The sequence below is a fragment of the Bacillus cereus group sp. Bc061 genome (assembly GCF_027715825.1).
Taxonomy (GTDB): Bacteria; Bacillota; Bacilli; order Bacillales; family Bacillaceae_G; genus Bacillus_A; species Bacillus_A paranthracis.
Window position 1 is genome coordinate 57,672 of record NZ_JAQFTZ010000010.1, and the last position, 92,266, is coordinate 149,937.

Consider the following 92,266-nt stretch of genomic DNA (forward strand, 5'->3'; position numbering starts at 1 on the left):
TTGAATAATTAATTTCAAAATAATAAATAGCAATTAAAAATCTACATACCATACAAATAGATACCGTTAGAAGATAATGAATACTTAAAAATAAAGGTGCAGAAATTACTAGGAAGCACTCTAAATATGGGATATGTAAAGACGAACCTGGATCACGTATAAACATAAGATCATATGCCAAAAGATAAATAATACTAACACCAAGAAAAATATATTTTGTAAACATTTGTTTATTCATTTTTTGTAAACACTTATTACATAAAAAAAATGAAATGAAAATAAATAAAAATACGAGTTCAAATAAAAGCTTCTCTAGTGTAAAATCCTTTCCAAGAATAAAATGTTGATAAATATTATCAAACAAAAGAGTACTACAGGGAATAAATAGAAACATGTTTATCGGTTCTTTCGTTTCAATATTTTTAATCCCTTTCATCATTTTACACACCGCCAAACTTTTTTAATAAAAACATAAGTTCATATAGATATTATTAATAATATCCAAGAATAGATAATAGTGCAAAAAATACCCTTTCTCATAACCTATAAATGGGGTACCGCCATGATAGGAATGTATAAAGAGATGGATAGGGTTATAGAAAAAGAAAAAGGCGAATTCCTTTTGAAATTTGGAATTCGCCTTTTTCTTGCTACCGATAATGAGACGTTATATTAACCTCATATGTATAGAATATACAGTAAACTAAAAAGGAAAATTTTACATTTTTTATTGTTTCTTATAAGTGAACTATTTGTATTCCTGTCTATATAATTTAAACGAATAAATAGCTCCAATAAAGAATACAAAAGCTTCAAATAATATAAAGATTTGACGGAAATTCTCGATATCTTTACCAACTAAAGAAATAAATATGGCATTCATTAGAATTTGAGTAATAAACATACGAGAAGTAATTTTTAAATAAATAGCATTTGTTCCTTCATCTGGTTTACCAATTTTTTTGTAAATAATAATAAGTGCAATTACTGAACCCAAAAATAGAAGTGCTGTAAGTCCTACAACAATATTGAAATTCCCTGTACTTTCTAACATCCATTTATTTAATAAATCAATCATTATTATCTTCCTTTCCTACATAAGAGAATATTTCTTTCTTCTTTTTCACTATAATAAAAAAAGAAAAAGGAAAACATCGAACTTTCTTACAAACATTCTTGTATTCTTACAGTTTTGTCATTTTGCAAATGTATTCATCGCCTTTCCTTTCATTATTTTCTTTGGAAAGCATAGTGAATTACGAAATAGAGCGCTACATGATCAACTTCCAAGAAGTAGTGCACGAAACCTCTTAATTCATGCAATTAGTATGTAGAATACTAATGAGTTATTGATTAAGAAGATAAAGGAATAAGAAATACGATAAAGAATTAGAATAGATAATGTAAAAAATGGAAAGAGGGGAAAAGATGAATCTAAAATTAATAGATGTAACAGAAGAAAATTTCTTTGAAATTATTAATTTAAAATCAGATAAACTTCAAGAAAAACACATTCAAATATATGAAAGATGGGTTGGTTCAAATGCTTTCTTTCTTGCAGCTTGCCAAACGTTTGGGTTTACTCCGAAAGCTATATATGATAATGATGTTTTAATAGGTTTTGCTTCGTATGGGTTTAGAAATGAAACGAAGCAATATGAGTTAATTAGTATGATGCTTGGCCATCAATATCAAGGGTTAGGGTATGGGATTCCTGTTTTAAAAGCAGTAATAGATAGTATGGTTCAGACGTACAAATGTGAAGAAATATTCTTATCGGTTATTCACGATAATGAACGCGCAAAGCGGATTTATGAAAAAGTGGGTTTTAGGCCAACAGGAGAGATTGAAGAAGGACACCATCCAGAATTAGTTTACTGTTTAAAATTAAAAAACTATGTAAATGTATAAAACTATATATACCTCTAGTTCTGTATAAATCTTTTCATTTTCTGGTTTTTGCTCCATATTCTTTAACATATGAAGCAAAAAAATTAATTTTGTGTAGTTTATTTTTGTTAGCATGATAGCGATGTGGTGCTCCCCCTGTTAGTAGTAATTTTAATATCACTATGGATAAATTACTTTTAGAACTTTACTTCCAAGAATGAATTTTATGTGAACAATTAGTTGAAACTTCCCTTTATTAATTAACTAAGTAATATTTTGAAAGAACATATAGATATAATAGAAAGAATACTCGGTGCATCATCTCAACGCGCTGAATAGGTGCATTATTGCATGTTAAAAATTTAACTTAAGGTGGAATTGTATATGACTGAAGATAAAAGACTGAAAAAGCCGGTGGTAAGTTTTATATTACTAACCAACATTATTTTCTGGCCACTTTTTCTGCTTGTAGGAATTACAAAGTTATTACATTTTCCAACTTGGATTTTTGATGTAATGCTCTGCATATCAGCTTGGTCTTCCACTTTTGCTTTTATGTTTCTATTTAAAAGAATTTATCCTGGACAAAATTTTATTCAATTCGTAAAAGATAGATTTAAAAATAAACTTAATTACTCTATCGTTCTTACTGTCAGTATGATTCAAATAATTATATTTTTGACAATGCTGTTTCTCATTTCGACTAATAGTGAAGCAGACTCTATTTTTAATAGAACTACATGGGGCGTGTTAATTTATTATGTTGTTAAAACTATTGTATCTGGACCACTAGGAGAAGAATTAGGGTGGAGGGGTTTTGCATTAATGGAGCTCCAGAAAAAATACTCGCCATTAAAATCCTCAATCATTATTGGTTTTTGGTGGGGAATGTGGCATCTGCCTATATGGTTTACTACAGGTTTTACAGGCAGTAATTTAATTAAATATATTTTATTTTTTATGATTGCAATTATATCTACTACAATTATCATGGCAACATTTTATAATTTAAATCAAAATTTAATTGTTCCAATTATCATCCACTTTTTCTTTAATTTATTTATTGGCATAATAAATGGACCATTAATTGAATTAATTATGTATACTGCAATTTTTTATTCAATAGTTGCGATTTTACTTATAATTATAAATCCAAAGAAAGTTTTATATCGAAGATACTATAATTTTTTATAATTCTTGATTTCTAACTCTTCTTGCATGATAAATTTCTCCATACTAATTAACAACTAATATTAAAACTATTAATCCAATAAATCCTTAGAAAAAATGGTTATCTATACACTAACTTAGTTAAATATGGATATTTTTCAAAGAGATAAAAAAAACTAATCCCTATAAGGGATTAGTTCAATATCTCAAAAGCTATTATATTACATAGTTTTATGAGCAAACGTTATATAATGTTGTGTGGGATACATAACCTGTCATCCCTTTATAAGTAACTTTTAACCACTGTTTAGAATTACTATAATGCCCTTGAACATACTCACCTGTTACCCATGTGCCAGTAATTTTCTGACCACTAGTAAATGTATGTAAGACAGGTGATCCCACAGTGTAACCACTGCGCATCTTTGCACCATATGTACCTACCGTACCTCCCTTGGCACAAGCTGCTACTACTGTTTTATTTTCAGTAGTATTCGTAGCCGCGAAAGCAGAGCTGTTAAATGTAAATAAAGTAAACATAAAAGCTGTTAATAAAGTACAAATAGATAAGCGACGTAACAAAATAAATTCCCCCTTTTTTTATAATTTCTTTCTTCACAAACGATTATCTTAAATATTCTAATTATTTTCAATATATTAATGTTGAGAAATATTAGTTGTATTTTTGAAATAAAATTTTATCAAAAATAGTAACAAATTCATATTTTACAGAGAGCCCGAAAATAGTCTTCTACCTATATAAAAGCCCCTTCACCTTAAGGCAAAGGGACTTTCTCATTCCTATTTCAAACTACCCGCAATCTCCGTAAAGATAACTCCAAGTGCATGCGCACCTGCATCAGGATATCCTAAACTTCTTTCACCAACTGTGCCGGCACGGCCCATGCGAGCTACGATTTCTTTTGTGTACTCTGCTCCTTTGACCGCTGCTTCTGCTCCTTTTTCAAAGGCAGTTTTCATGTCTTCTTCGCTTGAAGCGCTAGCTAACCAAGAGTCTACACATGGAGCAAGTGCGTCAACAAGCGTTTTATCACCAACTACCGCTCCTCTGCCGAATGATCTTTCACCGATAGATTGTATGCCTTGCAGTGCTGCTTGCAACATTTCAGCAAATTCTTTCACTGTTAACTCACGCTTCTCGCCTGCTGCTTTACTAGCTGCGCGGAATGCACCGCCCCAAATTGGACCAGATGCGCCGCCGCAATGTTCCATAATAATCATGGAACAACCGTCAAGGAATGATCCGATCGTTACGTTTTCTTGTTCTACAATCGAATGCCACTCACGTTTTAATTGCTTGAATCCTTTTGCTACACTCATTCCGAAGTCTCCATCACCAGCATGCGTGTCTAGCTCACAGAACGGTACTTCATTTTTAATAATAATATCGCTCATTTTATCAACGAGATAAATCATGTTGTTTAATGTGATGACATTCTCTTTAATCACAGCGTGCTCTTCCGCTGTTTCTAGTTCAAATGAAACTTCCTTCTCTTCTGTCTCTTCAAGTACATTTACATACTCAACACTTTCAACTGGCCCATCTACTTTAAACGCTGGTGTATTACACTCTTTTGATAGTAATGTTTTTAGCTCGTCATCTAGCTTCATCACTGTTAAAGACATACCAGCCATGTCGATACTCGTCATATAGTTGCCGACGAATACTCTATTGATTTTAATGTTTCTAGCAGCTAATTCTCTCGTAACTGCATTGTTAAATAGGTAAAGTTCTTGCAGTGGTGTTCCGCCAAAACCGTTAACTAGCAGTGCGATTTCCTCGCCGTCTTTTACTCCTAAATCTTTCATTAAATCATTTGTCATACGGTTAGCTAATTCATCAGCCGACAGCATTTTTTCACGTTTAATTCCTGGTTCGCCGTGAATACCTACGCCGTATTCCATTTCATCTTCCGCAAGTGTGAAAGTAGGTGATCCGCTCGCTGGAACTGTACAAGAAGTTAACGCTAAACCGATTGTGCGCACGTTAGCAGCTGCTTTTTCGGCTACTGCTTTCACCGCTCCTAAATCCATACCTGCTTCCGCTGCTGCACCGGCAATTTTATGAACGAGAATAACGCCCGCAACGCCGCGGCGTCCTACTGTGTACAGGCTATCTTCTACCGCAATGTCATCGTCTACTTTTACATAGTCGACTTCGATTCCATCTTCAGTCGCTAAATGTGCACCGTTTTTGAAATTCATAATATCGCCGCTGTAATTTTTAATAATTAATAACGTACCTTTTTTACTAGCTGTCTCTTTAATCGCTTGGTACACCTGAATTTGTGAAGGCGAAGCAAACACATCTCCGCACACTGCCGCATCTAACATTCCTTTTCCGACTAATCCCGCATGTGCCGGCTCATGACCACTACCGCCTCCGCTAATTAACGTTACTTTATTTTCGTTCATTTCTTTCTTCTTAATGACTTTATATTTTTTCAAAAGCTCAAGCTCTGGATGAGCCATAACCATTCCGTTGCACATTTCCATTACTAATGTTTCTGGTTTGTTTATAATCTTTTTCATTGTAGTTCTCCCTCAATTCCTTTAATATATTGTGATATATTTGAAATCTTCTTCTTACTATCCATGTTAAAATGAAAGCGTTTTATAGTAAACGGACAAAATGGACAATCTGTCTAAAGACACCGCTCTCATTTATAGATAGGATTTTTATATTACTAACATTCTAGGGATGATTCAGATGACCTCTTCTATAATTTCTAAAAAGATAATTGCGAACTCATTGAAGTATTTAATGGAAACAGAGTCGTTTCATAAAATATCAGTGAGCGATATCATGTTACACTGTCAAATGCGTAGGCAAACTTTTTATTATCATTTTAAAGATAAATTTGAACTATTAAGCTGGGTTTATAGAGAAGAAACGAAAGAGAACATTATCGACTTTCTCGACTATGAAACGTGGGAAAACATTTTCGATTTATTATTGGATTACTTTTATGAAAATCAAAAATTTTACCGAAACGCTTTTAAAGTCATTGAACAAAACTCGTTTAATCACTATTTATTTGAGCATACGAAAAACTTATATATGAAGATTATTGATGAACTATCCGTGAGCTGCGGATTCAGCCTTTCTGATGAGACAAAAAATACGATTGCCTCCTTTTATAGTCACGGCTTCGTTGGAACGATAAAAGATTGGATTGAAAGCAAGTGCGAAGTAAATCCTTCCATTATGTCTTCTCTCATGAAAAATATGATAAACAATCAATTACTACTATTACTGGAGCAATCAGCAAAGTAATTAAAGGGGGGCAAAAGCAATGAAAAAGATTATGAATGATGTACAAAATATCGTTCAAGATATGATGCATGGCTTTTATTTTGAACATAACGACAAAGTAAATTACGACGAAACAAATAACATCATTTATGTAAAAGATATTGAAAAACTAAAGCAAAACGTCGCGATTATAAGCGGCGGTGGTAGCGGACACGAGCCTGCTGATATTGGTTATGTAGGAAAAGGAATGCTTACGGCGGCCGTAAACGGCAGTATTTTCACTCCGCCTACAGTGGAACAAATTGTGGCGGCAACTCGCCTCATACCGAAGGAGAAAAGCATTTTATTCATCATTAAAAACTTTAAAGATGATGTTCAGAACTTTTTAGCGGCAAAGCAAATCGCAAAAGAAGAAGGAAGACAAATTGACCACATCATCGTAAATGACGACGTTTCAATTGAAGATGATGCTTCTTTTAATAAAAGAAGACGCGGCGTCGCTGGTACTGTTTTCGTTCAAAAAATATTAGGTGCGGCCGCTCTTGAAGGTCATTCTTTAGAAGAACTGACTGCACTCGGCCGTTCTATCACTGAAAACTTACACACATTAGGAGTCGCCCTTTCACCTGCCAACGATCCGGTGAAAGGACAAGCTTCATTCACATTAAACGAAGATGAAGTCTTTTACGGCGTCGGTATTCACGGCGAAAAAGGTTACCGTAAAGAAGCACTATCCTCTTCTGAAATATTAGCGATTGAACTAATGAACAAACTTAAAAGCATTTATCGCTGGAGAAAAGGCGACAACTTCGCCATCCTCATTAATGGACTCGGCGCCACTCCATTAATGGAACAATACATTTTCGCAAATGACATTCGCCGTTTATGTGAGCTAGAAGGATTACAGATTACATTCGTAAAAGTTGGTACCCTTCTAACTTCTTTAGATATGAAAGGTGTTTCTTTAAGTTTACTTAAGGTAGAGGACTTGAACTGGGTGAAGTGGTTGAAAGAAAATACGGAAACTGCTAGTTGGTAATACAAATAGGATGGTTTGTTTCAATTGGCCATCCTATTTTTGTACGTAATTCAGCTATGAGAAAAATTCAATTACTGAAGAATTCTGCACTCAATATTACAGCAAATTTACATTAAAAATGTAAATCCTCATTTCCTTCGTATTTTCCTTTATTAAGCCTTTTTCTTATAAATAATTCTGCAACAATTAAATTAGGTACCCACGCTAACCAAGCAATAATAGCATAACTAAGTTCAAAATGTTCTATTCCAAATAGAACGATAAACAACGGTAGCCAAATTCTTAATGTAACTGCCGCAAAGGTTAAAGCATAATTTCTAATCATCCAATTCCGATGCTCTTTCATTTTTTTATTCTTAACTCTATGTAACGCTTGATATGCTGATGTTAACCAAAATACGGATAACAAACCGAAACCTAGCTTTGCTACCAATCCTCCCGTAGCATAAAAGGACAGGTACAGTCCAGAAATGCCCCCTAATAATATACCAACCATATAGATTCTCCCCATTATTCGATGACGATTGATATTCCTTTCTCTAAATTTAGTCGATAATGTAAACGGACCAATTACTAATGCTACTATACTCGTTGTAATATGCGTAAATAACATACTATACCAGAACTCACTTAATTTAGATCCATACATAAGCTTCGCTTTTACAAGCCCTGTTTGAAATCCATCCATAATAAAATATTGGACAACAATATAACCAGATACTAAAAGAGCAAAACAAGTAAATACAAACCAAATTTTCCTGTTCAAATTTTACTGCCTCCTTATTACATGAAGGAATTAGATTATACATTACTGTTCATTCTAGGGAAAAATAGAAAAGCCTTCTTTACTGATCTATTCAACACATTGATTTTATAAACCGAATGACTTACATGCAGCGACGAATAAAATATATGATACAAGGCCCTTCTTCATACATAAAAACCCTCAAGTATGTCGTTCTATACTTGAGGGTTTTTCATTTATTCTCTCTCGTCTCTCATTTTCTTAAATCAATAATTAGCTCATCTGTAATCTGCTCAAGATGGAAAAATCTTTTTATATAATGGATATCAGACCATTTTTCTTCTCCACCAATAATAAATAATTCTTGCGCATCATACATAAATGAAAAGCTTGGATAGAAACTGTCCGCTTTTATTTCAATCCCACCAGTACGATTACTGATAATCTTACAGTCTACCGAATAGCTTAATAACGTATAGAGAGAATCTTGTGCTGATTGGAAGAAATACACTGTATCTATTAAGTAAAAAAAAGAGAATGCACCATTCACATTTTACCGTGTTTGAGTATGGGGAACTAGAATCATTTTACAAACGAGCATAATCACCTCACTGAAGGATCACAGGTCTTCCAAATAAAGCTGGATAATAAATTAACATCGCCCCTACAAATGAACACACTAAACAAAAAACAGCCTCGTATTTTATAACTAGAGAAGAATTGGTATCAAGCTTTTTTTCCTCTCTTTTACATATCATTTTAAAAACTCTATATAATACATATCCAACAATCGCCCCGAGGGTGTTCGTAAATAAATCATCAATATCTGTAATTCTATTATTTAGTAATTGATTTAACTCAATTGCCAATGAAAAAAAGAATCCTGCACATACGGTATTTTTCATTTTTCTAAACCGAGGCCAAATAGTCGGTAGTAAAAAACCGAATGGCATAAACAGTAAAATATTCAAAAGATACGTCGTACTACCTGCCGTATCAAATAGAGTCAAATTAATTTGATTTACACGAATCCATGTTTCATATCTACTTATATCCCATACAGTCGCGATTTGCGTCACCTTATACACTAGCGAAAGGTAGAATAGAAAAACATATACCCATAAAAAATGCCGAATAGATATATTGTTTTTCGCTTTAAAATAAAATCCAATTTGAAATAAAATACAAAACATAATTGTAAAAAAATAAGTATACAAATAACTAATCAAAACTCCTGTATGCATGTAGAATCCCCTAACTTTACATTTTCATCTATTATTTTAGAACATAGCTCAAGAACCGGTACTTTGTTCATATATTTAATCTTCTACTTTGTCTTCGAATATCGGGAATATATGAAAAATAAAAAATCCCCACTTCTTCATTTTCAGTCTCCTCCTTGATGTAACTTGTTTATAGGATAGGAAAAACTTTTAAAATAAAAAGTGGGGTAAATATAAAATTTTTCTTAAATTTTCAGTTGGGTTTTATTATTGCTCTTGCTAGGAATCCGCCAGTAATAATCAAATTTCTAATATCATGAGTATTACATCCCTTTCGGCAGTAATTTTCCCATTATATTGTTCTATAATATTCTTCACAATAAATAAATCAAAACCTATACTCTTTTTCGTGCTTTGTCACCGATATAAAAGATATCAATCCACAATCTATTCATAAAAAATTGTGCTACTTTAAGTGGAATCTAATACTTTCCTATACATCATTTTAAGAACAAACATAGAAGAAAGTGCAAATTCAGCAATATTTTTGACTCAAGCTGTCAAAACTTATATAAAAGAAGTAGTAAACTTATAACTATACTATTTGTAAAACGTTATGATAAAGCAATTTAATATGTTTTTTATTTTTGGAGGATATTCATTATGACTAAGGTTGATTTAATAAAAGAAAAAATTATTGATACATCTTTATATTTATTTAATACACAAGGTATAACTCATACCTCTATCCAAGATATAATGACTGCTACCGATTTGCCTAAAGGAGCGATTTATCGTAGATTCAAAAACAAAGATGCAATTGCACTTGCTTCCTTTAAAAGAGGCGGAGAAATTATGTGGCAACATTTTTATAAAGCAATGGAAAACAAAGAGCATACAATCGATAAGATCATTGCACTTTTTCTTGTATACAAAGATGCAGCCAATAACCCACCAATCCCTGGTGGATGCCCTTTGCTCAATACTGCCGTTGAAAGTACAGGCCTATTCCCGGAGTTACAAAACGCTGCTAAAAAGGGATTTGATGATACAATAGTATTACTGGAGTCTGTTTTAAAAGAAGGAATTGAAAAACAGGAATTCACAGACGACATGGATACTTTATCACTTGCTTCTTTTCTTTCATCGTCAATGGAGGGAGCCATTATGGCTAGTCAAGTATGTAATGATAATATTCATCACCATTATTTTATTGAGCAAGTAAAACGTCTGCTTACTTCTTATTCTAAATAATGCTTTTATCTTATCCTAAATATCGCTCAAACAGGTCGTCACTCTTCGAAGAAAGACATGCTGTCGCTTTTTCAAATAAAGAAATTATCCCGCCCATTTAATCGCTCTATTTCTCCAATGGGCAGGGTTGTTATTTTTATATCTTAATTTTGTTTACAGCACTAGTTATGAATAGGTAATAGTAAAAGGCAATCTTAATCCTTTTGAGGAAGTACAATCCTCTTATATAATTGAACAGTCAACATATAATAAGCACCATAAATAATTATAAAAATAGAGATTGGTATCCACATGTTTAAATAAGGGTTAATTACGAAAGAAGAAAAAATATTCATCCCAACAAACACATGAGTAATACCAACAATTGCAGGGAATACAAATACAAAGAATAATTCTTTATAAATTGACTTTGTTAATAATTCACGGCGAACTCCAATTTTATGAAGCATTTGATAACGCGCCACATCGCTCGAAGCACCTGATAATATTTTAAACATGAGACAACTTGCCATCATTGTTAGGAAAGCAATTCCTAGGAAAAACGCCATAAACAATATTCCGTTTACAAAACCTGAATATATTGTGTAGTAATGGTATTTTGTTGATCCTAATAATAATGATTTTATATTGTTTACTTCCTTTTCTAACTCAGTAACTAAATCTTTATACTTCACTAGTTGTAAATTATTAATTTCTTTCCATTCCTTCACATATTTCATGTAATCATCTGATTTCCCTATAAATGTTACATTCTCTGATTTTGCTATGTTCTCATACATTTTTTGATTAACAATTTTAATAGGATGCTTCAAATGAATAGCAACATAATCCGGCACAATCACCTCAAAAGCCATTTTCCATTTTGGAGACATTTCTTTCATATCGTCTTCATATTTTATATCCTCGCCTAATACAGAATTTAAAGGTAGTTTTTCTTTATTACGTATTAGCTTTTTTGGTCCATCCGCATCCTTTTCTATTAATAAAGGATCCTTTTCTAAATCTTCCTTAATGAAATAAACGAACTTCTCATCCACTTTATAGCGATATTCTCTTGTTTCTGTAAATTTAATATCACTTAATATTTTCTTTTCCTCAGCTGTCGGATTATGAATAGTAACATCATAATAGGTAAACTTATCTAATTGAAATGGAATATTATTTTTAAAAGCCATCCCCCCAGATATTGCTCCAGCACCTAATGCTACTAGCATTGTAATCGTAGCTAAAACTTTCGTTAGATTACTAATCCGATAGTTTAATTGAGCAAATGTAAAAGCATTAACTCCCTTTTCATTAAACTTCTTATTAGATTTAATCATTTTTACGATAAGCGGTAATACAGCTCCAAATAACATATATGTTCCTGATGTTACAGTGATTAAAGATACGACTATCCCGCTAACCTGTAACCTCCACATATTAATCATTGCAAAATACCCAACTGCTAATAAAATCAAGGCAAATACTGCACGTACTGCCGTTTTTATTCCTCCTACCTTTACTTGATCCGTTTTTGCATTTCCATGCACTAGTTGTAATACCGAAGTATTCGATAATTTAAAGCTATTGATAACCGCATTGATAAAAAAGATGGTTAAGAAAAATGTACAAGTTGCTTTTAATGCTGGTAAATGCAACGCATTATATCCAACCGCATCAAATGCAAGTTGTGCCATAAGCAATTTTCCTGTCGTATATGAGAGAACGATTCCAACTAACCCACCAATTACAAGAGATGCAACCCCTAATGCCATCGTCTCTATAAACATAATAGTGACAACTTTATCTCGTTTCGCCCCTAACATCATGTACATCCCAAATTCTCTTTGGCGTAGAGAAAATAGAAATGAATTCGCATATAGAATATAGAAAAATGTCACAATCCCAACTAAAAATGAGCCTGCTTTAAATATAAATAAAATCGCACCAATTGAATTATTCTCTTTCAAAAACACTTCATTCGTTCCTAATGTTTGGAACATATAAAAAATAGAAATGGCTATAATTAACCCCGTCAGCAAGATTCCATAATCTTTTTTCTTGCTTTGGATAGCCCCAATAGCTAATTTGAATAACATCATTGAACTTCCTCTCTTATATTTGTGTCGTATCCATGTTTGCCATAACATTTAAAATCTCTTTATAAAATGTCTCACGATCACTCGTACAATGTAATTCTTTATATAACCCTCCGTCTTTAATAAATAAAATCCGTTCACAATAGCTCGCACTATAAGGATCATGCGTAACCATCATAATTGATACATTTTGCTTTTTATTAAGGTTTTTCATCGCCTCAAGTAAACTTTTTGCATTTTTGGAATCGAGCGCTCCTGTTGGTTCATCCCCTAAAATAATTGCTGGCTCATGTACAAGCGCACGTGCTGCAGCAGTACGCTGTTTTTGTCCTCCTGAAACTTCCGCAGGATATTTTGGAAGAATTGATGAAATATCTAATATTTCCGCTACTTTCTCTACCTTTGGTTTTATATTTCGTGATGGAACACCTTGAAGTGATAAGGGAAGAGCAATATTCTCATACACAGATAAGTTCTCCAACAGATTAAAATCTTGGAATATAAATCCTAATTTTTGAGAACGGAAATCAGAAAGCTCATCCTGCTTCATTTTTGTAATATCCGTACCTGCAATTTCAATTACACCACCTGTCGCCTTATCTAATGTTGAAATTACATTTAGCAAAGTTGTTTTCCCTGAACCAGACGGCCCCATAATTCCAATAAACTCACCCTCTCTTACCGAGAATGAAACATTCTTTAAAGCATGGGATTGATTTTCACCTTTTTTCCCATACGTTTTTTTCACATTTTCAACTTTTACAACTGTTCTATTCACTTAAACCCCTCCAGGTATTTAATTTCCTCTAAATACTCTACTAATTTTAAAATAATTATGCTTTTTTCTTTCCATATGTCATAGTTCGCCACATTTTCTCTAGTGGCCCCATTTTAAAGAATTTAAACCAAATTGAAGTATATATAATTTGGATCGTAAAAATAAGTAACGCTATCCAAACCGTTTGTGTAGGTGATACAAATTCAATATTTGCAAATGAAAATATTACTTTGGCAATGATGCTTTGTGCTACATAATTTGTAAGAGCCATTCTTCCTACAGAAGCAACTGGTGTAAACAACGTAGCAACTGTTTTATTTTCTAATAATAAAAATATCGTACTTAAATATAAAATAACCGTTGGGATACTACTTAGTTTAATAATCAGGGATAATTGATTACTGTTTGCACTAGATGCTAGCCAAATCCAGACAGCACCACCAATGACTAACGGTAACATCGCCAATTGAATTCTCATAATTTGTTTTTTAAATTCCCCAATTCTTCGTATCCACCCAGCTTTAGATATCCCAAAGCCAGCTAAGAACATCAATAAAATTAAAGTCGAATCTGTCGTTACAAATGTTACGATTGAAGTAACCATTTCATTTTCAATATTTACAAGTTGTATTACGATACAAACTAAATAAGCACTAGAAATCCCGCCTAACCACTTAGCTATCGTAGATAAACTTGCATGATAAAATGGGATTAGTAATAAACCTATACATGCATAAGCACCTAAAATACTCCCAAAAAATATAAACATATGGAAAAGACTTATAATGAAAAGTGTTCCTAAACGTCTAGCAAATCGCCTTTTAGGATTATCGCCACGCTTCTCAGCATTTGAAGCAAAAATGTAAAAGCCTACTCCAAATAAAAATGAAAAAATAGAAAAGAACTTCTTTGTAATTATCACATCAATTAATATACGAATGACTTCATCTATACCACTATAATTTGTAGGTGCTGAAGATCCCTCAACTACTATTTGAAATGCTGGTATGTTAATAAATAAAATACCTAACAATGCAAATCCACGAATAATATCAAGTGATATGATTCTATTTTTTGAATTTATTATGGAATTCATAATTTCCTCCTCAAATTAAATTACATACAGACCAAACCAGACGGTTCGGTCTGTTTTTTAAAAAATTAATAGCATCTTCTCGCTAGCTTATAACACTTTATAAAACAGCATCTAATTTTTCTAATATTGATTTTTCAATCTTAGTTTTATCAGCTTTTTCTTTCTTAGAAACAATACCTCTCCTATCTTCCCAATGTATAATATAATATTGATTTTTCTCAAAAACATCATTTGACGCAATTCTAAGCTTTCTTTCTTTTCCCTCTTTATCGTATCCTGTCACGTTATAAACATTGTTTGTGCTCATTTCACCACTACTTAATCTTTCTCTTTCCACTATAGGATCGGCTATTATCTTCACATAATATTCTTTCGTTGAATAATATCCATTGCTGGAAGTAAGATAATAAAAAGCACCACCACAAATTACTACTAAAACCATAAACGTACTAAAAAGCCATTTCATATAAAAATACTTCTCCTTTTGTATTAATTTAAACATCTATCATTAAGATATAGCGAAAATTAATATATTCATTTTAGAAAACAACATCACATAATAATTGGCACAATAAAAAGTTTTCATTTCGTGAAGTTTTATACTCTCCTATAGAAATTGAATTTTCTACATTACATATCTCTCCTTTATAAATATTCTTCAAAAACGTGTCATTATATAACGATGAATGCCGTTAGTATATTGCAAAAATAGCACTGTGAACAATTGAAATAGATTACATTACAATTACAATATTGTAAGATAAATCTCCTTGCATTTTCCTCTCTAACCCGCTACCATCCCTGAAATTTATCACAATAAAAACATAAAAAATCAGCATCTATATTTTTAGAAATATAGAAAAAAAACACTTTCCTCATATAATTCCTTCTATATTCGTTTTAAGAAAATGAGGTGGAACATTCACAAATAAAGTGCCAATTACAAGCATGTGATCATTACACGTTTTCCACATAGCTCTAAAATAAAAAAGACGCTTTACAGTGTCTTCTCTTTATAAAAATACTTCTATATAAATTTTACAAACTAAAAATTTATATAATAAAAAAACCTCAAGTATATCATTCTATACTTGAGAGTTTACTCATCTATTCCTCCGCATCCCTCATACTGTAATACCCCAAATTAATAATAATCAAGAAATACCCACCCATAATTCCAGCAGCAAATGTCCACATGTACTCACGGTGTTCAATTTCATACATAATAATCGCGCCGAGAATTGCGGCTGCGAACCGGTTCATCATTCCGAGCATCGGTGCTTTTTCTTTTTTTACGATGCTGTCTCCGAACTTTTCAATACGTCTTCCTAAAATCCAGGCGCAGTACATACTTACTAAAAGGCCAATGCTTATCCCTACGAACTGTGCTGAAAAAGGTGTCACAAGCCACCCCAATAACATTACGCCTAGCAAACAATATATTTGTATGTTGAATGATCTTAATGCCATACGAATCATGTTATACTCCTTACCTTTCTCTTTAATTCCATCTTTCGGACTTCAAGCTTTCAGATATATCTTTTTTAAAATGAGGGAATTTGATTTTACTCACCATTAAATACGCGAGTATGCATGTACCAAACGCCACGGAAACTGGATTATTCAGGAGGCATAAAATAAGAAGACAAATTGCCGCAAATGGAATAGGCATGCCGATAAAGGTTGGGAGTTTGCTTTGCTGCGTGTTAAATCTTGCAAGCCGCAGCATTCCGCAAATACTGTAAGCGAGCGCACATATCATCCCAATAGACTGCAAATCTTTTAGCGCAACACTATAGGCAAAAATAGACGGTGCCACGCCAAACGTAACTAAATCCGCAAATGAGTCTAACTCTCCGCCAATTTCCGAAACAGAATCAAGTTTCCGAGCCACCATACCATCAAACAAATCAAATACCATACCTGTAATAATGAATATGGCTGCACCATACATATCTTGAAAGAAAACAGAATAAATGGCCAATATCCCACAAATAAAATTCGCTATCGTCATCATATTTGGTATGTAACTCATCATACGCTTCTCCTCCTTTCTACTCATTATCTCATTCAAGTTCTTACTCATTACAATCAAGATCCTTCTGTTTTTCTTCCAATATCACCTTATTTATTTTCTTTAACGTATCCGTCATTTGTTCTAAAGCATTTATATCGATTTTAGAAAAATACTTCTCAATTAATACATCATCTAACTTAGACAACTGCTCCATATACTTACTACCGTTCGGACCAAGTGTAAGGAAATACTCCCTTTTATTATTAGGATTTACTTGTTTTGAAATCATCTTCTGCTTTTCCAATTTCGATAAAACTTGACTCACAGCGCTTTTCGATATGTTAAAAGTAGTCGCAATGTGATTCGCTGTCGTGTTTTCATTTAAATGAATATGAAATAACATACTCTCTTGCTGTCCTGTAAGACCGTACTCATCTTTCAACTCCTGAAATAGTAAAATGTAGAATTCATTATAGGCTCGGTTCATTTCATTAATTATTTCTTTATACGTTCTAGTCATAGCACTCTTCCTCCATGCTGTTATTTTGTTTCGTTTAATAGTTAAGTTCACTTAACTTAACTATATTATACCGTTATGCTTGTGTAAAGGGAAATCAATTTCCATACTTTAAAAAAGAAGACATCCATTAAGATGTCTCCTTCTCATACGTAAAGCTCTAAACTTTCACTATTCTTCTCAATTACATCTTTATACAAGCAAAAGTGTTTCTCTCACCTCAACTTATATATTAGACAATATATAAGTTTTATGTTGTAAACTACTAACCGTTAATTAACTGTTGCTTAAATTCATCTAAAACTCTCTTTCTCTCTTCATAATCTTCCGTATCGGCTTCTTCCCAAAGCTCAAGGTCAGCCCCACGTTCAATTAATGCAATTGCCTTGTTACGAACTTCTTCTTGAAGACAGCCTTTCTCCAATTGTATTGCCGCAAGACCAATATATACTAAAGATATTTCTTCTAACTCTTCCTCTATATCAAACTCATCTACATACTCTTCTAAAATGAACTTAGTTGCTTCTTCCGCACTATTACCCTCTTCTATATACTCAATAAATTGATCTTTCACATCACAAGTCGTGTCATCATCAAATAATCCAGTTCCCCAAGCGCCCATATGCTACAACTCCTTCTTTGTGCTTTTTTCATTTCTATTTCAATCTTAAATATAATAAAAATTCATTACAAGACTAGTTATATACATCGTTATATTTTACAATTACTATAGGCAATAAATATCTTTCACTACATGTACCATTCTGAATAATCAAACATATTCATCGATAAAATTCCATATAGACCCAGTAATGGTTAAAATGTTATAATGAAATCACCCTACATAGTTACTCATATTTAACTTGAGGAACTAGCGTCTTATTAAGCAATGCGCATAAATCAAATAAAAAAGACACTTTTTACAGTGTCTTTTTTATTTATATTCTCATAGAAAATATCTCTTTTATACACAAAATCTAGCAAATGAAAAAGGAGACTATCATATGGAGCATCCTCTAGCAAGAGAATTACGTAACATACGTATATGCCTTATCATCTTAATTATCGTCATCGCATTTTGGGACCGTGAGAAACCTGTAGAAATCACTGACCATAGTAGCGATCCTATGTTAAACACTAGTAATATGACCCAAATTGGCGATCATACATTTGCCTATAAAGATGAATCTAATCAAATTAAAATATTTAAGTTTAACCCAGATACAAATGAAATAAAGCTAATAAAAGAATTTTACGCTAACGAATATTAATGAAATAAATGGGACGGAAGGCACCTCAAGGTGTCTTTTTTTATTTTCAAAAGGACCTGCTCACATTCAGGCGTCAAACATAAAGTAAATGGAATCCGTTAAAAAACACGAGTGACCCTTTGTTTTCCCCTCTTATTAAAGGAGGAACTATTATGGGATTTGGTGGTAGTTGCGGCGGAGGCTGCGGTTTTGCTGGAGGATTTGCATTATTAGTTGTATTGTTTATTTTATTAATCATCGTTGGAGCTGCTTGCTTCTGCTAAACAAACTATTGGAAAAGACACTCTTATATGGGTGTCTTTTCTTTGTAAACTAAAAAGTATATGAAATGAAGACATAGTAAAAACGGGATACTTACTCAAATTGTTTTTCACCTTATTAATTATATCCAAAAAGTTGGATAGCTTCTTTTACTACTCATGTTATTAATGAATAAAGCAATAACTACAATAACAAGGGAACCAACTAAAACTGGTGTTACTAAATAACTCCAACTGTATGCTCCTAAAATAACGACAATTGGATCAGCCCCTGCCGGAGGATGCGTTGTTCTCGTTAACATCATAACGGCTATTGCCATCCCCACTGCTAAAGCTATCGTCCAATATTCATTCCCAAACAAATGATATATTGATAGACCAATGAAAGTTGAAATCAAATGTCCTCCAATAATATTACGTGGCTGTGATAACGGTGCATTCCAAACTCCAAACGCTAATACACAACTCGCCCCAAATGGAGCCATTAACAATTCTGTAGAAGTTATACTCGTTAAATATGTTAAGGTGAGAATTGTTAAAAATCCCCCTAATAGTCCCGTCAAAGAGTCCTTTATGTTTACTTGTAACGGACTTCTTCCTTTCCCTTTCATTTTTGCAAAATATCGTACACTTATTGGTGGAGCCTCTTTCTGCTTAGCTGCTGTTATATGATTCATCATTCTCCTCCTTTATTTACCAATAATTATATTTCAAACAAACTAACTGGTCAATATTAATTTTAGGGGTTAGTTTGAAAATACATAAAAAAAGATCAACTGCTATAAGTTGATCCCTAAACTTCTTCACATTTTCGATCCTGGAATTTTGCTACCTTTTTTCGGTTCCCACATATTTTCATAGAACACCATTTTCGTTTCCCACTTTTATCTATAAATAATAAAACACAGTCGGGATTTGAACACCTTTTAAGAGAAATAAGCTTATTTTCTGTTATTAAGGTTAAAGCATCAAATGCAATTATCGATACAAGTACATCCTCAACTTCTCCAACTGGGACAGGTACTAGACGCTGTTCAATGACTTTATATGTAAAGGGTGCCTTCTCAATTTGTTTTTCTAAATACGTAATAAAATCATTAGAAATTTCGTGCTGATCAGCAATTGCCTCAAACTGTTTTCTCAGTACTTCTCTTGCCTCTAATATGCTAGATGTAACTTGATCCATTCGTTCTTGAATTCCTATAAGTGTTTTTTCATTCCAAAAAGGAAGATTAACCTTTATTACATATAGCCATTCTAATACATCTTCATCCGTTATTAATAAATCATAACGTTGTCCACGCCTAACTAACTCTGTATTCACTAAATCTAATGAGAGATTTCCACATATAAGCGGGAATTGTTTTGTTTCCTGCATGTACTCATCACCTACTCTTTAAATAATCATATTCCAAATTCATACAGAAGTACAACTTTTTTATTAACTGTAAAGTATGAAGATCAAAGCCTTTAGCCATAATTACGACTAAAGGCTTTTTTCTATATAACTAAAAAGGAGCTGACTGTATGGAGCATAATAAAAACGGAATGCTTGCTTTAATCGTTTTATTTGTAGGACTCGCATTTTTTGTTTTCGGTATGGTTTATCATTTGTGGGGCACCTTTTAAATCGAAGAAATTTTATTTACTGGATATGAAAATGAAGAAGAACTTTCTTTACGAAAAGAACGCATATGAATTTTTAAAGAGGATGCAAAGATGCATCCTCTTTAATTTATCTTCCGTCCGAAAAATGTAAAAACAAAAACATCTTTTGTCCATTTTCCTTTCCCATACATATAAAATACGAATCCACTAATACTAGTTAGTATAATAAGCACAGCGAAATATATCCAATTTTTGTTACTACCATTCTTTAAGCTATCTATAATTTGCTCCTTAGTATTTCCAATATAAACAAATTCCCCATATCTACTAGGTAATTCTTTTATTACTTTTCCATCTACTGATCCAAGCACAACTACATTTTCTTTATTTTCTATTGCTCTAAATGAATAAAAGCGTTTATTTCCATCTGCTAACTTTGTAGCATTCGCCTGAATATCATTTATTCTTGTTGAAATTACATTCTGATCATTTAATTCCATAAAGGAAGTTTCCAAAGACACATTTTCTTTATTTATTAATTTTAATTCTTTATTTCCGATATGTATGGGTTCATTATAAAATGCTGTTACTTGGCCGTTACTCCATAACGAACGATTTGGTGCAGAAGTCTGTGTATAGTATGTTGTTTTTTTCTTTTGAATTCGATTCACTACCGCATACCCATCAGCAAGTAGCGTTTCATCGCCTGTTACACGTTCAGAATATATCTCTCCCCTTACAAAATATATACCATTTGCAGCCTCTTTTTCACTTGGAATCATCTGTATATCACCGAGTTCATTCCAGACTAAAAAACTATTTAAACTCCTATATCCATAAAAAACACATGCCATTAATAAAATGGTAAACATTGCCCCTATTTTAAATGTTGCCTTTTTATTCATTACTTGTTATTCCCCCATTTATTACGAATGCTTTCATCTTAATTATAATTAGCAATATTATTGCTGTATATATATTAATCTTTCTCTCTAAGCTAACTAACTTTTTTATCCCAATTTAAGTAAAACATCAAATAACACTGAATCCACACGCACATTTAGATTTGGATTTTACTCTTCCATTTCAGATGATAATTTTTTTAGTCAGTAATATAGGCGATGAACCAATAAGTTCTGTTTTCCGCACCAAACAACTAAAATATACACAACAAAACATCATATAATTCATATATATGCAATATTACATAGAAAAATTTCATTATTACATGCTATACTAAAACAGGAGTCGACAATCGTTATTTTCTTCTTAGTTTTAAAGCAATATGGATATATACCTTCTTATCGCATTTGGATTGTACAAACAAAAGAAGACATCTTACTAGATGTCTTCTTTTCTTATATTTTTATGAATTCCTTTGAGCAGATGCTCTCCAAGCACGAAAAGATGTTGGGTGTCCAGAATGAGCTCTTTGCTTTGCAGCAGCAACAGCTGGTTTTTCTTCAATAGTCTTTGGTTTTTCTTCCACAATCAATGATTTTTCTTCAAGAGTATTCACAGCTGTTTGCATTTTTTCCAGCTGTTCTTTTAAAGCTTGCTGTTCAATCTTTAAATCTGTAAGTAAACGTAAAATCATTTCAGAATTAGCCATAAAGATCCTCCTTCCCCCAATACACAGAATAAAATAGAATATGTCATCAGCGGAATAACGGTGACAAAAATAAGATCGTCAACTCTCTTAAAATCTAAGCACCTTTATTTTTCAAAAGGACCTGCTCAAGATTATCCGTAAAAACATAAAGTGAATTAAATCCATTAATTAATGGTCTTTATGGAAGGAGGAGTTAATATGGGCTATGGTGGTAGTTGTGGTGGAGGCTGCGGTTTCGGCGGCGGTTTCGCTTTACTTGTTGTACTGTTTATTTTATTAATCATCGTTGGCGCTAGCTGTTGGGGCGGCGGATTCGGCTGCTAAGGGGAGGCACTCTTGAGAGTGTCTTTTTTTTGTGTTTTTGGATGTACAGCCCATACCTATCCGTCGTTTCCCAGCGCTAAAAAAACAATGTTCTTGTTATCTTCTCCCTCGAAATTCGTACATTTTGAAATTGACATAACACTTAACACACCATATACTGTTAACAACAGTATACTGTCATTAACAGTATTAATCATAATTCATTCTAGGAGGAAGATCCATGAAACATACAGGAAGACATACAGGTGCATTTCTTTTGTTATTTTTAGCTGAGGGCGATAACTACGGCGGGCAATTATTGCAAAAGTGTGAGGAAGAACTTCCCGTCAATCCAATCGATAGTGCCATTTTATATCGCACGTTAAAGAAATTAGAAAACGAAGGTGCGATTGAATCTTACGTAAGCACAGATCATCAAGACAAACCGAGAAAGATGTACAAAATTACGCCTGCTGGGAAGGAACAATTGGCAGACTTTCAAATGGACATTGAAGAAAAAATGAAGAACTTATCCTTTTTCCTGGGCAAATATAAAGACTTACAGGAATCCGATCATGATTAACGGCGTGATTCTTTACACGTTAGCCATTATTCTTACTGGGATTTCTTTTATGAAGGACCGCAAGAAAACGAAAGATGCTTTAATGAAGTCATGGAACATGTTTCGCAATCTTCTCCCTGCGATGCTCTCCATCATGCTTTTTGTTGGCTTATCGCTTTCTATATTAACGCCGTCCTTTATCTCTTCTATTATTGGGGAGCAATCAGGGTTTATCGGCATTGTGTATTCAGCAATACTCGGCTCTGTTGCACTTATTCCAAGCTTTGTCGTGTTCCCTCTTGGTCATACGTTAGTCCAACACGGTGCAGGCCTACCTCAAGTTGCGGCACTTATGTCTACATTCATGTCAGTAGGAATTACAACCTTGCCCATGGAACAAAAGATATTTGGGCGAAGCTTTGCTTACGCACGTAATGCAGCTGCTTTGCTCATGTCTCTTTTATTCTCCTATATCATTTGGATGGTGATGGTATGAAAGAACTAAAAAGATATCGCTTCTTTTTCGTCTTACTACTCGGGCTCTTCATATTAACGTTTATAAATCAATCTTTAGGATGGAGTGCATTACAACTAACAGGAAATAGCATTTTAGATATGCTGTTTCTCCTCCCCCCTGTCTTACTATTTGTAGGGCTACTTGATCAGTGGGTGAAAAAAGAAACACTCATGAAATATATGGGCAAAAAATCAGGTATGTACGGAATCTTGTTTTCTCTATTATTAGGAGGCATTGCAGCTGGTCCCCTCTACGTCGCCTTTCCAATCGCAGCACTACTATTAAAAAAAGGCGCAAGCATTCGGTACATCGTATTTTTCTTAGGCGTTTGGACAACTGCGAAATTGCCAATTCTCGTGTATGAATTTTCTTCATTTGGAGCTACTTTTACACTCATTCATATTGGTTTCGGTCTAGTATTTTTCTATGTAATGGGGCTTATTTTTGAGAGGTTTTATAATCAGGAAGAGTTGCTAAGGTATGATGTTACGGAGGAAATGTAAAAGACATCTTTAATCATAAAGATGTCTTTTTATATAAACCTTAATTTTCGTTCTGTAAAACCCCTGCTACCTTTACTTCCTTTTTCTCTTCTTTTAAGAACAACGATACGATAAAAGCAACGATGATAAAGATTAATCCAAGTGCAAATGCACCTTGGAATCCAGATGTTAAACCGTTTAACTTCTCTACTGGGTCCATTGAGTTTGCGGAGCTTTCCATATACTGAGTTGTTCCTGAAGACATTTTTGAAATAAAGATAGCCGTACCAATTGCCCCAGCTACTTGCTGCAGTGTATTAAACAGTGCTGTTCCGTGCGGATATAGGTCTGGTGTTAATTGATTTAACCCGTATGTTTGTGCTGTCATGACAAACATGAGTCCAACCATTAATACGCTGTGCATAATAATAATTTGTAACATTGATGTGTCAGGCGTAATGCCTTTAAATAAGAACATTGCAATCCCTACTAACACAATGCCGGGAACGATAATAACTTTCGGACTAAATTTATCGAATAGTTTACCTGCAATTGGTCCCATTATAGCGCTAATAATACTTCCCGGAAGCATGATAATTCCTGATTTAAAAGCTGTAACGAGTAAAACTGTTTGCAAGAACATCGGTAATAAGGTCATCGTTGAAAATAAGGACATCATCACAATGACAATTAATCCAACTGATAATGTAAACATCGGAACTTTAAATGCGCGTAATTCTAAAATTGGATTCTCAATTTTTAATTGTCGAACGACAAAAATACATAATGAGATAAGCCCAACAATTAAAGTGCCATATACTTTCGCATCGGACCATCCTAAGTCACCTGATGCACTAAAGCTATACACAAACCCGCCAAATCCTAATGTCGATAAAAGGATAGATGGATAATCTACTTTTGGTCTTGTTAACTCTGAAACATTTTGAATGTACTTCATTCCAATCATAATTGAAATGATCACGATAGGAATAACAATATAGAATAACCAGCGCCAATTTAATGAATCCACAATTACTCCAGATAATGTAGGGCCAATTGCTGGAGCTGCCATCATCACAAGTGCGATTAATCCCATTGTGGCACCACGTTTTTCAGGCGGACAAATAATTAAAATCGTATTCATTAATAACGGTGAAATTAACCCCGTCGCTACAGCTTGGACGATACGGCCAATTAATAAAACAGAAAATGTCGGTGCAAATCCCGCAATTAATGTACCAGCTAAAAACGTTACCATAGCGATCAAAAACATCTGTCTCGTTGTAAGCCATTGCTGAAGTAACGCTGTAATTGGGACTAAAACCCCAACCACCAACATGTATGCTGTAGAAAGCCATTGAATCGTTGAAGCTGTTACACCGAATTCTTTCATTAATACTGTTAACGCATTACCAAGTAACGTTTCGTTTAATAATGCAACCATTGCCCCTAAAAGTAATGCAATTAAAATGGGGGTATGTTTCATATTAGAAGTATCAACTTTGCCACTTGCAGGGCTCTTAGTTGTCATATTCATTTGCAGATTCTCCTCCTGTTTCTTACTTAAAAAACTTTAAATATACCTAAACACATGTAATATAATATACATATGTAGATTAAAAAGGGAGAATCAATTTTCAGCCACTGTATATTTAATCTACAAAAAAGGAGAATTGTAGATGAACGATAATGAAAAACAAATTGATTTACGTATTAGACGTACACATAAATTACTATGGGATTCCTTATTTGAATTAATGACGCAATCAAAACAGAAATATAGTACCATCACGATTAACCAAATATGTGATCGCGCGATGGTACACCGAACAACCTTTTATAAACACTTTGAAGATAAAGATGCTTTATTAGCCTTTGGATTTAAACGATACAGCAAGATGATTGCTGAAATACCCGTTTCAGATCGATTAAGTAAACCATTTCAAGTAATGGAACAATTTCTACACCATGAAGAACTCGGTAAAATATTAGAGACGCAAATGTCTGATGAACAATTTATTAACCGGACACAGTATTTAAGTCACGAAACGAGAAAACAAGAAATAGAAGCGTTATATCAACTGCGCAAAAATCATACGATGCCAAATGATTTAATCATTGAATTTTATTCAGGGGCAATCACCTCATTAAGCGCATGGTGGTTTAAAAATGAAAGAAAAGTTTCCGCTGCTGAAATGGATAGGTATCTCCACCAACTTATTAACCAAGATATTTTTCAGTTTGAAGAGGAATAAGACTACACCTTTTCAATCATGCAATCAAATTGACCCAAAAATAGGAATATGATATATTTTCCGTAGAATACTATATAAGTGTAACAGCGAATAAATTGGCATATAATAAAAAGAAGAGATGCGCTAACATCTCTTCCTTAACTGCTACCGTATAGGGTGGTGGTTATTATACGTTATTATTTTTTGCGAAACCCACCCTTTTGCTTCCTACGGCGCGGAGTGGGTTTTTTGTTGTCCTTACCCAGAAGTTGCTTCCGCAAAAAATACGCTGAAACTTCGCACATAGTCGCTTTGACAAACTCTTTTACAAGGTCAAACAAAAAGTCCATATTATCCCCCCCTTTCCTTCCAAATAGAAAGAAGGGATAACCACCCACCCTCACAATACGCAGTTGACTTTATTTTATCAAATGATTGTAAAGATATTATGTAAATAAAACAAATGAAATTTTATATAGAAAAATATGAGTTTATATTATTTTCATTCTCTTCACTTAGATTACTTACTGCACATAGTCATACAGATTTTTCGCTAACAACAAACAAGTTACGGTAATGAAAAGGGCGCGAACATACCCGCTTCCTTTTTTTATAGCAAATCTGGAGCCGGCGATTCCTCCAGCAATTTGAGCAATTCCCATTATGAATCCATACACATAGTTTACTTGACCTACATACATAAACATGAACAATGCACCAACGTTACTTCCTAAATTAAGAAACTTCGCCGTACCTGCTGCTTTTAAAAAATCATACCCAATAAATAAAAGAGCAAACATTAAAAATGAACCTGTACCAGGGCCTAGAAATCCATCATAAAAACCAATAACAAAAATAAAAAAAGTAAAAATAATGACGTGTCGACCAGACAATTTTTTATGAGTGGAAATACTTCCCCAATCCTTTTTGAATATCGTATAAATAGCGACCACACCAAGCATGATCAGCATTAATGGCTTCAGTACTTCTGGATTCATTAAATGAACGGTCCATGCCCCTATTATGGAACCTATGAAAGTGATTGGAAATAATTTAAACGCCGATTTCAAATCAAGATTACCAGAACGATAAAACACAATATTACTAGTGGCACTTCCCATTGTCGATGCTAATTTATTTGTGGCTACTGCACTTGCTGGATTCAATCCTGTAAATAATAAAGCTGGTAACGCGATTAATCCACCACCGCCTACAACTGAATCAATAAATGCAGCTACAAATCCAAAAACAATCAAAATCATTAATACAGATGGGTCTAAATAAAAATCCATACTCGTAGCCTCCCCTTTAGTCACTATTGTAATAGTAACTATCAATTTGCTAAATGTAAAGAGTTATTGTAACGTTGAAATATAACAGCAAACATCGGAGGACAAAAAAAGTGGACTACATAGTGCAACAGCTTAAAAAAATTGGTTTTAATGAATATGAAGCTAAATCTTATGTATCTCTTGTGAAACAAGGGCCTGTCACAGCCTATCAAGTGAGTAAAGATTCGGGTGTCCCAAGAGCGCGAATTTATGAGATTTTAGGTAACCTTGTAGAAAAAGGAATTGTCATGAAAGAAGAAATAAATGACACCACTCGCTATTCACCTCTACCTGTTGAAATCTTTTTACAAAAGGCTCAATCAGAATGGCAGTCTACTTATGAAGGAATTAGTGATTCATTAAAAAAACTAGAAACTTCTGAGGAAAAAACGGATAATCGGGTCATTACGTTAAAAGACAATCAAACAATCATTAGCTACTGTCAAACATTAATAAAAAAAGCAGAACGACGTATTGTCATTTCAATGTGGGATGAAATGTATGAAGCGTTAAAAGAGGACCTAGCTGAGGTAGCTGATAAAGTCACAGTACAAGGCATTACCTTGCATGTTGAAAATCCTATTAAAAATCTAGAAGCCCATCGTATAACAACTTATACAGAAACCCTCTCTACAGAGCATTGGTTTATTTTATCAATAGATTCTAAAGAAATGATTTATGGACCATCACTTGAAGAGCGTAATATTGCTTTTTATACAGATGACCCCGTTCATATATACTTATTAGAGGATTATGTATGGCATGATGTTTTAGTAAATCGACTTGTCCGACGTAGCCAAGATGACTTGGAGCAGTGGATTACTGCGGAGAGACGATCTTTCTTTATGGGAAAATAAGGAACATACTCAAAAAATAAAGCATAAGTGAATACAGTGGAAAACTTATGCTTTATTTTATATGCAAAGTAATACTCAAGTCTTTTCACTATTTCCCCTCCACAAACCTCCCAAACTCCTTCAAAAACCGTAGCTTAAAAATCCCCACAGGCTCATTCCGATGCTTCGCCGCATGAATCTCCGTCATCTCCTTCTGCATCGTTTCCTTATCGTAATAATCCTCGCAATACATAAGGATAATGACATCCGCATCTTGCTCAATTTGTCCTGTTTCTCTTAGATCAAATAAAGGAGGTGTCACTTTATAACTATGTGGCACCTCTTTTTCAAACATTTAATGTAGAATTTTTATTATTAGATTTTAAGTTTGTTTTTCTTACAATTGCCGTTATTACCTTCATTAACAATAAGGGGATAATAGCTGCGTATATAATATATATAATTCCATATTTAATAATAACTCCTAATCCATCAGTATCTCTCATTATAAAAGTGACATAATCTACATTTTCAAACAGTTCAATAACATTAGTAAATAGCCTAGTGGCCAGAGCTAAACACCCTAAATAGAATAAAAAATTCATAAATCTAGAATTAGCTTTCGTTACATACATGAGTGTAAATGATATAACAAATCCTATATAAATATATGTAGCGTATTCAACCGCATACGCAATAACAAGAAATCCACCGATGAAAAAAGCTATTAAACCGGCTATTAAAATAGCTAAAACTAAAAAAAATGTCCATTGTCCAGTAGGTATTGGAATCCCAACTGAATGAGTATCGTTTTGTTTCAATCCTACATCCCATGTATCGCTATCAGGATCTAGTGTATACCCTCTGTCATATAACTTATTTTCTGCTTCTCGACTTGCACTTGTATTCCCTTCGTAATATAGCCGTTCTAGCTCTTCATCTGACTTATTCGAGTAATCCCCCATAAACTTCCCCCTATCAAATATTTTTTTCATTGTATTATCTCATTTATATTTATAAGTTTAAATTATTATTTATTTAATTTTCTGTTTTTTTATTTAAAAAGTAGTTATCTAAATCAATCTAGTTCGTAATATAAATAATGGAGACAAACAAAACGAGAAAGGATGAGTTATTATGCAGTATGCAACGAATAAAAATATTTTACAAATAATATGTGGTGTCTTGCTATTATTCAGTTTCTTTTCAGCATGGTACAATACCGGAGCATTTTTATTTTCCCCTTCAGAACTTATGGGATTTAGTCGTTTTCCTTTATTTAAATTATTCTTTGCACTTCCTATACTCGGTCTCGCGCACATATATTTTGGGTGGATGAAAACTTATAAACCAATCCTCCACCTTGCAAGTACAATACTGAGCATTATATTAATATATGAACTCAATCGAATGGTTAATTTTGGAACATCAAATATAGATGGGGCTGCGAATGGCTACTATATGGCTGGATTAGCCATTTTAATTTCAATCGCAAGCTTTATTTTATCTAAAAAAGACATATCCAATGTACAAACAACTGGCAAAGAAGGTTAACTATTCCGCTATAAAATATAGAGGATTTAAATTGTAAAAAGGCACCTTAAGGTGTCTTTTTACAATTTGAATCCTACTAAAATCATACGTAACTTTTTCCTAACATAAACTTCCTCTCTAACTATTTCTTCCCCTCCACAAACCGCCCAAACTCCTTCATAAACCGCAGCTTAAAACTCCCCACAGGTCCATTCCGATGCTTCGCCACATGAATCTCCGTCATCTCTTTCTGCTTCGTTTCCTTATCGTAATAATCTTCGCGATACATAAGCATAATGACATCCGCATCTTGCTCAATTTGCCCTGTCTCTCTTAAATCAGATAAAAGAGGACGCTTATCTTGACGCGACTCTACAGAACGAGACAATTGCGACAATGCTACTACACAAACATTTAACTCACGTGCTAATAACTTAAGTTTACGAGAAATCTCACTAATCTCTTGAAAACGATTGCCCTTATGCTTCGGATCGCCCGTAATAAGCTGCAAATAATCTACAATAATTAAAACCTTTTTATCACCGTGCTTCCTCTTTAACTTACGAGTTTGCATCCAAATATCTTGCACCGTAACCCCTGCATTGTCGTAAATCTCAAGAGGTAACTCACCAATCTCCGCAAACGCCTTACTCATCCTTTCCCAGTCTTCCATCGCAAAACGATGCTTCGGATTTTTCAGCCTACCTCCTGACACTTCACCTACGCAAGAAGCTACCCTTTTCAATAATTGCTTACTACTCATCTCTAACGAAAACAACCCAACCGCCGCGCCAGACTTCGCCGCATGCAGTCCAACATTTAGCGCAAACGCTGTCTTCCCCATCGAAGGACGAGCACCGAGAACAACAAAATCTCCTTCCTGCAATCCGCACGTCATTTTATTTAGCGATGTATAACCCGTCTCAATACCAGTAATCTCTTTCGCATCTTGATGAAGCTCTTCATATAAATCAACTAGCGCATCCTTCAAATCAAACTCACATACACAGTCCTTCTCCTCTAACTCACAAAGTGCCGTAATCGTCTCACCAATAATTTTCTCACTCTTCTCTGCAATAAGACGCTCTCCCATCTTGTGCCCAAGAACACCCGCCTGATACATTTTCCAGGCACCTCGAACAAGCCCCTCATAATAAGAGAAGTTGCTAGTAGTAGGCACACCATCCATTAACCCTATAAAATACTCCATTCCCCCGATCCCCTTCAAAAACTTCGGATCCACTCTAGAAGTGAACGTCACAAGATCAATCGGTTGTCCCTCATCTTCCATCTTTCGCATTAACTGAAATATAGACTTATGCACCGGCATAGAAAAATACTGCTCCGTCAAACGGCACTCCTTAATAAGCTCTCCATCAAGTAATAGAGAGCCTAACACCGTCTTTTCCGCCTCCACATTTTGAATACTCATGGACGCCACCCGCGCTCCGCTAAAAAGCGCTGCAACTCTTCCTCAGACGGCGTATTCTTCTCCCACTCCTCACACCTCGCCAAAAACTCCTCCGTCTCCCCCGTACTAACAGACGACCCCTTCTTCCGGAAATTCGCAGCATCCGCCTCAACCTCACACAATTTCGTAAACCCTTTCCCGTACCAACCACGCAAAATCCCCTTCACATAAGCCATCTTCCGATTTTTATTCTCATACGAAATTTGAAGAGCCTTCAGCACCAACTCCTCTGATAAATCATTCATCCATGCATTCAATTCCTCCACCGTAAAAGGAGACAAACTACCAAAATGTTGCTCATAAAACGTGAACACCTTACTTCCCGTCTCTTCCTGAACAACCTCTTCTTCCTCTTCTTCCTCTGCCTCCTCACAAGCCGGCTCTACATCATCCATAGCCAAATCACCAGGCATACCGAAATGCGCTAACAGCATCGGAACATTCATCTCCTCCTCCGCACACTTCTGAAGAAACATATGTACAAACTCCTTATTCTTCACACCCTTAAGCTCACGAAGCACACACTTCTCCACATTCGTATTTGTTACCGGATTATAACGAAGCCAATTCAAAACGAATAACTCCCGCGTATCCGCATCATAAAGAATCTTTCCATAATCAACAAAGCGTTGCACAAGCTTATCAACAGTCTCCCGATTATAACCCGTCTCCATCTCAGCTAACCGCTTCGGAAAAGGAAAAATCCCACACTGCGTCGTCTTCGAACAAGTTAATAAGTAAACATAAAAATACCGCTCCTCCGGCGTCAAATCCAAAACAAAATCATCCTGCCAAAAATTCACCTGCACAGTACGATACACCGCCATCCCAATTCCTCCCGTCCTAATTCAAAAATGAAAATTTCCTCTTTGTACTATATATAGGAAGGAGGGCTGAGTTTTTGGCGTGTTATTTTAAATTTTTTTGACTACTACGGTGTTTGTTGGTGTTTTTGTTTTGTTATGTTTTTTCTTAGTGATTTATTACTTGGTAGGGGCTTGTAAGGGGCTTAGGAGGGGTTAGTTATCGGTTACTTCGATTAGAAACACTCGATCTGAAAAGCCGCCTCTTTCTTCTGCTTTCTTTTTACGGATGTTGTTGATTTCTTTTAGTGTTGTGCCTTCATGTTCGGCTAGGGCGTTTATTAGTTCTAGTAGGTCGGATAGTTCTTCGAGTTTATCGGGTTTTGTTTTTGCTTCGATGTATTCTGTTAGTTCTTCTTGTGTTTTCTTGCAGAGTTCCTCTATGTATTCATCTTCGTTTAGGAGTCTTGTTATTGGTGTTTTTCCGTTGGATTTTATTATTTGTGGGATTTTGTTTCGGATTAGTTTGTTGTAGGTTGGCATGGGATTTTCCCTCCGTTTGGTTTTTCTTCTATTATAAAGGAAAAGCAGTTTAACTAGTTGTTAAACTGCTGCATTGCTTCTTTTATATAGTTTTCTTCTTCGGTTGTGAAGAGGGTTGGAAATTCAGATAGTGGAAGGTTTGATTTTTGGATTATATCCTCTATATCACTTTGAGGTATATCGAGGTAGTTCGTTACCTCTTGTATTACATTGAAAAATTCCTTCAGAGTAACTTGAACTTCATGATGACTCGGATCCTTCTCTTCTTCCTTATACTTTTTCAACTTCCCTATTACATCCATAAAACGTCGCTCAAGCTTCTCTTTTAGTTCCTTATTATTATAAAACGACTGAACACTATCCTTTGAAAAATGTTCCTCTAACCATTCCTTATTTTCTTTCTCCCATATAAAAGTTTGCAAAAAAGAAGAAAACAAAGCGACATCCACTCGTTCTGCCTTTTGAAACTTCTTTGTCATCTCATCCATATGCGAAAGTACCTTCGCAATTCTTTCTTGCTCTGCCAACAGCAATTCCCTCTGAAAACGTATTTGTCTTAAAAAATCTTCCGTCTCTATATCACGCTGCAATATAATATTTTGAATTTCCCCAAGCGAAAAACCGAGATGCTTAAACGATTGAATTTGCTGCAGCACATACAAATCATCTTTCGTATATAACCGATGCCCACCCTCAGTATAATCGCTCGGCTTTAATAAATTAATCTTGTCATAATAACGAAGCGTCCGCACCGTAACATCCCCAACACCTGCAAACTCACTAATCATCCACGCCATACCATCACCTACTCCGATAACTTCTCTTTCACATACTGAATCATATGAGAAAAACTCATCTCATTCTGCTGACAATAGTGAAACAAACCTACAACAAGTAATAAAAAAGGAACATTCCCTCTATACAGATTTTCATACTCGCTAATACCATCATAAAAGTACTCATACTTTCTTTTTCGTAAAACAATATAAATAGCAATAAACAACACTGCAATCATAATAAAAATTCGCTTTCCCCTTATCTCCACTTCTTCTTTCATCACCTATTCTCCTTCCACCGCATACTTATCTTCTTTAAATAACGGTATTCGAATGAAATAGCAATATGGTTCGTCGCGTATTACTTTCCACGCAACAATGATTACTTGAATTACCTCAAAAGCAAACACAATCCAAAACAAAACATCACTAATACGCGAACTAATATTAAATAGAAGAAAAATTAACAAATGAAAGTTGAACGCCTTTCGGCAATGGTATTTGTACACTTCATTTTTACGTGCCAGCGTGATGTACATGAGTAGTGGTGAAAAGATTCCTATTGTAGCTGAGAGTAGTAGCATGATGATAGTGTTTCTTTTTTCTTTTGTGGTGGTTTTCATGAGTGGTTTGGTCCCCCTTTTTTGATTTGTCTTCTTTAGGTTAGGGGGTGACGTTGGGGGAGGTGCAAGGGGAATGTATAGAAAAACGGATTAATACCAATATAGATAAAATCAGATTTTCACCTTAACAGGGCGGCATTCGGAGGTTCAAGCCCCCTTTGGCCATACTGATAGAAATCGTTTTAATTTAACATTTTATGCGGTTTTTATTCATTTATTTATAATTACTCTCTACAAAGCCAGTGATCACAGAATTAGTCACATTCCCTACAAATTAAACAATAAAAAAGAGCACCCAAATTATATATTTAGGACGCTCTTCCATATAAACACTAATAAATGTTAATTATTCTTTATAAAAAACTTATCTCTACTTAGCCATTATCAAACTATAAAAACAATCGAATGGAACCTCCAAAAATCTTTAATGAATAATTTTATCCATCAAACTCCTTTACTAATTGTTTTTATCCTTGTTTATCAGATGGATTCGATTTTGTATATATTCTGCAAAGGCCATTCTACATACATCTGCTTCTGATAATCCTAATTGTTTTCCTATATCGTTCAGTTTCTCTTTCATTTCTTGTTCTACCCGTATGTTAATAGTTACTTTCGACATATTTGACACCTCTAGCTTCTCTATATATAGAGGGCCAATATGACCCTCAAAAATTATTAATTATGCTCATAAGCAAACATTCCAAGGGAAACCCCTTTTTCCCTATGTTCCACTTGAAGTAGTTCAATACCTACTGTATTGTAATAACGATTACTCATGACACATTCAAAATGAGAACGAATGTCTTCATTGTTATGAGCTGTTAGACAAAACAGTTGTATTTTGCTATTTCTAGCTAATTCCATTATTGGTTTTACTACGTGTTCTGATGAAGCTTTACCAAAAGGATTATCAGCAATAATGACTTTCCAGGAATCGTCTCTAGCGTTAACTTTTTTACGCAAATACGTTACAAGTATCATAAACATGGACATATAGGAACTGAATTCTTCTCCACCAGACCATTTAGAAACTTCATCCCAAGGTTTCCAGTTTTCTGGATGGGTTGTCATAAGTGATTTTTTTCGTGGTTTATATATACTAACCAAACACTTCTTTATAGGAGCAATTTTATCTAATAATACCACTGTATCAAGTTTTTGTACTAGGTATTCATTCAATTCATTTTCTAGTTTGTCCTCTCGCTTCATTCGTTGTAAGGTTTCCAGAATTGTTTGGACATGGTAATGTAAATTACCATAAGTGGTTTCGTCATTAAAACGGTCCCATCTCATTTTAATCAATTGCAATTCATAATCAAATACTTTTACTTTGGAGAATTTCGGGATTTCAGTTACGTTCTTATAAATAGCCTCTACTCGCTGAAAACATAAGTCTACCAGTTTTACCTTATCCTTTTCACATTCTGTTATCTTTCGCTTTAAATCTTCTTCAAATGCATTAATGGTGTCAAAGATACGGTTAAAGGATTCTAAAATAAACTCTAACTCAAATATTTGATCACTTGTTTTCAATTTTGAAAAACCATTCGCAAATTGCTCTGTCTTCGGGTTATTAGATTCTTGAATCTTCTTTAAATACATTTCAAATGATAGGTATACACCTTTTTTGCTCTCTTCTAACTTTTGCAACTTTGTTAAGTGCTCATTAGCATGAGTTCGTGCATATTTTTGATATGTTTTTGACTTTGAAATAATTTCTTCTTCAAGTATTAAACCGAATCTTTCATTATATAGAGGAAGATTTTTAATTTGTAAATGTACCATTGCTTTTTCAGCATCTGTTATAGAATTTCTTAACAATTCCTTCTTAGTTACAAGTTCTTTATTAGCTTTGCCCCATTGTTCTTTTGATTGCTTGAAACGGTTAAGTTCTTCTTCATGCTCCCATTCATAAAGGAATACTTCTTTTCCGTACGTCTCATCAATCTCCTTCTTAACTAATACTAATTGTTCGGTTTTCCCTTTTAGATTTTCTCCTACTTTTTCTTTTTCAATCGCAATATCCCTTTCGGAAATAGAAAGTGTGTTAACTGTCTCTTTTTGTTTTGTAATTAACTCTTCTAGATTGATTTCTTCAGAATAGAACACTTTAACTTCCTCTAGAGAAAAGCCGATATTATTAATTCGTTTTTCAGATTTTAAAAGTTCATTTTTTTTATCTGAAAGATTTTCTTCAAGAAGATTTTTCGTTTTATCTTTGTCAGCGTACTCTTTTTGAACTGCAGTAAAACGGGCTACGTACTCATTCTTTTCTTCACTCGTATAACTATCAGACGGTTCAAGTTTCTCGTCCAATTGGTATTGTTTTCTTTCTTTATCTAATCCATCCATAACAGATTCAACGTTTCGTTTCTTATCTTTCTGTCTATCTAATGTTTCACGTAGCTCTATTACTTCTTCTTCACACAGATTTACTTTTGTCCCATATTGGTCATGTTGGTCTTTTAAATATTTTACTTTTTCAACTAACTCTTCAGGGTTTGGGTAAAGGCCCATAAAGCTTTGAAGAAGCTTTATATGAGAATCTCTTTTTTCTATTTTTACTTTTTCATCTGAGATAAATTTACTAATTAATTCGTTCTCATTTTCTAATATCTCAATACGTTCATTGGTATCATTTATTTGTTGGTGAATCTCTTTTATATCTTCCGACAATTTCTGGACAGCTTGCATGTTGGATTCCGGGAATGTACTAGAATAACGAGTATGGAATGTTTCTAATGCAGTTAATATTTCATTGTAATTATTGAGAGTTGTTTGTGCAAAAGTTAATTGTTCTTTATATTGAGAAAGCTCCATTTTTAATCCATCAATAATTTCTTGGATTTTAGCTCTAGATGCGAACCACTGAACATCTAACTGATGATAGAGATATAGCTCATCATATAAAGGGAAAAGTTCATCTATTTTTGCATCTACTGATTTTGTTTGAATTTGAAGTTTACTTTTTACATAAAACAGTAACGGTACGTTTAACAGTTCTTTATTCAAGCTATTCAAGGATTTTTTGACTTCTGTTAAGTTTGCTTCTTCAACCAATAACGTATAAGGAAGCAATGGATAGGAATTAAGGTACTGACTTTTCATTTCTTCACTAGAAAGTTCCGATAGCCATTCACTACCTAACATAGTAATAACACCTTTTTGTTCTAGATGTTGTTGAACCTTTAATAAAGTTTCATCAGGAACAAAGAAATCGTGTGATTCCCAAAGGCTAAGTTTTTTGGCTAAATCATGAATATATTGTTTAAGTTGATCTATTTTTTGTTCCGTTTCCACTTTTGAATATTGATAATACCGAAGAAACTCCTGCATATCTTCGAATATGTTTATCGTATTTTTCCCATCGTCTGAAAGAAGTGAAAGTAAGTTATTTTTCTCCTTTTCAAATTTGGCATGTTCGGCCTTTAACGAAGCCATTTCTTGAGTTTTATTGCCTATAACAATTCTTTGACTCGTTATAAACTCACGCTTTTCATCCATCTCCTGTTTGTTTAATTGACTTTTCTCTTCTTTTTGGGTAATAGTCACTGAAGATTGTTGTTGTTGTTCATGTAGTGATTTGAACATGACAGATGGATGATATCCAGCTTCTTCTCCTAATTCATCTATTAGTTTTTGTTTACCTTCTTGGTAATTACTTAAATCATTTTCTGCATCCTTGTACTCGCCATATAAATCTTGTTTTTCCTTCTCTAATCGTTTTCGTTCTGCATCTTTAAGATTAATCTCTTCTACTTTAAATTCGATATTTTTGTTAATATCATCCAAAGCAAATTGTTGTTCTTCTATGAGAAAATTTAACGCTTCTGTTAAGAGGGTTTTAGATTCATTTCTTCTCTTTTCTAATTCTGGTTCACTTGTTGTTAAAGAAGATATTTCTTCATTTAACTGTAGTACTTTTTTATGAATATCTAGATAATCTCCATATTCTTTTTTCGCTTCCAATTGTTGTAGTAATGCTTTTGCTTGTTTTAGTTGTTCTATTTTCATTTTATGTTCATTTTCAACAGCAGCTATCTCTATCTCTTTTGCTTCGATCTGCCCTTTTAGAATATGAGCCTTATAGCTGTCAATCTTCCAATCCACTTCATCCATTAATGATTGATTTTTCTTAATATCCCCCATTAAGATATCGATTTTGTCTTCCTTATCAGCAATTTGAAGTTCAATGCTTTTCTTTAACGTCACTACATGCTTTTGTGCTTCCGCAAAGGATTTCTTTTTCACTTGAAAGTTTTCTACTGCTTTTACCATGTCTTCAGCACAATTTTTTATCCTTTGAAAATCATCCAAGTCTCTTTTCATATCCGGAATACTTAATAGATTTTTACTGTATTCTTTAAAGTACGTTTGAATTTCCTTTTTCTTTTCTTCGCTGTCAAATATAGTGTTTTCAACTTCTGGGATAAGAAGTTTCACTAATAAGTCATACGTGCTGGATGCAGTTTTGAAGTAATTATCTACTCCACCTTCGTCTCCATTAATTTTTTGTATCATCTTCCATTCATCTTCAATAAGATGGAATCGTTTTAATTCCTTTTTATAATCACGATTGACATCGAATATACGAATATCATTTTGTCTTAAAAACTTGCGGTATTCATTTATTCTTGTTACTTTCCCATCTACTGTGGTAGGAAGGGTATTGATATTTAATGTGTCCCCTCTGTTATAGGTAAACAGATATGTGAAATAATTTAATTCTTCTGTTTTTGTTTCCCCATTCATATAGGTAAACCCTAAACATAAGTATTCATACGGAAGATTTTCTCCATCTAATTTCCATTCTGTCATAATATGACCGGTTGTACCTTTATACACCACTTCTTTTAATAATCGTTTGCTTAAATTTGAGTTAGGACGAACGGTTTGAGTAATTAATTGAATAAAACTCGTTTTTCCTCCACCGTTTTCTAAGATGAATAAAGCATCTTTGGCATTTGGTTCCCACAAGCTGTTTGAAATGATTTTCTTCCCTTCATCTAATTGGATATTGGTCATTCTCACTTTCATTAATCGTGGCATATTATCATTCCTCCTCCTCTCCCACAGTTCCTTCTTTTGTTACTAGCAATAGATCATGAATTTTGCTCTTGTTCTCGACATTGTGATAATAATGACTAATAATATTTTTCATTTTATTGGTAACAGAAATATTAGTCTGTTCTCTTATTCTGATAAGCTTTTCTTTTTCTAAGAATTTCAATGTTTTTTCAATATACATCCGGTGATTATCTTTTGTTCGGATATGGCTTGTAGCACCTTCTTTAAAATCAGCCATTCTCCCCCAAGCTTCTACAACCCCGGCCACGTCCACATCATATTCATCACTTAATTCCTCTAATTTCTCTTCGCCCAGTCGTTCATATTGCCCAATATATCCATTCATTTTATCCAATAGTTCTTCCATCGGGAGATACATCCGGTCAGCAGACCCCGTATCATATGGTTGTTCTAACTCCGCTATTAAGATGAACAAAATAAAGTAGAATAGATGAATTTCCTTATTATCCTTAAAGCTTAATTCTTTCTTTAAATCCTCATTCGTATAAGACATAGTTTCATTCTCGATCTCCGGCACCATTTGAATAACGCCATCTTGTTCATCCAGAAAGATCATGACTTTCCCTGTAGGTTCAATTACTTTCCGAATAAAATCTTGAACTCCCCTTTCCTCATACCATTGAAAATATTCATCTTCTTTGCTTGTAATAAACCCTTTTTTACTAAGGGCCACATACAAGGCAAACCCTTTACTTACGATTTCTTCTGTCCACTCCATAAAAGTCACCCCTTGTAATTAACATATCCTTGTATTTCATAGTTCCGATATAGTGAGACCTACCTGTTTCTAATAAACTAAAGGATTCTATCTCTTGTAATGTTACAAATTCACTTGATAGTCTTATTAACATTCTATTAATCTTTTTATCATCCGGGAGGTTCTTCCACACATCTGAAGTCACTTTTTCAAAACGATTGTATTCGGACTGATGTAGTTCTGCAATTAACCCCAACAGTGGATCTGGATTGTAGAGAATATCCTCATAAAGACGTTCATCTTGAGTTTCAATCATTTGGAGAATATCACTTAATAGATACTTGTCCTTCTCAACCAAGTGTTTTAATAAAGCAGTTATATATTGATATTCTTTGTTTTCGTTTTCTTCTTTTTTCCTAGCTTCTTCTTCCTCTTGCAACCTCATTTTTTCTTCATCTACTTCAACAATTTCTTCTTCTTTTAGTTGTTTTTTCTTGTATCTCTTTTGAGGAACTAATGCAAGTAGCGGATTAAATGCTTTATGATGCCTCAAAGGTAGAAATGGTTTAGAAATAGCATTTAATACTTCTTCTGTAGCAGGGGTTTCTATTAGTTCCCTTAATATTTCTTGTTCAAAATCTAAATGAACTGAAAAGGCGTGAATAATGGAAGATTCAAGTGATTCGCTCATAATATTTTGTGTTTTTTGTTTTTCAGTAAATAGGGATTCATGCAAACTAATTGCTTGAAGTAATTTCCCTTCAATTTCTTGGATTATATGGATTCCTTCTTGTTCTTTCTCTGTTAGACTACCTTCATAGAATTCATCAATTTTTTCTTCAACCAATTTTTTTAAATCATCAAATTGTTCGTGTTCTGATTTTAAAGTTTCATCAATTCTTTTTATCATGACTTCAAGTTCAGAACGTTGAGAAACACCAAGAGCATCTTTGATAATAGTATTTTGTAATTTTTTTATTTTCTTTTTTTCATCTTCTATCAAAGTATGCATTTCGTGAACTCTCCTTAAAGCATCGGTGAAAAGTCCCTTTTCAAATTGTCGTTTGAAGAATAATTGAGAAATAGTGATTTGAAGTTCTCCAAATACTTCTTTCGTTTTGAATAGCAGCTCCAATCCCGTTGAAGATAACGTGAAATCGTCTACACGATCTTCTGTATCACTAAAAACGTTCGTTCCTTCTCCATATTCAATTAGATGAAAATAATAAGTTTTTTCTTCTCTTTTATCGAAATCATAATACGTAAATGTGTGAGCTCTTCCCCTGTTTCGAAGATTTTTAGAAACCAACCAATCTTCGAGCTCGTCTGCGTCTGCTTTGGTAAAATCCTTGTTCCAATATCTTCGGACCACTTCTAAAATGACATATTGTAATTCTTCTTTTGTCGTGTTTTTATTAAATGCTAGTTTGTTTTCGAGCATATAAAGAAGTATATAGAGAGCAACCGTAGGGATAGGCAATTCTTTAAACTTCACTGGTTGTTCTAATCGCAGGATGGGTGAAAACATCGCTATATGCTTCATTCGCTCATTAAAACCTTCTAGCATGGCTTCAATGTTCGTACTCAAAAAGGATCCTACCTCCTTTCCCCTAATTTACGAAGAATTGCTAAATTCAATCCTTCCTGCGGGATATACGTTTGAACATTCTGATTAATTTTAGTGTATTTTTTGAGTTCATCAATATAATCACCTTCAAAAAAAGCTGAAAATAATTTTAATGAATCGTCAATAATAGTTTGTTTCAATTTTCTTTCGATGGTTCTCGCCGAAGGTTCATGACCATAACGATTTAAAAGTTCTATATAAAAAGGCGTAAATGGTTTTACTCTGCTATCTATTTTGATTAATTCAGAACAAATATGAATCCCTCTTGCATCTAAATCCCCAAAGTAATAGACTTCGTAATCTTCTAGCTCGTATTCTTCTAAGAAATAATAGCTTCTTTGTATCTTATCCCCTTCCCCGTATATCACCATATCAAAGGTAATTCCGCTCCATGTATCAACGCCATCCATCATTAACTCTTTTACCGAATCAAAGGTATCTCTATTTTCAATAATTAAAATGTTTTTTGGCTTTTTTGAGGGATCTGATTGGTACTCTACAAAAGGTTCATAAGTTCTTCGACAGTTTAAATCCGATAGAGTGAGCCCTAAATTAGCTAAAAACTTTATTCCTTTTTTATCTAAAAGAAACTTTTCGTTTCTAAATAGTTCAAAGGAACGTTCATTTGCTTTTAACATATTCTTTTTGGTGTCACTGTTGTGTGTAAGAAAAGCATGAACTCGATCTATATAGAACTTCCATTTTTCAAATTCTGCTTCATCATAAAAAGCAGTCATATTAAACAACGGATAATCCGTCATTAACTTTTTAATATGAATGGGATCCGTTATCCTTTCTTGTTTTACTAATCTATATTCATTAAATACAGGTGGAATCTGATGATTATGCCCTCTTGCTTTTACTGGTCGAATCCGCTCTTCTTCTACCATGTTCTTCAACGTAGTAGAAAATCGAAAATATCCACCATCGTCATCATATTCTTGTTTGAGTAATGCTTTAAGATGATATTCAATATCTATCGTTTTCACAAGATTTTTTCTAGATTTATTCATATAATCTATGATAAACGTTTCCCATTTTCTCATTCAAATACCTCCATCAGCTCTTCACATTCATAATACCATTGCATACAATAGTAATCAATGTCGATAATTGAAAATTCTAATTTTTTTACAAATAATTAACATTCTATTTAAGATTTACTATAACTTCCTATTTCGTAAACATTTTTCGGTTCCATCCTGGAGAATTTGCTAAAACAACATTTACTATTGCAATGAAACACAGGAGTTAGACACCTATTAATTTAACACCAAGTTTATTTAGAATATTAGTAAATAATCTCATTTACTAATGATTAAGTACAAAATCTTACATTTATAATCATTTATTTTGAATTTCTCATTAATTTCTTTGCGCTTATTTACTAAACCTCCTCTAAAAACATAATAATCAATTTATTTATAAGGAAGTAAAATATCATCCCTACTACAATTAAAAATAAATATAAATATAACAAAAACAACTTCACATCCTGCATAATCCTACTCTTATTTTCTTAATATAATCATTACTACATCTCCATGTTAGCAATATTACCGGTAATTATAACGTCACATAATTACAATGTTTCTTATTAATGAAATTTTTTGTATACAAAAACCCCAATTACCCAAAATTCTTAACGGATGATTGGAGTTTGATAAAATCTATTATTCTTTAAACTATCTGTCCTTATTACTTCTACAGCCTCTTCTATACCGAAAATACATTTATTTACAGCTTCCTTCCCACTCATTGTTGCATGAAAACGAATACTACCATCCGAATTATGTTCTATAATTTGATCGTCTCCCCACTGGTATGGATATAGCAAACGGCGGATGTATAAGTAATTCTACCTCTAGTAGCTCGGTCATAATACCGATCTTTTAATAGTAATTATTAGAAATTCTTTTTGATTACCCTACACATATCTATAAATTTCCCTACTAGCACTTTCACAAAAGAAATTTATTATTAGCAAACTAACCTTTATATCCATAAGCGTATAATCTAATATTTATCTCTAGACATTATTCCTAAGAAAAATCTATCAAATAATTTTATTTCTTTAATCCAACGATTTCTCCATTTAAAATTTCTATTTTAATAGAAGCAGGTAGATTACTAATTGAATTTAAAGAATTTAAATTTTCACTTCTCTTTTTATATTCTCTACTTAATTCCTTAGTTAATCTATTCTTTATTTCATTTTCATTTTTTGAAGTGAAAAATTTAATTTTGAAATCAACTATGAATTTTTTTATTTCTTTTTGAAAATCATTATGAGTCTCAATAAAAACCCCATATAATTCCTCTAGGGATTCTTTAGTACTTTTTTCTATAGCAGCATCTAAATCATGTAACTGTCTATATTTAAAAAGTAAGATTGCATTTTGTAAGTTTACCTCTATAACCTCTTCAAAATTTTTAAAGTCGCGGGATATACTCTCTATTTTTTCATACTCTTCTTTATAACTTATCCAAACTCTCTGATTAATATCACCTATCCCATCTTTCATTGACTTTAAATTTCCCAATAAAATTTCTATATCGTCTATTGTTTGATGATATCTTCTTTCTAACTCTATTTTATTAGATTCGGTCCAACTATAACTGTTATATAAAGGATAAATATTATCCTTTATATAACGATATGTTCCTTTTGCTCTACCTACATATTCATTTTTCATCATACCTATGACTTCATCAATCTTTTTATTCAATACACTGAGTTCCTGTTTAATCTCCTGTAAATGTTCTTGAGATACAATAACGGTAGCGACACCAATCGCTAAATTTTTTAATTGTCCAGGCTTAAATTTTATTTTTTTCAACTCTGCTTGCGCGACTATCTTTCCTGCTCCATCAACTGCCATACCTCTCTTAAAACCTGCATTTTTTACTGAATCCATTAAATGAATAGTACCTTTCTTAAATTCCATTTTTATTTCGTCAGTAAATACAAGCTCATATATTTCTTTCCCTCTCCCCATATTCCTAAAAACCTCTGTTTTGCTCATATTCATCATAGAAACAATTGAATCTTTTAACTCCTCATTTAATGGAATCTCTTTACCTTGATACTCATTATCCACCTTAATAAACTGCCATGGGATCGGATTTTCTTTATATATTTGCACGTCCTTTTCCTCAATTACTGCTTCTTTAGCTGCAGCAATTGGTATATTCGTTCGATCTATTCCTTTTAATTTTTCTTTACGATAATAATACAGAGCATAGGACGAGGAAAACATTAACATCACTAGCACTATTCCGAATAACCAAATCAACCTTTCATCCCCTCCATAGTTTAAAAATATAAATTCATTCCTATTTCGAACTAGTCTATAACTATTACATCCTTCATCGCTCTCTCTTCCACAACCACCCCATCTTTCACTACATAAACATATACTTTTTCTAATATGTCATTCAGATCCTCAACATAAAAATCATTAGGAGCATACTGTTCGTTTTCTGTAAGAATAATATAACGCTCTTCTCCATTAAACCTTTCACTATAATAATCTACCAAACCTAGATTATTATACATTTTTATATTTAAACGACCATTTTCTCTTTCATAGCTCATTACAGCTTCATAATAATCTTTTGCTATTACTCTATCACATACACCATTTGGCATTAATTTCATTGATATGATTTTCTTTGGCGGCTTCATAGAAATATTTTTTTGACGATAAATTACATTTAATCGTTCTTCTTTTTTGATATCCAAATCAATAAGTTGCGCATTCATTTGATTTATTAGAACACTATTTCGATTATCAAGATTTTCCTGTTGATATGTCTCTAGTCTTTCTAATGTTTCGCGATATTGTTGATTAAATGTCTTCTCCAGAAATGTTACTAGTTTATTTAACTGTTTTTCTCTCTTTGTTAAAATGTTATCTCGGACTATGATAGATTGCTTCATTACTTCACTCATACATTGACTAGTTGCATCTGTTTCTATATAAAACCCATTATTGATAAAATCATTAGCGAAAATCCAGCTTTGATCTAACGTAATAAATTCTCCATTTTCTCGTCTTGCAAGATGAATATAATGATTTTCTAATTCTTCCCCTGTACCATCCACAATACTTACATGATAAATTTCCACATATAGATTTTCAGGAACATGAGCTGTCACAGTATAGCAATGCCATGTCCGACCTTCTACTTCTTTTTTCATCAATTCCAAAGTTGCATTAAATAACGGATGACTTTCAGTTATCATTGGTAATTCAGCTTCTTCAAATTCTATTGAATTTGTAAAGCGATAGCTGTCTCCTTGATAATCTTGTAACTCTGGAATATAATCTCTTATAAATTTTGGCAAACGCTCAATACGCATAACTTTCCCATCTTGAGATTTGAAAATACGCACACGTTTTTTTTCTAAAACATATGTTGCTAAATCTGTAAATGTACGCTTTGGTATCAATTGTACAGTTAAATCATTTTTCTCACGTTTTAAATTTGTAAGATCAACGTTATCTTCAGTCATTCGCTCTTCTTTCATTAAAGCTAACAGCTTCTGATGTTCTTCAGATAAAGTTTTTTCCATACCAGCAATGACTTCATCAAGGTGTTCACGTTTTATAATAGCTTGTTGCATTAAATCTGCTAAACTATCATAATGCTCTTCCAAAATATCACCCATAAAATCATATACGAGATCAGACCCTAAATCTGATTTCATCAACTCCATTTTATCTAGTAACTTAGTCATCACACTACCTTCACGCGTATTTTGGGCTACCAAATTAAAAACAAACACTTCATTTTTTTGTCCAATACGATGAATACGTCCCATACGTTGCTCTAGTTTATTCGGATTCCATGGAATATCATAATTTATCATCTGATTACAAAATTGAAGGTTAATAGACTCCCCACCAGCATCTGTAGCTATCATAATTTGGCATTCATTACGGAACATTTCAACTTGTTTCCGGCGTTGCTCCATAGATAAGCTTCCAATAATTTTTGCTATTTTCGGTACACGTTTCAAAAGTTTTTCTTCTAGATAACTCAAAGTATCTACAGATTCTGTAAAAATTAAAATCTTTTCATCATGATTTAAAAGCCCACTCGCTCCAAATAACGTTTCTTCTAACTCTTGATATTTTTTCTCCACAACATACAACTTAATATTTTCAGCCTGCTGAATAAGCTTTTTCAATACAATCAATTCTTTTTTCAATTCTTTTGTATCAATAACATCAATTGATTTCTCAAGTTGAAGTTCTATTTTCTCTTGAATATCGCTACCTTCTTCTAAGTAGTTTTCTGTTTCAAGGTTTTTCATTTTCTTTATGTACTTATTGCGCTCAGCTTCTGTTTGTTTATACAACTTAATTAGTCGACTATATCTTCTTTTTAAAGACAAATAAATAGCATCAATGGAAGAACTTAATCGGCGTTGCAATAACATCATCGCAAATGCTGTACTGTTGCTTCCATTATTCATTGCGCGATTAAAATACTCACGAACATATTCAGTTACCGCATCATACAATGCTAATTCTTCATCTGTTAAATTAAATTGAATTGTTTTCGTAGTTCTTTTTGGAAATAATGGAGTGCCATCAAAATTCTTTAAGTTTTCTTTTAAACGACGAATAATAAATGGATTCGTTTTTTCTTTTAAACTTTCAGTTGTCTTACTACTGGAGAAAATATCTTCATCGATTAACTTCATTAGGTGTCTAAAGTTTTCAGAATCACCTTTATGCGGTGTTGCAGTTAGTAATAAACAGTGATTTGTTTTTCTTAGGATTGATTCCCCTAACTGATATAACTTTGTTCGGAATGTTTTCTTTTTAACCGTTCCATGTGTGTACGCCGCCATCTTATGCGCTTCATCAACAATTACCAAATCAAACTGCGCTTCTTGAATTAATGCCTTTACATCGTCCCTCATAGCCCAGTACATAGAAGTTAAACACAATCTATTGGATATAAACGGATTTTTACCACCGTACTCCTTGAGTACCGCTCGATTAATAATATGAAAATGCTCATCAAATTTCTGTTCCAGTTCTTCTTGCCATTGCTTCAATACAAGTGGAGGAACTAAAACTAAAATTCGTTCAACACTCAACCTTGCTTTTAATTCCTTAATAAGCATTCCAGACATGATCGTTTTTCCAGCACCTGGATCATCAGCTAATAAAAAACGAATATGTGGCACTTGGAGCATTTTCCCATACACTGCTTCAATTTGGTGTGGTAACGGTAATAAATTCTTATTCCCTAATGCTCTTGTTTTAGAGAATTTCACTTCATTTTTTAACAATATATATTGTATGTATCTTTGAACATCTAACGCTTTTAAGTTTGCAACTTCTTTTTCTTGTTTTAAATGTTTAAAATCACGGATCTTTTCTTGTTCTAACATAATTTCGTAATACTTGTTTGTTTCTTGACCAATTGCCTCAATAATGAAGTATTCTCTAAAAGCTTCACATCTTTTTATTTCTACACTTTCAGGAAACTGTGTACTTGAGACAATTTCACCTACTTTCATCATGAACAATACCTCCTCTATTTATAAGAAAACCTTATTCACCAATGAATAAGGTTTAACTTTTCTTACACTCTACTATTAACGTATCTACCCCTTGATGATGTAACGTTAGCCATTCATTTTGACGTAATTCCAACAAATCAAATTCATGATCAAATGGAAATAACATAGGATGATTTTTCAGTATATCAATTTGTAATGCTGTATGTTCTAAAACATGGAGCATTATTTTCACAATAAATACCTGTAGAAGCGGATTGCTAATAAATACTTTATCTGGTAACTGATATGAACGATTTTTAGTTGGAATTATAATTCCCCATGCCTTTATACTCATTAATACTGCGCTAGTAGCTACTTCCACTCTTCTTCTGTCACCATACTCTTCTTTCATTCTTTTTCCAATCACTGTACTAGGAACTGTATCTTGTAATTGAAACAACTTTCCTAGCTCATGTATAGTATCTTTAAAAAATGGATAAGCCGCTAATGTCATTCCCCAGTGTATAAACACACGCTCTTCTTTTGTTAACACAGGTAATACTTCCAAAACTCTATCACGAATCTCAATTAAATCCTTATCAACTAAATACCATATTTTCATTAACATCGTAACAGCATTTTTTCTAGACTTCGCTCCTGTAATATCGTTTCGTAAATAACCATCTAGCACTTCATACATATCTTTGCGAGAATATTTTTTGGTATGATTCGCTGCAAAATCTAAATGATGCAATAATACCTTTTGATCAAATCCAACAGGTTTGGTCATAGAATATCCTCTCCTTAATTTTGTTGTACTTTTATAAAAGGTACAACTACTTCTTCTATACTGATTCCGCCATGTGTCACAATTTCTTCACCTTTTTGAACAAACGCTTGACCATATTGAGATAAAAGAACATTGTAATTTTCAGGAAGACCAGCATTATTCCAACTCATTGCATTAATTTTAGATGCCGAATCTTCATAAAGTATTGGGTCACTATATATTCTTACTCTTTCTCCTTTTTGATCCACTAAAACACCTTCTGAAATCCGTCCAATTCCTTTAGCTATTGTATTACCATGGTCAGCAGTAAGGTAAACATTATAATTTTCTTTTATTAAATCCTTTAGTAAGTTTACGAAATAATTGGTCTGTAACCATATCTCTAAATTAGAAACTAAGCTTTTTTCACCTAAAACTGCGTGATGTGTGAACTTATCAATTACATCAATCACCGCTCCATATATTTTCACAGAATTTCTTTGTAAAGCAAGAATATTCTCCCTACTGTAATCCTCTTTACCTAATCCTTTTTGATATGCTATATATTGCTTCAACACTCCTTGCTTTTCCCAGAAAGTTTTCCAATACTTCTCTTCTGCCGCAGTTGTTTTTATTGTTTTGCTAAATGTAATTGGAATGCTCCCTGAAAAAATAGCTTGACGAGATACAGAAGTAAGTGTTGGTACCCATGCAAATATACCACTTTCCTCAAAAGAAAAACTATTTTCTTTCAAATGTTTTTTCACTTGTTTCCACTGAATAAAACTCATGCCATCCAGCACTAGCAGAGCTACCTTTTCGTTCTCTCCTCTTTGTGCATGTAATACATGCGGCACATGATGAACCATCTTTGGATTTGGAATTGGAGGCAAGCTTATTAAAGTATGATACTGCTTTAACATCCAATCCTGAAAATCCTGATTTACTTTCATCATTAATGCATTTGCCTCTTCCACATATACTGTATCATTACTTTCCAATGCGGTGTACTTATATTCAGCAACTAGATCAATTAACTCAATCCAGTCTTTATACAACTTAATCCTTGCAAGTTTCTCATTCACCGTTTTATTAATGTGATTTAGCTTTTCGTGAAGAGTCTCCAATTTGGATTCTTCCTCAATCCCTACCTTCATCCACTTTGGAATCTGTAAAGTTGGTCCTTTCTTTACTTTTGAAATGGTCCCTTCCATAAATAAGTTGACCATTAATCTCCATACATCATCATTTGTAAATGGGTGTGTTCTATATAACGACGAAGGTTCCAAGATTTTCTCATTCTCACACTTTATATACTCAGATACAAAATAGGCCCATTGATCTTCTAAAAAAACATAAAAAAATCCAGCTGAAGAAATCAATTTTTCCATCGGTAACTTATGAAACAATTTACACTGATTTAACTTTTCTATAAGAAATTCTTGTACAACCTGAGGTATTTCTTTCTTCCTATAATGAAGAAAAAGAAGGAGCTTGTACAATTCCACTTCACTATCAATAATTTCATACGATATTTTATATAAATGTTTTACGATATACTCCAAAGTATCTTTATTAGAAGAAGAGCCTTGATACTGTGCATGCACAGTAAACAAGGCATCTAAATCTTCACGGTTCATACTTCGAAGTATTGGCGCAGAAAACTTTGGAAAGATTGTACTAATATCAATCTTCATACTAAAGTTCCACCTTATATACTCGTACGGAAACATAATATCATCATTTGTGTATACCAATAATTTCTCAGACTTTACTAACTCACGATATTGCTGCTCGTACAAATACCTAAAAGAAACACCATCTTCAAAACGAATAACCTCATAACCTTCCTCTTTTAAATGATTTAATAGTAATTCATCATTTAAAAGAAAATCTCGATCATGGACTAATATCATTTTGCTGTTTTGATATTGAAATTTTTTCAGTATTCCATCACGCCAATTCCCCATCATCATCACCTACTATAGCCCTAAACGAATACAAGCGTTATCATAGTACATTAACAGCTTATCATCTTCTTGAATTATTTTTTCAGGAAGGCGATCTCCAACTTTCACAATCTGCTCAAATTCCTTCTCGCTATATGCTTTCTTAAATCCAGCACGAATGGCTTCCGTACGGAATTGTTTTAACTTTTTCTTACTATTTTCTAATTCTTCTACATAACCACTAAACTCACGAAGCAACGATTTCTCACGAAGCTTCTCTAAATCTGCTTGCTTATTCGGATCTGGAACATACCAGCGATTCATCGCTTTTTCAACAAATACAAGATCAGTTGTATCTACGCCACGTAAATCTTTATAATTTCGTCTTAAATAAGAAGCAATCTGATCAGGTACTCCTCCATCACCTTCAAAGAATAAGAAGTTTTGATGTAATAAATCATCTAACTCTGGAAGTAATTCATGCTTAGCAATATGTTGAATTTCCTTCATATAATTTGGATGTAAGTCTTGTCGAGTTTGCGGTTTCTTTAATAACTGCTGACGAATCCACTCAATTGCACTATTTTCATCGGATACAAATAAGCTCATTTGTGCAAATTCTTTAACTAATGTACGTTTCTTATCATATTCCGCTACTTGATTTTCTAAAAATGCCATACCATCACGCATTGGGAAACGTTGTGCTACACCGGATTGGAACTCAGCTGATGAAATCGGAACTGGCAATCCATTTTGAATGTGATATGCTACCATGCGATCGAATAATATACGCGGTGTTCTTTCTGATATAATCTGTGCTTCTCCTTTTATTCCAATAAATACAGGTAATTGATCTAAATGTTGAGTAACAAATGTCCAAGCAGATTCTTCTGTATTTTTTTCTTCTTTCATTTTATCAATGTTTTCTTTTCTTGGTTTATAGGCTGATATAACTAGATCTTGTTTTACTGCTGTTGTAGTAGTAACCGCTTTAAAACTGCCTTGTTTCTTATCTAATGCTGCAACATTGGCAATGACAAACCCTGCTTTTTGCATTGCTTCTTGAATAGCATTCCACACACTAGCCTTAGGATTACTAAATTCTACCGTCATCCAACGCCCCGGTTTTAATACTCGATAATAGTTTTTAAAACTACCTTCCATTAAATCCTGATATTGAGTAATTCCTTTTTCTTGAGTTGCATTTATAATTGCTTCACTGTTATTATTTGTAATTACTTTGAGCCATGATTCCCATATGAAATTTAATTCAGAATAATTTATATTTGCCCCAAATGGTGGATCTGTAAAGATATAGTCTATACTGTTATCAGCAATACCCACTGTACTCGCTGATTGTACAGTCACAACATTCTTACTTTTATTGTCTTTTAGAGCCTTACAAAAATCACGTAGCTTGCCTTTAATTACATTAAACACATTACTCTCTGCATTTAAAGAAGATACATATAGAGTTCCATTTAGGATTCCATTACCTCTATTCCCCAAGTTGTATCTCACTAATTTCGAAGTAAGTGTACCTACAATAGATTGAAACAATACTCTTCCTAAATTCCTATCTACATCTAATTTTTGTATCTCTTCATTTAGCTTTGAAAGTATAAAAAGATTTCTATTTGTATAGAAATGATGAACATTTCTAAATCCATGACTTACAAGAGGCTGCTTTGTGTTTTTTCCGTCTGGCAGTAATGACTTAGGATACCAACTTAAATTAGGTACCCTTTCAATCTCCCTTATTACATCTTTATCAGATTGATGAATTTTTTTAAAATATCTTTTCTTATTATACGTGTAGAATACCCCAACCGGTACTTGTTCAGTTTGTTCAATTACTCCATTTAAGGCCTCATCATAGAAATTAGTTTTCTTTCTCTCTAACTTTTCTTTCGAAAGAACTGCCTTACAGTTTGGACAAGAAATTTCATCAACTATTTTATTTCCTTCTTCATTTAATGCAACATCATAAAAAACAAATTCATTAGTACAGTTTGGACAAGAAAATACGTCACTCCAAATTACGTAGTTAATATTACCTATGCTCGATTGATTATCAGTTTGATGAAGTGTTTCATAAAACCAATGGTATTCCTTTTCAATTTTCTCTATCAAAGCAGACATATTTTTCTCAAAAACTTCGATATTTACTACATTATTATAATTATGTGCAATGAATGAAGCTGCAGTTGATAAATCATTTAGTATTGTATTTCGTTTCCCTATTTTAGAAATAAAATTACCTTCACTGTCTAATATCATTCCACCCTCAACCTTCAAGCCCAGTGATTGTAAATCTTCTTCATTTGCACATCTTGCTGCAGCTACTCCCGTCATTCCAGTTCCACAAAATGCATCTAGAATAACATCTCCCGGTTCAGTATAATGAAGTAAAAACTTTATTATAGCTTTATATGGTACCTTAGTATGGTAGCTATGCGCATTATAAATCGGATCATTTTTCCCTTCACTTACATCAGACGCAAATGGCTCCTTATGATACTCTTCATTTGCATCTCTTCCATACTTCTCAACTTTTTCTCGTTCCCATTCTCCAATAAATTCATTTATCCATGGATTGGGGCAAGCAGTATAATATGGTGGATCAGACAAGGCAATAATATCCTCATCTTCTCCAATAGGGAACCCTTCTATTTCCTTAAGCTCTGGAAGTTTTTTTCTCAATTCATTTCGAAAATATTCTCGACGTACTTCATCATTTTCAAATTTTATACCTAAGCAGACAACTGGTCCATTGTCTGCTTGAATCTGTTCACCTAATAGTGATAGTTGTTTTTCATCATTCCCCAAGATTATTTCCTCCTACTTATTTCTTAATCGTTAAACGAACTCGGTTTGTTTCATTCGTACCAATTAATCCTTTTAATAGCATATCGAAGTTTTTACGTGCTTCATCCACTGTGATAGGATTTCCATCTCCAAATACCTTCATAAGTTGTTCCATTTCAATTTGCTCTTTATGAATTCCTTTAAGAACAACATTGATAGCATTAATTAAATTTAATGAGATTGGAAGTGTGAATGCTTTATTTTGAATTAATTCATTCATTAAACGTTTTTGTTCGGATTCGAGTAAATCAATACTTTCTTTGACAATTGAATCATTAAAATTCGTTAATAGTGTTTCCGTCCATGAGTTTAGAAGTTCTCCTAATTGATCTTCTAGCTGTGTCAGTGAAGGCTTCGCTTTATTTTGTTCTTCCCTTGGATTGAATCTGCAATTTGGACACTCCGGCATATGTTGTAGTTTTTCCACTGTTAGATTATAACAATCTTTCAACGCTTTTAAGCTCATTTGCCAATCATCAAAAGCTTGATGAGGTAAGAATGATATCTTAGAAGCCAATGTATTTAAAGCATCATAACGTGGATCCTTTAATAAATCTGATTTTTTCTTATTCTCTGTTGCATTTAATCTTGCTGTTTGGTGAAGTGCCATATAATGTTCAATATATTCTTTTTTTAGTCGCTCAAGCTCTGCAACTTCTCTAGAACAATCTTCACCATTTTTTAAAGTGATGCTTAAGTTATCAAGTGACACATCAACATCATCTATCCACTCTTGACTAGGAGAGACAATATATCTTGCTTTTGATAAATAATCCGCTACTTTTGTATACTCATTGATTTTCTGTTGTAAATTCTCAAGTTGATGAACAATTGCTAAATTCTCTTTCTCCTCTTCAATACGCTTTATATCATATTTCAGGTTCACCATTTTAGCACGCGTATTGTACACTTGCAGTCCTTGTAAAAACTCACTTAAGCTATTTAACTTTTTAATTTTTTCTTCTTTCTCTTCTGATGAAAACAGTTGTCCATCCCATATTTGGAATTTATCTCTAACAGATGCAACCATTTGAACAGTTCGGGTTGTTTCCTCTTTTGCCTTAGATATAATTTGTTTAATAGAGAAATCTACAGAGTTGGAATCCGTAAAGTCAGCCTGCACTGCACCAAACATATCAATTAACCCTTGCACTGCTGGGACCGGTAAACCACTCGGCTTTTTAATATGACTAAAGTATGTTAAGTCATTTACTGAAAGACGAACAAACTCAGCAAAGTTCATTGCCTCATATGTCGTACCATTTACAGTAACAACAATTTCACCACTTTGAATTAACGATGCCAACACTACTGCTAATAATTCCGGTTCCATTGCGAATTGTTTTGTTACTCTCTGATCCGGTGTTCCTTGTACTGTATTAATGACTTCTATTAATTCATTTTGATTTAACACTTGTCCAGGTTCTTTTTGATTTAGTAATTCTAGTACCCATTTCGCATAACCAGAGTTTCTTGCAGTTAAATTCCCATTATTATCAAGAAGGACTAAGCCATTTAGGATTGCTTCTCCTTGATTTGTTTTCTTTCCATTTAAGTAATCTAACGCATCTTTTACGTATGTTTGCATGTTCGATTTTGTAACAAACGATTTATCTAATTTACGGAAAGTCGGATACTCACTATACTTCACCTCAAACCATTGTGAAAGTAAATCCTGTGAAACAGAATCAATGATTTGAATTAGTGTATCTGGATTACTTGGAAGGAAGAATCCATGCTCTAAAACATCAGCGTGCTTTCCCCTATAAACAATTTCAAAAGCTTCAACAAAGTTTTCTTTTAACCACTTCACTAATTTCTTTAAGTAATCATCCATTTTCGGCTTATATAGCTGACGATTTGTTGTTGTATCTTTATACATTTCACATGAACCACTATATAGACGTAGCAAATTAATAAAATCATCATTTTTCTTAATCAAACGGAAAAATACTTCATCTTCTTTTTGTTCATCTTTAAATTTTGGTTCCTCGAAAGGTTGAAGCATATAAATGTAAAAATCACGTTCAGGTTGCGCTGTAGAGCGCTCATTCGGTGCTCCAAAGAATATATAACCTTCTCGTTTAACACGACGATCAATCCATGGGATTTCATGCAACCAAATTTTATATCCACTTACATAAGATGTATCCGCTACTTCTGTCGCTTGTTTTAACACCTGGAAATAATAACTATCTAATTGATTATCTGTTAAACCTTCTCCACGCTGTTGAATTAATTCATCAACTGCCGTTACTTTTGCAATATCAATATAATATTGACCATTATCTTTATTTAACGATACAAATTGGAAACTCGCTGCAGTCATTAAATCTTTCATAGCCGATTCAATCATCGTTGTTAAAAATTCAGAAGCCTCTTCATCTAATTCTAACAACATTGGGTGACTTATAAATAATTTGTCACGTAATGATTCAGATGTAAGACCAATTGGTGTTTTTAAGTCATCTGTTGTTAAACGATACACAGCTAATGCATCAACTAACTGATTGGCCATAACTTTATACTGGCGCTTCACACCTGTCTGAATACATCCTTTTAACATTTCAACTTTATTCATAACCAACTTTACATTATCATTTGTTCGAAGAGACGAATCTTCCTCAATGTATTGCCAATAACGATCAAAAGAGATTAATCCTGTAGCATCTTCAGGAACTTCAAGCATTAGCAATTTTTTAATTTCTTTACTAATTGTTTGAAGTACGACACGCTTTTCAGCAATATTTACCTTTTCAAATGTTTCAAGATAGGAAGGATGAATTGGATACATATTTACGAACGTTTCCATATCTTCCGCTAATCCATTGTATAATTTCGTAAATTTACTTAAATGTTCACGAACTAATGCCTTTTGTTCATCGTTTTTCTTTAACAAACGCTCAGATACAACAAATGCAATATCCTCACGAACGATCCGAGCTTCTTTAAAGCGCTCTTTTACACGACGAAGTGAATCAGCAACAAAACTAAATTTAGGATTATCAAATAACATCTCCTGTACACCAGAAATAAAGCGGAAGCGAGATTTACCACATACTTCTCCTACTTCACGTAAAAAACCTAAATCTAAAGTCAAATCTTGTTCTTTTCGACCTCGTAAATAGTCAAGTAACTCATCGATTACTAAAAGTAGTCCTTTATCTGGATATTGCTCATGGAACAATTCCATCATCTCATAAAACATTTCTTTATTATTCGTAACTTGATCCGCTGCTGGGAAGGTATAATCAATCCCCATTTTTTCCAGTCCACGTTCTAATTCACGACAAATGATATCGCGTAGTGGCATTGTAACTGCACCAAATTCGGCACGAACAACTTGAAATTTCCCTTCAATCTCTTTTGCCTTTTCAGCTACTTCTTTATGTCGTAAGTGCTCACTCGCACCTGGTAATTCTGCAATTGTCGAAATAACACTCATTAAATGAGATTTACCCGTTCCATAGTTACCAACAATAAGCATTCCCTTATTATCAACCCAACGATCGAATTGAATGTTTTCAATAATCTCATTTGTTAATTTTTCTGCCATGTTATCCGAAATAACATATGTATTTAATAACGAAACTGCATAATCTGTATTATTTGCTTCTTTTAACTGAACAACAGATTCAACTGCTTCAAATTTTATTAAGTCTCCATATTTTAACATCCCTATAACACTTCCTTTATTTAATTCGTAATTACTTTCCCTTCAAAATTACCATTTGAATAATATTCTGGATGTCCATTCTCAGCATAAATCAACTGTCCATTTTTATATACTCCCGGCCATATTACAATGAGGTTATTTCGTTTGCTTATGTTTTCTAACAAACGAATTGAATTAATTTGTAAATCCGGATTAAATAAAATATCAATATATTGAAGTAAATATATTTTAGATGGATTATTAATCTTATGTTGCATAACTTCTTCAACATAAAGTGGATATTTATTTTTTGAAACAGTCACTAGTGATTCACTTAATATTAGATTTACATTCAACACTTCAATATCTGAATTTAAACTAACTATTTCGTCCACTATAGATTCAACATTACACACAAAAATCAATTTATGCCACCAAGAACTCATGTTTTCTATCTCATTTTTTAAAAGATGAAAATCCATCTAGCATACATCCTCTTTAACCAAAATTTTAATACATAAAATTAAATTTTCTTTTCTAGATTTCCTGTTTTAATGTATTTTAAATTTCTTTATATAAAATATAGTAATATAACTTAAATATATTAACAATGAAAAACAGCAATGAAACCCTTCCTAAAAATGGGATTTTCATTTAAAAAGTGTCATATCTTCAAATCCTAACAGTGGAACTGTCGTACGACGATCTAATAGATGATTATTCCATTCACATGATGTTTCAGAAACATAAGAACATGCATGACAAGCAGCGCCGTTAATAGAAGTCTGCAATTCAAAATCACCATCAGAACAATGAGGATCTGATGAACAATACTCAAAACGTTCCAATGCTCTTATAAAAATCGGGTACAATTTTTCTGGCTTAGATAGTTCAATCAAACCACCCAAACTGCCTTCTGAATCAGAAGATGCTGTATAAATTAATACTCCCATCATATCAGGACCACAATATAATCTCTCTCTTAAAGATGTTGAGGAATATCCCGAATGTGCTGCAAACTCCTTGATTAACATGTGTGAAAATGTGTGAATCAGAATATCCTTTGGTGCTAAATCTCGACTACTATAACCAAGCTCTTCTCGCATTATGTTATATTTATTAATGATTTTATTAAGTTGCTGCTGTACCTTTTGATTTGCTTGCCATTTGTAAATCACTTTAGGATTAAATTCAAAAAATATTCCTTCACCATGTACTAAAACACCAGGTAACCAATTTTGTCTTTCTTTCATAATAGGAAGTGCATCTAGAGCTTCTTCAAAAAATGGATCTGGATAGTTCAAGCGTGTAAATCCATTTAGCACTCTTACTTCACGTAATCGGTCTACACGAACAATCGAATTAATATATGTAGACATTTCCTCATGTATGGCAACTTGTTTACTAACAAAACCTGTTTCTTCTTGGTCATTAATACCACCAGAAATTAATGTTAACCATTCTTGTTTACGTATTGAATCGTAATTTACTGTCTCCTCATTTAGATAATAATTCATGATCCTTTCATAGTCACTTTCTGGTCTACCTAAAACTGAACAAATCAACGTCTTTTTTGCATTGTCATCATAGTTCTGCATTTCTAGTAAGTTTGCAATTACATCCCTTTTGCTATCAACAATAAACATGATTTCATCACCAGACGAAGCTGTTAAAGGAATTGAAAGAACGCTTGTAATAATTGGTGTATAAATATTGGAAGCTCCACGCAAACTTGTTTTCATACTTTCCGAGCACTCTTCTTTATCATTTAACCAAGGGCGCTCACCAGTACATTGAGGAACATATTTTTCAATTTCCTCCGTTTTCATAATTTGAGCAAGACTATTCTGTTCACCGCATTTTACACATGAAACAACAATATCCGATAATGAACCAGCAGAACCTTTCGTTTTATATTTCAAAACTGATTTATCACTAGAACATTTTTTACCATTATGCACCCAATCAATCCAAGGAAAATCACTTAAATGTCCTTTTTCACAAACGAGAATAAAACGGGACGGGTACAATTTAACACTTTTATCTTCATTTTTCTTACAATAAAAACACTCTTTACTTGCAAACGAATCCATCATCCCACAAGACGGACATATTCTCCATCGCGGAAACGATCTCGCTCCAACTTTTATACGATCTTCTTCCTCACTAATCAACTTAATATAATCAATATTTAACATTCTCTCTATTCTTGGCTCTTGATAACGATTTTCTCTTGGGATTGACCACTCATCCGCTGCAGAGATAACTACACTATCCTCTATTAAATCAACAATAGCACCAGGTCCATGATAGTGTAATAACTGAGAAGGACGCAATTTACCTATTTCCTGCTTACTCATAATTTCTCACCTCCACAATTTTAATTTCACCTTCAACATTTCGTAATGAATTTAATGTAGGTTTTGCATATTGATAATTTGTTCTTTCTTTGAAATTTTTTAAAATATGCCTTGTCCTTCCTTGTTTAACGTTTTGTCGGTAACTTAATTTCTCTTCAGAAATCGCCCTATTTTCCCACCACGAATAGATTTTCTCTATCTCTTTTTTTATATCATTTAGTTCTACTTCACTTGTAGATACCGCTCGTTTTATAATAAATTCTAGAATTTCATCAGTTATGCTGTTTTGCCTAAACTCCACCGCACCATTTTCTTTACGCAATGTATAATCGGTTTGTCGAATCATTCCGACTACAAGACCAGTTAATCCTCTTTCAAGGCTACCACTTGCAAAGGAAGTTACACTTGTCGGTTCAACATAACGATACATCGCCTGATGAAATGCATTGAAACGTTCAAAATGTGATAAATCTCTTGATCTCATCGAATTAAATAAAGTAACAACTAAACCTGGATAGCTACGACCAACACGACTCGTAGCCTGAATATATTCAGAGGCCGTTTTCGGCTGACTGTGCATGACCATTAGCCCCAATCGATTCACATCTACTCCAACAGAAATCATATTAGTTGCTAATACTACATCTAATCCATTCTCATCATATTTACGTTCAATCGCACCTAACACTTGTGGGATTTCCGCCGCTTTTTTTCTCGAAGTTAATTCTTCCGTAATTAATGGGTTGACCATTTTACTCCGATCACTTAGTAATTTCAAACGAATCGGGATTTCGTCTTTTAACTTCGTTGATGTACCAGATAATTCTTTTACTGTATTAAAGTAACCAAGAACAGTCCAATATGGGTCAATAGAATCATCCTTTTCCTCCAAGTTGCGAATGATAGAGAGTAATGCAGCGTAAACGTGTACCGTATGAATTGCCCCACTCACACCTGGTGCACAAACACCTAAATAAGAACGACCAGGTTTTTCTTCTATAGGAACTTGATAAGAGAAATAATTATCACGCACATCCGTTACCGATAAAGGAAATTGAGACACTTCTCTACCATACAGGCGTTTAACTTGTTCTTGTGCTCCACGAATCGTTGCTGTTGAAGCAATAATTTTAGGACATTTTCCATTGTATTGACATAAATAATCAATTGCTAATTCATACAGTCCCGTTAGGGAGCCTAATGGTCCACTAATTAAATGCAGTTCATCTTGTATTATTAATTCAGGTGGTATTAAACCATCTATTTTGTCTGTATAAATCCGTTGCTTATTAATTAAATGATAACCCTTATAATCTATATCATTTACAAACCCTTCAATAGGACTATAGTGTGTTTTCCAACCAAACAACTCACAAAAACGTTTATTCCAAGCAATCTGCGCAATTTTGTCTACTGTACCAATTAAGATTGTAGGCACATGATTGTATATAACTTCATCTACAGTATAGGCTGGAATGCCCCCATTACTAGCGTAATAACATTCTGAGTGACTACAAGTAATTCTCTGTCTATGATCTTCAAAGTGATAATCGTGTGCGGATAAACTAGAACCACACCAAGGACAATTTTCTAACTGCACTGGATTTGCCTCAGTCACTTCATTCCCATCAATAATTTGTTGTAACTTTTCCTTTGCTTCTTCAATTTTATTTGGTGTTGAAGCTTGGCCAATCCATAACCCAATTGAAAAAGGCTCTAATCCCCATAATACAGGATCCTTTTGACGTAAAAACTCCGCTGCGCAAACCATTGCAGTAGCACGTTGAAATTGTTGGGTAGTTAGTAATCTTAGTGTATATCTCATCAAAACAGTTACTCCTGCATATGTTTCACGTTGATGCGCTACACCATTTAACCTTCTCAACCCCATTAAGAAAGCTGCTACTCCTAAATACGCTTCAGTTTTCCCTCCACCCGTTGGAAACCATAGCAAGTCAACCAAATCACGATCTTTATGTTCGGGATTACTAATCCCATCAATATTCATTAAAATAAACGCCAACTGAAAAAGTCTCCACTTACCATTATAAACAGGCTCAACTCTTTCACTTTTGGATCGATATTTTAGTGCCACTTTAGATTGAGCTTGTTGAATCGCTATTACTCTATTCATAAATCTAAATGCTTTTAATTTTTTTTCATTTGATACTACCGATAAAATACCATTCTCAATTCTTTCAATGATTTGGCTAACTTTAGATATATTATTATTCACTACACTATGTAAATGACTAGGAATCCCTTCGAATTTATCTACTTGCTCTTTTACCCACACCCTATACGAATAAACTAATTTATATAAATTAGTTTGTAATTCTTCTGCTGACATCTCAGCCAGTTTAACCATAGAAGTTGTTAACTCTTTTATCTCCCTATGCTCGACAATCGGAACTTCTGCAGTTGGTAACCATGTAGTTTCTAATAAACATTTCCCTTCACTGAAACTATAACCTATACCAACACCATGACCGATAGCATATTCATTTACATGACGGTACAATAATTCATCTTCCAAATTCCATTGGTCTGCTCGTGAACTAAACTTCGCTATCGATTCCTCTTTAACTTCTACGGCAAGCTTTGTTTGAAACATGATCTCATTTTGAAGTGGATAAGAATCACGTTTATACCCATTTAACAAATAAAAACTAACATGATATACTCCATCTCTTTCTTTTACCTTACATCGGAGAACTCCCGGTTCCTCTAATTGCCACTCTCTATTTTCTGGAATAATATTATCAAGCGTAACCATAATAGGTTTTCGCACATGATTTTCACCATACATTCCCCATGAAATCTTAATATTAATAGGAACTAATTGACTCATTCGAAAACTAAATCCCATAGATGAAGCTCGAAACGGATTTCGGTTTGCAATTAACTCATCCACATTCTCTGTATCTAACAACTCATTTGTTTGAACATCATATTCTTCTTCATTTACAACTTCAACTGTTGATCCAAAAGGAACTAACTTACCTGTTAAATAGAGTGCCATAGGCGTTTTTTTACTACTTAATACTTCATGCTCTTCTATAGGTCCGATTAAAATTTTTTCAAGATCAGCAATTAATTCTGTTCTACGTTCAAGATGAGAATTTAATTTTTTCATTTCAGCACATTTCTCCTTCTTACATTTTAAATTTCCATTTTGGTATAAGGAAAAAATAGGAACATATTTTTATATTACATAATTCTTCTATATATGTGCTATTTTTCTATTAATTACAGACAAATTTTATAAATTGCTTTCCTATATGTATATCCTTCATATTTATATTTAACATAGTTCTACTAGTCCATAATTTATCATTTAACCTAATTTAGAATAATAATCTGATACTCAGTTAGCCACCTAAACAATGACTAACTATTAAAACTTACGGACTAAAAGCCATGAAATTTTACAAATCAATAGAACCATACATCTCCAACAACTTCCTCCCCTCCTCAACAACCTCTTCCCTCAAGTCCTTAGGCTCCAACACCCTAACCGAAGCACCCATCCCCAAAATCCACTTCTTAATCGACTCTTTTCCACTCATCGTCGCTCGGAAAAAGATGCTGCCATCATCATTATGTTCTATCTTTTGATTTTCTCCCCAAATGGATTCTGGCACGGATACGGCGAATGGTGGATAGATGAGTAACTCTACTTCTAATGGTTCTTTCATAATGCCGAATTTCGGAAATTCTTCCCTAATATCGAAATTAGCAGGTATTTCATATGTATCATACAAAGTTCTAATATCTTTTATTCGAGATAGTTTAAACATACGTTTTTCCTTTTTATCATTACATAGGGCTAGGCAATAAAAGAATTCGTTGTAGTGTACAAAGCCGTATGGATCGATAATTCGTTCTGATCTTTCACCAGACCGTTTCTCATACTGTATTTTCACCTTGCTTCTTGTAAATAAAGCTTCTTGCAGTTGTACATATTTTTGATTTTCATTAGAAAACGCATAATTTGGCTTCGATCTTTGCACAAAATAAATATGACGATCTTTATTCGTTTCCACTTTCCGAACAGCATTCAATTTATCTAATGCTACTTGTGCGTCTCGTGAATAAATGTCATTACCTTTTGAAACTAGTTTTTGAATAGAAAATGTTAACGCATCTAGCTCTTGTTGGGACATATTTTTAATAGGAAATAACGATGTATTTGAAAGAGAATAGCCACCGTATCTGCCTTTCGTTGTTTCAATTTTAATACCAGCCATTTCAATATCATCACGATAAATGCGGACCATCCGCTCTTTTACTTCTAATATCTCTGCCAGTTCACTAATTCTCATTTTCCCTCTGGCATGTAGGAGCTCAATCATATATAGACAGTTACTTAATTTACTCATATCATTCCTCGTTTCTATTCATCCATCCTCATTCAAGTATAAAAGAATAGAAGCATATTTTACATTCTTTCTATATATTCCCTTATAATATTAATACAACACCCCAAAATGCACAGTAGCACATCCCTGACAGACACCATCCTCAAAAAGATGTTCTGGCAAAGTCCTTTTATCACAAAACTTACACTGCTGATACCGCCTTTTTCTGAACTCAGCTACCATGATAATACTCTCTTTAATTTCCACCAATTTCTCACTGTTACTTAGCTCATCTAGGTGTTCCCATAACAATATATGATGCGTAAATTTTGTCATGTCTGGTCTACATGGACTGTTCCACACTATTCTATGAAATCCTATTTCTAACCCCATTTCTCCCGCACGAATAAACATGTTCGGATCAAAATCCAGCCCTCGTACTGCGAATTCGACATCTAATTCTTTCAACTTAAAAAGCTCCAATTGTTTTGATATAAATTGTTGTAACTGTGTTTTTGCTAATTTCATTAGTGAATACTCTCCTTTATTACATGAAAACAAATGCCAAGTACATCCCTCTGCACTTGGCAATCCTTTTTAAATATGAACGCCCTCTTCAGCGATTTCCGTTAACATTTGAATCACATTTTGACATTTCGTATCATTGAATAACTCGTTCATAGCATGTATCACCATGACTTCATCTGACCAATTGCTAATATTGTATGTGTTCGTATAAATTTTTGAATACAATGTTCCGGGTTTCTTCGCTGCTGCACTTATTTTTTTGCCTTTACTTTCTAATGTTGTTAATAGCGAAACTCTCTTTTGTGACTCGAGTGGACCAATTTCTAAGGTCAGTTTCAATCTATTGCCTGTCAAACGTTCAAACCACATAATCGCACAGTTGTTTAACCACCACTTCCGTTTAGGTATGCCAAATTGTTCTTCCAGTAAGCGGAACTCTGGCATAATAAATGACGGTTTTTTACTGCTCATTTTATAAAGACCTTCTTGAAGTTGATGTTGTTTAGTAAATACTTGGAATGCATTAGATAAAACATTTTCTTCTGTTTGATTACGTTCTTCAGTCACATCGTCGTCTTCTCCATTTATAAAGCTAGCTATCGTATCATCTATCGCGGAAACAACTTGATTAAAATCTGCATTGTTATAAATGTTATTCATCACTTGAAGAATCTCATCTTGATCCGCCCAATCTTTAACATCCATATATACTGTGTAAATTCTCGTAAACTTTGCTCCATTTTCTTTCGCTTTCTCTTTAATCGTTACACCATTCTCTTCTAACTTACATAATAACTTTAATCGATTCTCATATTGTTCTAACGGACCTACTTCAATCGTAAGCTTCATACGGCCATCTGGTTCTCGCTCAAACCAAGTAATAAGAGCATTACGTAACCACCATTCACCTTTCGGAACACCAACAATCTCATCAAGTTGTCTCCACTCTTCAAAAATGAATGATGGAACGCGGATATGTTCCTTATAACAACTATTTGGGATTTGATTTTGTTCTACAAACTGTAAGAACGCCTCTCTCATTACACTATTACCAGCTTTATGTATAAAACGAAGTGTTTCGGAATACTTCTTATAAATTTTACGAAGATCCTCTTTCACTTCATCATCCAATTTCTTCACAGCTCTTTGCAACTCTTTACTAACAAACTTTCCAACCACTTTTCCGTTACCATTTAAACATAGAAAATCAACAGCAGCTTTATGGTTTTTATACACCGTTAACGCTAGTTCAATATCTTCCTCATCACGAACTAGTTCTCCCTCTAATATATCAATATAGTAGGAAATGAAATCTTTAATCGTACTAGACGTATACTCACTATAAATCTCCAATTGTGCTTTCAAGATATTTAAAATATCACCATAATCTAACGTAAGATACGACGTATGACTCGGCGCACTACCATCTAAACTTAAAAAGATTGGAATAATCGTATACCCTTCATATTTCTCACTAACAAAATTGATATAATTTTGTAATTGTCCATCTGATTCAGATGACTTATATTTATTTTCAATTAAAATAGCAACCTTTTGCGACTCTGATACTGCTAAAATATCAATTCTTTTATTATTTTCCGTCTGTACTTCACGGAAAACCTCCAAATCTTGAAGAGACTGCTTATGTAATTTAATAAAATTATATTGACTGATTAATTCCTCATTCTCCGCTTTCACAAACGTTTTAGAAAGCAACTTATTTACAAACATAGAACTTAAATGATGATTCTCCGCAGGATCAAGCAACCAAGCAATCATATTAGAATGCCTAATCTCAAACTTATCCACCTTTAATATTTTAAAGGGATTAAAACGATTAAACTTACTATGTAACTTCTCAAACTCCATCGAATCATCTAAAAGCGATAAAATCTCAAAATTATAATCCATTTCTCACACCCGCCGTATATAAATTTTTGAATTCACTCTCTTCAATTTCATTAAATCTTTATAAACGAATTATAACTTATAACGTGGCATTATTTATGTCACATATCCTATTTCTTACAAATAAACATGCATTACTCACTAAACTTAACCATCCCCCCATACCACCCACTACTCTCCTCCAAAAACCCCCTACTCTCCCCACTTCCCTTATAAAAATCCTCCCAACCCCGTTCCCTCAAAATCTCCTTCCAACTATCACTCTCAACCATCCTCTTAATCACACCATCCCAATAAGCAACCTCTTCCTCCGTCATATCCTTCGGGCCCATAATTCCTTTCCAGTGCTGGAATATGACGTTGATTCCTTGTTCTTTCCATGTTGGGATTTCTGGTAGTCGGTCTAGTCGTTTTGGTGCGGATACGGCTAGTATTTTTATTTTGCCGGCTTTGTATTGTTTTTCGGCTTCGGATAGGGTCATGGTTGCGGCGTTTATTTGTTTGTTCGTTAGGGCGTTTATGATTTTTTCTTTGTTTTCGTAGACGAAGAATTGTAGTTCGGCTGGGTTTATGCCGAATGCTTTGCTTACTTGTACGAATGATAGGTGATCGTCGTTTCCTAAGCCTGGGGCAACTCCGATGTTGAAGTTTTTCTTGTTTTGTTTTAGTTGTTCCATTAGTTCGTTTGCGTTTTCTATGTTTGAGTCTTTTGATACGACAACGACTTCCCAGTCTGATGCTAGTAGCGCGAGCGGCGTGAAGTCTTTATATGTTAGTTTACTGTGGCCTAGTAGGTTGTTCGTTATGAGTAAGCTTGAGTTAATCGCCAGTACGTGACCGCCTTTTTGTTTCGTATATTTCCATCCGACATCACCGCTGCCGCCTACTTTATTTGTGACAGTGATTGGTTTTGTGAAAATTTTTTCTTCCGTGAGCGTTTTTTGCATCGCTCGTGCTGTTAAGTCCCATCCGGCTCCTTGGACGTTTGGCGCAACGATTTCTACTTTGTTTATGTTTACTGTATTCGTTTGAGTTTTTTCCGAAGAACAACCAGCTATTACTCCTGTCATAATCCATATACATAGTAATAATCGTTTTTTCATAGTCCTCGTCCTATTCGGTACTTTCGCTCTGGTCGTCCGATAATGCCGTATGTGTATTCTACTGTACATTCGCCGGTCGCTACTAAATATTCCAAGTATCTTCTCGCGGTTGTTCTGGAGGCTCCCATTTGTTCTCCCATTTCTTCTATTGTAATGCCCTCGTCGAATCCTTTTATAATTCCTTTCACTTTTTGCAATGTTAGCGGATCGACACCTGTCGGTAAGTTTTTTATGTCTTGTGTTTGTGAAATGCCGAAGAAGTTATCGATGAGTGCTTGATTTACTTCATTGTTACTATGTAATAGTTGCTTCTTTCTTTTATACTCTTCAATTGTGCGAACAAATTTTTCTAACGTGACCGGTTTTATAAGGTAGTTGCTTACGCCATTTCGAATTGCTTTTTCTAACATATGGTTTTCATTCGCCGCTGTTACCATAATGACGTCAACGTTTGGAAAGTCAGCATGGATTTTCGGCAATAAGTCTGTTCCGATTCCATCTGGCAAATAGTTATCTAATAGGAGTAAATCGATTTCTTCCCTTTGTAGCAGTTCCATTGTTTCTTTTGCGTTCAACGCTTTTCCCATCACTTTTACATCCTTAATTTTTGATAAAAACTCTTCCTGAATTTGCGCGACACGGAAATCATCTTCTGCAATTGCAACCTTCAACATATGCCCATCCCCCTGTTTGTCATGTACTTTCTCTCAATGTTTTTGGAAGGTAAATTGTAAAAATAGCTCCCCCATTTTTCTCGTTTTGAATTTCAATTGTTCCTTCTAGTACATCTACCATTTCTTTCACGTTTGCTAGTCCGTAACCACGATTGTTTCCTTTCGTTGAAAATCCTTTTTGAAAAATGGCCGTTATTTTTTCTTCCGGTATCCCTATCCCGCTATCTATCACTTCAAACACAATATCGTGTCCAATATCCGTAATGAAGAAGGAAACACTCTTTTCCTCTCGTTCACTCACCGCATCAAATGCATTGTCGATTATGTTTCCAAGAATCGTAATAAGGTGCGAAACTTTTATATGGTCTGGTAACGGATGAAGCGCACTATCTCCTTCAATATGAAAATCAATTTTCTTCTCAGACGCTGTTCCGATTTTTCCTAATAAAATAGCTTGTACTTTCGCATCGTGAATTTGATGGAATAAAATATGGTTTTGGCTTTGATGAATGTTAGATTCTTGTTGGATAAATTCAATCGCTTCTTTGTAATGCCCTAATTGCAATAATCCCGATAAGACGAAAAGCTTATTTGTAAATTCATGCGTTTGAGCACGTAAGTCCTCTGAATATTTTCTTACCTCAGATATTGTATTCACAAGCTTTTGCAGTTCTGTTTTATCTCTAAAACTACATACAACGCCTACCGTACTTTTATTTTCGAGTATCGGTGTCATGTTTAAAATAAACACTTTATCTTGAAATGCGATTTCTTGATCGTTTTCTAGTACTCTCTCCATATGAAATTCCGGTAAAACTTTTGAAATGTGCTGCTGCATATAATCACCATTTACATGTAGCATTTCTTCTGCCGAAGTGTTCATCATCGTAATAAAACCATTTTGATCAATGGCGATAATTCCTTCTTTTATAGATAGTAGTATTGCACTTCGTTCCCGGTATAGCGCTGCAATTTCATTCGGCTCTAAACCGAGTGTATCTTTACGAATGCTACGTGCTAAAAGAATGCCACCAACAATGCCCGCTACTAATACAGCTAAGGAAAAGAGTATAATTTCTTTCGTTCTGCTCAGTATATTAGATTCAATACCTTTTATTAAAAACTCTACTGTCACAACGCCTACTACTTGATCGTAATCTCCGTTATGAACAATAATGGGTGCTTTCGCCATTAAAGCTGGACCACTTTCACCATTTCCTTCAAGCGTATAATAACCACCAAAAGTGAGTGCTTCATAGTTATATGGATTGTTACTCTTGGTACCAATTAACTCCGAATTAGAATGCGAATACATAACTCCATAACGATCTTCTATAATGATATAATCTGCACCAGCTTGCTCACGAACTTGTTCCGCAATGGATTGGATCGTACTTTTATGCTCGTTATTTTGAAAAGCTTCTTTTATAGCAGGCATAAATGAAAGCGACTTAGCCGTTTGCAGTGCTAACTGTTCTACTTGGCGCTTCGTATCAACGGACTGAATGTAAACAAATATTCCGGCTAATAGGAGAACGACAAATAAAATTAACGCGATAATTAAGCTTACTATTTTCGTTTGTAATGACACTTTGCGTGATTTCTTCATACTTCATATCCTTTGATAAAATATTCAAAACTATCAATCTCCTTTTTCTATTATTATGACAAAACCAAAAATGAAGCAACTATTAAAGCTCTCCATGTACATAAAGTACAAAAAGAATAAAATTGTCATAATATTGAGATTTCATTCTACAAACAGTACAATTCAACTATAATGAACACGCTTTCATAATTATCATTTTATTTATAAGCACGAGGAGGAATTAGTATGGCTCAAGTAAAATCAAACCGAGTCGCCGGCAATATTTTCAAAGGTTCTGTCGGCAATTTAATTGAATGGTACGACTGGTACGTTTACTCTGCTTTTGCTGTTTATTTTTCAGCAGAGTTCTTTCCTAAAGGCGATCCAACGAGTCAATTATTGAACACAGCGGCTATTTTCGCAGTTGGATTTTTAATGCGCCCTATCGGAAGTTTATTAATGGGACGCTATGCGGATCGGCACGGACGCCGTGCAGCATTAACGCTTTCGATTACAGTTATGGCAGGTGGTTCTTTCATTATCGCCTGTACACCTAGTTACGAAAGCATCGGTATTATGGCACCAATTATTTTAGTTCTTGCCCGTTTACTACAAGGATTATCACTTGGCGGAGAGTACGGGACTTCCGCAACGTATTTATCTGAAATGGCTAGTAGTGGTCGCCGTGGTTTTTATTCAAGCTTCCAATATGTAACGCTCGTTGCGGGGCAAATGGTTGCATTAGGCGTTCAAATTGTTCTTCAGCAATTACTAAGCGAACCAGATATGAAATCTTGGGGCTGGCGTATTCCATTCATTATTGGAGCGATGGGCGCAGTAGCTGTATTATGGCTTCGCCGCACGATGGATGAATCAGAGCAGTTTTCAAACATAAAATCACAAAAACGTGAAAGCGCAGGAACTGTTCGCGCTCTTATGAAACACCCGAAAGCAGTATTAACAGTAGTCGGTCTAACACTCGGAGGCACTGTTGCATTCTATACGTACACAACATATTTACAAAAATTCATGGTAAACACAGTCGGTCTTCCGAAAGAAGTTGTAAGCTGGATTAACTTTGTCGCACTACTTATATTCGTCGTACTTCAACCGATTACAGGGCTACTATCCGATAAAATTGGACGCCGCCCACTATTAATGGCATTCGGTATTCTCGGAACGTTACTAACAGCACCAATCTTCTTCTTTATGGAAAAAACGACAGAACCAATCGTAGCGTTCTTACTCATGATGGTCGGCCTCATCATCGTTACTGGTTACACATCGATTAACGCAATTGTAAAAGCAGAACTCTTCCCAACTGAAATTCGTGCACTCGGCGTAGGTTTACCGTATGCACTAACCGTTGCGATATTCGGCGGAACAGCAGAATTCATCGCTTTATGGCTAAAGAGTATCGGAATGGAGTCACTATTCTACTTCTACGTAGCTGGATGTATCGCGATCAGCTTTATTACGTATTGGCGTATGGATGAGTCATCGAAGACTTCCCAGATTGAGGCGGAGCTTGGTGGTGGGGATAAACTAGCTAATAATAAATCTAGTTAAAAGTATGTATTCTATGATCTTCGTTTATCTGAAAAAGTATAATTCATTAATGTGCAACTTAAAAACCTCTACTTATATGTAGAGGTTTTTAAACTTTATAACAGAAAAGATATTCAAATTTACTTTTCTTCTTTTTTGATTATGACATGTATTATTTATAATAAATCATTATGAAACGAAAAAAAGAAGATTATAGAGGTAACATCTCATGTGTATCAACTTAAGAAAAATAAATACCTACTTTATAAGATTCACCAAGCTCAAGTATTCTCTCATTTAGAGCCTTGAAATGCCGTAGAATACTTGAGCTATTGTTTTGCACTAAAACTTGAAGCCTGTCTAACATTTACATATATCTATACATATAGATATCATTCGAAAACACTGGCGGTTCGTTTCAATTCGTGGTAAATTAAACCAATTGAAGTATAAAAATCATTTCCAAAATGAAGATAATAATTTATAAATATAGTTAACATTCTATTCTTAGTAAGAGGTTAAACAAGGTGATACTTTAAATCATTTAGAAGTTTTCTATCTAATTATCCTAAAGTTGAGTGGTGAAACTAATATGAGCCAATGGCTAAGTAATGATAAAATGGTAGACCACGATTTTGGCGGTTGCATATTAAAATTTTTATTAGGTATGAGTATGATTTTTATACTTATTCTATATCCTATTTATTGGCTGTTTTTTCAAGAAAACGAAAAACCAATTGTAAAAAACACGTCATCCAACCAAGCAAATCACATAGAAATTACGGGGGTTTCATATGGACATCTCTTCGATGATAAATACATAAAAATTTACTTTAAAGAAAAAAACAAACTTGTAGAGAAAACAAAAATAAGGGTGGCTAATTTTAATATTGTTAATAGTTCAGACCTTTATGAAATTTCATGGAAAGATAATACTAAAGTTTCAATAGTAATGAAATTTGAATATGAAACTAAAACATTGGAATATGATTTCGAAACGGGAAAAATGGGTGGATATATGAACAGCACAAATAATAACTTATTATAGCCTAATATTCCAAATATATAGGATACACTTCCAAATCATAAAAACTTTTTCCTACTATTTATATTAAAACAACGAAAGGGAGGTGACACTTTGAACAAGTGGGCTATATTATCTTTAGCTTGTGTACCTTACGCTCTTTTAACTATAGTAAATGAAGATACATTAGAAATAGGTGGCTCAGCAAATATATTTTGGAAGATTGGATTATTTGCACCACTTATAGGCGTTTTATTTTCAGCTGGAGCCAGTAAAACTTACCAACGCGTTATGCTTGCCATATTTAATTTAAGTTACTATTTTGTACTCTACATCTATATGATATACACTTTGTAAAATACTCTTATACTCGTTTTAGGAACATATATTTTGGAGAGAAAATCACGAAAAACAAAACATACTATTTATCAATAATTTTCACAAGTCTTGTTTGTTTATTTTTATTTACAAAAGCTTTAGGAATTATCTTCTGGATAAATGGTGCCCCAATAGACAAATGGGTAGCTTGGGTTGGTTTATTTGCTATTCCGATTTTCATCTACTACTCTTTTCCAGAACGAAGTTTTAAAAAAACACAACAAATTGTCACCATAGTTATAATAATAGTTCAAATCATATGGCTAAAATGGGCCATTAATCAGTCTAAATATTATGCATATGTTAACAGTAATAACATTCTCCCATCTCCATATATAATTCAAGAGACTCCAAGTTCAGAGACTCCTATTTCTCTTAGTCAAAGGCTTTTAACTAACTATACATTGTATAAATCAATTCATTCATATCTATATGTAAGAGAAAATGTCACAGAAAGTGATCGAGGCATTGTTGATTGGATAAAACATTTTGATAGCGAAATAAAAGAAGAGGGCGACGGGCGCATCTATATAGAAACTTATAAGGGGAAGTTATTTTTCAAGTAAATTGTAAAAGGGAGAACTCAATTTGAAATCTCCCTTTTACTATCTACTCTCCAAATATAACAATATCAATAGAGTAGATAACACAATTTTTGGAGCTTGCAACATAAGATACACTTCTATTAGGAATCTATACACTTTATTACCTTTTATTCTATTTTTGTACTAGAACCTTCTTTTTTGCTTTGTTCTTTGAGATATGCTGTTTCTTCTTTTGGAGTAGCTAATCTTTTTGCTTTTCCCGCACTTTCTCCACCTGCTTGCTCCCACATATAATCATGTTCCTCAACCGCTTGAGAAAAATCACCTTTTTCCCAACGATTTAAAATCTCAACATATTTTTCTTTTTCCATTATTTTATCGCTTTGATCTAACAAGTGACGAAGCTTTTTAATATTCTCAGGAGACATTACGATAAAACCACTCTTTTTATCAGCTATTACTTTTTGATGCAACATTTTGTGCATAGAGTCGATTATGACACCCTCAGAGTTGGCCAAATTGTCAATTTCCTCTCCTTTGGCATCAACTATTCTCTCTTGTATTTGCTTATTGTCACTTCCGGGATTGAAAAACATTCCTACCATAAATAAATACATTCAATTAATTACCATCCAAGCCAAACAGTTCCTTGGTGCCATGAACCATCTGTATTTACTAGAGTTACAACATAGTTTCCTGCTTTCATAGGACCAAAGTAATTATAAACGTAATTACCACCACTCATTGGCCCTCCTGTTACATTATGGGTTACAGTGTTTCCTGATGATAAACTTTTTATTACAACTTTAAAATTAAAATTTTTATTATTTTGAATAGCTACTCCAATAGTCTCGTTATCTGCTACAGATGCAGTTTTTTTCACTTGAATTGATGTAGAAAAATTATAACTACCGGAATATCCCCAATCAAATGCTGCAACTGCTTTTTCACCAATAAGATTATTTTTATCTGAAAGATTTGGTACAAATGGTCTTTCGACTTCATTTGTATTTTCAACTATACTTTCAACTCTATCTGAAATAGGTTTTACTGTATCAGCTGATGCTGCACCAATCCCCCCAGTTAATGCAATACCTGTTGCTAATGCTCCGACTACTAATTTCTTAAACATAAAAAATCCCCCTTTAATAGTTTTGTAACTCATACATCAAACGTATCATTTTTTACAAAAAAGAAAATATTTAGAATTTATAGAAATATTCAGTCTTAAATTTATCAAAGTTTACACTCATAAATTACTGTAAAATAATGAAGTTTCCGTTTTTAGGATACTTGAAATTACTAGCTTAATAACAATGTGGTACCGCCAGCATGTTGGAAAAAATCACGCTAAGCAAAAAAATAAGCCCTCCATTTGGACAGCTCCTTTACACAATTCTCGTTCTCGGAAGTAAAGTTCTAAAAGTAATTTATCCATAGCGATATTAAAATTACTACTAACAAGGGGCGCACCACATCACTATTAAGCTAAGAAAAGCAAATACTCCAAAACGAGGTGACAATTTGAGAAACAAATCAGTTTCGTCATGTTCACAACTATAAATAGTAATGCCAATATTGCTCATTTGACACATACTACTGGCGTATTGCCGCTATCATTGCAAGCGGCAATGGCAAGTACGAGAAAAAGCGCTAAAGCGAGTACGATTAGTTTTTTCATTTTCATTGCGGTAGTCCTCCTATGTATGGTGTAAAATAGACATTTACGTTTGTCATGCTCCTATTATGGCAAAGCAATTTGTATTTTCCCTGTAGTTTGTCTGTAGCGGAGAACATTAAAAAAGACCGGCAGGAATAATCCTGTCGGTCAAAGTGATAAAGCTTGGTTGCTAACATCAGGGGTGCAGACGCCTCATAACAAAATGGCTGAGATAAAACAGATAGGCGAAATATAATACTACGCAAACAGTTACTACCAGGGCAAGTATATTTACAACCTTAACAGTCCTGTTTTGGAAAATCTTGAACAATAATGCATAAATACCAATGCCGATTACCCCTCCAAGCGTATTGTCAAGTACATCAGTAATATCGCTTCTTCCCATTGCAAAAATGAATTGTATAGTTTCAAACGCCAATGTCAAAGCAACAATTGGAAGAACTTTCTTCATAAAAGGCCATTTACTTTTTAGCATACAAATATATATACCTAAAGGGATAAAAATAAATATATTAGCTCTTATTTCTCTAAAATCAATAGTTCCGCTGTCATCGAAAGACCCCTGAAATGGAATCAGATTGATTACTCGTATCCCATCTGATATTTCAGAAGAATAAAACGGTAATTTGAAGAGAATGACGCCTGTCAACAGCAGCATATATACTACAAACAATGTAATTGTAAGTTTATTTCGGTTTTCTAATTTCATTATTTTTTCTCCTTGTGTTATTTATGCCTTTGGCAAATCCATCCAAAATAGAACGCCATCCGGAACGTTTTCCAAAGCATATTCAATGTTCATTGCTTCCAACGTTTTCCGCACAATGGTCAAGCCTAAACCGCTACGCCCACTTTTCCGACCCCGCACTTTATCCATACGGTAGAATGGGTCAAATAACTTAGGCAGAACTGTATCGTCTATCCTTGCACCTGTGTTTAGTATGCAAAGGTGATATTGTTTATCCGCAGGCTCGCTCCATATCCTAATTTCACCGCCTGTAGGTGTATTCTGTACTGCGTTCAAAATGATATTAGAAAGTGCTTTTTGAAGCATTTTAGAATCGACAAGGCCGTTTTGTTCGTCAGGAATGTCCATAACAATACACTGACCGTTTGCTTCAGCTAATATCTGAAAGTCAGGCAGTATGTCAGCCACTATTTGCCGAAGTTTCAGTTTTTCAAGATCCTGAGAGATTTTCCCATCGCTCAGGTTGACAATCTCCAGTATCTCGGAAATCACATCGTCCTGCGCGTCCATCATCTTCACGCATTCGCGCAGATATTTGGGATGATCTTTGTAATCACCTACATTTTCGAGCATACCCTCCAGCAAGATACTTGTTGCCGCGATAGGCGTTTTTAGCTCATGTGAAGCCGCCGAAAAGAAATATCGCTGTGCTTCCTCCATTTCCCTTACCCGCAAGATTTCATTTTCTAACCGGGAAATGGTATCTTTCAACTTATCGTACATAGAGTGAATGTCACGCGACAAATCGCCTAATTCATCCCGGCGTATAGGTAGGCTTTGCGGTACATCTTCAAGCCTTGCCATTTTCCCGGCGTCATCCGCCAATCGCTTGATGGGGTTGGTTATCTGACGTGCAAAAACATACGCGCACACAAGGCAGAGGGCGAGTACAATGGCAAACGCGACCAATGCCCGCACAATTATTTCATTGTAAAAGGCAGTTAAGCCCGGTCTGGTCTGGGCGACGACAGAATAGCCACGGGCTTTATCATTATGCACCACATAGTAAAAGTCACCATTGAAATTATCCGAGGTATCAGCACCCGGCGTAGCGTAAATCACGCCGCCATTATCATCTATAATGCAAAACTCAAATGATTGGTTGTTGTCACGAAACCTTTGCGCTGCTGCGGGAATATCATTATAATTACTATTTTTTACTCTATTGACCAAAGGCTGATAGGACACTAATATTTGTTCCCTTTCAACTGCTCTGTACAGTGTTAAGAATTGACCTGAAAACAATGTGGCAGTTACGAAAACAATCAACAGCATAGCAACTATCGTATAGGCAAAAATCTTAATAAATATCCCATTCTTTTTCATGAAGTTTCCTCCAATCGGTAGCCCACCCCGCGTACTGTTTTGATGATATTATCCGGTAGCTTCGCCCGTAGGTTTTTAATGTGAGTATGCACGGTGCTACCATCACCGTCAAAATCGTAGCCCCATATGCGGGACAAAATAACTTCATGAGATAGTGTTCTGCCATTGTTTTGCACCAGTAGCATTAAGATTTCAAACTCTTTAAGGGTCAAAAGTAATTCTTCGTCGTCATAAAAAACCTTGAAATCTTCCGGCAAAAGTGTCAGCTTGCCATAGTGAAGTTCCTTTGCCACCGCACCGCTGCGACGGAGCAGCGCCTCCACACGTTTCAGCAATAGCTGAATCTTGAACGGCTTAGTCACATAATCATCCGCTTCCGCATCAAATGCTCTGATTTGATTCTCATCATCGGAAAGAGCGGTCATCATCAGAACCGGCGTATTATTCAGCTTACGGAACTCCCTTAAAAGCTCATGACCGTTCATTCCCGGCAACAAGATATCAAGAATGACAAGCTGATAGGTATTATCATAAAACTTGCTATGCGCTTCATCCCCGTTAAAACAGGCATCCACCTTATATCCCGCTCCAGATAAAAAGACTTTTACTGTATTGCAAATATGCTCATCGTCCTCGACAAGCAGTATTCGTATATCCATAAATGTATACCTCCGTAAAAAAGATAACACAGCAATCTGTATTTTCCCTGTAGTTTTAAGATTTATTTCGTTCGGATTTCGTTCGTCCATCAACAGGTTTTACGGCATCCTCTGGAATAGCCCATGTCCAGCTGAGCCGATATGCGCCTATCATCCTGCTCTGCTTACATAACAGCTGTATCCGACGATCTGAAATGCCCCATTTCTCACTGGCTCCTGTCACTGTCACTAAAACGCATTACCAAAAACAAAGTGCCGATGATTAGTGATTAATATCTTTTTGTTAATAGCTTAAGCGAACACATTACAATCAAATTTTATAGTTTTGACTGCTTACCGTACAAAATTCCCGAAATGTTGGTGGTACGCCTTCAAATAAGTCTTCAATTTCTTTTTTGTTTATTAGAACTTCCCTCCTATTTATTCAAAACTACGAATTCATTTTACATCACTTTTAACTTTATTTTTCGCAAGGTAAAAATTAACAAAATAACAATAAGAGATTTACTTTTGTTTTTAAATGACTTTATTATCAATATACACTCCCACACAAAAGAAAAAAGCACTAGGTCCCCCCTAGTGCTCTCCCCCTAAAACAAATGACAAGCCACCTCATGCCCCTTCGCAATCTCCACCATCTTTGGTACTTCCTGCGCGCATTTTTCAGTGGCGAATTTGCAGCGTGTTCTGAATTTGCAGCCGGATGGTGAGTTTAGTGGACTTGGTACTTCTCCCTCTAGAATGATCCGATCTTTCCCTGTTTTTGTTGGATCTGGTTCTGGCATGGATGAGAGTAGTGCTTGTGTATATGGATGTGCCGGTTTTGTGTATAGGTCTTCGCTATCGGCAATTTCTACTATGTTTCCTAAGTACATGACTCCGATTCTGTCTGATATGTGTCTTACCATAGATAGGTCATGTGCGATGAATAAGTATGTGACGCCTGTTTCTTCTTGTATGTCTTGCAGCATGTTTACGACTTGCGCTTGGACTGAGACATCGAGTGCTGAGATCGGTTCGTCACATAGGATGAAATCTGGTTTTACAGATAGTGCGCGCGCGATGCTGATGCGCTGGCGCTGGCCTCCGCTAAATTCGTGCGGATAGCGATATAGATGTTCTTCTTTTAGGCCTACCTTTTTGAGCAGGTCTAATATGATTTCTTTCTGTTCTTCTTTTTCATAAGATCCATGAATGTTCATTGGCTCACTAATAATTTGGAATACGTTCATCGACGGATTTAATGATGCGTATGGATCTTGGAAAATGATTTGCATTCGTTTTCGATATTCTTTTAGTTCACTTTCCTTTAAGCTTGCGATGTCTTTTCCGTCGAATAACACGTTACCTGAAGTAACATCATGTAAGCGAATGATGCTTCTTCCTGTCGTTGATTTTCCGCAGCCAGATTCTCCTACTAATCCGAATGTTTCACCTTTTTTAATTGTGAAACTTAAGTCATCGACTGCTTTTAATTGCTCTGTTTTTCTGCCGAATAGTCCTTTTTTAATAGGAAAATACTTTTTTAAGTTCCGAACTTCAATTAAATTTTCTTCATGCATGGGAATCACCTACTGTCTTATCGTTTAACCAGCACATGGAACGCCTTCCGTCTCCGATTTCAAAATACGGTGGACGTTCTTTTTCACAAATGTCCATCGCATGCGGGCAACGCTCTGCGAATGGGCAACCTTGTGGCGGGTGTAATAAGTTTGGCGTTACACCTTTAATTGGTGCGAGCCTTTCTTTTACACCGTTCGATATTTTCGGTAAAGAGTTTAATAGCCCCTTCGTATATGGATGATTCGGCGATTGGAAAATATCAAGTACAGGTCCCTCTTCCATAATAAGACCGCCATACATAACGATAACGCGTGTACAGTTTTGCGCGACTATTCCTAAGTCATGCGTAATAAGAAGTAACGCCATATTCGTTTCATTTTTTAAGTTTTTCATTAAATCTAGTATTTGTGCTTGTATCGTTACATCAAGCGCTGTCGTCGGTTCGTCCGCAATGAGAAGATCAGGGTTACAAGACATTGCCATCGCAATCATAACCCGCTGCTTCATACCACCGCTTAGTTCATGCGGATATTGCTTTACCCTTTCTTCTGGCGATGAAAGACCGACTTGTTTTAACAAATTAACCGCGATCTGCTCTGCTTCTTTCTTTTTTACTTTTTGATGCCGTATAATTACTTCCGTCATTTGCTTCCCAATTTTCACAACTGGATTTAGCGCAGACATTGGATCTTGCGAGATAAGTGAAATTTGATTTCCTCTAATAGAACGTAATTCTTTTTCAGATTTAGAAAGGATGTTTTCATTATGAAAAAGAATCTCCCCTTCTTTCACTTTCCCTGGTGATGCAACGAGGGACATAACGGACTTCGCCATTACACTCTTTCCGCTTCCAGACTCCCCAACGATACCAACTACTTCTCCTTTATTTAAACGAAATGTAACACCACGAACAGCTTCCACTTCTCCACTTTCTATGAAAAAAGAAGTCTTTAAATTTTTCACTTCTAGTAGTTTTTCAGACACGCTTCTCACTCCTTTCACGTAACACTTTAGTTTTCATTTCCAGCCCCTTTTGGTGCGAAAGCTTTCTTCAACGCTTCACCAATTACGTTAAAACTTAGGACTGTTAAAAGAATAAGGAATCCTGGGAAGAGTGTTAAATACCAAGCTTCACCGATATATCCTTGCGCATTGTTTAGCATACTGCCCCAAGAAGAATCTGGTTCTCTAATACCTAAACCTAAGAAGCTAAGTGATGATTCCATTAAAATTGATGTCGCAATCGTTAATGTCGCGGCGATAATAATGGTTGATAAAATGTTAGGAATGATATGTCTTACAATAATCGTGAGTGATTTTTGTCCTGACACTTTTGCATATAAAACGTACTCACGCTCTTTTACAGATAAAGTCTCTGCTCTTACGATACGAGCGGTGTCCATCCATGTTAGTAATCCGATAATAAGAACTAACGTTGTAATTCCTGGTTTTAAATAAGCATTTAATAACAGCATTAAGAAGAATGATGGAATTGACATGAGCACTTCAACAACTCGCATTAAGAAGTTGTCTAACTTTCCGCCAAAATATCCGCTAATCGTCCCAACTGCGGTACCGATTGTAACAGATACAACCATCGCAAGGAAACCGACCGCAAGTGAAACGCGTCCACCATATAACGCCCTCGTTAAATAATCTCTTCCGTAATCATCCGTTCCGAAAGGATGACTCACACTTGGTTCTTGTAAGCGATCTGGAATTGACATTTTACTAGGATCGTAAGGTGATACGAATGCGAAAATCGATGCGACCGTTAAAACCGCCAGTATAATAACTCCCATTAGTACAAACTTATTTTTCGTAAAACTACTTTTTATCGTTTGAAATCTCCTATTATTCATTCCAAATCACCCCCTCATTCGAATGCGCGGATCTACTACGCCATATAAAATATCAGCAATTAAGTTACCGAGAATTAACATGAAGGATGATAGTAATGTAATTGCCATAATAATTGGATAATCAAATCTAAAAATAGCATTTACCCCAAGTGAACCAAGACCTGGCCATGAAAATACTGTTTCCGTAATAAACGCTCCGCCCACTAAACTTGGAATAGATAATCCGAAAATTGTAATAATCGGTATTAATACATTTCGAAGTACGTGGTTAAATAAAACTGTTTTCTTCGAAGCACCGTACGCATATTGAATTTGTACATAGTCTTCTTCTAATTGTTGAATTGTACTGGAACGAATATATCTCATATAAACAGAAACGTTTTGGAACGCAAGCACCATACAAGGTAAAATACCGTGCTGTACAATATCCAAGAAGGAATCTTGGCCGACCGTACGCATACCCATACTCGGAAGAAGATTCAACTTTAAAGAGAACAAGTAGATTAATAGTAACGCGAACCAAAAGACTGGCATTGAGATTCCCACATAAGAAATAAAGTTTACAATGCGATCAAAGATAGAATTCTTTTTCACACCTGTAAGTAGTCCAAGCGGGATTGCAATTACAAATGAGACGAGTAAAGACGATCCCATTAAGCCGATTGTCGCAGGTAACCTTTCTACAATAAGATCTAAAACAGGACGGTGATTTTGCAGTGAGTAACCAAAGTTCCCTGTTACAATATTTTTCAGCCATAAAATATACTGCATATAAATTGGTTGATCGAGCCCTAAACTTTTGCGAATACGCTCAACATCAATCGGACTCATATTCGGTGTGACAAAGTTTCGAACAGGATCACCTGGCGCTAGTTTTATTAATAGAAAAGAAATAATAGAAATAACAAATAAAAGCGGAATTGCATTTAAAAGCCTCTTCGCAATTACTTTATACACAAACTTCCCCCCTCAAGCTAAAGAAGCTGATTTCCACCAGCTTCTTTACTGTTTGTTTCTTATTTCACTTCATAAATCTTAGATACATCTTCAAACATTGTGACAGGAATTGCTTTTGCTTCTTTCAATCCATCAAACTTTTTATCTACTGCAATAACTGCTTTCGGATACGCAATTGGTAGATAAGGTAAATCTTCTCTAGCTGTTTCTTGAATTTTATGATATAGTTCTGCGCGTTTTGTTTTATCTGTTTCAACTGCAGCTTCTTCCCATAACTTATCGAAATCAGCGTTTTTATAACGTGCATAGTTGTATTCAGCATTACTTAAGAATAAGCTCTTATATGAATCTGGCTCAGGTCCCATTATGTAACCACCGAATGTAATATCGAATTCTTTATTCTCTTTATCTAAGCTTTTGTCACTTGCTGCACTAGCATCTAATGCATTCAGTTCAACTTCTAAGCCAACTTCTTTTAACTTTTGTTGTGTATAAAGCGCTAAGCTTTCCATAATTTTATTATTCGTTACATACATAACGCGTACTTTTTCTTTATCTTTCACACCAGCTTTCGCTAATAAATCTTTCGCTTCTTTTTTATCATACTTATAATCTTTAATGTCTTTTGCATAATACATAGCATCTGGCGTTAAAATTGAATTTGCCGGTTCTGCAAATTGACTAGAAACGAATGCTGAGTTAATCATTTCTTTCTTATCTAATGCATGCGCAATTGCTTGGCGCACTTCTTTTTTCTTCATCAGATCTGTATTCATGTTATAAGATAAGTAGAATAATCTACCTTCTGGGAATGTCACCATTGAGAAGTTCCCAGTGCTATCTAATTTCTTAAAGTCTTGTGGCTCAATCATCTTCATGTTGATTTGACCATTTTGTAGTGAAACATTTGCTGTATTACGATCTTTTACAACGCGGTATACGATAGAATCTAATTTAGCTTTACCACCTACATAATCATCAAATCGATCTAATGCAACGTACTCATCTGATTTATACTCTTTAAACTTAAACGGACCTGATCCGACAGGTTGTAAGTTTTTCTTACTCTTCGCTAAATCTGCTTCCCCTTCAAATACATGTTTCGGAATTGGGAAGAAATCATTCATCACACCTTCGAAAGATGCACTTACTTGTGGTAAAACGAATTGAGTTGTTAACTCATCTACCTTTTTCACCTCAAGCGGTTTTCCTTTAAAAACAAAGTTTTCACGACTTGAGCTATTTTGCTTCTCATCTAAAATAGATTGGAATGTAAATGCTATGTCGTCTGATGTAATTTTCTTACCATCATGCCATTTCAAATTATCTTTTAACTTCAATGTCCACGTTAATTGATCCTCTGAAGGCGTAAAGCTTTCAGCAAGAACAAACTTCTTCTTACCGTCTTCCATATGATACAGCGGTGCATATAAAGCTTGCTGCACCGTTAACGACACACGATCATTCGCATAAAGCGGATTCATCGTCTCTGGGTTATCGCTAACGCCAATCGTTAACGTCCCCCCGTCTTTCGGAGTCCCTGATTTACTAGTGCCCGCTTGCTTCGAAGAATCTTTTCCTCCAGAACAAGCCGCTAATGCAATAAGTAGTATTAGGACAAATGGTAATGCAAATAATTTCCGTTTCATCTTTCGGCCCCCTCAAACTAGTTATACCCATAAGAAAACTCGGAATTAATCCCGAGTTTTCTTATAAGTTTTAAATTACCACTACCTCTATATAAAGTCAAACTTTTTCGTAAAACTAGGAAGTTTTTACATATCTATCAAAAATAAATTATAATATCATTATATTAAGTAAAAATAAAACGGGGGGTGATAATGCATGCAATCAAAAATATTAAAAATCAAACTAAACACAGAAAATAAAAACCCTATATATGCAGTAAAACTAGCATGTCCTGAAGGAAAAGAACTTTATATTAAATTCGATTATACATATTGTAATAAAGCCTTTATGCCCTTAGAAGTAGGATACGATGGGCACGATAAGGGCGCAAAACTAGCATGGTATACGAGAGAAATAGAGAAAATGACCGTACAAGATTTTTTAGAAACCATTGCAAACAAAATAAATAAGAAATATGAATTCACATTGCATGCATAATAAATAAGGGGGGAATTCCTCTCCCCTTATTTATTACCCCTCAACCCAAACAAAAAAAGACCACCAAAAGGCAGCCCCTCTCAAAACTCAATCCTCTCCCCAACTCCGCGCTCCACCGCTCTCTCATACAAATACTTCGCAACAATTATATCCACTACCGCCAAACCAACCGATTTAAAAACAGTAATCTCTTCATCGTTTTCGCGGCCGGCTTTTTCTCCGCTTATAATTTGACCGAGTTCGGCGTGGAGGTTGCTAGCTTCGAATAGACCTTCTTTTATCGGAACTTGAAGGTCCCCTGTTTCTTCTAGTGCTGCTTCTTTTGATTCGACTACTAATTTGTTTGCATTACCAATAGCGTGGGATGGTAGTTCTTGCATACTTGGCCTGAATGAACCGACGGCGTTTACGTGGACGCCTTTTTGTAGTTTTTTTGAGAAGACTGGTGTGGATGCGTTCGTAGTTGTGACGATGATGTCTGCTTCGCTTATTGCTTCATTTGCGTTTTTGTGAACATAAGTAGGTGTATTGAATCTCTTTTGTATATATTGCGAGAATGCATATGCTTTTTCTTCTGTTCGGTTGTATAACATGACTCTTTCAATATGTCTAACTGCAAATACAGCTTCCGCAATTCCCTTCGCCTGTTCTCCTGTCCCGATAATACATAACGTTTTTGCGGTATGACGAGCTAAATGTTTTGTCGCTACTCCTGATAAGGCGCCTGTTCGAATCATCGTTAAGTACGAGCCTTCTAAAAGTGCGAGCGGTTCTCCCGTTTGAAAGTCGGATAGCATCACAATCCCGTTTATCGTTTTCTTTCCTATCTTTTTGTTCTCGGGCACTACTGTTACTACCTTTAAGCCAAGTGCCTCAAGTCCTTCCGCTACTGAGGGCATAATTAATGCAGTATTTTTCTCATTCGCAAATGGTAATGAAGTACGTATTGGCGTGATTGTTCTTTCTGCGGAAAACTCTTTTAAGGCAAGCGCCGCATATTCAATGACTTCATTCATATTTACTAAGTTTCGTTGTTCGTTCGCGCTTAGGACTAGCATATCTTTCCACCTCCTCCTCTTATCCTAACAAAAATCCCCGATTCAAATCATCTCTCGGGTCTACAACGAACTGATGAAAACCTGTAATAAATGCATTCCCTGTTACTTTCGGAACGGCAGCTTCATATGTATGTACCGCTGTTACCGACAATACTTCCCCCTCAAATTTCCCGTCAGTAATGCATTCGTGGATGAATATTTCTCCCTTTTGTAAAATACCTTTTTCAAAAAGGGTTGCGATTCTTGCAGAAGTTCCTGTGCCGCAAGGAGAACGATCTACTTGCCCGTCAGCGAAGATCGTTACATTTCGCAATGTTGCGCCTTCCCCTTTCGGCTCATCTGAAAAAATAACGCCGTATATTCCTTTTAACCCTTCTTCAAGCGGGTGCTTCACTTCCATCTGACTCTCAATGTAGCGCTTAATTTTACCGCCCCACGTTTGAATAGCAGCTAAGTCTTTAAAATCAACTTTCAAACCCAATTCTTTACTATCCACAACAGCGTAAAAAGCTCCGCCAAATGCGATATCTACTTGAAACTCATAGTTATCTATTTTAATAGGAACGTCTTTTTTGTATACAAATGAAGGAACATTTTCAAATGATACGGAATCTACTTCACTCCCCCTATATGTTGCGTACGCAATGACTTCCCCAGCAGGGCTATCAATAATGAACTTTTGTTTCTCACCTGTCACTTCAAACATACCTGTCTCAATTCCGACTGTAATAACAGCGATAATGCCGTGTCCACACATCGTACTCCATCCTTCATTGTGCATAAATAACACACCAAAATCAGCGTGAGCACTCGCAGGCGGAGTAATGATACAACCGTACATACCGTGATGTCCTCTCGGTTCATACATAAGAACCTCGCGAAGATGATCCAAATGTTCCATGCAGTATGCCCGTCTTTCTAGCTGCGTTTCTCCCTTTATTTCTGGCACACCTCCTGTAATAATTCGAAGTGGTTCCCCAGCTACGTGTGCATCAATTGTTGTATACACTTTACTAACCTTCATTTCTATCTCTCCCCTATATGTTGATACTATTTTTATTGCAAGTATCATGCCAACGCATAGGGTATAAATTTGTATACATTGTTTAAAAAAGCATACACTACTGTCTATTTTTTTATACACGATCCAGAAGCTATTTTATGGAACCACTTGATACAGCCAGGCTTATTATTTTCACTGGAAAGTTACTTCCACCCCCAACATATACTGTTCAAAAGCAAAAAGGAAGTGATCCAATGTATTACGGAACAAAAGGCTGGTACGTAGCTGAACTAAAAAAATTAGGCGTGCGTTATCATGAAGGACGCAAACTAGAAAGTTACCGCGGACACATCTTGCGCAATTTACTACTTGCACAACAAGAGAAATTAAAAGAACAGTAATATACTAATGTAACGATATCGACGATTCTCGGAATATATCAGCGATTTCACACAATATATCGGCGATTTTTTAAATATATCGGCGATTCGACATGGAATATCGACTTACCGACAAATTTCGCCAAATCCCTCCTCCATTCCACCAACCAATCACACATTCATACAAAGCAAAAAAAGGTCACCCAAACGGGTGACCTTTCTTCCTTATTCACAAACAAGAATTTGTCTAGAAAATGTTCCTTTTTTTGTAGTGCAGCGATCTGTAATTTCAAATCCTGCTTCATGAATCATATCGTCCATTGTTTCCATTGTAACAACGACTACCTTTTTAGCAATGCGGCGCGCGCTTGAAAGAATGGAGAGCTGATTTTCTGGTGTTGCGTGCGTAAATAAGTCATATGGCATGTCGATAATTGCGACGTCGTAATTATCCGTAATCTCCTCGATCGGGCCTTTCGTTATCGTCCCATCGAATCCGAAGTGTGCAATATTTTCTCTCGCTCCAATCGCAACGAGCGGGCTTATATCTCTACCAACGATGTTAATTCCCATCGAAAGAGCTTCTACTACAACCGTTCCAATGCCGCAGCACGGATCAATCGCTCTTACTCCCTCTGGATTTGGCACCGCAATATTTGCAACGGATCTTGCAACGCGTGTGCTAAGAGATGTCGAATAGCTACGTGGTTTTTTTATGTGGTGATACCAAACTGGTTCACTTTCTACATAGTGCCCGAAATACCAGCGTCCTCCAAGAGGAACAATCCCGAATACACGCTCTGGATTACGAACATCCGCTTCTCCTTCAATATGCATGCCGAGGTCTCGCTCTATCAGACGTCTTTCTCCATATTCAATTTTATTCTCTCCAACAAGGTCATTAATTTTAACGAAGATAACTTTGAACGTCGCCCCCGCCAAATCAATTTGTTCTACTTGTTCCAAAATACTTTCTAAGTCGTCTCCTTCATACATAACCTCAACGCGCTCTTTCATAAAAGGACTTCTACTCGGGTCAATTTTGACATCACTTTTCAAAATATTAACGTGGGACTCCATTCCAAAGAACGAGCGCATTTCTAAGTAACATAAAGCACGCTCCTCCTCACGAAATGCATACGTATATATACATGCAGGTGTTTTCCTATGATTATTCAATCTATGATCATCCTCTATATCGTTATAATTACAATACTTTCTTATATAAAATTAAATGATATCACATGCCTGAAATAAAGAGAAACGTTAATAAATAAAAGAGACTGCCTATTGGCAATCTCTTTTATTGTATTAACGGAAAGAAGATACGTTATTACCCTTTGCTTCGTAATAGTCTAAAATACCTTGATAAATTGCTTCTGCTGCACTTTGTTTCTGTGCTGGTGTAGCTATTTTATTTGCATCATTCTTATTATCTACAAATGCTAATTCTGCTAATACAGCTGGCATTGTATTATATTTTATTACGTACCAATTATCCTTTTTCACACCACGGTCATATGTCCCAAGTGCTGCTACAAGGCGTTTTTGAATTTTTTCTGCTAATAAGCGACTGTCTTCCGTATGTGGATTCGTTGATCTTGTCGGTGCTGCTGCATAATAGAATGTTTCTGTACCGTGTCCATTTTTTTCATCCGAACCGTTACCGTGAATACTTACGAAAATATCACCCTTATTTTCATTAGCAAATTCTACTCTTTTTCTTAAAGAATCACTAGCATCTACTCCTGGGCGTGTATCATTCGTACGTGTTAACTTAACAGTAAATGGTGTCTTTTTCTCAAATAGTTTTTGTAATCGTAAAGATGTATCTAATACGATTTGACTTTCTTTCTCGTAATAACCAACATTACCCGAGTCAATTCCACCGTGACCTGGATCAATAATAATCGCTTTACCTTCTAAGAAGTTCTCTTGTTTTACTGGGTTTAATTGATTTTTATCAACCCATTGGAAACCAGCGCCTACGCGGATACGAATCCAGCTTCCACTCTCTTCCATAACCGTTACTGTTTGTGCATTATATGTACCTAGCACTTTAGAACTATGTGAAGCTGTTTCATAAGTAGTAAATCCTTCATTAATCGTTTCTGTTTTTTCTGTTAGAGGTGTCCACTTCTCACCTTTACTTGTTACAATTTTTAACCAGCCGTCTGCTCTTTGTTCTTTCACTACAACCATTTGTGGCTTATGCTGAACATCAGTAATACCAGATGATAATGATGGTTGATGATATGTAATAAAGTTTCTGTTCATATACATTCTTTTTGATGTATCTGTTTTATTTTGATCAGCCATCGCAATAAACTGAGCTGCTTCTGCACGAGTTACAGTTCCTTCAGGCTCCCAGCCATTTCCCGTACCTTTAGAAATCTCTAAAGCTACTAAAATATTAGCTTGTTTCTTACCCCAATGAGGTTCCAAATCTTTAAACTGTGTTGGAAGTTCTCCAATAATTTTCTTATCTAATGAGTATGCTTGTACTAACATAGATGCCATAGATGCACGGTTAATTTTGCTTGATGGATTAAATTTACCAGTACCATCTCCACTAATTACACCTGCTTTTTCCACTGCAGCAATGTACGGAGCTGCCCAATGGTTTTGTGCATCTTTAAAAGATGGCTTTGCTTTTGGATCAATTGGTAAACCAAGAACGACTGCTAAAATTTTTGCAGCTGATCCTCTATCTACTGCTTCAGATGGAGAAAACGTTCCATCTGGCTTTCCATCAAGCGCCTTTTTTCCTACTAAATAATCAACTGATTGTTGCGCCCATGAAGGAACATCCGAAAACTTCTTCGCTGCTGCGAAACTACTTACTGGAGACGATAATAAACTTGCGGCTAAAATACCTGCCGCGACTGCACGATACTTCATAAAAAATAATACTCCTCTCGACAATCATCTTTTAATAACGCGTAATCTTAATATATAAATCCCTGCAAATTCGAACAAAAAAAATTAGTGCGCCTCTATTATTTTATAATACTCGAATTATGTAGTAAACCTAATTTCTTAATATTGTAAAATAAATTACAATTAATTTACTCTTTGTTAAATAAAGTCGATTTCTCTGCAAACAAAAAATAGGCTACTAGAGGTAGCCTATTTCTTTTCTTATTCTGCAATCATCTCTGATAATACATATGCATAAACAAGTGCTTCTGTATGAGCAATCGAACTTTCATGTGTACGCTCAAATGCATGAGAAGAATCAATACCTGCTCCAATTAATGCATGTTTCACATCAAATCCAGCGCGAATTGCAGCTGATGCATCCGATCCATAGTACGGATAAATATCTACTTTATATTCAATATTGTTCGTTTTCGCAAGCTCTACTAAATGTTTACGTAGTGCATAATGATACGGACCACTAGAGTCTTTTGCACAAATAGATACTGTATACTCGTCAGATGCTTGTCCATCACCTAGCGCTCCCATATCAACCGCTAAATATTCAACCGTTTCTTCTGGAATGTTAGAGTTACCACCGTATCCAATCTCTTCATTGTTAGAAATTAAGAAATGAGTTGTATATGGTAATGTTACGTTTTCATCTTGTAATCGCTTAATTAATTTTAATAGAATCGCAACACTTACTTTGTCATCTAAATGACGTGATTTTATGTATCCACTCTCTGTAATTTGAACGCGCGGATCAAATGAAACGAAGTCTCCTACTTCAATTCCTAATTCACGTACTTCATCAGCTGAAAATACGCGCTCATCAATACGAACCTCGATATTTTTCTCATCACGTTTCGCTTCACCTGCATCTTTATATACATGCACAGATGTTTGATGCATTAAAATCGTTCCTGTATACGTCTTACCGCTTGATGTTTCAATTTCACAATATTCTCCTTCTACAGAGTTCCAGCGAAATCCGCCAATCATAGAAAGACTGAGACGACCGTCAGGCTTAATTTCTTTCACCATCGCACCTAACGTATCAACGTGTGCTGTTAATAAGCGGTGCTGTGCATCATTTTTCCCTTTTACCGTTAAAATAAGAGCACCTTTATTGTTACGCTTCGTTTCTACGTTCCACTCACTTACATAGTTTTCAATAAAACGAATAATTTTCTCTGTATTTCCAGACGGACTTGGGATAGAGACAAGCTCCTTAATCAGTTCCATCGTTTCTTTCGCATAATGTGCCATTGTCGTTTCCTCCTCATTTCTTCTATTATTTAGTATACAAAATTTGCTAGAAAACCTCTACTCATATAGTTTAATTTTCTAAATTATAGTAAAATTCACTTTAGTATATAAAAGGAGTTATACAATATGAATATATTAAAAAAATATGTACACATTGCACTCATTTGGTTTTTAGCATCATTACTTTGTTTACAAGTTTCTTATGCAGTTCATACTACTACTTCTATTACAATTGGCTGGGTATTAACAGCTATCTTCTTCATGATTAGCTTAATTGCAACAAAAAAGCATAGCGTTAATGCGTAACGCTATGCTTGCCCTACAAATCTATTCTTCTGAAACATCTAATAAATAAATGCCTCTTTCAAACCCACCGCGCTCTATTTCTTTCTGCTTACGAAGACGTTCTACATCTTCAATTGTTGCACCTTCTGCACGCGCTAATGAGATGATTACTTCCAGTGCATCCGCAAGAGAATCAAGCGCATGTTCACGCTCTTTCATAGAAGCAAATTCACGAATTTCTTCTGTTCCAATTTTCGCTAAAGCTTGTATGTATGCTTGTCCTGTTAATTTTTGTGCTGTATATGTTTTTCCAGACATTAAAATCTTCTCTGGAACACGATCTCTTACTAACTTGTTATATGCTGACATCATCCATCCTGGTTTAAAATTCTTATAAAAATCTATAAATTGTTGGCGAACCAAGTCAAATGCCAACTACCGAAAAGGAATCTCACCTTTTTCCTGTCCGTAAGATTTGTGACCTTTTCATCCACCTATTGTGAAAGAATGACGGCAGGTTCCTGTTAGGAACGATCTGTCCTTGCATACTACCATTCATCCAAGTCAGCACTATGCAAGAGGTTATAAGAAATAAACCAGTACCTCCCTTCTATATTTAAATTTTAAATAATAATTGTTGATTGTTCATATAAACAGTTTTGTGAAGAATACTCCACAATTTCCAATTATGATGATCTTTCCATGTTTTAATCGTTTGTAGCCATTTTTTATATACTTTTTTCGTATTCGTATCCTTTTCGCTTTCTTCCATGGAAGCGAAAAGAATACGGAGTTTTATTGTAATTTTGTTTTTTAATAATAGAACAACTTCTTTAGGTAATCTTTCTTGGAAACCTAATCCACGTCTTGCGATTGTGAACGCAGCGGTTTCGTGAACACTAATACCAAACTTTTTACTATATTTTAATTTTCCGATCACACTTGTATAGGCAGGATTTACTGTTTTGACAGAAAATCCGTTACGAAGAGCCATACGAATTAAACTATCCAACATTTTTTTATACGTAAATTGATGAAATTTACGATTGCTATATTTATCAGTATCATGAGACTGTTGGAATTTCAAATCCTCTAAAACAATACCACCTACATTGTTTTCTATTAACCATTTTTTGATTTGTTGTACGATTTGTCCGATTACTGTTGTGCGTTTGTTTGTTGAAAATGTATCAAGATTGTGTAAGTAAAAAATCTTCGAACCCTTAAAATTACCTTGTTTTGTACATAAACTAACTGCAATGCAGTCCGGATTTACATCAATTCCTGCAATTACATCTGATTGTGGTGTTTCCTTGAAATCTAGTACACGACCTATTTCTGTTTCATCAAACGTAATATTTACATAAAATTCATT

The 92,266-nt window shown here is 34.5% G+C and carries 88 protein-coding genes and 2 pseudogenes (1 of these 90 running past the window's edge); 21 read left to right on the forward strand and 69 right to left on the reverse strand.

The annotated features are described in order from the left end of the window. Positions 1 to 439, reverse strand: the beginning of a protein-coding gene (locus PDQ40_RS23190; protein WP_000975382.1) for an HD-GYP domain-containing protein. Its footprint begins 686 nt before the window's first position; the window shows 439 of its 1,125 coding nt (coding positions 1–439); the start codon lies at positions 437 to 439; its stop codon lies off the left edge, out of view. A 309-nt stretch (positions 440 to 748) separates the two neighbouring features. Continuing rightward, on the reverse strand, positions 749 to 1,078 hold the full coding sequence (locus PDQ40_RS23195) for a hypothetical protein (RefSeq protein WP_000566279.1): 330 nt from the start codon (positions 1,076 to 1,078) through the stop codon (positions 749 to 751). A 350-nt stretch (positions 1,079 to 1,428) separates the two neighbouring features. Here PDQ40_RS23195 and PDQ40_RS23200 point away from each other — a divergent pair, with 350 nt between their 5' ends. Both PDQ40_RS23200 and PDQ40_RS23205 read left to right on the forward strand, forming a co-directional pair. Continuing rightward, positions 1,429 to 1,911, forward strand: a complete 483-nt coding sequence (locus tag PDQ40_RS23200; RefSeq protein ID WP_001049724.1) for a GNAT family N-acetyltransferase — start codon at positions 1,429 to 1,431, stop codon at positions 1,909 to 1,911. A 363-nt stretch (positions 1,912 to 2,274) separates the two neighbouring features. Next, positions 2,275 to 3,084: a CPBP family intramembrane glutamic endopeptidase gene (locus PDQ40_RS23205; protein WP_270691650.1), complete on the forward strand. Its 810-nt coding sequence runs from the start codon at positions 2,275 to 2,277 to the stop codon at positions 3,082 to 3,084. Positions 3,085 to 3,291: 207 nt separating this feature from the next. On the opposite strand, the gene PDQ40_RS23210 is transcribed toward PDQ40_RS23205, so the two are convergent. Both PDQ40_RS23210 and dhaK read right to left on the reverse strand, forming a co-directional pair. Continuing rightward, positions 3,292 to 3,642, reverse strand: a complete 351-nt coding sequence (locus PDQ40_RS23210; protein ID WP_000946189.1) for an SH3 domain-containing protein — start codon at positions 3,640 to 3,642, stop codon at positions 3,292 to 3,294. Between the two features lie 219 nt (positions 3,643 to 3,861). Then, on the reverse strand, positions 3,862 to 5,613 hold the full coding sequence (gene dhaK, locus PDQ40_RS23215) for a dihydroxyacetone kinase subunit DhaK (protein WP_000720725.1): 1,752 nt from the start codon (positions 5,611 to 5,613) through the stop codon (positions 3,862 to 3,864). A gap of 178 nt (positions 5,614 to 5,791) precedes the next feature. On the opposite strand from dhaK, the gene dhaS reads away from it, so the two are divergent. After that, positions 5,792 to 6,358, forward strand: coding sequence for a dihydroxyacetone kinase transcriptional activator DhaS (gene dhaS / locus PDQ40_RS23220; RefSeq protein WP_270691651.1), 567 nt, complete (start codon positions 5,792 to 5,794; stop codon positions 6,356 to 6,358). 19 nt (positions 6,359 to 6,377) lie between these two features. Continuing rightward, a complete protein-coding gene (gene dhaQ, locus PDQ40_RS23225) occupies positions 6,378 to 7,376 on the forward strand; it encodes a DhaKLM operon coactivator DhaQ (protein WP_270691652.1) in 999 nt (332 codons plus the stop codon). A gap of 112 nt (positions 7,377 to 7,488) precedes the next feature. Here dhaQ and PDQ40_RS23230 read toward each other — a convergent pair whose 3' ends face one another. The 3 genes and pseudogenes from PDQ40_RS23230 to PDQ40_RS23240 all read right to left on the reverse strand — a co-directional run bounded on the left by PDQ40_RS23230 (position 7,489) and on the right by PDQ40_RS23240 (position 9,365). After that, entirely contained in the window at positions 7,489 to 8,142 is a 654-nt protein-coding gene (locus tag PDQ40_RS23230) for a DUF2306 domain-containing protein (RefSeq protein ID WP_061535751.1), read from the reverse strand. Between the two features lie 232 nt (positions 8,143 to 8,374). Further along, positions 8,375 to 8,629, reverse strand: a pseudogene (locus PDQ40_RS23235) (hypothetical protein); the annotation flags it as partial. A gap of 100 nt (positions 8,630 to 8,729) precedes the next feature. Further along, positions 8,730 to 9,365 carry a VanZ family protein gene (locus tag PDQ40_RS23240; RefSeq protein ID WP_270691653.1) on the reverse strand — a complete coding sequence of 212 codons (636 nt, stop codon included), beginning with the start codon at positions 9,363 to 9,365 and terminating at the stop codon, positions 8,730 to 8,732. 642 nt (positions 9,366 to 10,007) lie between these two features. Here PDQ40_RS23240 and PDQ40_RS23245 point away from each other — a divergent pair. Further along, complete coding sequence (locus PDQ40_RS23245; protein ID WP_270691654.1) at positions 10,008 to 10,598, forward strand: TetR/AcrR family transcriptional regulator; 591 nt, start codon at positions 10,008 to 10,010, stop codon at positions 10,596 to 10,598. Between the two features lie 194 nt (positions 10,599 to 10,792). Here the strand turns inward: PDQ40_RS23245 and PDQ40_RS23250 are convergent, their stop codons facing one another. The 8 genes from PDQ40_RS23250 to PDQ40_RS23285 form a co-directional block, all read right to left on the reverse strand. Then, entirely contained in the window at positions 10,793 to 12,679 is a 1,887-nt protein-coding gene (locus tag PDQ40_RS23250) for an ABC transporter permease (protein WP_142385829.1), read from the reverse strand. Between the two features lie 16 nt (positions 12,680 to 12,695). Next, positions 12,696 to 13,457, reverse strand: a complete 762-nt coding sequence (locus PDQ40_RS23255; RefSeq protein WP_098947142.1) for an ABC transporter ATP-binding protein — start codon at positions 13,455 to 13,457, stop codon at positions 12,696 to 12,698. Positions 13,458 to 13,512: 55 nt separating this feature from the next. Beyond that, positions 13,513 to 14,553 carry a DUF418 domain-containing protein gene (locus PDQ40_RS23260; protein ID WP_098947141.1) on the reverse strand — a complete coding sequence of 347 codons (1,041 nt, stop codon included), beginning with the start codon at positions 14,551 to 14,553 and terminating at the stop codon, positions 13,513 to 13,515. Between the two features lie 97 nt (positions 14,554 to 14,650). After that, positions 14,651 to 15,019: a YxeA family protein gene (locus tag PDQ40_RS23265; protein WP_098947140.1), complete on the reverse strand. Its 369-nt coding sequence runs from the start codon at positions 15,017 to 15,019 to the stop codon at positions 14,651 to 14,653. Between the two features lie 641 nt (positions 15,020 to 15,660). Continuing rightward, positions 15,661 to 16,032 (reverse strand): ATP synthase subunit I, encoded by a 372-nt coding sequence (locus PDQ40_RS23270; protein ID WP_046198772.1) that lies wholly within the window; start codon positions 16,030 to 16,032, stop codon positions 15,661 to 15,663. 22 nt (positions 16,033 to 16,054) lie between these two features. Next, positions 16,055 to 16,639: a CDP-diacylglycerol--serine O-phosphatidyltransferase gene (pssA, locus tag PDQ40_RS23275; RefSeq protein WP_270691655.1), complete on the reverse strand. Its 585-nt coding sequence runs from the start codon at positions 16,637 to 16,639 to the stop codon at positions 16,055 to 16,057. Next, on the reverse strand, positions 16,632 to 17,090 hold the full coding sequence (locus PDQ40_RS23280) for a MarR family winged helix-turn-helix transcriptional regulator (protein ID WP_000198934.1): 459 nt from the start codon (positions 17,088 to 17,090) through the stop codon (positions 16,632 to 16,634). The genes pssA and PDQ40_RS23280 overlap by 8 nt, the downstream gene beginning before the upstream one ends. A 262-nt stretch (positions 17,091 to 17,352) precedes the next feature. Then, complete coding sequence (locus tag PDQ40_RS23285; RefSeq protein WP_000501489.1) at positions 17,353 to 17,709, reverse strand: hypothetical protein; 357 nt, start codon at positions 17,707 to 17,709, stop codon at positions 17,353 to 17,355. A 382-nt stretch (positions 17,710 to 18,091) separates the two neighbouring features. Between PDQ40_RS23285 and PDQ40_RS23290 the strand changes: the two genes are divergently transcribed. Beyond that, complete coding sequence (locus PDQ40_RS23290) at positions 18,092 to 18,358, forward strand: YmzC family protein (RefSeq protein WP_061131448.1); 267 nt, start codon at positions 18,092 to 18,094, stop codon at positions 18,356 to 18,358. A gap of 152 nt (positions 18,359 to 18,510) precedes the next feature. Then, positions 18,511 to 18,621: a YjcZ family sporulation protein gene (locus PDQ40_RS23295; RefSeq protein WP_000505679.1), complete on the forward strand. Its 111-nt coding sequence runs from the start codon at positions 18,511 to 18,513 to the stop codon at positions 18,619 to 18,621. A 119-nt stretch (positions 18,622 to 18,740) separates the two neighbouring features. Here the strand turns inward: PDQ40_RS23295 and PDQ40_RS23300 are convergent, their stop codons facing one another. The 4 genes from PDQ40_RS23300 to PDQ40_RS23315 form a co-directional block, all read right to left on the reverse strand. Then, positions 18,741 to 19,295: an HPP family protein gene (locus PDQ40_RS23300; RefSeq protein ID WP_001015679.1), complete on the reverse strand. Its 555-nt coding sequence runs from the start codon at positions 19,293 to 19,295 to the stop codon at positions 18,741 to 18,743. A 116-nt stretch (positions 19,296 to 19,411) separates the two neighbouring features. Beyond that, positions 19,412 to 19,996 carry a CGNR zinc finger domain-containing protein gene (locus PDQ40_RS23305; RefSeq protein ID WP_001158426.1) on the reverse strand — a complete coding sequence of 195 codons (585 nt, stop codon included), beginning with the start codon at positions 19,994 to 19,996 and terminating at the stop codon, positions 19,412 to 19,414. Positions 19,997 to 20,348: 352 nt separating this feature from the next. After that, positions 20,349 to 21,131 (reverse strand): hypothetical protein, encoded by a 783-nt coding sequence (locus PDQ40_RS23310; protein WP_270691656.1) that lies wholly within the window; start codon positions 21,129 to 21,131, stop codon positions 20,349 to 20,351. A 461-nt stretch (positions 21,132 to 21,592) separates the two neighbouring features. Beyond that, positions 21,593 to 21,838, reverse strand: a complete 246-nt coding sequence (locus PDQ40_RS23315; RefSeq protein ID WP_000013680.1) for a hypothetical protein — start codon at positions 21,836 to 21,838, stop codon at positions 21,593 to 21,595. Between the two features lie 198 nt (positions 21,839 to 22,036). Here PDQ40_RS23315 and PDQ40_RS23320 point away from each other — a divergent pair, with 198 nt between their 5' ends. The 4 genes from PDQ40_RS23320 to PDQ40_RS23335 all read left to right on the forward strand — a co-directional run bounded on the left by PDQ40_RS23320 (position 22,037) and on the right by PDQ40_RS23335 (position 23,723). Beyond that, the gene (locus PDQ40_RS23320) at positions 22,037 to 22,162 is read left to right on the forward strand and encodes a YjcZ family sporulation protein (RefSeq protein WP_000540377.1); all 126 of its coding nucleotides are present in this window, start codon (positions 22,037 to 22,039) and stop codon (positions 22,160 to 22,162) included. A gap of 220 nt (positions 22,163 to 22,382) precedes the next feature. After that, positions 22,383 to 22,724: a PadR family transcriptional regulator gene (locus PDQ40_RS23325; protein ID WP_000683189.1), complete on the forward strand. Its 342-nt coding sequence runs from the start codon at positions 22,383 to 22,385 to the stop codon at positions 22,722 to 22,724. Then, on the forward strand, positions 22,717 to 23,199 hold the full coding sequence (locus tag PDQ40_RS23330; protein ID WP_103141946.1) for a hypothetical protein: 483 nt from the start codon (positions 22,717 to 22,719) through the stop codon (positions 23,197 to 23,199). Before PDQ40_RS23325 ends, PDQ40_RS23330 begins: the two co-directional genes overlap by 8 nt. Next, positions 23,196 to 23,723 (forward strand): permease, encoded by a 528-nt coding sequence (locus PDQ40_RS23335; RefSeq protein WP_270691658.1) that lies wholly within the window; start codon positions 23,196 to 23,198, stop codon positions 23,721 to 23,723. The genes PDQ40_RS23330 and PDQ40_RS23335 overlap by 4 nt, the downstream gene beginning before the upstream one ends. Before the next feature lie 40 nt (positions 23,724 to 23,763). On the opposite strand, the gene PDQ40_RS23340 is transcribed toward PDQ40_RS23335, so the two are convergent. Further along, positions 23,764 to 25,239, reverse strand: a complete 1,476-nt coding sequence (locus PDQ40_RS23340; RefSeq protein ID WP_270691659.1) for an MDR family MFS transporter — start codon at positions 25,237 to 25,239, stop codon at positions 23,764 to 23,766. A gap of 142 nt (positions 25,240 to 25,381) precedes the next feature. Here PDQ40_RS23340 and PDQ40_RS23345 point away from each other — a divergent pair, with 142 nt between their 5' ends. Continuing rightward, on the forward strand, positions 25,382 to 25,957 hold the full coding sequence (locus PDQ40_RS23345; RefSeq protein WP_270691660.1) for a TetR/AcrR family transcriptional regulator: 576 nt from the start codon (positions 25,382 to 25,384) through the stop codon (positions 25,955 to 25,957). A gap of 176 nt (positions 25,958 to 26,133) precedes the next feature. Here the strand turns inward: PDQ40_RS23345 and PDQ40_RS23350 are convergent, their stop codons facing one another. Next, positions 26,134 to 26,286, reverse strand: a complete 153-nt coding sequence (locus PDQ40_RS23350) for a hypothetical protein (RefSeq protein ID WP_098947137.1) — start codon at positions 26,284 to 26,286, stop codon at positions 26,134 to 26,136. 174 nt (positions 26,287 to 26,460) lie between these two features. Continuing rightward, complete coding sequence (locus PDQ40_RS23355; RefSeq protein WP_000348442.1) at positions 26,461 to 27,228, reverse strand: TSUP family transporter; 768 nt, start codon at positions 27,226 to 27,228, stop codon at positions 26,461 to 26,463. A gap of 110 nt (positions 27,229 to 27,338) precedes the next feature. Here PDQ40_RS23355 and PDQ40_RS23360 point away from each other — a divergent pair, with 110 nt between their 5' ends. Then, complete coding sequence (locus PDQ40_RS23360; RefSeq protein WP_000384608.1) at positions 27,339 to 28,124, forward strand: TrmB family transcriptional regulator; 786 nt, start codon at positions 27,339 to 27,341, stop codon at positions 28,122 to 28,124. 88 nt (positions 28,125 to 28,212) lie between these two features. On the opposite strand, the pseudogene PDQ40_RS23365 reads toward PDQ40_RS23360, so the two are convergent. Further along, positions 28,213 to 28,419: pseudogene (locus PDQ40_RS23365) on the reverse strand (DnaB-like helicase C-terminal domain-containing protein); the annotation flags it as partial. 31 nt (positions 28,420 to 28,450) lie between these two features. Next, entirely contained in the window at positions 28,451 to 29,068 is a 618-nt protein-coding gene (locus tag PDQ40_RS23370; protein WP_000503172.1) for a hypothetical protein, read from the reverse strand. 172 nt (positions 29,069 to 29,240) lie between these two features. Between PDQ40_RS23370 and PDQ40_RS23375 the strand changes: the two genes are divergently transcribed. After that, complete coding sequence (locus tag PDQ40_RS23375; protein WP_001199092.1) at positions 29,241 to 29,657, forward strand: hypothetical protein; 417 nt, start codon at positions 29,241 to 29,243, stop codon at positions 29,655 to 29,657. A gap of 121 nt (positions 29,658 to 29,778) precedes the next feature. On the opposite strand, the gene dnaB is transcribed toward PDQ40_RS23375, so the two are convergent. From dnaB to PDQ40_RS23510, 27 genes are all read right to left on the reverse strand, one after another. Beyond that, positions 29,779 to 31,068, reverse strand: coding sequence for a replicative DNA helicase (gene dnaB / locus PDQ40_RS23380; RefSeq protein ID WP_000027336.1), 1,290 nt, complete (start codon positions 31,066 to 31,068; stop codon positions 29,779 to 29,781). Continuing rightward, positions 31,065 to 31,934 carry a DnaD domain-containing protein gene (locus PDQ40_RS23385; RefSeq protein WP_270691661.1) on the reverse strand — a complete coding sequence of 290 codons (870 nt, stop codon included), beginning with the start codon at positions 31,932 to 31,934 and terminating at the stop codon, positions 31,065 to 31,067. The genes dnaB and PDQ40_RS23385 overlap by 4 nt, the downstream gene beginning before the upstream one ends. Positions 31,935 to 32,126: 192 nt before the next feature. Beyond that, complete coding sequence (locus PDQ40_RS23390; RefSeq protein WP_076855705.1) at positions 32,127 to 32,453, reverse strand: nucleoside triphosphate pyrophosphohydrolase; 327 nt, start codon at positions 32,451 to 32,453, stop codon at positions 32,127 to 32,129. A gap of 53 nt (positions 32,454 to 32,506) precedes the next feature. Next, entirely contained in the window at positions 32,507 to 33,250 is a 744-nt protein-coding gene (locus PDQ40_RS23395) for a MerR family transcriptional regulator (RefSeq protein ID WP_076855704.1), read from the reverse strand. Positions 33,251 to 33,258: 8 nt separating this feature from the next. Further along, positions 33,259 to 33,510: a hypothetical protein gene (locus tag PDQ40_RS23400; RefSeq protein WP_142242809.1), complete on the reverse strand. Its 252-nt coding sequence runs from the start codon at positions 33,508 to 33,510 to the stop codon at positions 33,259 to 33,261. A 3-nt stretch (positions 33,511 to 33,513) separates the two neighbouring features. Continuing rightward, positions 33,514 to 33,852 (reverse strand): DUF4870 domain-containing protein, encoded by a 339-nt coding sequence (locus PDQ40_RS23405; protein WP_193635062.1) that lies wholly within the window; start codon positions 33,850 to 33,852, stop codon positions 33,514 to 33,516. Positions 33,853 to 34,309: 457 nt separating this feature from the next. Further along, entirely contained in the window at positions 34,310 to 34,474 is a 165-nt protein-coding gene (locus tag PDQ40_RS23410) for a CopG family transcriptional regulator (RefSeq protein ID WP_000049356.1), read from the reverse strand. 56 nt (positions 34,475 to 34,530) lie between these two features. After that, complete coding sequence (locus PDQ40_RS23415; protein ID WP_270691662.1) at positions 34,531 to 38,904, reverse strand: hypothetical protein; 4,374 nt, start codon at positions 38,902 to 38,904, stop codon at positions 34,531 to 34,533. 4 nt (positions 38,905 to 38,908) lie between these two features. Beyond that, positions 38,909 to 39,661: a DUF6063 family protein gene (locus PDQ40_RS23420; protein WP_270691663.1), complete on the reverse strand. Its 753-nt coding sequence runs from the start codon at positions 39,659 to 39,661 to the stop codon at positions 38,909 to 38,911. Beyond that, entirely contained in the window at positions 39,633 to 41,228 is a 1,596-nt protein-coding gene (locus PDQ40_RS23425; RefSeq protein WP_270691664.1) for a hypothetical protein, read from the reverse strand. The genes PDQ40_RS23420 and PDQ40_RS23425 overlap by 29 nt, the downstream gene beginning before the upstream one ends. Positions 41,229 to 41,236: 8 nt before the next feature. Continuing rightward, complete coding sequence (locus PDQ40_RS23430; protein WP_270691665.1) at positions 41,237 to 42,313, reverse strand: Wadjet anti-phage system protein JetD domain-containing protein; 1,077 nt, start codon at positions 42,311 to 42,313, stop codon at positions 41,237 to 41,239. Positions 42,314 to 42,909: 596 nt separating this feature from the next. Further along, the gene (locus tag PDQ40_RS23435) at positions 42,910 to 43,104 is read right to left on the reverse strand and encodes a hypothetical protein (protein WP_333563977.1); all 195 of its coding nucleotides are present in this window, start codon (positions 43,102 to 43,104) and stop codon (positions 42,910 to 42,912) included. A 229-nt stretch (positions 43,105 to 43,333) separates the two neighbouring features. After that, positions 43,334 to 44,563: a hypothetical protein gene (locus PDQ40_RS23440; RefSeq protein WP_270691666.1), complete on the reverse strand. Its 1,230-nt coding sequence runs from the start codon at positions 44,561 to 44,563 to the stop codon at positions 43,334 to 43,336. Positions 44,564 to 44,613: 50 nt separating this feature from the next. Beyond that, complete coding sequence (locus tag PDQ40_RS23445) at positions 44,614 to 47,814, reverse strand: DEAD/DEAH box helicase (protein WP_270691667.1); 3,201 nt, start codon at positions 47,812 to 47,814, stop codon at positions 44,614 to 44,616. A 52-nt stretch (positions 47,815 to 47,866) separates the two neighbouring features. After that, on the reverse strand, positions 47,867 to 48,583 hold the full coding sequence (locus PDQ40_RS23450; protein WP_270691668.1) for a hypothetical protein: 717 nt from the start codon (positions 48,581 to 48,583) through the stop codon (positions 47,867 to 47,869). A gap of 14 nt (positions 48,584 to 48,597) precedes the next feature. Then, positions 48,598 to 50,532 carry a BREX-3 system phosphatase PglZ gene (pglZ, locus tag PDQ40_RS23455; RefSeq protein ID WP_270691669.1) on the reverse strand — a complete coding sequence of 645 codons (1,935 nt, stop codon included), beginning with the start codon at positions 50,530 to 50,532 and terminating at the stop codon, positions 48,598 to 48,600. A gap of 12 nt (positions 50,533 to 50,544) precedes the next feature. Then, positions 50,545 to 53,340, reverse strand: a complete 2,796-nt coding sequence (locus PDQ40_RS23460) for a DNA methyltransferase (RefSeq protein ID WP_270691670.1) — start codon at positions 53,338 to 53,340, stop codon at positions 50,545 to 50,547. 16 nt (positions 53,341 to 53,356) lie between these two features. Next, positions 53,357 to 57,055, reverse strand: coding sequence for a DUF6079 family protein (locus PDQ40_RS23465; RefSeq protein ID WP_270691671.1), 3,699 nt, complete (start codon positions 57,053 to 57,055; stop codon positions 53,357 to 53,359). Between the two features lie 20 nt (positions 57,056 to 57,075). Then, on the reverse strand, positions 57,076 to 57,516 hold the full coding sequence (gene brxF / locus PDQ40_RS23470; protein WP_270691672.1) for a BREX-3 system P-loop-containing protein BrxF: 441 nt from the start codon (positions 57,514 to 57,516) through the stop codon (positions 57,076 to 57,078). 168 nt (positions 57,517 to 57,684) lie between these two features. Then, positions 57,685 to 59,394: a DUF1998 domain-containing protein gene (gene drmB, locus PDQ40_RS23475; protein ID WP_270691673.1), complete on the reverse strand. Its 1,710-nt coding sequence runs from the start codon at positions 59,392 to 59,394 to the stop codon at positions 57,685 to 57,687. Further along, positions 59,387 to 62,530 carry a DISARM system helicase DrmA gene (gene drmA, locus PDQ40_RS23480; RefSeq protein ID WP_270691674.1) on the reverse strand — a complete coding sequence of 1,048 codons (3,144 nt, stop codon included), beginning with the start codon at positions 62,528 to 62,530 and terminating at the stop codon, positions 59,387 to 59,389. Before drmA ends, drmB begins: the two co-directional genes overlap by 8 nt. Before the next feature lie 292 nt (positions 62,531 to 62,822). Next, entirely contained in the window at positions 62,823 to 63,776 is a 954-nt protein-coding gene (locus PDQ40_RS23485; RefSeq protein WP_270691675.1) for a helix-turn-helix transcriptional regulator, read from the reverse strand. Between the two features lie 90 nt (positions 63,777 to 63,866). Continuing rightward, positions 63,867 to 64,283, reverse strand: a complete 417-nt coding sequence (locus PDQ40_RS23490) for a hypothetical protein (protein ID WP_270691676.1) — start codon at positions 64,281 to 64,283, stop codon at positions 63,867 to 63,869. Between the two features lie 69 nt (positions 64,284 to 64,352). Continuing rightward, entirely contained in the window at positions 64,353 to 66,194 is a 1,842-nt protein-coding gene (locus PDQ40_RS23495; protein WP_270691677.1) for a PDDEXK-like family protein, read from the reverse strand. Positions 66,195 to 66,325: 131 nt separating this feature from the next. Next, positions 66,326 to 67,294 carry a tripartite tricarboxylate transporter substrate-binding protein gene (locus tag PDQ40_RS23500; protein WP_270691678.1) on the reverse strand — a complete coding sequence of 323 codons (969 nt, stop codon included), beginning with the start codon at positions 67,292 to 67,294 and terminating at the stop codon, positions 66,326 to 66,328. Continuing rightward, positions 67,291 to 67,968, reverse strand: coding sequence for a response regulator (locus tag PDQ40_RS23505; RefSeq protein WP_270691679.1), 678 nt, complete (start codon positions 67,966 to 67,968; stop codon positions 67,291 to 67,293). The genes PDQ40_RS23500 and PDQ40_RS23505 overlap by 4 nt, the downstream gene beginning before the upstream one ends. 19 nt (positions 67,969 to 67,987) lie before the next feature. Then, positions 67,988 to 69,577 carry an ATP-binding protein gene (locus PDQ40_RS23510; protein ID WP_270691680.1) on the reverse strand — a complete coding sequence of 530 codons (1,590 nt, stop codon included), beginning with the start codon at positions 69,575 to 69,577 and terminating at the stop codon, positions 67,988 to 67,990. A gap of 225 nt (positions 69,578 to 69,802) precedes the next feature. On the opposite strand from PDQ40_RS23510, the gene PDQ40_RS23515 reads away from it, so the two are divergent. From PDQ40_RS23515 to PDQ40_RS23525, 3 genes are all read left to right on the forward strand, one after another. Then, on the forward strand, positions 69,803 to 71,125 hold the full coding sequence (locus PDQ40_RS23515) for an MFS transporter (RefSeq protein ID WP_270691681.1): 1,323 nt from the start codon (positions 69,803 to 69,805) through the stop codon (positions 71,123 to 71,125). A 571-nt stretch (positions 71,126 to 71,696) separates the two neighbouring features. Beyond that, positions 71,697 to 72,152 carry a hypothetical protein gene (locus tag PDQ40_RS23520; protein WP_257808795.1) on the forward strand — a complete coding sequence of 152 codons (456 nt, stop codon included), beginning with the start codon at positions 71,697 to 71,699 and terminating at the stop codon, positions 72,150 to 72,152. 90 nt (positions 72,153 to 72,242) lie between these two features. Further along, positions 72,243 to 72,485 (forward strand): hypothetical protein, encoded by a 243-nt coding sequence (locus PDQ40_RS23525; protein WP_001045660.1) that lies wholly within the window; start codon positions 72,243 to 72,245, stop codon positions 72,483 to 72,485. Positions 72,486 to 72,549: 64 nt separating this feature from the next. Here the strand turns inward: PDQ40_RS23525 and PDQ40_RS23530 are convergent, their stop codons facing one another. The 3 genes from PDQ40_RS23530 to PDQ40_RS23540 all read right to left on the reverse strand — a co-directional run bounded on the left by PDQ40_RS23530 (position 72,550) and on the right by PDQ40_RS23540 (position 74,183). Further along, positions 72,550 to 72,687, reverse strand: coding sequence for a hypothetical protein (locus PDQ40_RS23530; RefSeq protein ID WP_270691682.1), 138 nt, complete (start codon positions 72,685 to 72,687; stop codon positions 72,550 to 72,552). Positions 72,688 to 73,218: 531 nt separating this feature from the next. After that, on the reverse strand, positions 73,219 to 73,668 hold the full coding sequence (locus PDQ40_RS23535) for a DUF6241 domain-containing protein (protein ID WP_076855688.1): 450 nt from the start codon (positions 73,666 to 73,668) through the stop codon (positions 73,219 to 73,221). 8 nt (positions 73,669 to 73,676) lie between these two features. Beyond that, on the reverse strand, positions 73,677 to 74,183 hold the full coding sequence (locus PDQ40_RS23540; RefSeq protein ID WP_103141931.1) for a hypothetical protein: 507 nt from the start codon (positions 74,181 to 74,183) through the stop codon (positions 73,677 to 73,679). A gap of 415 nt (positions 74,184 to 74,598) precedes the next feature. Between PDQ40_RS23540 and PDQ40_RS23545 the strand changes: the two genes are divergently transcribed. Beyond that, the gene (locus PDQ40_RS23545) at positions 74,599 to 74,766 is read left to right on the forward strand and encodes a hypothetical protein (protein WP_181365361.1); all 168 of its coding nucleotides are present in this window, start codon (positions 74,599 to 74,601) and stop codon (positions 74,764 to 74,766) included. Between the two features lie 141 nt (positions 74,767 to 74,907). On the opposite strand, the gene PDQ40_RS23550 is transcribed toward PDQ40_RS23545, so the two are convergent. The 8 genes from PDQ40_RS23550 to PDQ40_RS23585 all read right to left on the reverse strand — a co-directional run bounded on the left by PDQ40_RS23550 (position 74,908) and on the right by PDQ40_RS23585 (position 83,496). Beyond that, positions 74,908 to 75,441 (reverse strand): VanZ family protein, encoded by a 534-nt coding sequence (locus PDQ40_RS23550; protein WP_076855687.1) that lies wholly within the window; start codon positions 75,439 to 75,441, stop codon positions 74,908 to 74,910. A 21-nt stretch (positions 75,442 to 75,462) separates the two neighbouring features. After that, complete coding sequence (locus tag PDQ40_RS23555) at positions 75,463 to 76,806, reverse strand: sensor histidine kinase (RefSeq protein WP_113732465.1); 1,344 nt, start codon at positions 76,804 to 76,806, stop codon at positions 75,463 to 75,465. Then, positions 76,803 to 77,465, reverse strand: a complete 663-nt coding sequence (locus PDQ40_RS23560; protein ID WP_076855685.1) for a response regulator transcription factor — start codon at positions 77,463 to 77,465, stop codon at positions 76,803 to 76,805. Before PDQ40_RS23560 ends, PDQ40_RS23555 begins: the two co-directional genes overlap by 4 nt. Positions 77,466 to 78,055: 590 nt before the next feature. Then, positions 78,056 to 79,027, reverse strand: coding sequence for an ABC transporter ATP-binding protein (locus PDQ40_RS23565; RefSeq protein WP_000544145.1), 972 nt, complete (start codon positions 79,025 to 79,027; stop codon positions 78,056 to 78,058). Continuing rightward, the gene (locus PDQ40_RS23570) at positions 79,020 to 80,012 is read right to left on the reverse strand and encodes an ABC transporter ATP-binding protein (RefSeq protein WP_270691683.1); all 993 of its coding nucleotides are present in this window, start codon (positions 80,010 to 80,012) and stop codon (positions 79,020 to 79,022) included. The genes PDQ40_RS23565 and PDQ40_RS23570 overlap by 8 nt, the downstream gene beginning before the upstream one ends. 26 nt (positions 80,013 to 80,038) lie before the next feature. Then, positions 80,039 to 80,890 (reverse strand): ABC transporter permease, encoded by an 852-nt coding sequence (locus tag PDQ40_RS23575; RefSeq protein WP_001065312.1) that lies wholly within the window; start codon positions 80,888 to 80,890, stop codon positions 80,039 to 80,041. Between the two features lie 6 nt (positions 80,891 to 80,896). Then, the gene (locus PDQ40_RS23580) at positions 80,897 to 81,847 is read right to left on the reverse strand and encodes an ABC transporter permease (protein WP_000278767.1); all 951 of its coding nucleotides are present in this window, start codon (positions 81,845 to 81,847) and stop codon (positions 80,897 to 80,899) included. Between the two features lie 59 nt (positions 81,848 to 81,906). Next, entirely contained in the window at positions 81,907 to 83,496 is a 1,590-nt protein-coding gene (locus PDQ40_RS23585) for an ABC transporter substrate-binding protein (protein WP_193635048.1), read from the reverse strand. A 196-nt stretch (positions 83,497 to 83,692) separates the two neighbouring features. Here PDQ40_RS23585 and PDQ40_RS23590 point away from each other — a divergent pair, with 196 nt between their 5' ends. After that, positions 83,693 to 83,974, forward strand: a complete 282-nt coding sequence (locus PDQ40_RS23590; RefSeq protein WP_001190848.1) for a hypothetical protein — start codon at positions 83,693 to 83,695, stop codon at positions 83,972 to 83,974. 80 nt (positions 83,975 to 84,054) lie between these two features. Here the strand turns inward: PDQ40_RS23590 and PDQ40_RS23595 are convergent, their stop codons facing one another. Together PDQ40_RS23595 and PDQ40_RS23600 are read right to left on the reverse strand one after the other, a co-directional pair. Further along, positions 84,055 to 85,032: an ornithine cyclodeaminase family protein gene (locus PDQ40_RS23595; RefSeq protein WP_270691684.1), complete on the reverse strand. Its 978-nt coding sequence runs from the start codon at positions 85,030 to 85,032 to the stop codon at positions 84,055 to 84,057. Between the two features lie 19 nt (positions 85,033 to 85,051). Next, positions 85,052 to 86,104 carry a proline racemase family protein gene (locus PDQ40_RS23600; RefSeq protein ID WP_333563973.1) on the reverse strand — a complete coding sequence of 351 codons (1,053 nt, stop codon included), beginning with the start codon at positions 86,102 to 86,104 and terminating at the stop codon, positions 85,052 to 85,054. 89 nt (positions 86,105 to 86,193) lie between these two features. Here PDQ40_RS23600 and PDQ40_RS23605 point away from each other — a divergent pair, with 89 nt between their 5' ends. Continuing rightward, complete coding sequence (locus PDQ40_RS23605) at positions 86,194 to 86,436, forward strand: YflJ family protein (RefSeq protein ID WP_000433496.1); 243 nt, start codon at positions 86,194 to 86,196, stop codon at positions 86,434 to 86,436. Between the two features lie 204 nt (positions 86,437 to 86,640). On the opposite strand, the gene PDQ40_RS23610 is transcribed toward PDQ40_RS23605, so the two are convergent. The 3 genes from PDQ40_RS23610 to PDQ40_RS23620 all read right to left on the reverse strand — a co-directional run bounded on the left by PDQ40_RS23610 (position 86,641) and on the right by PDQ40_RS23620 (position 90,606). Beyond that, a complete protein-coding gene (locus PDQ40_RS23610; RefSeq protein WP_001059296.1) occupies positions 86,641 to 87,594 on the reverse strand; it encodes a TRM11 family SAM-dependent methyltransferase in 954 nt (317 codons plus the stop codon). 132 nt (positions 87,595 to 87,726) lie between these two features. After that, positions 87,727 to 89,316 carry an N-acetylmuramoyl-L-alanine amidase gene (locus PDQ40_RS23615; protein ID WP_000877253.1) on the reverse strand — a complete coding sequence of 530 codons (1,590 nt, stop codon included), beginning with the start codon at positions 89,314 to 89,316 and terminating at the stop codon, positions 87,727 to 87,729. A gap of 240 nt (positions 89,317 to 89,556) precedes the next feature. Next, positions 89,557 to 90,606: a M42 family metallopeptidase gene (locus tag PDQ40_RS23620; protein ID WP_000951655.1), complete on the reverse strand. Its 1,050-nt coding sequence runs from the start codon at positions 90,604 to 90,606 to the stop codon at positions 89,557 to 89,559. Between the two features lie 126 nt (positions 90,607 to 90,732). On the opposite strand from PDQ40_RS23620, the gene PDQ40_RS23625 reads away from it, so the two are divergent. After that, on the forward strand, positions 90,733 to 90,912 hold the full coding sequence (locus PDQ40_RS23625; protein WP_001023486.1) for a hypothetical protein: 180 nt from the start codon (positions 90,733 to 90,735) through the stop codon (positions 90,910 to 90,912). 21 nt (positions 90,913 to 90,933) lie between these two features. Here the strand turns inward: PDQ40_RS23625 and PDQ40_RS23630 are convergent, their stop codons facing one another. Together PDQ40_RS23630 and PDQ40_RS23635 are read right to left on the reverse strand one after the other, a co-directional pair. Next, a complete protein-coding gene (locus PDQ40_RS23630) occupies positions 90,934 to 91,260 on the reverse strand; it encodes a nucleoside triphosphate pyrophosphohydrolase (protein ID WP_001277353.1) in 327 nt (108 codons plus the stop codon). 247 nt (positions 91,261 to 91,507) lie between these two features. Further along, the coding region (locus PDQ40_RS23635) for an IS200/IS605 family accessory protein TnpB-related protein (protein ID WP_270691685.1) at positions 91,508 to 92,266 on the reverse strand (759 nt) is incomplete at its 5' end.

Bases quoted from the DNA above. Each gene is read 5' to 3' on its own strand.
- PDQ40_RS23530 (WP_270691682.1), bottom strand. From the start codon at position 72,687: ATGAAAATCGGAATAGCAAATAAACCAACCCAAGCTACCCATTTGTCT.
- PDQ40_RS23420 (WP_270691663.1), bottom strand. From the start codon at position 39,661: ATGGAGTGGACAGAAGAAATCGTAAGTAAAGGGTTTGCCTTGTATGTG.
- dhaK (WP_000720725.1), bottom strand. From the start codon at position 5,613: ATGAAAAAGATTATAAACAAACCAGAAACATTAGTAATGGAAATGTGC.
- PDQ40_RS23630 (WP_001277353.1), bottom strand. From the start codon at position 91,260: ATGTCAGCATATAACAAGTTAGTAAGAGATCGTGTTCCAGAGAAGATT.
- PDQ40_RS23200 (WP_001049724.1), top strand. From the start codon at position 1,429: ATGAATCTAAAATTAATAGATGTAACAGAAGAAAATTTCTTTGAAATT.
- PDQ40_RS23290 (WP_061131448.1), top strand. From the start codon at position 18,092: ATGGAGCATCCTCTAGCAAGAGAATTACGTAACATACGTATATGCCTT.
- PDQ40_RS23450 (WP_270691668.1), bottom strand. From the start codon at position 48,583: ATGACCAAACCTGTTGGATTTGATCAAAAGGTATTATTGCATCATTTA.
- drmB (WP_270691673.1), bottom strand. From the start codon at position 59,394: ATGAGTAAGCAGGAAATAGGTAAATTGCGTCCTTCTCAGTTATTACAC.
- PDQ40_RS23605 (WP_000433496.1), top strand. From the start codon at position 86,194: ATGGAACCACTTGATACAGCCAGGCTTATTATTTTCACTGGAAAGTTA.
- PDQ40_RS23490 (WP_270691676.1), bottom strand. From the start codon at position 64,283: ATGAAATTAGCAAAAACACAGTTACAACAATTTATATCAAAACAATTG.
- PDQ40_RS23270 (WP_046198772.1), bottom strand. From the start codon at position 16,032: ATGATTCGTATGGCATTAAGATCATTCAACATACAAATATATTGTTTG.
- PDQ40_RS23280 (WP_000198934.1), bottom strand. From the start codon at position 17,090: ATGACTAGAACGTATAAAGAAATAATTAATGAAATGAACCGAGCCTAT.
- drmA (WP_270691674.1), bottom strand. From the start codon at position 62,530: ATGAAAAAATTAAATTCTCATCTTGAACGTAGAACAGAATTAATTGCT.
- PDQ40_RS23545 (WP_181365361.1), top strand. From the start codon at position 74,599: ATGTTCACAACTATAAATAGTAATGCCAATATTGCTCATTTGACACAT.
- PDQ40_RS23540 (WP_103141931.1), bottom strand. From the start codon at position 74,183: ATGTTTAAGAAATTAGTAGTCGGAGCATTAGCAACAGGTATTGCATTA.
- PDQ40_RS23465 (WP_270691671.1), bottom strand. From the start codon at position 57,055: ATGTTAAAATATGGAGACTTAATAAAATTTGAAGCAGTTGAATCTGTT.
- PDQ40_RS23445 (WP_270691667.1), bottom strand. From the start codon at position 47,814: ATGATGAAAGTAGGTGAAATTGTCTCAAGTACACAGTTTCCTGAAAGT.
- PDQ40_RS23555 (WP_113732465.1), bottom strand. From the start codon at position 76,806: ATGAAAAAGAATGGGATATTTATTAAGATTTTTGCCTATACGATAGTT.
- PDQ40_RS23390 (WP_076855705.1), bottom strand. From the start codon at position 32,453: ATGCCAACCTACAACAAACTAATCCGAAACAAAATCCCACAAATAATA.
- PDQ40_RS23550 (WP_076855687.1), bottom strand. From the start codon at position 75,441: ATGAAATTAGAAAACCGAAATAAACTTACAATTACATTGTTTGTAGTA.
- PDQ40_RS23320 (WP_000540377.1), top strand. From the start codon at position 22,037: ATGGGCTATGGTGGTAGTTGTGGTGGAGGCTGCGGTTTCGGCGGCGGT.
- PDQ40_RS23245 (WP_270691654.1), top strand. From the start codon at position 10,008: ATGACTAAGGTTGATTTAATAAAAGAAAAAATTATTGATACATCTTTA.
- PDQ40_RS23310 (WP_270691656.1), bottom strand. From the start codon at position 21,131: ATGAATAAAAAGGCAACATTTAAAATAGGGGCAATGTTTACCATTTTA.
- pglZ (WP_270691669.1), bottom strand. From the start codon at position 50,532: ATGGGGAATTGGCGTGATGGAATACTGAAAAAATTTCAATATCAAAAC.
- PDQ40_RS23600 (WP_333563973.1), bottom strand. From the start codon at position 86,104: ATGATACTTGCAATAAAAATAGTATCAACATATAGGGGAGAGATAGAA.
- PDQ40_RS23585 (WP_193635048.1), bottom strand. From the start codon at position 83,496: ATGAAACGGAAATTATTTGCATTACCATTTGTCCTAATACTACTTATT.
- PDQ40_RS23565 (WP_000544145.1), bottom strand. From the start codon at position 79,027: ATGCATGAAGAAAATTTAATTGAAGTTCGGAACTTAAAAAAGTATTTT.
- PDQ40_RS23205 (WP_270691650.1), top strand. From the start codon at position 2,275: ATGACTGAAGATAAAAGACTGAAAAAGCCGGTGGTAAGTTTTATATTA.
- PDQ40_RS23615 (WP_000877253.1), bottom strand. From the start codon at position 89,316: ATGAAGTATCGTGCAGTCGCGGCAGGTATTTTAGCCGCAAGTTTATTA.
- PDQ40_RS23405 (WP_193635062.1), bottom strand. From the start codon at position 33,852: ATGAAAACCACCACAAAAGAAAAAAGAAACACTATCATCATGCTACTA.
- PDQ40_RS23515 (WP_270691681.1), top strand. From the start codon at position 69,803: ATGGCTCAAGTAAAATCAAACCGAGTCGCCGGCAATATTTTCAAAGGT.
- PDQ40_RS23250 (WP_142385829.1), bottom strand. From the start codon at position 12,679: ATGTTATTCAAATTAGCTATTGGGGCTATCCAAAGCAAGAAAAAAGAT.
- PDQ40_RS23520 (WP_257808795.1), top strand. From the start codon at position 71,697: ATGAGCCAATGGCTAAGTAATGATAAAATGGTAGACCACGATTTTGGC.
- PDQ40_RS23415 (WP_270691662.1), bottom strand. From the start codon at position 38,904: ATGCCACGATTAATGAAAGTGAGAATGACCAATATCCAATTAGATGAA.
- PDQ40_RS23590 (WP_001190848.1), top strand. From the start codon at position 83,693: ATGCAATCAAAAATATTAAAAATCAAACTAAACACAGAAAATAAAAAC.
- PDQ40_RS23315 (WP_000013680.1), bottom strand. From the start codon at position 21,838: ATGGCTAATTCTGAAATGATTTTACGTTTACTTACAGATTTAAAGATT.
- PDQ40_RS23295 (WP_000505679.1), top strand. From the start codon at position 18,511: ATGGGATTTGGTGGTAGTTGCGGCGGAGGCTGCGGTTTTGCTGGAGGA.
- PDQ40_RS23300 (WP_001015679.1), bottom strand. From the start codon at position 19,295: ATGAATCATATAACAGCAGCTAAGCAGAAAGAGGCTCCACCAATAAGT.
- dnaB (WP_000027336.1), bottom strand. From the start codon at position 31,068: ATGAGTATTCAAAATGTGGAGGCGGAAAAGACGGTGTTAGGCTCTCTA.
- PDQ40_RS23395 (WP_076855704.1), bottom strand. From the start codon at position 33,250: ATGGCGTGGATGATTAGTGAGTTTGCAGGTGTTGGGGATGTTACGGTG.
- PDQ40_RS23335 (WP_270691658.1), top strand. From the start codon at position 23,196: ATGAAAGAACTAAAAAGATATCGCTTCTTTTTCGTCTTACTACTCGGG.
- PDQ40_RS23350 (WP_098947137.1), bottom strand. From the start codon at position 26,286: ATGGACTTTTTGTTTGACCTTGTAAAAGAGTTTGTCAAAGCGACTATG.
- PDQ40_RS23305 (WP_001158426.1), bottom strand. From the start codon at position 19,996: ATGCAGGAAACAAAACAATTCCCGCTTATATGTGGAAATCTCTCATTA.
- PDQ40_RS23625 (WP_001023486.1), top strand. From the start codon at position 90,733: ATGAATATATTAAAAAAATATGTACACATTGCACTCATTTGGTTTTTA.
- PDQ40_RS23345 (WP_270691660.1), top strand. From the start codon at position 25,382: ATGAACGATAATGAAAAACAAATTGATTTACGTATTAGACGTACACAT.
- PDQ40_RS23595 (WP_270691684.1), bottom strand. From the start codon at position 85,032: ATGCTAGTCCTAAGCGCGAACGAACAACGAAACTTAGTAAATATGAAT.
- PDQ40_RS23535 (WP_076855688.1), bottom strand. From the start codon at position 73,668: ATGTATTTATTTATGGTAGGAATGTTTTTCAATCCCGGAAGTGACAAT.
- PDQ40_RS23560 (WP_076855685.1), bottom strand. From the start codon at position 77,465: ATGGATATACGAATACTGCTTGTCGAGGACGATGAGCATATTTGCAAT.
- PDQ40_RS23620 (WP_000951655.1), bottom strand. From the start codon at position 90,606: ATGGCACATTATGCGAAAGAAACGATGGAACTGATTAAGGAGCTTGTC.
- PDQ40_RS23485 (WP_270691675.1), bottom strand. From the start codon at position 63,776: ATGAGTAAATTAAGTAACTGTCTATATATGATTGAGCTCCTACATGCC.
- PDQ40_RS23285 (WP_000501489.1), bottom strand. From the start codon at position 17,709: ATGGGCGCTTGGGGAACTGGATTATTTGATGATGACACGACTTGTGAT.
- PDQ40_RS23330 (WP_103141946.1), top strand. From the start codon at position 22,717: ATGATTAACGGCGTGATTCTTTACACGTTAGCCATTATTCTTACTGGG.
- PDQ40_RS23355 (WP_000348442.1), bottom strand. From the start codon at position 27,228: ATGGATTTTTATTTAGACCCATCTGTATTAATGATTTTGATTGTTTTT.
- PDQ40_RS23375 (WP_001199092.1), top strand. From the start codon at position 29,241: ATGCAGTATGCAACGAATAAAAATATTTTACAAATAATATGTGGTGTC.
- pssA (WP_270691655.1), bottom strand. From the start codon at position 16,639: ATGAGTAAGAACTTGAATGAGATAATGAGTAGAAAGGAGGAGAAGCGT.
- PDQ40_RS23260 (WP_098947141.1), bottom strand. From the start codon at position 14,553: ATGAATTCCATAATAAATTCAAAAAATAGAATCATATCACTTGATATT.
- PDQ40_RS23510 (WP_270691680.1), bottom strand. From the start codon at position 69,577: ATGAAGAAATCACGCAAAGTGTCATTACAAACGAAAATAGTAAGCTTA.
- PDQ40_RS23340 (WP_270691659.1), bottom strand. From the start codon at position 25,239: ATGAATATGACAACTAAGAGCCCTGCAAGTGGCAAAGTTGATACTTCT.
- PDQ40_RS23495 (WP_270691677.1), bottom strand. From the start codon at position 66,194: ATGGATTATAATTTTGAGATTTTATCGCTTTTAGATGATTCGATGGAG.
- PDQ40_RS23325 (WP_000683189.1), top strand. From the start codon at position 22,383: ATGAAACATACAGGAAGACATACAGGTGCATTTCTTTTGTTATTTTTA.
- PDQ40_RS23575 (WP_001065312.1), bottom strand. From the start codon at position 80,890: ATGAATAATAGGAGATTTCAAACGATAAAAAGTAGTTTTACGAAAAAT.
- PDQ40_RS23430 (WP_270691665.1), bottom strand. From the start codon at position 42,313: ATGAGAAAATGGGAAACGTTTATCATAGATTATATGAATAAATCTAGA.
- PDQ40_RS23410 (WP_000049356.1), bottom strand. From the start codon at position 34,474: ATGTCGAAAGTAACTATTAACATACGGGTAGAACAAGAAATGAAAGAG.
- PDQ40_RS23240 (WP_270691653.1), bottom strand. From the start codon at position 9,365: ATGCATACAGGAGTTTTGATTAGTTATTTGTATACTTATTTTTTTACA.
- PDQ40_RS23195 (WP_000566279.1), bottom strand. From the start codon at position 1,078: ATGATTGATTTATTAAATAAATGGATGTTAGAAAGTACAGGGAATTTC.
- dhaS (WP_270691651.1), top strand. From the start codon at position 5,792: ATGACCTCTTCTATAATTTCTAAAAAGATAATTGCGAACTCATTGAAG.
- PDQ40_RS23400 (WP_142242809.1), bottom strand. From the start codon at position 33,510: ATGAAAGAAGAAGTGGAGATAAGGGGAAAGCGAATTTTTATTATGATT.
- PDQ40_RS23505 (WP_270691679.1), bottom strand. From the start codon at position 67,968: ATGTTGAAGGTTGCAATTGCAGAAGATGATTTCCGTGTCGCGCAAATT.
- PDQ40_RS23370 (WP_000503172.1), bottom strand. From the start codon at position 29,068: ATGGGGGATTACTCGAATAAGTCAGATGAAGAGCTAGAACGGCTATAT.
- brxF (WP_270691672.1), bottom strand. From the start codon at position 57,516: ATGGATTTTCATCTTTTAAAAAATGAGATAGAAAACATGAGTTCTTGG.
- PDQ40_RS23265 (WP_098947140.1), bottom strand. From the start codon at position 15,019: ATGAAATGGCTTTTTAGTACGTTTATGGTTTTAGTAGTAATTTGTGGT.
- dhaQ (WP_270691652.1), top strand. From the start codon at position 6,378: ATGAAAAAGATTATGAATGATGTACAAAATATCGTTCAAGATATGATG.
- PDQ40_RS23385 (WP_270691661.1), bottom strand. From the start codon at position 31,934: ATGGCGGTGTATCGTACTGTGCAGGTGAATTTTTGGCAGGATGATTTT.
- PDQ40_RS23500 (WP_270691678.1), bottom strand. From the start codon at position 67,294: ATGAAAAAACGATTATTACTATGTATATGGATTATGACAGGAGTAATA.